General features: G+C 50.6%; 104 protein-coding genes, 1 tRNA gene, 1 other RNA gene and 1 pseudogene (1 of these 107 running past the window's edge). 53 read left to right on the top strand and 54 right to left on the bottom strand.

What is annotated here, in order from left to right; all coding sequences use genetic code 11:
- Positions 1-210 precede the first annotated feature (210 nt).
- The 3 genes from Q1A69_RS07510 to Q1A69_RS07520 all read right to left on the bottom strand — a co-directional run bounded on the left by Q1A69_RS07510 (position 211) and on the right by Q1A69_RS07520 (position 1,688).
- Positions 211-606, bottom strand: a complete 396-nt coding sequence (locus tag Q1A69_RS07510; protein ID WP_299583451.1) for a GNAT family N-acetyltransferase — start codon at positions 604-606, stop codon at positions 211-213.
- A gap of 85 nt (positions 607-691) precedes the next feature.
- Entirely contained in the window at positions 692-1,165 is a 474-nt protein-coding gene (locus Q1A69_RS07515) for an OsmC family protein (RefSeq protein WP_299583454.1), read from the bottom strand.
- A 178-nt stretch (positions 1,166-1,343) separates the two neighbouring features.
- Positions 1,344-1,688 carry a 4a-hydroxytetrahydrobiopterin dehydratase gene (locus Q1A69_RS07520; RefSeq protein ID WP_299583457.1) on the bottom strand — a complete coding sequence of 115 codons (345 nt, stop codon included), beginning with the start codon at positions 1,686-1,688 and terminating at the stop codon, positions 1,344-1,346.
- A gap of 263 nt (positions 1,689-1,951) precedes the next feature.
- Between Q1A69_RS07520 and Q1A69_RS07525 the strand changes: the two genes are divergently transcribed.
- Positions 1,952-3,775, top strand: coding sequence for a DUF885 domain-containing protein (locus tag Q1A69_RS07525; RefSeq protein WP_299583461.1), 1,824 nt, complete (start codon positions 1,952-1,954; stop codon positions 3,773-3,775).
- Positions 3,776-3,811: 36 nt separating this feature from the next.
- Here Q1A69_RS07525 and Q1A69_RS07530 read toward each other — a convergent pair whose 3' ends face one another.
- Positions 3,812-4,405, bottom strand: a complete 594-nt coding sequence (locus tag Q1A69_RS07530) for a sterol desaturase family protein (RefSeq protein WP_299583464.1) — start codon at positions 4,403-4,405, stop codon at positions 3,812-3,814.
- Positions 4,406-4,645: 240 nt separating this feature from the next.
- Between Q1A69_RS07530 and Q1A69_RS07535 the strand changes: the two genes are divergently transcribed.
- Both Q1A69_RS07535 and Q1A69_RS20355 read left to right on the top strand, forming a co-directional pair.
- Positions 4,646-5,536, top strand: a complete 891-nt coding sequence (locus Q1A69_RS07535) for a LysR family transcriptional regulator (RefSeq protein WP_299583467.1) — start codon at positions 4,646-4,648, stop codon at positions 5,534-5,536.
- 171 nt (positions 5,537-5,707) lie between these two features.
- Positions 5,708-5,905, top strand: a complete 198-nt coding sequence (locus Q1A69_RS20355; RefSeq protein WP_366525563.1) for a DUF3955 domain-containing protein — start codon at positions 5,708-5,710, stop codon at positions 5,903-5,905.
- Between the two features lie 59 nt (positions 5,906-5,964).
- On the opposite strand, the gene Q1A69_RS07540 is transcribed toward Q1A69_RS20355, so the two are convergent.
- On the bottom strand, positions 5,965-7,473 hold the full coding sequence (locus Q1A69_RS07540; protein WP_299583470.1) for a fumarate hydratase: 1,509 nt from the start codon (positions 7,471-7,473) through the stop codon (positions 5,965-5,967).
- Between the two features lie 161 nt (positions 7,474-7,634).
- Positions 7,635-8,390 (bottom strand): hypothetical protein, encoded by a 756-nt coding sequence (locus Q1A69_RS07545; protein ID WP_299583473.1) that lies wholly within the window; start codon positions 8,388-8,390, stop codon positions 7,635-7,637.
- Between the two features lie 329 nt (positions 8,391-8,719).
- Here Q1A69_RS07545 and Q1A69_RS07550 point away from each other — a divergent pair, with 329 nt between their 5' ends.
- Together Q1A69_RS07550 and Q1A69_RS07555 are read left to right on the top strand one after the other, a co-directional pair.
- Positions 8,720-9,301 carry a Fe-Mn family superoxide dismutase gene (locus Q1A69_RS07550; RefSeq protein ID WP_299583476.1) on the top strand — a complete coding sequence of 194 codons (582 nt, stop codon included), beginning with the start codon at positions 8,720-8,722 and terminating at the stop codon, positions 9,299-9,301.
- A gap of 242 nt (positions 9,302-9,543) precedes the next feature.
- Complete coding sequence (locus Q1A69_RS07555) at positions 9,544-11,418, top strand: DUF885 family protein (RefSeq protein ID WP_299583479.1); 1,875 nt, start codon at positions 9,544-9,546, stop codon at positions 11,416-11,418.
- Between the two features lie 74 nt (positions 11,419-11,492).
- On the opposite strand, the gene Q1A69_RS07560 is transcribed toward Q1A69_RS07555, so the two are convergent.
- The 4 genes from Q1A69_RS07560 to Q1A69_RS07575 all read right to left on the bottom strand — a co-directional run bounded on the left by Q1A69_RS07560 (position 11,493) and on the right by Q1A69_RS07575 (position 16,559).
- Positions 11,493-13,310, bottom strand: coding sequence for a DUF885 family protein (locus Q1A69_RS07560; protein ID WP_299583482.1), 1,818 nt, complete (start codon positions 13,308-13,310; stop codon positions 11,493-11,495).
- Positions 13,311-13,441: 131 nt separating this feature from the next.
- Entirely contained in the window at positions 13,442-14,377 is a 936-nt protein-coding gene (locus Q1A69_RS07565; RefSeq protein ID WP_299583485.1) for a universal stress protein, read from the bottom strand.
- 369 nt (positions 14,378-14,746) lie between these two features.
- A complete protein-coding gene (gene hda, locus Q1A69_RS07570; RefSeq protein ID WP_299583488.1) occupies positions 14,747-15,460 on the bottom strand; it encodes a DnaA regulatory inactivator Hda in 714 nt (237 codons plus the stop codon).
- 1 nt (position 15,461) lies between these two features.
- Positions 15,462-16,559 (bottom strand): DUF2066 domain-containing protein, encoded by a 1,098-nt coding sequence (locus tag Q1A69_RS07575; protein ID WP_299583491.1) that lies wholly within the window; start codon positions 16,557-16,559, stop codon positions 15,462-15,464.
- A gap of 276 nt (positions 16,560-16,835) precedes the next feature.
- On the opposite strand from Q1A69_RS07575, the gene purM reads away from it, so the two are divergent.
- The 7 genes from purM to Q1A69_RS07610 all read left to right on the top strand — a co-directional run bounded on the left by purM (position 16,836) and on the right by Q1A69_RS07610 (position 23,621).
- Positions 16,836-17,897 carry a phosphoribosylformylglycinamidine cyclo-ligase gene (purM, locus tag Q1A69_RS07580; RefSeq protein WP_299583494.1) on the top strand — a complete coding sequence of 354 codons (1,062 nt, stop codon included), beginning with the start codon at positions 16,836-16,838 and terminating at the stop codon, positions 17,895-17,897.
- Positions 17,897-18,550 (top strand): phosphoribosylglycinamide formyltransferase, encoded by a 654-nt coding sequence (purN, locus tag Q1A69_RS07585; protein ID WP_299583497.1) that lies wholly within the window; start codon positions 17,897-17,899, stop codon positions 18,548-18,550. The genes purM and purN overlap by 1 nt, the downstream gene beginning before the upstream one ends.
- Before the next feature lie 96 nt (positions 18,551-18,646).
- Positions 18,647-19,351, top strand: a complete 705-nt coding sequence (locus Q1A69_RS07590; protein WP_299583500.1) for a DUF3108 domain-containing protein — start codon at positions 18,647-18,649, stop codon at positions 19,349-19,351.
- 246 nt (positions 19,352-19,597) lie between these two features.
- Positions 19,598-21,007 (top strand): outer membrane protein transport protein, encoded by a 1,410-nt coding sequence (locus tag Q1A69_RS07595; RefSeq protein ID WP_299583503.1) that lies wholly within the window; start codon positions 19,598-19,600, stop codon positions 21,005-21,007.
- Positions 21,008-21,619: 612 nt separating this feature from the next.
- Positions 21,620-21,778 (top strand): hypothetical protein, encoded by a 159-nt coding sequence (locus Q1A69_RS07600; protein WP_299583732.1) that lies wholly within the window; start codon positions 21,620-21,622, stop codon positions 21,776-21,778.
- 128 nt (positions 21,779-21,906) lie between these two features.
- Positions 21,907-22,302 carry a type IV pili methyl-accepting chemotaxis transducer N-terminal domain-containing protein gene (locus Q1A69_RS07605; protein WP_299583506.1) on the top strand — a complete coding sequence of 132 codons (396 nt, stop codon included), beginning with the start codon at positions 21,907-21,909 and terminating at the stop codon, positions 22,300-22,302.
- The gene (locus tag Q1A69_RS07610) at positions 22,299-23,621 is read left to right on the top strand and encodes a DUF1116 domain-containing protein (RefSeq protein ID WP_299583509.1); all 1,323 of its coding nucleotides are present in this window, start codon (positions 22,299-22,301) and stop codon (positions 23,619-23,621) included. The genes Q1A69_RS07605 and Q1A69_RS07610 overlap by 4 nt, the downstream gene beginning before the upstream one ends.
- An 86-nt stretch (positions 23,622-23,707) precedes the next feature.
- Here the strand turns inward: Q1A69_RS07610 and Q1A69_RS07615 are convergent, their stop codons facing one another.
- Positions 23,708-25,570, bottom strand: coding sequence for a M2 family metallopeptidase (locus tag Q1A69_RS07615; protein ID WP_299583512.1), 1,863 nt, complete (start codon positions 25,568-25,570; stop codon positions 23,708-23,710).
- A 256-nt stretch (positions 25,571-25,826) separates the two neighbouring features.
- Positions 25,827-25,923, bottom strand: an RNA gene (gene ffs, locus Q1A69_RS07620) — signal recognition particle sRNA small type.
- A gap of 129 nt (positions 25,924-26,052) precedes the next feature.
- Between ffs and Q1A69_RS07625 the strand changes: the two genes are divergently transcribed.
- From Q1A69_RS07625 to Q1A69_RS07635, 3 genes are all read left to right on the top strand, one after another.
- Positions 26,053-26,904, top strand: coding sequence for a 6-carboxytetrahydropterin synthase (locus Q1A69_RS07625; RefSeq protein ID WP_299583514.1), 852 nt, complete (start codon positions 26,053-26,055; stop codon positions 26,902-26,904).
- A gap of 56 nt (positions 26,905-26,960) precedes the next feature.
- Positions 26,961-27,677: a 16S rRNA (uracil(1498)-N(3))-methyltransferase gene (locus tag Q1A69_RS07630; RefSeq protein WP_299583517.1), complete on the top strand. Its 717-nt coding sequence runs from the start codon at positions 26,961-26,963 to the stop codon at positions 27,675-27,677.
- Positions 27,678-27,889: 212 nt separating this feature from the next.
- Positions 27,890-29,242 carry a phosphate ABC transporter substrate-binding/OmpA family protein gene (locus Q1A69_RS07635; RefSeq protein ID WP_299583520.1) on the top strand — a complete coding sequence of 451 codons (1,353 nt, stop codon included), beginning with the start codon at positions 27,890-27,892 and terminating at the stop codon, positions 29,240-29,242.
- Positions 29,243-29,599: 357 nt separating this feature from the next.
- Here Q1A69_RS07635 and ald read toward each other — a convergent pair whose 3' ends face one another.
- Positions 29,600-30,745 carry an alanine dehydrogenase gene (ald, locus tag Q1A69_RS07640; RefSeq protein WP_299583523.1) on the bottom strand — a complete coding sequence of 382 codons (1,146 nt, stop codon included), beginning with the start codon at positions 30,743-30,745 and terminating at the stop codon, positions 29,600-29,602.
- 199 nt (positions 30,746-30,944) lie between these two features.
- Here ald and Q1A69_RS07645 point away from each other — a divergent pair, with 199 nt between their 5' ends.
- Entirely contained in the window at positions 30,945-31,430 is a 486-nt protein-coding gene (locus tag Q1A69_RS07645; protein ID WP_020411656.1) for an Lrp/AsnC ligand binding domain-containing protein, read from the top strand.
- Positions 31,431-31,496: 66 nt separating this feature from the next.
- Here Q1A69_RS07645 and Q1A69_RS07650 read toward each other — a convergent pair whose 3' ends face one another.
- The 3 genes from Q1A69_RS07650 to putP form a co-directional block, all read right to left on the bottom strand.
- On the bottom strand, positions 31,497-31,961 hold the full coding sequence (locus Q1A69_RS07650) for an Mpo1-like protein (protein ID WP_299583526.1): 465 nt from the start codon (positions 31,959-31,961) through the stop codon (positions 31,497-31,499).
- 105 nt (positions 31,962-32,066) lie between these two features.
- Positions 32,067-32,579 carry a macro domain-containing protein gene (locus Q1A69_RS07655; RefSeq protein WP_299583529.1) on the bottom strand — a complete coding sequence of 171 codons (513 nt, stop codon included), beginning with the start codon at positions 32,577-32,579 and terminating at the stop codon, positions 32,067-32,069.
- A 144-nt stretch (positions 32,580-32,723) separates the two neighbouring features.
- Positions 32,724-34,190 carry a sodium/proline symporter PutP gene (gene putP, locus Q1A69_RS07660; protein ID WP_299583532.1) on the bottom strand — a complete coding sequence of 489 codons (1,467 nt, stop codon included), beginning with the start codon at positions 34,188-34,190 and terminating at the stop codon, positions 32,724-32,726.
- A gap of 121 nt (positions 34,191-34,311) precedes the next feature.
- Here putP and Q1A69_RS07665 point away from each other — a divergent pair, with 121 nt between their 5' ends.
- Positions 34,312-35,001 carry a hypothetical protein gene (locus tag Q1A69_RS07665; protein WP_299583535.1) on the top strand — a complete coding sequence of 230 codons (690 nt, stop codon included), beginning with the start codon at positions 34,312-34,314 and terminating at the stop codon, positions 34,999-35,001.
- On the opposite strand, the gene ttcA is transcribed toward Q1A69_RS07665, so the two are convergent.
- Complete coding sequence (gene ttcA, locus Q1A69_RS07670) at positions 34,886-35,803, bottom strand: tRNA 2-thiocytidine(32) synthetase TtcA (RefSeq protein WP_299583537.1); 918 nt, start codon at positions 35,801-35,803, stop codon at positions 34,886-34,888. The genes Q1A69_RS07665 and ttcA overlap by 116 nt on opposite strands.
- A gap of 115 nt (positions 35,804-35,918) precedes the next feature.
- Positions 35,919-36,587, bottom strand: a complete 669-nt coding sequence (locus tag Q1A69_RS07675; protein WP_299583539.1) for an arylesterase — start codon at positions 36,585-36,587, stop codon at positions 35,919-35,921.
- Positions 36,588-36,632: 45 nt separating this feature from the next.
- On the opposite strand from Q1A69_RS07675, the gene Q1A69_RS07680 reads away from it, so the two are divergent.
- The 4 genes from Q1A69_RS07680 (at position 36,633) to Q1A69_RS07695 (ending at position 41,931) form a co-directional block, all read left to right on the top strand.
- Entirely contained in the window at positions 36,633-37,355 is a 723-nt protein-coding gene (locus tag Q1A69_RS07680) for an ABC transporter ATP-binding protein (protein WP_299583542.1), read from the top strand.
- A complete protein-coding gene (locus Q1A69_RS07685) occupies positions 37,355-39,805 on the top strand; it encodes an FtsX-like permease family protein (protein WP_299583545.1) in 2,451 nt (816 codons plus the stop codon). Before Q1A69_RS07680 ends, Q1A69_RS07685 begins: the two co-directional genes overlap by 1 nt.
- A 7-nt stretch (positions 39,806-39,812) precedes the next feature.
- On the top strand, positions 39,813-41,117 hold the full coding sequence (bioA, locus tag Q1A69_RS07690) for an adenosylmethionine--8-amino-7-oxononanoate transaminase (protein WP_299583548.1): 1,305 nt from the start codon (positions 39,813-39,815) through the stop codon (positions 41,115-41,117).
- A gap of 403 nt (positions 41,118-41,520) precedes the next feature.
- On the top strand, positions 41,521-41,931 hold the full coding sequence (locus tag Q1A69_RS07695; RefSeq protein ID WP_299583551.1) for a DUF6746 family protein: 411 nt from the start codon (positions 41,521-41,523) through the stop codon (positions 41,929-41,931).
- Positions 41,932-42,068: 137 nt separating this feature from the next.
- Here Q1A69_RS07695 and csrA read toward each other — a convergent pair whose 3' ends face one another.
- On the bottom strand, positions 42,069-42,257 hold the full coding sequence (gene csrA, locus Q1A69_RS07700; RefSeq protein WP_299583554.1) for a carbon storage regulator CsrA: 189 nt from the start codon (positions 42,255-42,257) through the stop codon (positions 42,069-42,071).
- Between the two features lie 1,722 nt (positions 42,258-43,979).
- On the opposite strand from csrA, the gene Q1A69_RS07705 reads away from it, so the two are divergent.
- The 5 genes from Q1A69_RS07705 to Q1A69_RS07725 all read left to right on the top strand — a co-directional run bounded on the left by Q1A69_RS07705 (position 43,980) and on the right by Q1A69_RS07725 (position 48,402).
- The gene (locus Q1A69_RS07705; RefSeq protein WP_299583557.1) at positions 43,980-45,839 is read left to right on the top strand and encodes an AAA family ATPase; all 1,860 of its coding nucleotides are present in this window, start codon (positions 43,980-43,982) and stop codon (positions 45,837-45,839) included.
- Between the two features lie 79 nt (positions 45,840-45,918).
- Positions 45,919-46,341, top strand: coding sequence for a hypothetical protein (locus Q1A69_RS07710; protein WP_299583560.1), 423 nt, complete (start codon positions 45,919-45,921; stop codon positions 46,339-46,341).
- Positions 46,342-46,426: 85 nt separating this feature from the next.
- Positions 46,427-47,098 carry a hypothetical protein gene (locus Q1A69_RS07715; RefSeq protein WP_299583563.1) on the top strand — a complete coding sequence of 224 codons (672 nt, stop codon included), beginning with the start codon at positions 46,427-46,429 and terminating at the stop codon, positions 47,096-47,098.
- 91 nt (positions 47,099-47,189) lie between these two features.
- The gene (locus Q1A69_RS07720) at positions 47,190-47,471 is read left to right on the top strand and encodes a hypothetical protein (RefSeq protein WP_299583566.1); all 282 of its coding nucleotides are present in this window, start codon (positions 47,190-47,192) and stop codon (positions 47,469-47,471) included.
- 94 nt (positions 47,472-47,565) lie between these two features.
- Complete coding sequence (locus Q1A69_RS07725) at positions 47,566-48,402, top strand: alpha/beta hydrolase (RefSeq protein ID WP_299583569.1); 837 nt, start codon at positions 47,566-47,568, stop codon at positions 48,400-48,402.
- Positions 48,403-48,796: 394 nt separating this feature from the next.
- Here Q1A69_RS07725 and Q1A69_RS07730 read toward each other — a convergent pair.
- A pseudogene (locus Q1A69_RS07730) lies at positions 48,797-49,738 on the bottom strand (IS110 family transposase).
- 342 nt (positions 49,739-50,080) lie between these two features.
- Between Q1A69_RS07730 and Q1A69_RS07735 the strand changes: the two are divergent.
- From Q1A69_RS07735 to Q1A69_RS07760, 6 genes are all read left to right on the top strand, one after another.
- The gene (locus tag Q1A69_RS07735) at positions 50,081-51,334 is read left to right on the top strand and encodes an AAA family ATPase (RefSeq protein ID WP_299583572.1); all 1,254 of its coding nucleotides are present in this window, start codon (positions 50,081-50,083) and stop codon (positions 51,332-51,334) included.
- Positions 51,327-52,073 carry an HNH endonuclease gene (locus tag Q1A69_RS07740; protein WP_299583575.1) on the top strand — a complete coding sequence of 249 codons (747 nt, stop codon included), beginning with the start codon at positions 51,327-51,329 and terminating at the stop codon, positions 52,071-52,073. Before Q1A69_RS07735 ends, Q1A69_RS07740 begins: the two co-directional genes overlap by 8 nt.
- Before the next feature lie 1,234 nt (positions 52,074-53,307).
- On the top strand, positions 53,308-53,868 hold the full coding sequence (locus Q1A69_RS07745) for a hypothetical protein (protein ID WP_299583578.1): 561 nt from the start codon (positions 53,308-53,310) through the stop codon (positions 53,866-53,868).
- A gap of 851 nt (positions 53,869-54,719) precedes the next feature.
- Complete coding sequence (locus tag Q1A69_RS07750) at positions 54,720-55,400, top strand: DUF6629 family protein (protein ID WP_299583581.1); 681 nt, start codon at positions 54,720-54,722, stop codon at positions 55,398-55,400.
- 142 nt (positions 55,401-55,542) lie between these two features.
- Positions 55,543-55,908, top strand: a complete 366-nt coding sequence (locus Q1A69_RS07755; protein ID WP_299583584.1) for a hypothetical protein — start codon at positions 55,543-55,545, stop codon at positions 55,906-55,908.
- Between the two features lie 325 nt (positions 55,909-56,233).
- A complete protein-coding gene (locus Q1A69_RS07760; RefSeq protein WP_299583587.1) occupies positions 56,234-57,340 on the top strand; it encodes an ABC transporter ATP-binding protein in 1,107 nt (368 codons plus the stop codon).
- A gap of 6 nt (positions 57,341-57,346) precedes the next feature.
- Here Q1A69_RS07760 and Q1A69_RS07765 read toward each other — a convergent pair whose 3' ends face one another.
- Together Q1A69_RS07765 and Q1A69_RS07770 are read right to left on the bottom strand one after the other, a co-directional pair.
- Positions 57,347-58,954, bottom strand: coding sequence for an iron ABC transporter permease (locus tag Q1A69_RS07765; RefSeq protein WP_299583590.1), 1,608 nt, complete (start codon positions 58,952-58,954; stop codon positions 57,347-57,349).
- A gap of 200 nt (positions 58,955-59,154) precedes the next feature.
- Positions 59,155-60,186, bottom strand: a complete 1,032-nt coding sequence (locus Q1A69_RS07770) for a Fe(3+) ABC transporter substrate-binding protein (RefSeq protein ID WP_299583592.1) — start codon at positions 60,184-60,186, stop codon at positions 59,155-59,157.
- A 149-nt stretch (positions 60,187-60,335) separates the two neighbouring features.
- Here Q1A69_RS07770 and Q1A69_RS07775 point away from each other — a divergent pair, with 149 nt between their 5' ends.
- The 7 genes from Q1A69_RS07775 (at position 60,336) to Q1A69_RS07805 (ending at position 67,359) form a co-directional block, all read left to right on the top strand.
- Positions 60,336-60,779, top strand: a complete 444-nt coding sequence (locus tag Q1A69_RS07775; RefSeq protein ID WP_299583595.1) for a hypothetical protein — start codon at positions 60,336-60,338, stop codon at positions 60,777-60,779.
- Positions 60,780-60,881: 102 nt separating this feature from the next.
- Positions 60,882-61,148, top strand: coding sequence for a PepSY domain-containing protein (locus Q1A69_RS07780; RefSeq protein ID WP_299583598.1), 267 nt, complete (start codon positions 60,882-60,884; stop codon positions 61,146-61,148).
- Positions 61,149-61,357: 209 nt separating this feature from the next.
- Positions 61,358-62,803, top strand: a complete 1,446-nt coding sequence (locus Q1A69_RS07785; protein WP_299583601.1) for a coniferyl aldehyde dehydrogenase — start codon at positions 61,358-61,360, stop codon at positions 62,801-62,803.
- A gap of 138 nt (positions 62,804-62,941) precedes the next feature.
- Positions 62,942-63,247 (top strand): hypothetical protein, encoded by a 306-nt coding sequence (locus tag Q1A69_RS07790; RefSeq protein ID WP_299583604.1) that lies wholly within the window; start codon positions 62,942-62,944, stop codon positions 63,245-63,247.
- Between the two features lie 190 nt (positions 63,248-63,437).
- Positions 63,438-64,322 carry a ketopantoate reductase C-terminal domain-containing protein gene (locus Q1A69_RS07795; protein ID WP_299583606.1) on the top strand — a complete coding sequence of 295 codons (885 nt, stop codon included), beginning with the start codon at positions 63,438-63,440 and terminating at the stop codon, positions 64,320-64,322.
- Between the two features lie 585 nt (positions 64,323-64,907).
- Positions 64,908-65,585 carry a response regulator transcription factor gene (locus Q1A69_RS07800; RefSeq protein ID WP_299583608.1) on the top strand — a complete coding sequence of 226 codons (678 nt, stop codon included), beginning with the start codon at positions 64,908-64,910 and terminating at the stop codon, positions 65,583-65,585.
- Positions 65,563-67,359 (top strand): ATP-binding protein, encoded by a 1,797-nt coding sequence (locus tag Q1A69_RS07805; protein WP_299583611.1) that lies wholly within the window; start codon positions 65,563-65,565, stop codon positions 67,357-67,359. The genes Q1A69_RS07800 and Q1A69_RS07805 overlap by 23 nt, the downstream gene beginning before the upstream one ends.
- A 137-nt stretch (positions 67,360-67,496) precedes the next feature.
- Here the strand turns inward: Q1A69_RS07805 and Q1A69_RS07810 are convergent, their stop codons facing one another.
- The 5 genes from Q1A69_RS07810 to Q1A69_RS07830 all read right to left on the bottom strand — a co-directional run bounded on the left by Q1A69_RS07810 (position 67,497) and on the right by Q1A69_RS07830 (position 74,356).
- Complete coding sequence (locus Q1A69_RS07810; protein ID WP_299583614.1) at positions 67,497-70,202, bottom strand: LamG domain-containing protein; 2,706 nt, start codon at positions 70,200-70,202, stop codon at positions 67,497-67,499.
- A 655-nt stretch (positions 70,203-70,857) separates the two neighbouring features.
- Positions 70,858-71,067: a cold-shock protein gene (locus Q1A69_RS07815; RefSeq protein WP_299583617.1), complete on the bottom strand. Its 210-nt coding sequence runs from the start codon at positions 71,065-71,067 to the stop codon at positions 70,858-70,860.
- 616 nt (positions 71,068-71,683) lie between these two features.
- Entirely contained in the window at positions 71,684-73,324 is a 1,641-nt protein-coding gene (gene groL, locus Q1A69_RS07820; protein ID WP_299583620.1) for a chaperonin GroEL, read from the bottom strand.
- A gap of 46 nt (positions 73,325-73,370) precedes the next feature.
- Positions 73,371-73,664: a co-chaperone GroES gene (locus tag Q1A69_RS07825; RefSeq protein WP_299583735.1), complete on the bottom strand. Its 294-nt coding sequence runs from the start codon at positions 73,662-73,664 to the stop codon at positions 73,371-73,373.
- 215 nt (positions 73,665-73,879) lie between these two features.
- Positions 73,880-74,356, bottom strand: coding sequence for an FxsA family protein (locus tag Q1A69_RS07830; RefSeq protein WP_299583623.1), 477 nt, complete (start codon positions 74,354-74,356; stop codon positions 73,880-73,882).
- 139 nt (positions 74,357-74,495) lie between these two features.
- Between Q1A69_RS07830 and cfa the strand changes: the two genes are divergently transcribed.
- Together cfa and Q1A69_RS07840 are read left to right on the top strand one after the other, a co-directional pair.
- The gene (gene cfa / locus Q1A69_RS07835; protein WP_299583626.1) at positions 74,496-75,641 is read left to right on the top strand and encodes a cyclopropane fatty acyl phospholipid synthase; all 1,146 of its coding nucleotides are present in this window, start codon (positions 74,496-74,498) and stop codon (positions 75,639-75,641) included.
- Between the two features lie 144 nt (positions 75,642-75,785).
- Positions 75,786-76,559, top strand: coding sequence for a hypothetical protein (locus tag Q1A69_RS07840; protein ID WP_299583629.1), 774 nt, complete (start codon positions 75,786-75,788; stop codon positions 76,557-76,559).
- 74 nt (positions 76,560-76,633) lie between these two features.
- On the opposite strand, the gene Q1A69_RS07845 is transcribed toward Q1A69_RS07840, so the two are convergent.
- Both Q1A69_RS07845 and Q1A69_RS07850 read right to left on the bottom strand, forming a co-directional pair.
- Complete coding sequence (locus Q1A69_RS07845) at positions 76,634-77,395, bottom strand: SDR family oxidoreductase (RefSeq protein ID WP_299583632.1); 762 nt, start codon at positions 77,393-77,395, stop codon at positions 76,634-76,636.
- Positions 77,396-77,508: 113 nt separating this feature from the next.
- Entirely contained in the window at positions 77,509-78,462 is a 954-nt protein-coding gene (locus Q1A69_RS07850; RefSeq protein ID WP_299583635.1) for a DUF481 domain-containing protein, read from the bottom strand.
- Between the two features lie 307 nt (positions 78,463-78,769).
- On the opposite strand from Q1A69_RS07850, the gene Q1A69_RS07855 reads away from it, so the two are divergent.
- Entirely contained in the window at positions 78,770-79,084 is a 315-nt protein-coding gene (locus tag Q1A69_RS07855; RefSeq protein ID WP_299583637.1) for an MGMT family protein, read from the top strand.
- A gap of 1 nt (position 79,085) precedes the next feature.
- Here the strand turns inward: Q1A69_RS07855 and Q1A69_RS07860 are convergent, their stop codons facing one another.
- From Q1A69_RS07860 to Q1A69_RS07895, 8 genes are all read right to left on the bottom strand, one after another.
- The gene (locus tag Q1A69_RS07860) at positions 79,086-80,384 is read right to left on the bottom strand and encodes an AmpG family muropeptide MFS transporter (protein WP_366525560.1); all 1,299 of its coding nucleotides are present in this window, start codon (positions 80,382-80,384) and stop codon (positions 79,086-79,088) included.
- 242 nt (positions 80,385-80,626) lie between these two features.
- The gene (locus Q1A69_RS07865) at positions 80,627-81,916 is read right to left on the bottom strand and encodes an AmpG family muropeptide MFS transporter (protein WP_299583741.1); all 1,290 of its coding nucleotides are present in this window, start codon (positions 81,914-81,916) and stop codon (positions 80,627-80,629) included.
- Between the two features lie 158 nt (positions 81,917-82,074).
- Positions 82,075-82,650, bottom strand: a complete 576-nt coding sequence (locus Q1A69_RS07870; protein WP_366525561.1) for a YbhB/YbcL family Raf kinase inhibitor-like protein — start codon at positions 82,648-82,650, stop codon at positions 82,075-82,077.
- Positions 82,651-82,667: 17 nt separating this feature from the next.
- Entirely contained in the window at positions 82,668-83,654 is a 987-nt protein-coding gene (locus Q1A69_RS07875) for a threonine/serine dehydratase (RefSeq protein WP_299583640.1), read from the bottom strand.
- Between the two features lie 99 nt (positions 83,655-83,753).
- Positions 83,754-85,154, bottom strand: a complete 1,401-nt coding sequence (locus tag Q1A69_RS07880) for an aldehyde dehydrogenase family protein (protein ID WP_299583643.1) — start codon at positions 85,152-85,154, stop codon at positions 83,754-83,756.
- A gap of 222 nt (positions 85,155-85,376) precedes the next feature.
- Positions 85,377-86,252, bottom strand: coding sequence for a regulatory signaling modulator protein AmpE (gene ampE / locus Q1A69_RS07885; RefSeq protein ID WP_299583646.1), 876 nt, complete (start codon positions 86,250-86,252; stop codon positions 85,377-85,379).
- A 108-nt stretch (positions 86,253-86,360) separates the two neighbouring features.
- Positions 86,361-86,921: a 1,6-anhydro-N-acetylmuramyl-L-alanine amidase AmpD gene (gene ampD, locus Q1A69_RS07890; RefSeq protein ID WP_299583649.1), complete on the bottom strand. Its 561-nt coding sequence runs from the start codon at positions 86,919-86,921 to the stop codon at positions 86,361-86,363.
- Between the two features lie 167 nt (positions 86,922-87,088).
- Positions 87,089-89,461 carry a DUF1631 domain-containing protein gene (locus tag Q1A69_RS07895; RefSeq protein WP_299583652.1) on the bottom strand — a complete coding sequence of 791 codons (2,373 nt, stop codon included), beginning with the start codon at positions 89,459-89,461 and terminating at the stop codon, positions 87,089-87,091.
- Between the two features lie 482 nt (positions 89,462-89,943).
- On the opposite strand from Q1A69_RS07895, the gene nadC reads away from it, so the two are divergent.
- On the top strand, positions 89,944-90,798 hold the full coding sequence (nadC, locus tag Q1A69_RS07900) for a carboxylating nicotinate-nucleotide diphosphorylase (RefSeq protein WP_299583655.1): 855 nt from the start codon (positions 89,944-89,946) through the stop codon (positions 90,796-90,798).
- Positions 90,799-90,852: 54 nt separating this feature from the next.
- On the opposite strand, the gene Q1A69_RS07905 is transcribed toward nadC, so the two are convergent.
- From Q1A69_RS07905 to Q1A69_RS07950, 10 genes are all read right to left on the bottom strand, one after another.
- The gene (locus Q1A69_RS07905) at positions 90,853-91,593 is read right to left on the bottom strand and encodes a sulfite exporter TauE/SafE family protein (RefSeq protein ID WP_299583658.1); all 741 of its coding nucleotides are present in this window, start codon (positions 91,591-91,593) and stop codon (positions 90,853-90,855) included.
- Between the two features lie 3 nt (positions 91,594-91,596).
- On the bottom strand, positions 91,597-91,776 hold the full coding sequence (gene ccoS, locus Q1A69_RS07910) for a cbb3-type cytochrome oxidase assembly protein CcoS (protein ID WP_299583661.1): 180 nt from the start codon (positions 91,774-91,776) through the stop codon (positions 91,597-91,599).
- A 16-nt stretch (positions 91,777-91,792) separates the two neighbouring features.
- The gene (locus Q1A69_RS07915) at positions 91,793-94,237 is read right to left on the bottom strand and encodes a heavy metal translocating P-type ATPase (RefSeq protein WP_299583664.1); all 2,445 of its coding nucleotides are present in this window, start codon (positions 94,235-94,237) and stop codon (positions 91,793-91,795) included.
- Positions 94,234-94,758, bottom strand: coding sequence for a FixH family protein (locus Q1A69_RS07920; protein WP_299583667.1), 525 nt, complete (start codon positions 94,756-94,758; stop codon positions 94,234-94,236). The genes Q1A69_RS07915 and Q1A69_RS07920 overlap by 4 nt, the downstream gene beginning before the upstream one ends.
- Before the next feature lie 84 nt (positions 94,759-94,842).
- On the bottom strand, positions 94,843-96,261 hold the full coding sequence (ccoG, locus tag Q1A69_RS07925; protein ID WP_299583670.1) for a cytochrome c oxidase accessory protein CcoG: 1,419 nt from the start codon (positions 96,259-96,261) through the stop codon (positions 94,843-94,845).
- Positions 96,262-96,399: 138 nt separating this feature from the next.
- A complete protein-coding gene (gene ccoP, locus Q1A69_RS07930; RefSeq protein ID WP_299583673.1) occupies positions 96,400-97,308 on the bottom strand; it encodes a cytochrome-c oxidase, cbb3-type subunit III in 909 nt (302 codons plus the stop codon).
- The gene (locus tag Q1A69_RS07935; protein ID WP_299583676.1) at positions 97,308-97,541 is read right to left on the bottom strand and encodes a cbb3-type cytochrome c oxidase subunit 3; all 234 of its coding nucleotides are present in this window, start codon (positions 97,539-97,541) and stop codon (positions 97,308-97,310) included. Before Q1A69_RS07935 ends, ccoP begins: the two co-directional genes overlap by 1 nt.
- An 18-nt stretch (positions 97,542-97,559) precedes the next feature.
- Complete coding sequence (gene ccoO, locus Q1A69_RS07940; protein ID WP_299583679.1) at positions 97,560-98,177, bottom strand: cytochrome-c oxidase, cbb3-type subunit II; 618 nt, start codon at positions 98,175-98,177, stop codon at positions 97,560-97,562.
- 11 nt (positions 98,178-98,188) lie between these two features.
- Positions 98,189-99,643 (bottom strand): cytochrome-c oxidase, cbb3-type subunit I, encoded by a 1,455-nt coding sequence (gene ccoN / locus Q1A69_RS07945; RefSeq protein WP_252085974.1) that lies wholly within the window; start codon positions 99,641-99,643, stop codon positions 98,189-98,191.
- Positions 99,644-99,838: 195 nt separating this feature from the next.
- On the bottom strand, positions 99,839-101,059 hold the full coding sequence (locus Q1A69_RS07950; RefSeq protein WP_299583682.1) for an argininosuccinate synthase: 1,221 nt from the start codon (positions 101,057-101,059) through the stop codon (positions 99,839-99,841).
- 321 nt (positions 101,060-101,380) lie between these two features.
- On the opposite strand from Q1A69_RS07950, the gene pyrC reads away from it, so the two are divergent.
- From pyrC to Q1A69_RS07965, 3 genes are all read left to right on the top strand, one after another.
- The gene (gene pyrC, locus Q1A69_RS07955) at positions 101,381-102,412 is read left to right on the top strand and encodes a dihydroorotase (RefSeq protein WP_299583685.1); all 1,032 of its coding nucleotides are present in this window, start codon (positions 101,381-101,383) and stop codon (positions 102,410-102,412) included.
- A 95-nt stretch (positions 102,413-102,507) separates the two neighbouring features.
- Positions 102,508-103,182, top strand: a complete 675-nt coding sequence (gene rnt, locus Q1A69_RS07960) for a ribonuclease T (RefSeq protein WP_299583688.1) — start codon at positions 102,508-102,510, stop codon at positions 103,180-103,182.
- A 153-nt stretch (positions 103,183-103,335) separates the two neighbouring features.
- Positions 103,336-103,563 carry a hypothetical protein gene (locus Q1A69_RS07965; RefSeq protein ID WP_299583747.1) on the top strand — a complete coding sequence of 76 codons (228 nt, stop codon included), beginning with the start codon at positions 103,336-103,338 and terminating at the stop codon, positions 103,561-103,563.
- Between the two features lie 142 nt (positions 103,564-103,705).
- On the opposite strand, the gene secF is transcribed toward Q1A69_RS07965, so the two are convergent.
- From secF to queA, 4 genes are all read right to left on the bottom strand, one after another.
- Positions 103,706-104,707 (bottom strand): protein translocase subunit SecF, encoded by a 1,002-nt coding sequence (gene secF / locus Q1A69_RS07970; protein ID WP_299583691.1) that lies wholly within the window; start codon positions 104,705-104,707, stop codon positions 103,706-103,708.
- An 11-nt stretch (positions 104,708-104,718) separates the two neighbouring features.
- Complete coding sequence (secD, locus tag Q1A69_RS07975) at positions 104,719-106,587, bottom strand: protein translocase subunit SecD (protein WP_299583694.1); 1,869 nt, start codon at positions 106,585-106,587, stop codon at positions 104,719-104,721.
- A gap of 204 nt (positions 106,588-106,791) precedes the next feature.
- Positions 106,792-107,928, bottom strand: a complete 1,137-nt coding sequence (gene tgt, locus Q1A69_RS07980) for a tRNA guanosine(34) transglycosylase Tgt (RefSeq protein WP_366525562.1) — start codon at positions 107,926-107,928, stop codon at positions 106,792-106,794.
- Complete coding sequence (queA, locus tag Q1A69_RS07985; protein ID WP_299583697.1) at positions 107,925-108,998, bottom strand: tRNA preQ1(34) S-adenosylmethionine ribosyltransferase-isomerase QueA; 1,074 nt, start codon at positions 108,996-108,998, stop codon at positions 107,925-107,927. The genes tgt and queA overlap by 4 nt, the downstream gene beginning before the upstream one ends.
- Before the next feature lie 178 nt (positions 108,999-109,176).
- Between queA and Q1A69_RS07990 the strand changes: the two genes are divergently transcribed.
- The 6 genes from Q1A69_RS07990 (at position 109,177) to Q1A69_RS08015 (ending at position 112,274) form a co-directional block, all read left to right on the top strand.
- Positions 109,177-109,263 (top strand) — tRNA-Leu (locus tag Q1A69_RS07990).
- Between the two features lie 607 nt (positions 109,264-109,870).
- Complete coding sequence (locus Q1A69_RS07995) at positions 109,871-110,206, top strand: HYD1 signature containing ADP-ribosyltransferase family protein (protein ID WP_299583700.1); 336 nt, start codon at positions 109,871-109,873, stop codon at positions 110,204-110,206.
- A gap of 13 nt (positions 110,207-110,219) precedes the next feature.
- Complete coding sequence (locus Q1A69_RS08000) at positions 110,220-110,501, top strand: hypothetical protein (protein WP_299583702.1); 282 nt, start codon at positions 110,220-110,222, stop codon at positions 110,499-110,501.
- Positions 110,477-110,974: a macro domain-containing protein gene (locus Q1A69_RS08005; RefSeq protein WP_299583705.1), complete on the top strand. Its 498-nt coding sequence runs from the start codon at positions 110,477-110,479 to the stop codon at positions 110,972-110,974. Before Q1A69_RS08000 ends, Q1A69_RS08005 begins: the two co-directional genes overlap by 25 nt.
- Positions 110,975-111,306: 332 nt before the next feature.
- Positions 111,307-111,558 carry a hypothetical protein gene (locus tag Q1A69_RS08010; protein WP_299583708.1) on the top strand — a complete coding sequence of 84 codons (252 nt, stop codon included), beginning with the start codon at positions 111,307-111,309 and terminating at the stop codon, positions 111,556-111,558.
- 17 nt (positions 111,559-111,575) lie between these two features.
- Positions 111,576-112,274 carry an SMI1/KNR4 family protein gene (locus Q1A69_RS08015; RefSeq protein WP_299583711.1) on the top strand — a complete coding sequence of 233 codons (699 nt, stop codon included), beginning with the start codon at positions 111,576-111,578 and terminating at the stop codon, positions 112,272-112,274.
- Positions 112,275-112,607: 333 nt separating this feature from the next.
- Here the strand turns inward: Q1A69_RS08015 and Q1A69_RS08020 are convergent, their stop codons facing one another.
- The 3 genes from Q1A69_RS08020 to Q1A69_RS08030 form a co-directional block, all read right to left on the bottom strand.
- Positions 112,608-112,925 (bottom strand): hypothetical protein, encoded by a 318-nt coding sequence (locus tag Q1A69_RS08020; RefSeq protein WP_299583713.1) that lies wholly within the window; start codon positions 112,923-112,925, stop codon positions 112,608-112,610.
- Positions 112,926-113,001: 76 nt separating this feature from the next.
- The gene (locus Q1A69_RS08025; RefSeq protein WP_299583716.1) at positions 113,002-113,277 is read right to left on the bottom strand and encodes a hypothetical protein; all 276 of its coding nucleotides are present in this window, start codon (positions 113,275-113,277) and stop codon (positions 113,002-113,004) included.
- Positions 113,278-113,713: 436 nt separating this feature from the next.
- Positions 113,714-114,295 carry a hypothetical protein gene (locus tag Q1A69_RS08030; protein ID WP_299583719.1) on the bottom strand — a complete coding sequence of 194 codons (582 nt, stop codon included), beginning with the start codon at positions 114,293-114,295 and terminating at the stop codon, positions 113,714-113,716.
- Between the two features lie 707 nt (positions 114,296-115,002).
- Here Q1A69_RS08030 and Q1A69_RS08035 point away from each other — a divergent pair.
- A protein-coding gene (locus Q1A69_RS08035) for an amidohydrolase family protein (RefSeq protein ID WP_299583722.1) crosses the window boundary here: on the top strand, positions 115,003-115,343 show its 5' portion. The gene runs 1,021 nt beyond the window's last position; only the first 341 of its 1,362 coding nucleotides appear in the window; the start codon lies at positions 115,003-115,005; its stop codon lies off the right edge, out of view.

A 115,343-nucleotide genomic window follows, 5' to 3' on the forward strand; every position in this document is an offset into this window, starting at 1 on the left:
CTTCAGATTGTATTCTGCTTCGGCAAAGGTGACTTGGTGCATGATCTATCGTAGTCTTGACGGATAACTGAATACTACCAAATTGGCTCGGAATTATTCAGAGGTTCCCTAAATGATTTTAATACCATAAGCGATATGGCCAACACTGAATCAATCATTCGTTTATTGGTGTAAAACCAACTGCGAACCCACAATAATAGCTATGTGCCATTATTTGCTTATATGCATCCCCTCGGTATTTGGGCGGCTCAATTCAAATCCAAACTTTTTATAAAGTTCAGGCACATCTGCCATCAACGTAATATATGCTGAAGGGAGCGCTTCTCGATCCAGGTAAGCCATAATGTGCTCCATTACCTGACGCCCCAGGCCAACACCTTGGAATTTGGGGTCGACTGCGACATCCACTATCTCAAAATTAAGTGCGCCATCCCCCACTACCCGCCCCATAGCGACAGTTTCCGAGTGTCTTTTTATGTGGATACCGTACAAGCTATTTGGAAGGCCTTTTTCCGCTGCTTCACGGCTTCTGGGAGTTAAACCTGTTATCTCTCGCAGCCTGAGGAAATCCTCAGTAGGAGCTACTTTCTCAATAATTGTGTACATATTTGCCCGAAAAAAATAAACAAATCAATATTGCCGCCAAGTCTAGTTATTACTTAGCGACAGCCAATCCGCTATAGGAAAGTACTTAGGCTGGAGGCGCTTGAATCTCTGTCACCACTTCAGCTTTAACGGAGTTCGCAATAAAACACTGCTTGTGGGAAAGGTGATGTATTTTTTCTAACTGCTCACGGTTGGGTTGTTTTTCACCGGAAAAGCGAACCGAAGGGCGCAGGGTAACTTTAGTCATAGCAATTCGACCATCATTATCGGTCCCCATAACTCCTCTAGCTTCATCGCAATATTCATCGACCACAAATCCACGCTTGGCTGCAATCGATAGAAAAAACAGCATATGGCAGCTGGACAGAGCCGCTACAAAAGCTTCTTCTGGATCAACATTTTCAACCACTGAATAGGGAATGGGTACGACATGAGGGGAGGAGGAGGCGGGAACAGAGGCGCCACCATCAAAGTGCCAGGTGTGAGCGCGGCTGTACTGGTTATCGGTGAATATTTGCTCGTCGCGCTGCCAGATTACCGTCGAGGTGTACTCGGACAAGATATCTCTCCTTCTATCCAACACTCATAGACCGGGATGGATACAACAGTGCTAGGGATTCCATTTGGAAGGGGTCACCAGCCCTGTCTAAATCAGGTGCTGGTGAGAGCTGTCTCAGCAGGTATAACGCCTGCTCGAGCCATTTAAAGCGGTATACAGGCGCACTGTCAATCAATTGCTATGGAGCTTCTACCTGCTCGTCTGTGCGGGCAGCCATAATAAAATCATTCTTGTGTAAACCCTTAGCCTCATGGCTCCACCAAGTCACGGTAACCTTACCCCACTCGGTAAGCAGTGCTGGATGGTGCCCCACTTCTTCAGCAATAGCACCGACGCGGTTGGTAAAAGCCAGTGCCTGCTTAAAGTTGCGGAACTTGAAAACGCGCTCCAGCTGCATAATGCCGTCGCGGGCCATCGGGGTCCAATCTGGAATTTGGCGCAGCAACGCAGGAAGCTCATCATCACTGACGAGAGGGGCATCCGCGCGACAAGCTTCACATTGTTGTTGGGCGAGTTCTGTCATGAATAAGTCCTCAAAACCTTGTTTATTATCGGTTATTTAGCGTGGACCTCACTCTAACCGGGCCCCCGCAACGACACAAGTACAGACGTTAAAAACGCATTTTCTACGGTTTTCGCTCACCGATATGGAACAGTGTGCTAAAAGCTGACTAGCAGTTACTCCCCAGAAGCATTCGGCGCCACTTTGCCCTAGCCCACAGGCAGATGTGTTAGCTTTTAAACAGATCTACAGGCGTTAACAAAAGCCCTTCAGCAAGGATCGCCATGAAAACCCTGCTCACGATATTGACTTTAATGTCGCTATTCACTCTATCTGCCTGTGGTCCCGAACATACAGACCGGAAGCGTATAGTTCCCCCACAAGCTGAAACCATGAGCGAAATGCGCGCCGAGATGGAGCTGGCCTTCCAGCAACTGAGCCAACAGTTCATCAATGGCCTCTGGAAAGTCTTTCCATCCTGGGCCGTACGCGAGGGTTACTACGACGCTGCCATTTCTCTACAAGTACCCGACAAGGCATATCGCGCTTACTTAATGGACTTTGCGCAAACTTATGAGCGCAAGTTTTTGGCATTAGATCGTGAATTACTCAGCATCACCTCCCTCACCGATATGACATTGATTTTAAATTTTTTAAAGCGCCTGCAATGGGAGCATACTACCTTTAAATCCTACCAATGGGATCCTTCTGTTTATAATGTCTCCCACCCCTTTGCCTTGATTCTGAACACCCCATTCGCTCCCCTCAAGAAGCGATTGCGCACTTTCAACACCCGAATGCGCCGGGTACCCGAATATTACCAAGCCGCCAAACAAGCAATAAACAAGCCGGCAGCACCTCAACTAGCACTAGCCATACAGCAAAACGAGGGCGCCCTGGAAGTTTTTGGAGAAAAAGTAGAAAAGCTAGTAGACAGCAGTCAGATGTTTAACGATGAGAAATTAGTTTTCAGGCAGCGCTTAGATGCCACACGTACTGCAATAAAAGACTACATAATTTTTTTAAAGAAATTACAAGCCAAATTGGAAAAGTCTGGTAGATTTCGAAACTTCCGCATTGGTGAAAAGCTTTACGAAGAAAAATTTTTATTCGACATTCAGATAGGCATCAGTGCCAAAGAACTTTATCTACGCGCACAAAAACAGCAACATCAGGCACATAATAAGATGTCAGAACTCGCCGAACAGCTCTGGCCTAAGTATTTCCCAGAAGACCCAATACCATCCAACCAGAACGAAAAAATTCGCCGGTTAATTGACAAACTTTCACTAAATCACGCCAGCAAAAATACGTTCAAAAAAGAGATAGAAAAGCAAATACCGCAGTTGGTGGATTTTGTGATCGAAAATGACCTTTTATCCTTAGACAAAGAGAAACCTCTAGTGGTACGCACTACTCCACCTTATTTGCGCGGATTTACAGTTGCCTCGATTAATGCCCCCGGCCCCTACGATAAAAATGCCAACTCTTATTACAATGTTATACCCATAGAAACTATGAGCGACGAGAGGGCCAATAGCTTACTACGCGAGTACAATCATTACACTTTGCAAATACTCAATATTCACGAAGCCGTCCCCGGCCACTACACCCAGCTGGTTTATGCCAACCAATCGCCCAGCATTATTAAGACCATTCTCGGCAATAGTGCCATGATCGAAGGGTGGGCAGTCTATGCAGAACGTATGATGTTAAACGCAGGATATGGCGATTTCTCACCTGAACTTTGGTTGATGTATTACAAATGGAATTTGCGTGTAATTACCAACACCCTCCTCGACTACGGTGTACAGGTAAAGGGAATGACTGAGGCCGAGGCCATGAAGCTAATGGTTCAGGGGGCTTTTCAACAGGAGGCTGAGGCCGAGGGAAAATGGCACAGGGCCACTTTGAGCCAGGTACAGTTGACCAGCTACTTTGCTGGTTTCATATCCATACAAGCCTTGCGCGAAGAAGTGGAAAAAAAACTGGGTGATAATTTCAACCTAAAACATTTCCATGAAAATTTCTTGAGTTTTGGCAGTGCGCCTGTACCCATTATCCGCGAATTAATGCTGACGGACTTAGACCAAGAAAACCAGAATTAAAGCCTCCCATAAACTCATGAAAGAATAAAATATTTTTCAATCACAAAAATCATCAAAAGAGTCCAATGGCTCCCAATATAAAGTACCCAGTAAAAGGTCAAATAAGGGGAAGGTCAAATTAAAATTATGGGTTTTCATTAATTTTCGATGATGATGGATTCTATGCAGGTGGGCCAACTCACGAAGCCCAGGCACCCTATGAAACCAGCCCCCTATGGGCTGATGGTATCCAATATGTAAAAGCTCATAAGCCAAATGATTTAATATCATGGTTGCCGCCATGAGGTATCCCACATTCACTGAAACCAACCAAGTTAGGCAAAATCCAAAAAATGGCGCCAGAACAATAGCAACAAAAGCGGTTAAATACGTAGGAAACAGTACAATACGCCAATCGTAAGCCGACTCAAAAGACAATTGTGGCGCAGAAAAAAAACTGTGATGGTCACCGGTATGACGCCGGTAGAAAAGTTTGGTCAGCTTCAGCTTTTTATGCCCCGCCCAGCGGTGGCTCACATACTCTACAGCGTTGTAAGCCAGAATTCCGAGCGGAATCACCAGCAGTTCCCCCCCTTTCAGATCCCTTATATGCAAAATACAATAGACTGCGGCTGTAAGGCTGATCAACATAACACTTCCCAAATGAACCCAGCCGCTATAGCGCCTCTGAACACGAGCCCTATATTCCGCTCTGAAAGCCGTGGTATCAGGCATCCTGCACATAACTCACCTCTATTTTTAGAGTGATTAAGGTGTTTTTAATCTGTTGACCCGAAATATAATTAGAGACATCATGCTGCGTCTAATAAATAATTATTAATTGTATTATTCTCCAGGCTGATAATGTCAACGCACCTAAGATCGCTGGACTTGAACCTGCTCCCCATATTTGACGCGCTTATGCTCGAGCAAAATCTAACCAGAGCTGCCATTAAACTGCATATGAGTCAACCCGCTGTCAGCGCTGCCCTTAAGCGATTGAGGGCAACCTATGAAGATGAACTGTTTATTCGAACCGCAAAGGGCCTGCGTCCCACTGAGCGCGCGCTTTCACTACACCCATCTATTCATCAGGCACTCACTACCGTTCGTTCCGGGCTTCAACAAACACCGTTTAATTATCGAAAAGCCGAACAGGAGTTTTCCATCGTTATGCCGGATGTGGTGGAAACGCTGATGATCCCCGGTTTTAGTGAATGGCTTCGTGAATATGCACCCGGCATCAAGCTTACAGTGCTCCCCGATGAATCCGAAATGACGACCAGAATGATAAGTAATGGCGAGGTAGACCTGATTATTGATTACCTGCCGGTGGAGTCACCCAACTATGTTACCCAACCGATCTCTGAAGAAGAGCTTGTAATTATTGTCGGCAAGCATAATAAAAAAATCGGTAACGCAATCAGTGAAAAGAGCTTCCAAACTTTACCACAAGTATCCCTATTAAGAGGAAACCCGATGGGCTCCCCGATGGAAAGGCTAGCCCGCCCCCAAAAATTACAACGCAATATTTGTCTGCGAATCCCTCACCTCTCCTCTTTTCCCTATGTGGTATCTACTACGGATTTAATTGGTGTTGTACCAGCGAGAATGATGCATTCCGCCCACTACAAGGCACTCCCAGTGCGTATGCTCAAATTGCCAATGTCATTCCCTAAAGTTTTGCTACAGTTGACTTGGCACAAGTCACAAACAGTTAATCCCGCCCATCGCTGGGTAAGGGAAAAAATTCTGGAACTTTATCCTACTTTAGGAAAATAGAATGCCCGGATAGCGACCCATATTATCTCGGCAAACTATCAGGTTAGCGAATTAATGTGGAACCAAAGATGGACTGGCGGTTGCCCGTGAAGTCGATAAGGATTCATCTATTTCACGATCAGATTACGAATAGAGTGCAGGTTTAGAGGAATTATTTTGCTAAAGATTGGAGTGGTATTAATTATTTTTGGAGGGCTATCCCTTCTCGCCTTTTGGCTCATTGGCAGCAGTATAGACTCAGAGGGAATCTTGCGTGAGCCATTTGCATTATTACCGCTTGGCTTACTAATTCTCTTGAGCGGAGCTGTTATCACAGTGATCGGTATTGTTCGCCGTAAACACCGCCAGGTAAATAGCCGGATTCGATGAAACAGCACAAAAAAAGGCCGGGCACCTGGGGTGGCCGGCCTTTCCAGTGGGCATATAGCTTAAACCACACCCTCTTCAATTTTAGCTTTCCAGATCAGCGGACCAGTCGTGTGCACTGATTCACCTTCGCTATCCACTGCGACAGTGACCGGCATGTCTTCCACTTCGAACTCATAAATAGCTTCCATACCCAGCTCTGGGAAGGCAACAACCTTGGAGCCTTTGATTGCTTGCGCTACCAGGTAGGCTGCACCACCGACGGCCATCAGGTACACCGCTTTATTATCGCGGATTGCCTCAATTGCCATGGGACCGCGTTCGGCTTTACCGATCATTCCCTGCAGGCCGGTTTCTTCGAGCATGGTGCGAGTGAATTTATCCATACGAGTGGCGGTGGTGGGGCCTGCAGGGCCAACCACTTCGTCGCGTACTGGATCTACTGGGCCCACGTAGTAAATAAAGCGGCCAGTGAGGTCCACCGGTAGTTTCTCGCCCTTCGCAAGGATATCAACCATTTTCTTGTGAGCGGCATCACGGCCGGTAAGCATCTTACCGTTGAGCAGCAGGGTTTCACCGGGCTGCCAGCTTCGCACGTCTTCTGCCGTTACGGTATCCAGGTTCACGCGACGGGTATTACTACCGGCCTCACGGGTAATTTGTGGCCAGTCTTCCAACTTTGGCGGTGTCTGACGCGCGGGACCCGTGCCATCCAGAGTAAAGTGGGTATGACGGGTGGCGGCACAATTGGGAATAATCGCCACGGCTTTGTTGGCTGCGTGGGTCGGGTAATCCTTAATTTTGACGTCCAGCACGGTCGTCAGGCCACCAAGACCTTGAGCACCAATACCCAGTTTATTTACAGAATCGTAAAGCTCCAGGCGAAGCTCTTCGGCACGATTGGAAGCGCCGCGCTCCTGCAATTCCTGAATATCGATAGGGTCGAGCAGGGATTCCTTGGCCAGCAGCATCGCTTTTTCAGCGGTTCCACCAATACCGATACCCAGCATGCCGGGCGGACACCAGCCGGCGCCCATCTGCGGTACCATCTTAAGGACCCAATCCACAACAGAATCGGAGGGGTTCAGCATCGCGAACTTGGTCTTGGCCTCGCTGCCGCCGCCTTTGGCTGCTACGTAGACCTCTAGGGTATCGCCGGGTACGATTTCAAAGTGAATCACCGCCGGAGTGTTGTCGCCGGTATTTTTGCGGGCGCCATCCGGGTCTGTAAGGATAGAAGCACGTAGTACGTTGCTAGCATTTTGATAGGCGCGACGCACCCCTTCATTCACCATGTCTGTAACGCTCATTTCAGCGTCCCAGCGCACATTCATACCCACTTTCAGCTTAACGGTCACAATACCCGTGTCCTGGCAGATGGGGCGATGGCCTTCGGCGCACATACGTGAGTTGATCAGTATCTGCGCCATGGCGTCCTTGGCCGCCGGGTTGACCTCTTTCTCATAAGCCTTGTTCAGGGCCTGAATGAAGTCCTGTGGGTGGTAGTAAGAAATAAATTGCAGCGCGTCGGCAACGCTGTCGATCAGATCATCCTGGCGGATAGTGGTCATGCCCAACTCCGATTAACGTCTCAAGGCCGGCGATTCTACACGAAAAGTAGGGTTATTGGCCTGCGATTGATTTGATATGGCCCTGCGGCCCGATTGCGTTTTGTGCGACAAATAAAAAAGGGCGAACACAGGGTTCGCCCTTTCGAGGTGTTAACCGAAAATTACATCGACGAAGCTGTGGGCTCACTGGATTGCAGGGAGCGGATGGCATCGCGCAACTGCACCAGGTCCTTGTTGACCGAGCGACGGTAGGCATCAATAGATTCCACCGCTTCCTCGTTGGCACCGACACGCATGGTCAGATCGCTGCGCACAGAGGCCAGCTGGCGCTCCAGACGCGCAATTTTGTCGCCCATCTCGCGCTTGCTCTCGGTATTGCCTTTGCGCAGTTCCGACAGGGCAGACTCCACTGAGGCGATTTTTTTCACGCTGGCATCGAGGCTGCCGAGCTTGCTGTTGAGGGACGCCACTTGCTTTTTGTTCGCAGCGGCCGCGGCCTTATTAGCCGCAATACCCTTGCGATTGGTATCGTAAGCCACGCCCCAGAGCTTGCGGATCTCAGCAGTATTCTCTTTGGCCTTGGCATTCAAGACTTCAACCGAAGCCGTAGATTCCTCGTCGGAAAGGCTAAAGCGCTTCTCCAGCTCGGCAATACGGCCCTCTGCATCGGTGATGCGATTCTCCGCATTGACCAGCAGGGTGCGGCTCTCCTGCCACTGCTGATAGAGGAAACCAGAAGCGGCAAGGCCACCCATGGCCAGGACCAGGGCACAGAGACCGAGGAAGGAAAATCCGCCGCGGCGCTCCTCGACAATAACTTGCGACTCTGTGGTCTGCTCACCGTGCTCTGGAGCGCTGGGCTCCAATGTGGGTTCAATGGCGGCACTGCCGTCCAGTGTGGGCTCTCTGCGTTGCATGTATCAATACACCCGGTAACTAATCTGGTGGGGTCGGTACTGGTCAGTTCGGGATTGTCCCGCCCAGTATCGTAAAAGTCACTACTTCATTGGAAATCAAGCCGAGACAGATTCGTCGAATTCTGCGGCATTTATACCAAAAATTGACGAAAAAGTAAGCGGCACGAGTAAGAATAGCCGACATCAATGTGATGGTGACATCAAACTTCACCCCTTGAGTTCGAGGAAAACGTCCCAAAATTCCCTATTCCATAGCGCCGGCTTAATTCTGGCATACGGCGCGTGTAGAATGCTCTCACCAATAACCTAAACAAAGGAAGGAAGACACCATGGCTTTCGAATTGCCCGAACTCCCCTACGCGATGAATGCCCTGGCCCCGCACATCTCTGAAGAAACCCTGGAGTACCACTACGGTAAACACCACAAGACTTACGTAGATAAGCTGAATGGCCTGCTAGAAGGCACCGCTGACGCCGACAAATCCCTGGAAGACGTCATCAAATCCTCCTCCGGTGGCGTGTTCAATAACGCTGCGCAAGTGTGGAACCACACCTTCTACTGGAACTGCCTGAGCCCCAACGGTGGCGGCGAAGCCAGCGGTGCGATCGCAGAAGCCATTACGACAGCCTTCGGTAGCTTCGACAAGTTCAAAGAAGAGTTTACTGCCAGCGCGGTGAACAACTTCGGCTCCGGTTGGACCTGGCTGGTAAAAAAGGCCGACGGCTCCGTAGCGATCGTTAACACTTCCAACGCGGCTACCCCACTGACCGAAGAGGGTGTTACTCCGCTGCTGACGTGCGATGTATGGGAACACGCTTACTACATCGACTACCGCAACCTGCGTCCGAAGTACATGGAAGCCTTCTGGGCCCTGGTGAACTGGGAATTTGTTAACCAGAACTTCGCCTAATCGCGGGATCACCTAAAAAAGCGGGCTCTGCCCGCTTTTTTACTTTCAGAAAGCCGGAATCATTAGCGGCCCCTCACCCTGGGACCGCCCCCTGGCCAAAAGCCGCACAAGTGCGCACAATACCTTCTGATCTGCGCCGCAAACGCTGTACAAAATACGGTTTAGCGGCATTGAAAATCTAAAGAATGCCGCCTTAAGCGGCACAAAATTGCAAAGATTATCCGAACACTGGGAATACGCTTATGAAGTTGAAACCAACCCTGATCGCAGCCGCCATTAGCGCGCTGGTTATCAGCGGCTGTGACCGCAGCGCCACTGAAGCCTCAGAGCAGAGCGCGACCTCCTTCACTGCCGAGCAGTCCGCTCAAGACAGCACCGCAAAAGTGAACCAGGAAACCATCCAGCAGGCAAACCAGATGTTCGAGGATTTCTTCCAAGAGCACCTGTCTCGCAGCCCCGAGTTCAAAACCTTCCTTGGCCAAAAAGAAGACTACGACAAGTGGGATAACCTCTCTCCAGAGTTCTCCAAAGAAACCCTGGAGATCAATAAACGCCAGCTGGCTGAGTTGAACAAAATCGCTCCCAACACCTTGGACGAAGCTACTCGCCTGAGCCTGCGCCTGGCCAAACGCAACCTGGAGCAGGACATCGAGGGTTATCAGTGGCGCAACCACTACTACCCTGTCAACCAGATGTATGCCACCCACACCAGCGCAGCCTCCTTATTGATCAGTCAACACCGCATTGATGGGGTGAGCGATGCCGAGGCCTACATCGCCCGTTTGAACGGTATGCCGCAGTACTTCGCCCAGCTGGAAGAAAATCTGAAAGCCAATGCCAAGGCCGGCACCATCGTACCGAAATTTGTATTCCCCTACGTAATCAGCGATTCAAAAAACCTGATCAGCGGCGCACCTTTTGACGGCGAGAAAGACAGCCCCTTATTTGCCGACTTCAAAGGCAAAGTAGAGAAGCTGGAGATTACCACTGAGCAGAAAAAAGCGCTGATCGACAAGGCCAGCACCGCCCTGCAAAATAGTGCCGGCCCAGCGTACAAGAAGCTGATCAGCTACCTGCAAACGCTGGAGAAAAAAGCCTCCACCGACGATGGCGCATGGAAATTGGCCAACGGTGATGACTTCTATAAATTCCGCCTCGGCGTGTATACCACCACAGACCTGACGGCCGACGAAATCCACCAAACCGGCCTCAAAGAAGTTGCGCGTATCCACGATGAAATGCGCGAGATCATGCGCAAGGCAGGCTTTGAGGGTAATCTGCAAGAATTCTTCGAATTCATGCGCACCGACAAGCAGTTTTACTACCCCACTTCCGAGAAAGGCAAAACGGAATATCTGGAAAAAGCCACGGCGATCATTGACACCATGAAAGGTCGCTTGGACGAGCTATTTATTACCAAACCCAAGGCGGACCTGGATGTTCGAGCCGTTGAGCCATTCCGCGAAAAATCCGCGGGTAAGGCCTTCTATCAACGTCCAGCTCCAGACGGCTCTCGCCCTGGCATCTACTACGCCAACCTGTACAACATGGAAGATATGCCCTCTTACCAAATGGAAGCGCTGGCTTACCACGAGGGCATTCCCGGCCATCATATGCAACTCTCCATCGCCCAAGAGTTGCAAGACATTCCCAAATTCCGTAAGTACGGCGGCTACACCGCGTATACCGAGGGCTGGGGCCTCTACTCCGAGCTGGTGCCGAAAGAGCTGGGTTTCTATGAAGACCCCTACTCCGACTTCGGCCGCCTGGCTATGGAGCTGTGGCGCGCGGGTCGCCTGGTCGTCGATACTGGCCTTCACGCCAAAAAATGGACCCGTGAAGAGGCCATTAACTACCTGGTGGAAAATACCCCCAATCCGAAAGGTGACGTGGTTAAGGCCATTGAGCGTTATATCGTAATGCCCGGCCAAGCGACGGCTTATAAAATCGGTATGCTGAAAATTGTCGAGCTGCGCGAGAAAGCCAAAACCCAGCTGGGTAGCAAGTTCGACGTGCGCGGCTTCCACGATACGATTTTGGCTAACGGTGCTGTACCGCTGGATGTTCTCGAAGAGCTGGTAAACCAATGGGTTGAGGGTGTAAAAGCAAAAAGCTAACCCCGCCTAGCGATATTAAGTCCACTAAAAAGGCCACTCTCTGAGTGGCCTTTTTGCTTATATTTAAACCTTATTTACCCTTTCTCTGCAGCAATCCAATCATCCACCTGACGCTCCAAAATTGCCAGCGGCAAGGCACCATTGGTAAGCATCACATTGTGGAATTGACGGATATCGAATGCATTACCCAGGGCGGCCTGCGCTCTTCCTCGCAACTCCAGTATTTTTAACATTCCCGCTTTGTAGGCGAGCGCCTGTCCGGGCATCACCAGATAACGTTCGATTTCTGTAGTGACCTCTGTTTCCGCCATCCCGGTCTTTTCCACCATATAGTTAATGGCCTCTTCGCGACTCCAACGCTTATGGTGCAAACCCGTATCCACAACCAAACGTACTGCACGGAACATCTCTGCCTGAAGACGGCCAAGGTCGTTATAGGGATTTTCCTGAAAACCCGCCTCCTTGGCCACTTGCTCAGCATAAAGCGCCCAGCCTTCCGCATAGGCTGTAAACAGGCCCAGCTTGCGGAAGGTGGGTACGCCTTTGAGCTCCTGGGCTATTGCCAGCTGAAAGTGGTGGCCGGGAACTGCTTCATGATACGCCAGTGTCGGCATTCCAAATTTTTTGGTCTCATGTACATCGCGCAAGTTTGCATAAAAAACGCCAGGGCGGGAACCATCCATGGCCGGAGGGTTGTAGTAAGCGCCTGGAGCGCCCTGCTCCTTGAATTCGGGAACCCGCCTTACCTCAACTCCCATTGCCGGCTGTACATCGAAGTACTCTCCCAGCCCGGTATTTATCGCATCAATCATGACCTGATAATCTGCAATAATCTGCTCGCGGCCCTTATCCGAGTCCTCGTATAAAAACTGGGGATCGTTATTGATAGCGGCAAATCGCGCACTGATACTGCCGCTATCCTGCCCAATGGAAGAGAAAATACGATTCATTTCCCCTTCTATTCTTGCCACTTCCTCTACACCAGTCTGATGTAACTCTTCGGGAGACAAATTCGTCGTAGTGTGGCTGCGCACCTGATAGGCATAAAACTCATCCCCGTCAGGTAGCGCCCAAACCCCGTTGTTTTCAAAAACTTCTTGCTGTAATTGGCGATAGTAGGCAATCAGATGCTTATAGGCGGGATAGATCTCTGCATCGATGAGGGATTCCCCCCGGCCAAGAATTCGCACACGCTCCTCATTGGCCAATCCTTCAATCTTGTTCAGGCGCTCTTCAAGAGAGGTATAGAGAATATTTTCGTGCGCCGGTTGGGCAATAAAATTTTGCATTTCCTTCAGCACACTGTCGATCACAAATCGTGGCGGCAAGATATTTCTTTCCTCACGAATCTTCAGGCCATCGAGCACCTGAGAAAACTTGCGATCGACTTCATCCAGACGGGAAAGATAGTAATCCGCTTCTTTAATATTGTTTATTTGATGCACTTCTGCGAGAAACTCCGGCAGACTATTTTGCACGCCAAACATTTGATTGAGCGGGTAATCGTGATATTTCCACCGCTCGCCCTCCACCACATTGCCTAGAAAGTACGAAAAGACATCATAGGAAATCGCTTTCTGCCCCCCTAAATCAGCACGGTTGTACTGGTGAAGCACCGCTAGCTCATCTTTAATCATTTGCATCTGGCGATGCTGCTCTGCCTCGGATACGTCATCGAGGTGCGCATTGTGTCCATCAATACCAAACTGCTCAAGAATACGCAACTGCGAAAGAATTTCTGGGCTGGTGCTGCCGAGCTTGATAAAGGCTCGCTCAAAATACACATCAATAGACCAGGGTTTAAAATAGACCGCATTAACAGCAAATACCGAGACCGCCGCGACCCCCAATAACAAAATCCCACCAAACCATTTGGCTAACTTCCTAATCATTATTTTCTCCTTTTTTTGATGCTGCGATTTGTATCCGCCGTCCTATCTATATCACCGACCCCAAGTGAACCTAGATAGGCTGTGAACAACATAAGCCAAAATGCAGGCAAACCGCACACCCATCTTAAGCGTTACAACTTAATGGGAGAAATAAAATCACTGGGCTTTAACGCAAGTAGAGAACAACTCACCTTCTGCAGAATATTTTCAGCTGTATTCCCCATAATAAATCCGGGGATTCCCGCTCTGCCCACGGTACCCATCACCAGGAGATCGAGCTGTTCATCATCAATTAAGAGCGGAATAAAGTTATCGGGGTGAGCAATTACGTGGTGTACCTGCATATCGCCACCGATACCGGAAGCCCGTATCAGCACATCCAGCTTTGAGCGATGCTGTGCCCGAGCGGCCTCTGTGGCCTGATCCAATTCTTCTTCGGAGGCACTTAAGGGAAAATGGCGGCGCAAGTACTCGTCCACATCGAAATCCCAGCAGGAAATCACATGCAGGATACCGTTGCAGTTGTCTGCCAATACGCGTGCCCAGCGCAATAAGCGGATCGCCAGATCGTAGGTACTACCCTCATCACACTCTGGGTCGATCGCCACCGCTACCCGTATCTCTGTATGAGTGCGCTCTATAGGCCGGCACAACCACACTGGACAGGGGCTCTTGCGTAACAACTCCATATCAATGGCTTTAAAACCCTTGAGCTGGCTCAACCCTTCAACATTCTTGATTACTAGGTCATAGCCCTCTTCGAGTACACGTCGGATAACCCTCTCCGCTGGACGTGGGCCACAGTCCCATTCAATTTCCATTTTCACTTGCTCTTTGGGCACCTTCATCCGCTCCTGGGTAGCGGCAATCTCACTTTTTACCCGCTTCAGCATTGCCTCAACGCAGAGGTTACTAAAATCCTCAAACCCTGCAGGCACCGCCGGACAGACTAAAAGCACCTTAATTTCTGCCCTGTTATTACGAGCGAGAGCAAATGCCTGCAACAAACCGCTGGATTCATCTTCAGCCGCATGGCTCACATAAAGGACTTTATGAATATTCGGCATAACACTTTCCTAGAACTGCGAGCTTTGGAAATAAAGGTAGGCGAAAACTTCCTTGCGAACCCTCTGACCACCACCATTTGATACTGTGTAGGATGGTCAATTCAAAGTTAAAGGATAGAAGTGCCGGGCAGATAATCGAGAGAGGGGGCTGTTAGGAGCCAAAGATAAGACCGCCGACTCCTGGGCAATGGCTAGGTACTCAAGAGCTCGAGAAGTACTGAAAATCGCGTGATAATTTTGGCTTTCAGGGCGGCTCACAATCAAGGCGCGGGCTAGTACGAATGCCTAGACCTTTCGAAAAGTTGTCGCGCAAAGCGTGAACCCCGGTGAAAGTCCCGCAAAAACAATACGGGACGCTTCAGGGACTCCTTAGATATCCAGTACCTGCTTCACAAAGGGGATAGTGATTTTGCGCTGGGCCATCAGAGAGGCCCTGTCCAGCTGCTCCAGTAACAGGAACAAGGCACGGGTATCCCTGGGCACGCGGTGCAAAATATATTGCGCAACGTCTTCCGGCAGGTCGAAACCGCGCAGGCGACTGCGCCTGCGCAGGGCCGCCACCTTGTCACGATCATTCATCGGCTGTAACTGGAACACCAGGGACCACTGCAGACGCGACAACAGATCCGCGAGAGAGATATCCATCCCTCGTGGGGATTTACGTGCGCCTAATAGGAGCTGTCTGCCACTGTCTCTGACCCGGTTATACAAGTGGAACATGGCTGTCTGCCATTCCGGCTGCCCCTCCAGCAAGTGAAGGTCGTCGATACACACCAGGTCCAGTTGCTCGAGGCCATCAAGGAGTACAACCGGATCCATGGTCATCAATTCGGCCACGGGAATGTACTGGAAACTGCGGCCACTGGCCTCAGCCGCTTGGCAAGCGGACTGCAGGAGATGGCTCACTCCACTGCCCGCATCGCCCCAGACATACATCACCGCTTCAGGATTCTGCCCACTGGCGAAAGCCTGCAGCAGAGCCACAACCTGACGGTTGGGGTCCGAGTCAGACAGATAAAAGTTATCGAAAGTGGCATCATCCCTCAGGGATACTCCCAGGGGCAGCTGTTGCGGAATACTCATTTCAGTCCCAGCGATAGCGCAACGGATTATCAGCGCCGCCCAGAGGTGCACGGTGTCCATTCAACTCAATGGCATCCGCGTCCCCATGCGCCCGCAATTTATGGTTTAACGCCAGGGCATCGCGCAAGCTGCGGAGCCCAGCTGTGGTTGCTAGCGCAAGACGCATCCGATCCCCCTCCACAGAGAGGAGATTGGCACTGCTCACCTGCGCCAGCCCCTGCAGATAGGCTGAAGCCTCCGCGTAGTCGGCAAAACTATCCACGCCCGATAACTCCACAACAATCGCACCCTGTTGAGTATCCTCAACACCTGGGCGCACCGCATAGCGCTGTGCGAGCAGGTTAGCCATCTGATTGACACCGCGCAGCGCAACCTCCTCCAATGAACCACCAGCACTGTCAAAAGCGTAGCTGCGACCGCCGTGTATCAATAGCCAGTCCGCCTGCCAGCGTCGCCCCGAGGCTTGAAGCAGACGCCCCATTAAGGTGGCATCGGGGCGATAGCGCAGACCGGCACGCTCCGCGGCTTGCTCATCCTGAGCCCAAAGAGCGCCGAGTGGCATATTGCGCTGGTCATTGAGATCCATCACTGGGAAATCCAAAGGTACCCCGCGCTCTATTGCCATAGCGTCAAGCACCGAGAACAGTTCGGGGGAATCCTCCTCCCGGAGAATATTGCGTCCCCCTTTGAGGGTATCCACCGCCAACCACACCAAAGTGCCGGGGCGATTGTTGGGCCACATGGGCAAACCCAGCTGGTGTATTTGCCTGGAAATGGCTTGGGGATCAAAAGAGAGATGGAGGTAGAGCTGGTTATCTTCGCTGGTATAGCGATAGCCCTGTAGGAAATGCCGAGCTTTCTGCAAGATGGGTTGTAGGTTCGGGTTGCGGCCAATTGCGGCGTCCCCGGTAACACGCACAAACACCCGCTCGAGCCCCCGACTGCCGGCACTCGCACGATCAGTTGCCCCGCGGCTCGGTACGGCCTCGACCACTTCGTACAGATCCGAGATAACTCGAGCCTGGACTGGCAGAATCAGGGCGCCGAACAACAGGACCAAAAACTGCAACACCAATCCCTGCCGGAGCAGCTTGTGCATAGGATTTCTCTCCAAACCTCATTCCAGCCCGTGAGCTTGCACGAAATCATTGTTGTTGCGCAAGACGCTAAAATCCACGGACAGGCTAAAAATTGCAGCTATTGTATCAGCGTCAGCGACTTCTCTCAGCCCCGAGTTCTCACTATTCGAGGGTTTCTAGCCATTAACTTGAAGATAAATAGCAGATTCCTACACTCAGATGCTCCCTGGGCGTGGCTACCGGACCAAGACCCGGCTAGAATACGCGCCCTTCGAAGACCCACCGCAGGAAGAATCATGAGCGATTCCAAGCCGCAATCCACTGAAACATCACTCTCCTATAAGGACGCCGGTGTCGATATCGACGCGGGTAACGCCCTGGTAGAGCGCATCAAGCACGTAGCCAAGCGAACTTCTCGCCCGGAAGTTATGGGCGGCCTGGGCGGATTTGGCGCCCTTTGCCAACTCCCCAGCGGCTACAAGGAGCCAGTATTGGTTTCTGGCACCGACGGCGTGGGCACCAAATTGCGCCTCGCCATGGACCTGGGCATTCACGACACCATCGGTATCGATCTGGTCGCCATGTGTGTCAATGACCTAGTCGTAGCGGGCGCGGAACCCCTGTTTTTCCTCGACTACTATGCCACCGGCAAACTCAACGTAGATATCGCCGCTGAAGTTGTCTCCGGCATTGGCAAAGGCTGCGAACTCGCAGGCTGCGCCCTGGTTGGTGGCGAAACTGCCGAAATGCCTGGGATGTATGAGGGCGACGACTACGATCTGGCCGGCTTCTGCACTGGCGTGGTGGAAAAGTCAGAAATCATCGACGGTCAAAAGGTAAAAAGCGGCGACGTTTTGATCGGACTCGCTTCCAGCGGCCCACACTCCAACGGCTACTCCCTGATTCGGAAAGTACTCGAAGTTAGTGGTGCCGATCTGCAGCAAGACCTGGGCGGTGAAACCCTGGCTAAAGCATTGATGTCGCCTACCCGCATCTATGTAAAAAATCTGCTGAAACTGATGAAGAGTTCACAGGTGAACGCCCTCAGCCACATTACTGGCGGCGGCCTACTGGAGAACTTACCGCGGGTATTACCCGAGGGCTGCCGCGCGCGAGTAGACGTAAGCAGCTGGAAAATGCCACCGGTATTCCACTGGCTTCAACAGGCGGGCAACATCGACGCGCGAGAAATGTACCGCACCTTTAACTGCGGGGTTGGTATGGTTATTTGTGTACCGGCAACACAGGCCGAGCAGGCTCTGGAAACTCTCAAGCAGCTGGGTGAAGACGCCTTCGTAGTGGGCAGTATCGAAGACGCCGCCGAAGGCGCAGAAGCTGTAGAACTGGCGGGGCTGTAATGTCACAAGGTGTATGCAAAGTTGTCGTACTGATTTCCGGTAGTGGCAGCAACTTGCAGGCACTCCTGGATGCTTCGGCGGAAGCTGGGGCATCCTTCTCAGTCTGCACAGTAATAAGCAACAAGCCCGAGGCTTTCGGCCTCATCCGTGCTGCCGAAGCCGGCGTGCCCACTTCCGTAGTGAATCACCGCAACTTCTCCAGCAGGGAAAGTTTTGATCAGGCGTTAATCGCTGAAATCGATCAGCAGCAGCCGGACTTGGTTATCCTGGCTGGATTTATGCGCATCCTCACTCCCGAATTTGTACGGCACTACCGCGGGCGCTTACTCAACATTCACCCCTCTCTCCTACCAAAATATCAGGGATTACATACTCACCAGCGAGCCCTAGAGGCTGGCGATAGTGAGCACGGTGTAACGGTTCATTTTGTCACTGAAGAACTGGATGGTGGGCCAGCCATCGTTCAGGCCATAGTCCCTATAAAGGAAGGCGATACACCCGAGTCCCTGGCAAAGCGGGTTCAGGTACAAGAGCATGTAATTTATCCCATGGCTGTTACCTGGTTCGCACAAAAGCGCCTAAAGATGCTGGAGGATCGCACCCAACTGGACGGTGAACTACTCCCCTCCTGTGGCGCCCAAGTAAGCAACTAGCCCCGAAACCAGCTGGCGGGACAAAGCACCTGCAATGTACTTTGCGAGTCTCGCCAGCTAGTATTCAATAAGGTTCAGATTTTGCGAGGCTCTGTTGTGCGCATTTTTATTTCCTCCCTTTTTATCCTCCTTCTTTCCGGCCAATCCCTGGCCAGCCAACTGGAACCCTTCAAGGCAACCTATACTGCACGCTTTAACGGCATTAGTGTGACAGCCACCCGACAGCTCACTGGGCAGGAAGGTAATTGGCGTCTGGATTTCAGCACCCACGCCCTCTTTGCCAGCATTAAAGAATACTCTCGCTTTACCGATCGGGATGGCAACATTACCCCCCACCACTATGAGTATCGCAGGAAAGGGCTCGGCCGCGATCGCGGCACCATCCTCAACTTCGAGCCCGACAAGGGTATGGTGCTCAATATATCCAAGCCCGAGCGCGACATGCAGGATGTACCCCCCCATATCCTGGATAAACTCAGTTACCAAATGCAACTGGCGCTCGATGTCGCCGCAGGCAAAGAAAATCTCCAATACGAAATTGCTGATGGCAAGAAGATACGCAAGTACACCTTTGCCCGGGAAGGAAGCGAAATCCTGCAAACGCCAATGGGAAAGGTAGAGACAATAAAGGTGCGCAGGGTAAGAGATGCGAACTCCGAAAGAGAGACAACCGTCTGGATTGCTCCCCAGTGGAACTACGCCTTAGTCAAGCTGGTTCAACGTGAGGAAAATGGCAAAAGATATCAAATCACTTTGAAAAAGCTGTCTATCAGCGGGAAAAGTGTCGGTGCAGGCCAATAACCTACCCTATTCAAGGAAGGCAAAAAAAAATATCCACATTTGATGGATTTTTGCCTTTTTTCTCTTTATAAAGTGATTCCTTTCCCTTGCACGGGCAATTCCTTATTGCCTACCCTGTTTAAAGTAAGGGATGTGCTACGGAAATCGAAGGCATCTATATAAATCTAATGGCCTTCGTTCCATATCTCAGCATTTTCAATGCTACTTATGGTTTTCAGTAATCAGCAGACTTAGAGATGGGCTCTCATGAATAAAAAATACCTGCGACACGCAGTTTTAGCCGCAGCAATCGGCTCCGTTTCCCAAGGCGCCATGGCCGCGGGTTTTTACCTACAGGAAACCAGCGCATCCGGCCTCGGCCGCGCCTTCGCTGCCGAAAATACCATCGGTGACAACGCCTCCATCCTCGCCCGCAATCCGGCGGGCTCTGCACTGTTCGATACCTACACTTTGACCGGTGGTATTACTTACGTTGATCCGGGCATTGATGTGTCTGGTGATGTTACTTATTTTCTCCCGGTAGATGTTGGCCCCGATGGCATCATTTACGCCACATCTACCGTTGAAGCCAATGCCAGTGACTATGCCACCAGTGCATTTATCCCTAATGGCTATCTAGCTGCCCCCATTAATGACGAATGGTCCTGGGGCTTGGCCATGTATACCGACTTTGGCCTGGAAACCGACTTCCCCGACAGCTTCCCAGCCACCACTATCGCCAACCAGACCGAGCTGCTGACCTTAAATATTCAGCCGTCCATCGCTTACGATATCAACGACAGATTCAGTATTGGCGCATCTATCAACTTTCTCTATGCCGACGCAAAATTAATATCCAGCTTCCCCAATGATTTCGTTCTTGGTGAAACAATAGAGCAATTCACAGGGGTTAACCCCGAAGGCGCCAGCATTCTAAAAGTTGAGGGGGACGGCTGGGATGTGAGCTGGAGCGTTGGTGCCATATGGAAGATTGATGATAACACCCGCGCAGGCATTTCCTACCATGCCATCTACGACCCCAAACTGAAGGGTGACGTGAATTCGGATGTCACTCCTGCCGGCGCTCCATTTGACGATGCCAGCGGCAACCTGACTCTGAATTTGCCCGACACCCTTGAGCTGGGTCTGTACCACCGTTTTGAAAATAACTGGGCTATCGCCTTCGGCTATATGTGGACTCACTGGAGCCGCTTTGAGCGTCTCGAAGCCTTTATTCCTTCTGGCGGGGAAGGGTTCAACCCCCTTCTAATTAAAGAGGAGAACTTTCAGGACGGTTCACGCTATAGCTTAGCCGGCGAATACTTCTATAACGATAGAGTTACCGTACGATTCGGCTATGCCTATGATGAAGGCGCGGCCCGTGACGGCTTTAATCTCCACGAAGAAGAGAAAATTAAAGAAGAGACCGGCCTGGACCTGCCTGTCACCTGGCGCACCCTCTCCATTCCCGACACCGATCGTCAGTGGCTAACCCTAGGTGGAACCTATAAGCACAATGACCGACTGAGTGTTGATGCCAGTCTCGCCTATATCTGGGGTGATGATGAGCTGATTCAAGAAGTCAGTAATTTAGACGGATTTGTTACTTTCTACGACGGCGGCACCACAAAAACCCAGGCCTGGCTATTCAGTGCTGGCGTAAACTACAGCTTCTAATAGCATTCGCATTTCCTGGGAACCAAAGGCTCTACTACAGTAGGGCCTTTTTTTATTTGCCCACCCTTTTACTTCCACCAAATAGCAACCTAACCACCTCTCTTCCAAACACTACCTCCAGAGCATTCACCCAAAAAAACCAAACGACAATTCAAGTGCCCCCCCCTAGCCCCGCCTAACGTAAACCAATAAAACTTTCGCATATCAATCGATTTATTCTCGAAACTTTATCATTTAGATGAGCCGCAATTAAAAATCCAATCTATCTCAAAAGAATGATCGGAAGAGACTGAACCATTAATTACTCCTCACCACCGCGCACCAACACCAACACGATTAACATAAAAAACCTCCCCCAGAGAAACTCACCCTCACCAAAAGAGGGATAACCCAAATAATCGAACCCCGATCTTTGTTGGTAATTGGCAGCATCAAATAAGCCATACGATAAAATCGGTCACAGCCCTCAAAACAACAGACCCGATTAATAACAAGCCCAACCACACGAGCACCGCCATGAAGTTATCAATAATACTCCTCCTATGTATAGCAAGCCTGGATTCAATAGCATTAACCATGGGAGAAGCCATCAATATCGCGGGACGTCAACGTATGCTATCCCAGCGAATTACACAGGCCTATATTCTCAATGGCATGCAGCCTGAGGCACCGCGACACAGGAGAGTGCTGATGCGGTCAATACAAGAGTTCGAGTCAAACAATAAAAAACTGAGTGCATTTCACCAAGCAAAAAAATCCGCCACCAACTAAAAAAAGCACAAACTGAATGGCGATCATTTAGGGAGATAAGCCGACAACCCGCCAGCAAAGAAAATGCCACCAAACTATTTCAACGCAGTAACACACTCCTCTTAGAGGCACATACTTACGTCATTCAGTTGCAGCAACTTGCCAAACATAGCTCTGCCGAGTTAATCAATATCGCGGGCCGGCAGCGTATGCTCTCTCAACGCATCGCCAAGAACTACGCTGCTAAACTCTGGAAGATTTCTCCCGAAGATGCTGAAAACCGACTGCAACTAGATCTCTCCGAGTACTCCAGCCGCCTAAACCAACTACTGGACAGCCCACTCAACACTATCGAAATCACCCGCAACCTACGCAAGGCAAAAGATCATCTGAAATACGCCCGCCGAGGCCTTGAAGGAAAGATGAAAATATCCGAAAAACGCCAGATACAAGTAACCACCGGCACTACTGATCTGATGCTACGCAATATGAATATCATTACCGAGCAGTACACAGACCTGTTGAATTCACGGGAACACTTATGAAAACGGATGTTGAATTTGGGCCCAGCACAGAAGACATTTTGGAAGGACTGTCAACGCCTGACTTTAAGGCACTAAACCAACAGGCAAACAACGAAACCATCAAGCGTATGAAGCAAGCTGTTCCGATATTGATCGGAACTGGCAAGGCACAAGATCATATACCCGGCATGCATAAAAACCTGATTCTCCACGCCGGTCCACCAATCACTTGGCAGCGGGCATCGGGTCCTTTAAAAGGCGCCATTATTGCCGGCCTGATCTATGAAGGCCTGGCAAAAAATAAGAGCGAAGCCGAAGAAGTCATGGCAAAAGGGGAAGTGGTCTTAGCGCCCTGCCATGACCACAATGCGGTAGGACCAATGGCAGGCATTATCACCTCTTCAATGTCGGTTTACATTGTTGAAGACCAGTTTTCAGGCCACCGATCTTACTCCAACCTCAGCGATGATCGCGGCGACTACAGGGGTAGCTCCATTCGCTTTGGCGTCTATGACCAAGAAGCGATCGACTACCTCCACTGGATTGAGGATGTTATCGCCCCAGCACTTGACCAGGCAATTCGCGATGAAAATGGAATTGATTTTCTGCCAATTATTGGTAGAAGCTTACTTATGGGGGACGACTGCCATGTCATGAATAATGCGGCCACCCTTATATTTTCCAGAATTTTACTCCCGGGAATCATTAGGAACAGCAAACAAAAGAAAGAAACCGTACAGATCGCGACTCAAATCTATCAGGATGAATCCTTTCCATTAAACCCTATTATGGCTACCTGCAAAGCCGTAGCCGATGCAGGTAGCGGAATTCCCCACAGCAGTATTATTACTGCAATGGCCCGCAACGGCACAGAATTCGGCATTAAGGTATCGGGGCTGGGTGATACTTGGTTCACCGGCCTGGCTGGCGTGGCCCGCGGTATTTTAATGCCGGGAATTACTCCGGCGGATGTTAATCGGGATATGGGGGACAGTGCGATCACCGAGACAATGGGACTTGGTGGCACCATCAAATCTATCTCAGGGTCCTACCAAGACTCCATTAACAATATCTTGAAGACTTATAATATCACTCACTCGGAGAGCGATTTATTTCTCATTCCAGGAATCGATGATCGAGGATCACCCCTAGGATATGATCTGTTAAAAATTATTAAAGCAGACACAACCCCAACCATTAATTCCGGCCTAGCGCAAAAGCATATGAACCGCTATCAAGCTGGCATTGGATCTCTGCATCCGCCCATGGAGGCCTTCCTAAAAGCGGCTGTTCATTTCCTCGAAGTAGAAAAGAACCAACCCCCGTCAAAGCAACCTTGAGGACTTTTGATGGGCAATAAAAAAGGGGAATTAAATGAATCCCCCTTTTTAAATCAAGCTTAAATCAGAGCCCAAAATTTACCCGGCTACCAGCCACACTGGCGCCCCTGGTTTTGCTCTTCCAGATAGGCCATCAGAGGCTGGAAGTAATCGATAATCGCCGAAGCATCCAGATCACGCTGCCCCGTCAAGGCTTCCATCGCATCCGGCCAGGGCTTGCTGGCCCCCATCGCTAACATGGTGCGCAGCTTCTTGCCCGCCTCAGCATTTTGGTAGATAGAGCAGCGATGCAGGGGTCCAGTCTCACCGGCGGCCTCGCAAAGCGCTCGGTGGAACTGGAACTGCTGAATACGCGCCAGGAAGTAACGGGCATAGGGAGTATTGCCAGGAATATGGTACTTGGCGCCCGGATCAAAGTCCGCCTCGGTACGCTCTACTGGAGCCGCGATGCCCTGGTACTCCTCGCGCAACTTCCACCAGGCTTTGTTGTAATCGGCAGGCTGTACCTCACCGTTAAATACCTGCCAGCGCCACTTATCCACCAACAAACCAAAAGGAAGGAAGGCGATCTTATCCAGCGCCTGCTGCATCAGATAGCCAATATCCTTACTTTCATCGGGTACCTCATCCATCAAACCGATTTCCTTGAGGTATTTCGGCGTAATAGACAGCGCAATAGTATCGCCTACCGCTTCATGGAAGCCATCATTGGCACCCTCCTTATAAAGGAAGGGCTGATCCTTGTAGATGCGCTGGTAAAAATTGTGCCCCAACTCATGGTGAATGGTGACTAGGTCTTCGCCCGTTTTGTTAATACACATCTTGATGCGAATGTCATCCTGACCATCCATATTCCATGCGCTGGCGTGACAGACCACATCGCGATCGCGAGGCTGGGTAAACTGGGAGCGTTCCCAGAAGGTTTTTGGCAGTGACTCAAAACCCAGGGAGGTAAAGAATTTTTCCCCCACTTTGACCATATCCTGCTCACTCATGCCGGAATCAACCACCAGCTGAGTCAGGTCATAGGGCGCCTGCATATCCTTATCTTTAACCAGGTCATACACATTTCCCCATTCCTGTGCCCACATGTTGCCGAGCAGGTGCGCAGGGATTTTGCCCTGGGCGGGTGCCACTTCATCGCCGTAGTGCTCATTCAATTTAGCCCGTACATGGCAGTGCAGAGCCTCATACAGAGGCTTTACCTTGCCCCACTGAGCATCCATATCGGCAGCAAAGGCATCCGGCTCCATATCGTACTTAGAGCGCCAAAAAACGCTTAGATTGTCGTAACCCAGCTCTTCTGTACCCGCATTACCGATCTCGACCTGACGCTCATACAGTGGCTTCATAGGGGGGGAGATTTTGCGCCAGCCCACCCATAAATCCTTCAGCAGTTCCGGGTTGCGATTGGTCGCCATCATCCGACCCATTTCGGTCAGGGTGTAGCACTTCTCTGCACCCTCTTCCTCACGGCAGTATTTGCCGGCCCCATACATACCCTGCATCTTCGAACCGATCTGTGCCAACTCTGTGGTCAGTGCGGGATCTTTCGGCGCGGGGAATACCAAGCCCTGTTTTAACAGGGTCAGCTTGCGGCGGGTATCCGGGTCCAATTCCAGGCCATTAAACTTGGCGGCTTCCGAAGCGAGCTCCACAGCCATAGTCGTATAGCGCTCAGAGGCCAGCGCCTCTACATACTGTGAGTCAAGATTGATATAGGTGGATGCCAACCAGGCTGCGTGGCTCATTTCCTGAGCCATCTTTTCCAGGCGGGTCTGAGCATTATCGAGAAATGCCTGAGCATCCTCAGCAGTCAGCGGACCCTGCTTGGCCGCAGCACTTTCTGCGCTGGCCTGCGCCACACCGATAGATTTTGACGACTGCTGATCGCTGTCACAGGCAGACAGGGCTACCGTAGCCGCAATGGCAAGAGCAACTTTCTTCATCTTCCCCTCAGATTTCATTATTAGATCTTCAACTGTCGCCGTTTATAGCATAAGCCAGCGGCTACCAGCGACGGTAGACAAAGAAGTTAAGCGTAGATCGACACAAAATCCCCTGTATTGGGACTTTTATGGGGAAAAGTACGGTGTGCTCGGGAGATACAACTCAGCGGGGGCAACTAAAGCCGAGCCGACGCTGCGCAATACACAGTGTAAAAAAGAGGGAAAAGTAGTCGAGGAAAGGCGTAAATGGAGGCAGCCCAACCAGCACACCCTCGGCACATGATACCACTGCTACCGTTGCTCCCTTCCGGGCCTGGCGGAGTTCACAGCTGCTCATTGCGAGGGGACCGGAAGGGCCGCCACAACGATCTTCGGTGCATCCGAAGAGGGCGCGATTATAGAGGGTTAAAGGCGCGAGTTCCAGCCCTATTAACAGGTTATAATAGACGACTACTACTTTACCCCCATCTAAAGAGTTACCCATGCACCTGTTTGTCGATAATTTGACCAATGTTGATTTCAGCTACCTGGACCACCAACGCGGCTTGGTAGGCGAAACCTGGCTGGCGAATGCCGTACTCGATGGCGCGCTCGATAGCCAGGGCATGGTGTGCGACTTTGGCATCGTTAAAAAAACATTGCGCCACTGGCTGGATGATCAGCTCGATCACCGCCTATTGGTGCCTACCCTCGCACCAGGGCTGACATTAACCCACCAAGATGGAAAAATTTCTCTCAGCTGGACGCTTTCCAGCGGAGAACAAATTTCCGTATCCGGCCCGGATCAGGCCTTCGCATTGGTTGAGAGTGACGCGATTACCGCCGAAAATGTCGCGGTCTGGAGCGTGCAACAACTGGCCAACTCATTTCCCACCAGTGTTGAACAGTTAAGCCTGACTTTTGTAGACGAGAACATCGAGGATGCCTTTTACCACTACAGCCACGGCCTCAAGAAACACCAAGGCAACTGCCAGCGTATTGCCCACGGCCACCGCTCACGTATCCAAATTTTCGTTGCCGGCGAGCGCAATAAACACTTAGAGCAAGACTGGGCGCAACGCTGGAAAGATATCTATCTGGGCACCCGTGAAGATCTGTGCAAAGACGCCGGTGGAAGCGAACACCGCTTGCGCTTTGCCTATCGCGCTCAACAGGGGGCGTTCACCCTGGAGTTACCCGCAAACGCTTGTGAAATTGTCGATTGCGATACCACCGTTGAACAATTGGCCCAATATATCGCCCACTCCCTCGCAGAGAGACATCCGGGTAAAGAGATTAGGGTGCATGCCTATGAAGGTGTGGGAAAGGGCGCCATTGCCACAGCCCAGCTGTAAACTCGGCCTCGTTGCCCTCGCAATAACAATTTTCCTTCTTTACAAGAGCCCCGACTGTGAACCTAATTGTGTTACATGAAACGGACTTTATCCGTCCCGGCATCGTCCGTCTCACAGGGCGCAGACTGGAACATATTAGTAAAGTGCACCGGGCCGAGCCCGGTCAGCACTTGCGTGTAGGCTTAATAGACGGAGATATCGGTCTTGGGGAAATTACCGATCTTAGCGATCAGTATGTAGAACTCCGAGTAGAGTTCACCCAAAGCCCACCCCCGCCCCCGCCGGTTACCTTAATCCTAGCCTTGCCACGCCCTAAAATGCTCAAGCGCATCATCCAGCATGTCACCGCTCTCGGAGTAAAAAGGCTGGTACTGATCAATAGCTACCGTGTGGAAAAATCCTATTGGCAAACGCCGTGGCTGGACGAGGGAAAACTCCTCGAGCAGTGTTTACTGGGGCTCGAACAGGCCGTTGACACAAAAATGCCGCAAATTATCTTGCGTAAACGCTTCAAACCATTTGTTGAAGATGAGCTGCCTGAGCTCGCCAAGAATTCACTCAAATTGGTTGCCCATCCAGTTGGAGGCGAGGCCTGTCCAGTCGATCTCGGCGAGAGCTGCACTCTGGTCATCGGCCCCGAGGGCGGCTTTATTCCCTACGAAGTGGAAAAACTCAAAGAGATCGGTTTCAATTCTGTACACTTGGGACCTCGTATTCTGAGGGTCGAAACAGCATTACCTGTGTTGGTAAGCCGGCTTTTCCCCGCCCACTAGACGAGTGAGGTGAGCCATGTATTACAAACTATTAATACCTATCACCTCACCCCTTCATAAAAGTCGGGCAATCATGCTTTCTTTACCACAGCCAAGTCTTGCCGCACACAATAATGAGACTTTTGCACACTTTATTCACCAAGATTTCATCATTCTGTCATAAATAAGACATATTTTGCGGCCTCGTTTTACTTTCCTAGGGTCGAGCTTTTATGTACCTGTTTTTTCAACGATTGTGCCGTCCGCTAATTCTGCTTTTTGCTTGCGTACAGATCCCCGTAGCCTTAGCAAGCCTCCCCGCTTTTCCCGCAAGCACGAACGGTAAATTATTTAGCCTGCACGGCTCCAATACTATCGGAGCCCAGCTAGCCCCCAATCTGGTTCGTGACTACCTAAGCGCAAAAGGTGTCACCAACATCCGTATTAAGCCACTCAGCACGCTCAATGAAATCCGCGTACATGGAAATATTGGTAAGCGCGCTGTATTTGTCGATATTGCCGCACACGGTTCCAGTACAGGGTTTAAGGGGCTCGAAAAGGCACAGGCAGAGATCGCCATGGCCTCCCGCCCCATTAGAAACAAGGAATTTACAGCCCTCGGAAAGCTGGGTGATATGCGTAGCAGAAATGCCGAGCATGTTATCGCCATCGATGGATTGGCAATTATCGTGCATCCAAGCAACCCCTTAAGTCAGCTGACCCTGCAACAGATCGGTGCTGTTTTTTCCGGAAAAATAACCGATTGGTCAGAGCTCGGAGAAGGCAATGGTCGTATAAACGTCTATGCCCGTGACAACCAATCCGGCACCTGGGATACTTTTAAAAGCTTGGTACTTGGCAATCACTACTCACTGACCAGCAGCGCCAAGCGCTTTGAATCAAACGATCAACTCTCCGATATCGTTGCCATGGATTCCAACAGTATTGGCTTTGTCGGACTAGCCTCTATTCGTCAAGCAAAAGCGATCGCGGTTTCCGATGAAAATACACTGCCGCAGGCACCAGAACACTTAACCATCGCAACGGAAGATTATCCCCTGTCCCGCCGCTTATTTTTATATACCCCGGCGTATTCCAACCAACCAATAGCAGTAGAATTTTTGCGCTTTGTACAAAGCGAAGCAGGACAACAACAGGTGAAATCAACTGGGTTTGTCGCACAAACACCAACCAGTGCGAAACCCGAAGGAACGCGCGAGGGCCCGAGTGAATATCTAGAGCTCACTCGAAATGCCGAGCGCCTGAGCATCAACTTTCGCTTTTCCGCGGGCAGCGCCTCTCTGGACAATAAAGCCCAACAGGATATCCAACGGCTGGCAAGCTATATGAAAAAGCCCCTGCAGCAAGGGCGGAAATTATTACTGATCGGATTTGGCGATGAAAAAGTTAGCCCAGAGCGCTCGGTAGTTCTCTCCAAACTTCGGGCGGCTACCGTGCGTTCTGCCCTGCGCGATTACAAAATTAACACCGCACCCGTTCAAGGTTTTGGGGCCTACCTGCCGATTGCCTCAAATAGCTCCAGCGCTAAAATAAGAAATCGCCGGGTAGAGGTCTGGTTACTTTGATCTTTAAGGACTAACCACATTCAGGAAAGTAGAGACGCTCCTAGCAGGGCGCCACGTTTTCTTTTACAAGGAGATCCATCGGGGTCTTCTTTTTTCACCAGATAAGCTCGTAATAACGGGAAGGGAAACCTAGAAAATAATTCTTAGTCCTCTTGCTAATCTCAGCTGTGCGTAAAATGAAAAAAGAGGGAAATACAACAATAAAAAAGCCGCGTAGAAACGCGGCCACAATGATGGCAAAAGCCATCAGGTCTCACAGAGAGGAACGCCACAGAGCGTTCCGGGGAAAATTCCCATTAAAACAAGCGCATTATCGCTGTCTTATGCAAACTGCGGCTGCCGTGCAACCGCAAATCCTTACGCTATAGCGCCTTCAGCCTCTGCCATCTTTTGCAGAGCCAGTTTGGGGTCGATGAACTCATAACCCAACACATCGGCAACAGCTTTATAAGTCACCATACCCGCGTGGACGTTCAGACCTTCCAGCAAATTGGCATCATCCAGCAACGCCTTCTTGGCGCCTTTGTTTGCCAGAGCGACAGCATAAGGCAAGGTCGCATTGTTCAGTGCCATAGTTGAAGTGCGCGCAACACCGCCTGGCATGTTCGCCACACAGTAGTGCACGACACCATCAACAACGTAAGTGGGCTCCTGGTGCGTAGTGGCCTTGGAGGTTTCAAAACAACCTCCCTGGTCAATCGCCACATCTACGACCACAGCACCTTTCTTCATGCGGCTGATAATATCGCGCGACAACAGCTTCGGAGCTGCAGCACCAGGAATCAGTACCGCACCGACAACCAGATCGGCTTCCAGCGCGTGTTTTTCGATGGCATCGTTAGTGGAGTACTCAGTGCGCACAGCACCGCCGAAGATATCATCCAGCTGACGCAGACGCGGCAGAGAGCGGTCCAGGATGGTCACATCAGCTCCCATGCCCAACGCCATCTTGGCCGCATTGGTACCAACTACACCACCGCCAATAATCAACACTTTGGCAGGCGCCACTCCGGGTACGCCGCCTAACAGCACGCCGAGTCCACCCTGGGCTTTTTCCAGATGGTGCGCACCGCACTGCACAGACATGCGGCCGGCAACTTCAGACATCGGCGCCAGCAGCGGCAGACCGCCAAAACGGTCAGTCACTGTTTCGTAAGCAATACAGGTAGCCCCAGATTTAACCAACAATTCGGTTTGTTTGGGGTCTGGAGCCAGATGCAGGTAGGTGTAAAGCACTTGGCCAGGACGCAGCATTTCACATTCGTGGGGCTGCGGCTCTTTTACCTTGACGATCATGTCAGCGCTGGCAAATATCTCTTCCGGCGTATCGATAATCTTGGCCCCGGCCTGCTCGTACATGTCATCGGTAAAGCCGATAGCAGTACCGCCATCCTTTTGAACGATCACCTGATGACCATAGCCAACCAGTTCGCGAACACTCGACGGCGTCAGGCCAATACGATACTCGTGGTTTTTGATCTCTTTCGGGACGCCAATCAACATTTTTTGCTCCTTAATCTCTGTGTCTGGCTCGGTCTTTGCCATACGGCTAAAGCTACGCCTAATTTCTATGTTTTCCCCAGTATAGAGCCAGCTATAGAGTGGATTTCTATAAGATTTTTTATCAAACTAGTGGAATCGACTATTAACTGTAGTGATAAGTGTATTTTTTGAGCTGATCGCCTACGGAGGAAACAGAGCCATGCGCAAACGCGCCGAAGAACTCAATACGGTAGACCGCAATATCTTGCGTGTTCTGCAGAAAAATGGCCGCACCAGCTATGCGGAGCTGGCCCGGCAAGTAGGGTTAACGGCCACGCCCTGTGTGGAGCGGGTGAAGCGGCTGGAGAATGATGGCGTTATCCAAGGCTACACCGCCCTCATCAACCCGGAATTCCTCGATGCGGCGCTGGTGGTATTTGTTCAGATCCGCCTGAACCGCTCCGCCCAAGATGCCTTCGAAGAGTTTCGCAATGCCGTGGCGGCGCTGCCGGAGGTACAGGAATGCTATTTGGTCTCCGGTAACTTCGATTATCTAATCAAAGCCCGGGTAGCCGATATGAGTGCCTACAGAAAGTTTTACGGAGAAACTTTACTAACCCTGCCGGAAGTGCAGGAGTGCACCAGCTATGTGGTGATGGAAGAGGTCAAGGAGACCTTGGAGGTACCGGTGCACTACAACCGCTGAGCTCAGACCGGCAAGGCCGGGGCGACAAGCCTGCCGCCCCTTTGCGGACCTAGCCAACAAACCCACTCAGTACTGAATCCCCATCTTGCGATAAATAAAGCCTATTACCCACGCCGGACCAATCAATAAGAATTGGACATCCTTAAAGAAGGAGGGCTTCTTCCCTTCGATATGGTGACCGATAAACTGGAAGATCCACATCACCACGAACAACCCAAGTGCAGTCTGCCACACCGGTAGCCCCAGTCGCTCCACCACAGACCAGGCCCACAGGCAGACCACCGTCAAGGCAGTCATTCCAAGGCCAATGGGAAAAGACAGGGCAAAATAGAACAACATCACCGGCACCGTAATTATCACGGCCCAATTTAACCAGGGGATTTCAGCCATAAACTGTGGCTGCGGAATGGCCCACAAGAGGCCGGCAACGGTGGCGTATATCACCGGCACCGCAATCCAATGAATGGATTTATTGACGGGGTTTTGGTGGCTCTCTCCGTATTCAGCAAACCACTGCTCGGCACTGCGCATGACAATCTCCTTTTCTTATTTTTTATTGCCAGAGCGCTCATCATCCTCAACACCCGCCGCGCAATCAATGGCCGAAAGTATCAGGCAGGGGCACAAAGTGCTCAGCTAACGCCGTACATAAGCGCCCAATTGAGAGTGATAGAGTTCAGCCATATGCGCATCGGAGCAGCAAAATACAATGCTTTTTGGTTCACCTTCTCTCTCCAGATGCTGCTGCACCTGTTCCACGGCAATCTCTACCGCCAATTCGGGTGGGTAATCGTAGACGCCACAGCTGATTGCTGGAAAAGCGATGGAGTGCATACTCTCACGCCGCGCTAAGGCGAGGCACTGGCGGTAACAGCTGGATAGCAATTCCGGCTCACCCAGGCGACCACCTCGCCAGACGGGGCCTACCGTATGGTAAATACGTTTAACCGGTATTGAGAAGGCGCTGGTTGCGCGGACCTCGCCCACAGGGCAACTGCCAATACCGCGGCAGACCTCCTCAAGGCTCGGACCCGCAGCACGGTGAATGGCTCTGTCCACACCACCGCCGCCCAGTAGGTGTGCATTGGCGGCATTGACGATAACATCGACGGTTAATCGCGTGATATCACCGAGATGAACTTTGATCACTCAGTATCTCCAACCGCTATTGGAATAATCGCTGCGGATGGAAATCCTTTTCACCTCACAACAGTCGCACCCACGTAAGGCGCGCCCTTCGCGCATCCGACGAACGACCAGCCCCATCGATCTAGGAGCCTATTGCCCCCGGGCTCATCCCAGCAGTTTTTTATGCTGCGAGGCCACGGCTTCCGGGCATTTTGTCAGCGCACTAACTATGACGATAGCAGCTGCAGAGAAAATAAAGCCTGGCAGCAGTTCATAGGTATCAAAGACGCCCCCGGAGAGCTGCTCCCAAACGACCACGGTGACTCCGCCCACAATCACGCCTGCGATAGCACCGCTACCCGTCATTCGGGACCAGTAGAGACTTATCAGCAGCGTCGGCCCGAAGGCCGCGCCCAGCCCCGCCCAGGCGTAACCCACCACATCCAGTACTTGAGAATCCTGATCCATAGCGACCCATACGGCGATCAGCGACAGCGCCACCACCGCCCAGCGCCCCACTTTGACCATGGCCTCCGGGCTGGTCTTGCGCCCGAACCAAACGTGATAAATGTCTTCCGCTAATGCCGCGGAGGACACCAGCAGCTGGGAGTCTGCCGTACTCATAATGGCGGAGAGGATCGCAGCCAGAAGCACACCGGCAACAATTGGGTGGAACAGAACCTGGACCAGCTCCATAAAGACGGTTTCGCCGTCGGCCAGGCCCTGCTGAATTTGCAAATGGGCAAAGAGGCCCACGGCCATAGCACCAAGAAAACCGATCAAGGACCATACCGCTGCGACGGCCGCCGCTGCCGGAACATCGTCCGGGCTGCGCACCGCCATAAAACGCGCCAGGATATGGGGCTGGCCAAAATAACCGAGCCCCCAGGCCAGAGAACTGAAAATGGCCACCAGGCCGAGCGCCTGCCCACTACTGTCCCTCAGCCAGTGAGTTAACTGCGGCATTTCTGCCTGCAACCGGGCCCAACTGGTGGAAAAACCGCCCTGGTCGGTGATGACGACTAACGGCACAGCAACAAGGGCCGCACTCATCAGCAACCCCTGAAAAACATCGGTCCAGGACACTGCCAGGAAGCCACCAAACAGCGTGTAAGAAATCACGGCAACGGCGCCGACAATCACTGCCCAGCGGTAATCCCAACCAAAAACTGTTTCGAACAACTTACCGCCGGCAATCAAGCCCGATGCGACATAGAAGAGAAAGAACAGCAGGATAAACACCGCGCACAAAGTACGCAGGTAGGGGTGCCCCATCTTGAAACGACGATCCAGATAGGCCGGTACCGTCAGGGAGTCATCCAATTCATAGGTATAGATCCGCAAGCGGCGGCCCATCGTTACCCAGCTCAATACGATACCGGAGAAAAGCCCTATGGCGATCCAGCCTGCGGACAAGCCCGCTGCATACGCGGCGCCGGGCAACCCCAACAGCAGCCAGCCGCTCATATCTGAAGCGCCGGCCGACAATGCTGCAACAGCTGGCGGCAGCGAGCGCCCGCCGAGGAAGTAGTCACTGGCATTCTTAGTGCGCATATACGCGTAAACACCAATCACCAGTATCAGAGCCAGATAGGCAACAAAAGTTAAGGCAATGAGCCACTGTGCGGGCATGGGAATTCCTTCTGCTCAAAACGGAGCGGTGCCGGGAAAGGATAATTTTTGCGACACCTTGCTCGCTTTTTGAGCGAAATGCGCTACCGAACCGGAGCCACTTGAAAAATAGTTATGTTTATTGCGCGTAAATCTACTTAACGGCTGGCGCCAACTCAATCCGCAAACTAAATATTCAGGACAACCACAGAAAAAAGACAACACTATGGGCATCTGTCTGGACGAACTGCGCCTCCAGGTTATCCGTCCCACCCTCAAGCACTTGAGAGCCTGGAGTCAGGGTATGGAAAACCTATTGCTGGGCACTGCCGCACAGGAATCACAGCTGGGATTCCACCTCAAGCAGGGAAGGCGCCACGGGCTGGGGATCTATCAAATCCAGCCCCATACCCACCGGGAAATCTGGGACAACTACCTGATTGACCACCCCGCACTGGCCTCCAAAATTCGGGGGCTCGCCAGCCAGCGGGATTTCCTCGATCACCCCCATAGCGAACTGACCACCAACCTGCGCTACGCCACGGCCATTGCCTGGCTGGTCTACCGCTCCGCGGAGGTACACAAGATTCCCGAGCCGGAAACCAATGATGTGGCGAAAATGGCACGACTGTGGCATCAGCACTTCCACCACGGGCCCAGCGCCACAACGCAGGACTTTGAGTGCAGTTACGCCCAATTAGTGAGCGGTGCTGACCCTACAAATTCCGCGCCTCGATATACTGGGGCACAGCCTCCTGGGCATCTTCCGGCTCCCACGAATTCACCTGGCGCTGAATTAAATGGTCAGGGCGCTCGGCAGCCGACGGCGTAGAGCGATCCAGTTCCAAACTTTCAAAGTCATACAGATCCCTGTCGGCCAGTTGCGACGGGGATACTCGTGTTAATGCGGCGAAGATATTTTCGCTGCGCCCTGGAAATTTCTTATCCCACTCCCGCAACATCTGCTTTATCGCCTGACGCTGAAGGTTTTCCTGGCTGCCGCACAGGTTGCAGGGAATGATCGGGAACGCCTTGAACTGCGCATAGCGGGCAATATCTTCCTCGCGGCAATAGGCCAGCGGGCGAATCACGATATTGCGCCCGTCATCGGCACGCAATTTAGGCGGCATCGCCTTTAGGCGGCCTCCATAAAACATGTTCAGGAACAAGGTCTCGACGATATCGTCCTTATGGTGCCCCAGCGCAACTTTGGTGGCCCCAATTTCTTCGGCGAAACCATAGAGGGTGCCACGGCGCAAGCGTGAACACAGGCTACAAGTGGTCTTGCCCTCAGGCACCACTTCCTGCACCACCGAATAGGTGTCTTTCTCCACGATATGGTGGGGCACCCCCAGGGAGCGCAGATACTCCGGCAGGATATGCTCCGGGAAGCCCGGCTGCTTCTGATCCATATTGACCGCCACTAGCTCAAAATTCACCGGTGCGGTTTTTTGCAGGTTTAGCAGGATATCCAGCATGGCGTAGGAATCTTTACCGCCGGACAGGCAGACCATAATCTTATCGCCCTCCTCAATCATATTGAAGTCGGCGATGGCGCGGCCCACATGGCGGCGCAGGCGTTTCTGCAGTTTATTGAATTCGAGTCGCTCGCGACGATTTTCCACTTCGGACATGGTGTCTCTCTAACTAATTCGGTTCCAGTGACCGGGCCTCGGGGTCACAGCCATCGCCAATCAGTGCAGGGCGTGGCTTTCATACTTCTTGGGGGCGCGATTGTACGCATTTCGATCACGGAGTACACGATTCCCCCTTCGACTTTTCCGCTAACAAAAATTCGACACAAGGCCACACATGCTCCAGCAAGGCCGGCTGAGCCTTGGCGGTGGGATGGATGCCATCCGCTTGCATGGCGCCATCTTGAAGGGCTACGGTTTCCAGGAAGAAGGGTACCAGCCCCACCTGTTCGGACTTCGCCACTTTGGGATAGACGGCGGCAAACGCATTGGTATAGGCCCGACCATAATTGGGGGGGATGCGCATACCGAACAACAGCACCTCGGCACCAGAGTTCTTCGCCAGTTGGACCATTGCCATCAGGTTCCGCTGCAAAGATTGCGGCGGATACCCTCGCAGGCCGTCGTTACCCCCCAATTCCACTATCAACCAGCGGGGGTTGTGCTCCTGAATCAGCCTCGGCAGTCGAGTGAGACCACCTGAGGTAGTCTCACCGCTGATACTGGCGTTGATTACCCGAACCTCACGCCCCTTTTCCCGCAAGCGCTCTCGCAAAAGTTCTACCCAGCCATGCTCCTCATCAATACCGTAGGCCGCACTGATACTGTCACCCAACACCAGCAGAGTTTCCGCAGCACTGGCCGAAGATACCCCGGAGGGGACAAACAGCAGTAACACCAAGCCAAATTGAATCAGCAGCTGCCGAAAAAAGGCTGTCGTCATGTCATACTCTCCAAAAAATTCGCGCATCCGCATAGGGAACACAGTATGTCCGCCATTCTCACGGCAGAAAACCTGTATCACAGAGTCTCCACCAGCGAAGGGCCATTGACCCTATTAAACAATATCTCCCTGCAACTAGCGCGTGGGGAAAGCCTCGCGGTAACCGGAGCCTCGGGTTCCGGCAAATCCACCCTACTCGGTCTATTAGCCGGATTGGACAAGCCCAGTGAGGGTAAAATCTGGCTGGCCGGCGAAGAGATCACCGCTATGGACGAGGAAGAGCGCGCAGCGGTGCGCGCCCGCTGTGTGGGGTTTGTATTCCAGACTTTCCAGCTGCTACCCGGCCTCACCGCACAAGAGAATGTCATGCTGCCCAGTGAGTTGCGCGGCGAGCGCGGTGCGGCCAAACGCGCTGAGGCGTTCCTGGCCAAGGTAGGGCTGGAACACCGCCTGGGTCACTACCCACGTCAACTCTCCGGCGGAGAGCAACAGCGGGTCGCCATTGCCCGGGCCTTCGCCAGTTTCAGTGGCGACGATGCCATTCTCTTTGCCGACGAACCCACCGGCAGCCTCGATGCCGGCAATGGCGCCAAAGTTATCGATCTGTTGTTCAAGCTCAACGCCGAGTCCAATACCACCCTGGTATTGGTGACCCACGAACAACGCTTGGCCGAGCGCTGCGCTACGCACTTGCGCATGTCCGCGGGCGCGGTGGAATCCTACGAGTCCCCTACTGGCGATGACAACCTGTCGGAGGTATCCGCCTGATGCTGCCACTGCGACTGCTTCTCAGAGACTGGCGCGGTGGCGAGTTGGCGCTAATTGCCTCGGCCCTGGTTCTAGCCGTGACCTGTGTCACTGCGATCGCCCATTTCACCGACCGTCTTACCCGTGCCATGGAGCAGCAATCCCTCACCTTTCTGGCCGCAGAGCGGGTGCTGCGCAGCAGTAAGCCTGTGGATAGCGCATGGCTGGAGGAAGCCGACAAAAAGGGATTGGAACAGGGCCAGATAGTCCAGTTTTCATCCATGATCTCCGCCAACGACCAGTTCCAGTTTGTCTCAGTCAAAGCCGTCGACAAAGGCTATCCACTGGTGGGGCAACTGGAAATCAGCAAGTCCCAGGGAGGCCCAAGGGAAATTGCACCGCAAGGACCTCCCCCGGGAGAAGCCTGGGTGGAGTCCCGCCTTTTACCTTTGATGGGACTCCAGCTCGGCGATCCTATCGCCCTCGGCGACACCCAATTAAAAGTGACCGCCATACTGGAGCGGGAACCCGACCGGGGCACCAGCCTGTTTGATATGGGCGCGCGCCTGCTAGCCAATACCGCCGACCTGCCCGCCGCAGGTGTAATCCAGCCCGGCAGCCGAGTGCGCTACCGCTACTTGTTTGCCGGTGATGACCAAGTCCTGAAGGATTACTTTGACTGGCTCAAACCTCAATTGACTGAACACCAGCGGATCTTGGACCTGCGTGAAGGCCAGCCCCGGGTTGCCTCTGCCTTGGATAGAGCCGAGTCATTCCTGTTTCTCGCCGCCAGCCTGGCTGTACTGCTCGCCAGCGTCGCCGTCGGCCTGGCAGCCAGACGCTACGGATTGCGCCACGGCGCCTACGTAGCCGTAATGAAAAGCCTCGGCGCTGGGCGCAACAAAATCCTCGGTATCTACCTGGGGCAGCTGGCCGCCCTCACCCTGATTGCTACTGCTATCGGACTGGCACTGGGCACCTTTATCCAAAGCCAGGCGGTCAACCTGATGGAAGGGTTCTTCCCGGTACAACCCCCGGCCACCAGCTGGAGCCCACTGCTGATTGGACTCGCCACCGGCATCGCCTGCGCCCTGGGCTTCGCCCTGCCACCACTTTTCCGTTTGGCGCGTACAGACCCGATGCAAACCCTGCGGCACGACTGGAGTAACCCGGACAGACGCGAATGGCTTGGGCTGATTCTCGGCCCCAGCGCTATGCTGCTCCTAATCTGGTGGCTGTCCGGCAGTCTGCTCATGACGCTCGCCTTGTTTGTCGGCATGCTCCTGCTGGTAGCGGGAAGCGCCCTGGTTAACCGGCTCCTGGTGCGCGGCAAACTGGCATCCTTGGGCGGCGCCTGGCGTATTGCCCTGGGCAGCCTGCAACGCCGCGCCGCATTCAACACCCTATTGATTGCCGCTTTTGGCACCGGATTATTGGCCATGCTGGCCATGGTCTTTGCCCGCACCGCCCTGGTGGATGAATGGCGGATGCAATTGCCGGAAAAAGCCCCCAATCACTTCCTCCTGAATATCGCCCCTCACGATGTGCCAACCATGGAAAACATGCTGGCGCAGGGCGAGGTAAGCAGCACCGAGTTTTACCCCATGGTGCGCGGCCGTTTGGTGGCGATTAACGGCGTCTCCATTAAAGAGAAGAAAGATCGTCCCGGCGGCGTTCGCCGGGAATTGAACCTGAGCTACACCGATACCCTGGCACCGGACAACCGTATCTTGGAAGGCGAGTGGTGGGACAAGACCAGCGAAGGTGTTTCCGTAGAAGTGGAGCTGGCAGCCCAGCTGGAACTGTCACTGGGAGATCAATTGCGCTTTTCCATCGGTGGCCTCGAAGTAGAAGCCCCGGTAGCCAGCTTCCGCTCGCTGGACTGGAACAGCATGCGCCCCAACTTCTATATGATATTTGCACCGGGCACTATCGATAATTTCCCGGCTACCTATATCACCAGTTTTTACCTCCCACCGGAGGACAAGTTACTGGTCAACGACCTGGTTCGCGCCTTCCCCAGCGTCAGCGTGATAGAGCTGGATAAGATCATCCAGCGTATCCGCGACACCATTAACCAGGTGTCCTTTGCTATCGAATCGGTTATGGCGCTGATGCTGGTTGCCGGGGTCCTGGTATTAATCGCCGGGGTCCGCGCCAGTATCGCCGAGCGATTGCAGGAAGCGGCAATTATCCGCACACTGGGAGGCCGCAGGCGCTTGTTACTGAGAAGCCTGATGCTGGAATTTGGCCTACTGGGTTTTGCCGCCGGTTTGCTCGCGGCTATCGGTGCTGAAGCCACCTTGGCTGTGCTGTCTTATTGGGTCTTTGAACTCCCGGTAATATTGCACCCAGTCCTTTGGCTAACCGGACCACTCACCGGTGCAGTACTGGTTGGCACCGCCGGTACCATGGCCTGTTACAGCTCGATCAGCCAGCCCCCGCTCAGAGTACTGCGCGAACTGGCCTAACGGATGAATGTCGGCTCTTGAGAATAAAGATGTAGTTTTTATGGACCTGGATTTCGATCGCAAACATATTTGGCATCCCTACTCTTCCCTGATCGACCCGCCCCCGGTGTACCCGGTAGCGCGGGCCGAGGGGGTAAGACTTTACCTGGAAGACGGGCGCGGCCTGATCGACGGTATGTCCTCCTGGTGGAGTGCCCTGCACGGCTACAATGTGCCCGAGCTAAACCAAGCCATGCGCGATCAGATGGACAAAATGTCCCATGTGATGTTCGGGGGTTTAACGCACGAGCCCGCAATCGAGCTGTGCAAGAAATTAGTGGAAATCACTCCCACCGGCCTCAACAGGGTATTTCTGGCTGACTCCGGTTCAGTGTCTGTGGAAGTAGCCATCAAGATGGCCATTCAATACTGGCACTCCCAGGGAAAACCGCAAAAGAGCAAACTGCTCGCCCTGCGCAACGGTTATCACGGCGATACATTCGGAGCCATGGCCACCTGTGACCCGGTCACCGGAATGCATCACCTGTTTGCAGGACAGCTGAGCCAGCACCTGTTCGCCCCCGCTCCGCAGGTCCCCTTTGGCAATACCTGTAGTGACAGTGATATCGCCGAACTGCGCCAGCAAGTGGAAGAGAACCGCGATCAACTGGCCGCGATTATTTTAGAGCCGATCGTCCAGGGCGCTGGCGGCATGCGTTTTTATTCTGCCGATTATTTGCGCCGTGTACGCGAGCTCTGTGACGAGCACGACCTGCTATTAATCGCCGATGAAATCGCCACCGGCTTTGGCCGCAGCGGCAAGTTATTTGCCTGTGAACACGCCGATATCACCCCGGATATCCTCACACTGGGCAAAGCCCTCACCGGCGGCACCATGACCCTGGCCGCCACCCTTTGTACCGATAAACTGGCCGAAGGTATTTGCCAAGGGGAAGCCGGTGTCTTTATGCACGGCCCCACATTTATGGGTAACCCCCTGGCTTGTGCCGTGGCCGATGCCAGTATTCAACTGCTACTCAGCGGACCCTGGCAGGAACGAGTAACCGCAATCGAGCAACAGCTGAGCGAACAGCTAGCCCCATTAAAATCCGCACCGGGTGTCGCCGATGTTCGAGCCCTTGGCGCGATTGGCGTGGTGGAAATGCGCAGGCCGGTATCTACCGCCAAAGTGCAGGAAGCTCTAATCGAACGCGGCGTTTGGCTGCGCCCCTTCGGCAAACTGGTCTACGCCATGCCGCCCTATGTGATTACTAAAGAAGACCTCAGCCAATTAACCTCGGCAATGGTTGAGGTACTGGGGGAGATTTCCTAGCTTCCGTACCCATTAATTTGTGAAGCCGGTCTCAATATCCCGAACTAACCGGCTCCTCCTGTAAATAACCTTCTCTTTGCTACGGCAAATAGAGGGTTAACAGATCATTTCCATAAACGGGGGCCGCCTCTTCCCGGCTAAAGACCTCCGTTAGCCCCTCCCGCATGCATCCCTCCCACATTCAATTCTCTTAATCTTTACCAATTTCGATCAGCTTGATCGCAATTTTTGCGACAAATGTTTTGAGCACCTAAAAATTCCTGTATCATGAATGTTAATGATAGTTATCCTCATTTACGATAGCGATCAAAGTAGTCAAAATGATCACTGATAAATGTTAGGCATTCACCTCGCCCGATCAATGCCTTATCAATCCTTAAAGTTTGGGCGTTAGAGAGGAAAGATGAGAACTTTAATTGCATTACTTTTTGCTGTTACTTTTGCTACCACTGCTCAAGCTAGCCCTACATCAGACGAGAAGCCTATCCAGCACCTCAAAGTAGCGGATGTTACTTCTATGAAGGATGCCAAGAAGATTTTCATTGAGAAAACAGCAGAAATTAAGAGCAAGCAAAAGCTAAATCCTGCTGAACTACACGAGCTTCATGTCATCACGTACACCCTCGAAAAAAGTGTTGAGTATTTCGCTGAGAACCTGAAGGGTGAAAGACAAGAGCTTGCAAAAGAAATTGCCGTTGTTGTGGAAAACATCCACATTAACTCCGAAAACAACCGCCCAGAAAAAACCCGCAAGGATCTGAATCACTACTTTAAATTAGCAGACAAATTTGCTGCTGGATTCAAGCATCACTAATACAGATCACTCCCGAGCTTAACCTGTGGCTCTATCTGCAGCGAAAGGCTCGACTGAAAGCGCTAACTATCAGTAGTTAGCGCTTTCCTAGCAACACCACCCGTTCATGGCTACACACCACAATCCCAATCAGATTCTCAACGATTTCCACTGCCCATATTTCCTTCCCTTTTGATCCGCCTATAAATCTCCTCGCGGTGTACGGGCAGGGATTTTGGAGCAAGTATTCCTACCTTTACCTGATTGCCCTTAACTTCCAATACGGTGATTGAGACATTCGCTCCAATCCGTAAGTTTTCACCTGTGCGGCGCTTTAAGATCAACATATTTATTTCCTACTGATACTCAAACCATGGATAGACCTTCCACAAAGGGAAAGTTTGGATAGAAATGTTTTGAGTAACTGCGAGGTGGTGCGCGAGAACGGTAGGCATAGAAAAAGAAAAGGCAGACGCAACGCCCCCAGGGCTTGGAGAATCTCTCCAAGCCACTGATCGTGCTCCACTTTATTGAAGACGAGCGGGTTTCTAGCGTACTATGCATATAGCCATCTTGATAGGTATCGTATCAATTTGGTTAGCTGGCCCCAGGTGTTCCAGCACCTTGGGTCAGCGCCTTTTACTATTTCTTACTTCACGCTACCGTTCTCCTTTGAATGGATGGTTTTTAGAGAATTCTTGGGTTCTTGATTCTCTTGGCTCTCTTAAATCGAGCTGCTTTGATTGTTGCCTTTAGATAGCTTCTTAATCGCGGCCAAACTACCAATAAATATCTATCGATTTTACGTGGCTTTGACACTAAAACAATCCTAATAAAATCTAATAAGATTATTTTTGTGCCTATATTTTTTTGTTGCCCACGCATTGAAAATTTCGGTTGCATATAAAAATGGCCGTTTAGATTAATATACCCACCGCTCCCATACTGGAGTTCAGACAACAATAGATCATCAATGCTTCGGCTTAATACGTACTCCATATATCTACAGAAAAGATCTCTCCATAGAGCAAAGTAACTTGCAGACTTTTAGGATATTACCGCGAGATTTAGGAGTCTCTGAACAACCCAGTGATGCCTCTACCTACAGAGTGGTTTCAATAAGAGCGCAGCTTCACAGGAATGACTAGACCTTAGAAGAAGTCGCAACACGGTGCATAAATCGTTATGGAAGCCCTCAGGCCAATCCTTGAAGGCCACATCTGCTGCGTTGCAACGCTTGCAAAGGACTACGTCCATTCGCGGCGAACTGCACCTAACATCTTTAGCCTTCAAGATCCGCAGAGATATTACAGAGTGATTCAGAGGAACCCTGAATACCTTAACCACTCCCCAACTAATACCAGCCTGTAAAAGTTAGCGAGTGCTAGCTTAGGGGTTTACGATCGTATTGACCGTGATATTGGAGAAAAAAGCAACCCCAAAAACAATCATAAAATCAATGGATTACGGACTAGCGTTAAAATTGGAATAGTAGTCAAAGTAATCGTTTTCCCAGTTTGTACGGACGTATCAGGGTGCTTTAAGTCTATGGTTTTAAATAAAAATTTAGGCTTTGGCGTAGAAATTGATTCTGTGATAACAATCAGGATAATAGTGGTCAGAATGATTACTATATAGCTGTTCTGTGCGTTTCACGCTGTAGTTCATTCCAAGCAGTCTACCCAAAGATTACTCAACGCCCGTTGTTGATTTAGCACTGGCTTTATTGTCTATTCAGGCTGTGAAATCTGGCTAATCCTATATTCCGAATCGATTCAGGGCATGTATTGGCAAGCACAAATCCGTTCAGTTTTATCCTCTATTTTTGGGTTCGGTTCTCGGTCAGTCCTGGCCGGGTAGTAGGGCGTTTTCTTTCAGTTCATTTCGTCGCGTTTAGATGGCTTGTAAGTTGTGTTAGTCTCCGTTTATAAATTAACTCGTGTCAGCGAGCTTTCTGATTTGCAGGGCGCACAGAGTAGCAGGGCGGCACAGAACAAGCTCATGCATAGGACCGCAGCTACGCTGCGGCCTATGATGCGGGCGTTATGCATAAATAGAGTTATTGAATTATGTTTCCAATTGAACTGAATGCAAATATTGAAAGCCATAATGGCAACATTGCAAGAACAATATCCATACGCGATGGTTTAACAGTTTTAATCGGCCCTAATGGAAGTGGTAAAACACACCTTCTTAGAGCTATAAAAAATACTCTACAACCTCATTCAGAAGGCAAAAAGGTAAGGTTTTTGTCGGCAGGCCGAATGGGATTACTTGAGCAACACCGATCTGATTATAATGGTCATCACCGAGGTCTACCTTCCTACAACGATGCAAATTTCGGCTCTAAAAGTGATGTGGCTAGAAGACACAATATTGAGACGCTAAATGGTGACTTTCAAACCCTTTCCGAAAGAGCAGACATTCTTGTTAAAGTACAAGAAAGGTTGAGGAAGTTATTTAAACGTGACTTGATTATCGAATGGGACGGTGGAACCCTCAAAGTTGTATTCGCAAGATTAGATAATGATACGCAGCCTTATTCCTCTGGTAGGGAAGCTTCAGGTTTACTCCACCTCGTTGGCATTTTGTCTGCTTTATATGATGATGAAGTTGGTGCGCTGTTGTTAGATGAGCCTGAAGTATCTCTACACCCTCAGCTTCAAGCATTTTTACTTAATGAAATAGTAGAAGCCTCAGGGCATCCAAGTGAAGGTGGCTATAAAAAAATCATAGTCATGGCTACACACTCTACTGAAATGCTAAAAATTTCTAAATGTGAAGACCTGTCCTCGTTAATTTTTTGTCATGACCTAGACTCGCCTCCTGTTCAAGTTGACCCTTCGGCTGGGGAGTTACAAAACAGAAAACTTCAAACTTTAGTGGCTAGGCTAGGTCAAGAGCACAAGCTTTCATTGTTTTGCAAGCGTCCACTCCTTGTAGAGGGTCCTTCTGACGTAATGTTGTGTAGTTTTCTCTCACATAGGTTGGAGTATCACCTCGAAGCTGCTGGCTCACAAATACTGCCCGTTATAGGAACGGGACAAATGCCTGTAGTATCAAAATTTATGAAACTGTTAGGAAAAAATCCCGTTGTACTTGCTGATGCAGATGCATTTGCAGATGGTCTTGAACTGGCAAATAATTTTCTTAATGGCTGTGCCATCGCTGATCAAAAAGCTGCTTTATCTGGGGTATCATCTGCATCCAGTCTCGTTTCAGGAGTTTATAGAGACTTCTGCAGTTTGATAGCTGATAAATGGAACGAAATATCTAGCCAGTCAATGCAACATCCTTACTGGATTAATAAGAAGGATATTGATGATTCACTAGCCAAAAGAAGGTCAAGCTTTTCAACCATATTTGAGCTTGATGAAAGCGTATTGTCAGACTTTGACTCTGGGGCTGATTGGATTTTAATGAAAAGAAGGCTAGAAGCTGCTCTTGATATTTTGGAGCTGGCCGGTTGCTTTATTCTTCGACGAGGGGCTATCGAATCGTATTATCAATCATCTGACCGATTTACCGCTGAGGGAAAACCTAGTGCCGCTGTAGATGAAATTGATTTCTTAGAAAATGAAAGTAAAGAGGATGTCATTTCTTATGTTCCTGAGATCGTCAGATGTATTGAGTATGCTTCACAAGGAGAGAAAATCAACGAAGCAGAATCTTTAAGAGATATGCTTCTTTCAATTGCAGCCCCAGCAATGGCCAAGTTAAATTCAGGAACTAATACCCAAGACATCAGAATTTTGGCTAAAACTATTCTTAGGGAAAGAGCGGCAATATTTGATCTATCTATAGAAGATAACAAGCTGGAAATTAAAATGAATAGTAAAATACTTAATGTTAGCGGATTTCCTATGACCTTCAATCCGGGTGATGACGTGGTTAGAGTTATCGAGCAATCGTTGCAGTCCAATGCATAACAAGTTGCTGCACTCGGAAAAATTACTCGCTACGTTCCTAATTTTCCGGTGAGCAAAGCGTTATTTCAAGGAGAGATTTGTGGATCTAAAAGAGTTCGTTTCAGAAACAATAGTTTCTATCGTAAGTGGAATCAAAGAAGCCCAAGAGAAAACTAAGGATTTAGGTGCATCTGTTAATCCTGGCGGATTGATGCGAAAAAGCGAAGCTGTTAGCGATAATACCACTTGGGATAATCGCAATAATAATTTTTCTCAGCCAGTAGCATTTGATATTGCTATTACAGCCGAAGACTCTGCAAAAGGTGGGGCCAAGGTCAAAGTCTTGTCGGGGATTCTCGGTGGTGATGTGGGTGGCGAAAAGGGTTCAAAGAACGTTTTAGCAAGCAGAATCCAATTTACGGTTCCAGTTTTGTTTCCATCAGAAGACATTGAAGATCCAGCAGCAAGAACTATTAACAAGGCTACTGTAAAAATGCCTAGTCCAATTAAACCAATGAAATGAAATATAACAAGCGCATCAAAAATCGCCCTGCGGGCTGGACGTCGCTGACGCTCCGCCTTTTATGCGGGCATTATGTGATCAAGCGATGAACCTAGAATCTACATTTAAAGAGTTTTTAGTAAAACACAACGGTGCTGTTGATATTGATTCACTTCCCGAGGCTCAATTTCCCAAGGGAAAAGGTGATTTCTTTCTCGAAGAAAAGCGATCAATCATAGAAGTAAAAACTATATCTAGTGATCGCGCTGATGCACTAGAGCCTTGGTTTCAAAAGAGAGTAGAGAACTCCTCCGAAGTTAAAAATGGTATGCCTGTTGTTTTCGGAACTGTGTCTTTCGAGCAAGTCTATGAGGGCCATTCAAATAGAGCGCTTTTCAACAAGCAGTTAGATTCTTTGGCCGCCCGAACACTTGAAGACTATATCCGAAGTTCAAAAAAACAGATTCATGCAACAAAGAAAGCGCTCGATTGTAAGGATGCCTATGGATTTTTGGTCATTTTGAATGAAGGTTTCGAATTCTACGAAACGTGGTTTGTATATCGAGTTATACAGGTGATGCTGCAACGAATTGCAACTGAAACACCGCATCTAAAAATTGATGGTGTTTGGTATATCAACGAGTCAACTAAAAAAATTAAAGAAATTGACGTAGTTTTTATACACGAACCGGAAGAGTTAGATGATATATTACCAAATAAAATACTTGATCAGCTTGCTCGAAATTGGGCCAGCTATCGTGGATATATATCCACATAACAATCAGCGTAAGCGGGACAAATTTTCCGCTGCGCTACAAATTTGCCCCTTCGCTGGGCGTTATAACCTTTGAGGGTTCAGTGATAGAAATATGAGTAATCGAGAAAACCAAGGGCCGATAATCACTTCTCAAACGGGCTGGGACGAGTCATTTTTGATTGGTACTGAAGAAGAATTATTGGCTTTTGCACAAGGCATCGTTGATTCCGTTAAGGCGGCTAAGGAAGATAGTTTCTTTGATGAGGCAACAAAAACTAGCAACCATATATACGGAAAGCTTGGCGTATCTAGCGAAGTCCAATTTGACTGGTTAGTAGTTACAAAAGATACTGAGCAAACACTAAAAATTGGACAGAAAGTGTTGGGGTTATAACAAGCGCCGGCACAATCGCGCACCCCGTGCGCTGGACTCGCAACAAGTTGCTCGCCTGTGCGGCGGGCGTTAAGTTTCTATGAGGTTTTGATTAATGTTCAAATATCTATTAGCACTACATATAGCGTTACTTCCTTTGATGACATCGGCTCAAGAGCGAGAACACTTATCCGTCGAAGTTAACGGAAAGAATATAGGCTATGTATGTAAAGGTACCGGGGAATTGACGATACTGCTCGTCGCAGGTATGGGTCTGAACGTGCAATCAACATATAAAAATACATTTAGAAATATTGATCCTGCTAACTATAAGGTGTGTATGTACGATCGCGCCGGATATGGCATGAGCACTTATGGCGATCCAAAAGTTAGAACTATGTCTGAGCTAGCCGATGAGCTAACAACTCTTACTGAGAAGTTAGAATGGAACAAAGTAGTGCTTGTTCCCCATTCGTTCGGAGGCCTAGTGGCAAGAGCTTTTACCAACCAAAAACCTGAAGTTGTTAAAGGTATCGTGTTTGTAGATGCGGCACACGAAAGCTGGTATCAGGACATGAAGTCATCAATGTCACGGGAAGGCTGGAAAACCATGGAGTGGATTATGGATTGGGAGCGTAATCATCACTCTTTCGAGGATTTCGAAGAGGCTTCATCACATACATCAATTTATTCAATTCCCAGTGACTTACCTATCACTGTCATGTCTAGAGGTATTCCTCACGTCAGTATTCGGCAGACGAAAATGAGCTATAAAGATGTAGATACATACACTAAATCATGGGATCGGTCTCAAGAAAAACTAAGGGCTATCACTCGCAATGCGGAGGCAGTTACTATGATGTATGCGTCGCACCTTTTTGACGAATCTGACCCATGGATAGTTATTGAGCACATCGAGAAAATGATCTCAAAAATTGAAAACGAAACTTAACAAGTCAAGTCAAAAGGACGCCAATAAAATTGGCGCCCTTGCTTGAAGCGTTATGTTGAGTAGGTTCAACTTATGAGTCCCGAGGGAATTCGGATAGTTGATGTGGCTCTATTAGGTGTAACACTAGCCGCTGCCGTATCCTTATTTTTTGTTCAAGATCTATTTTTACTATGGTTGGCACTGGAATGGTTGGCGTTGGTATGTCTCCTATCTTTTTTTGCCCCAAATTTATCGCTAGCAACAAGCTATGTAAGCTCATTTGTCCCTAAGATATTCTGGCCGGAAAGTAAGCACTGGTTGTGGGGCTTAGCCATTGCATTCAACTTCATGGGGGTAGTGGAAACGGTGCAGCGGAATGCAACATAACAAGTGACTATGGTTTCTCGTCAAGCTTTTAAGCCATACTTTCATCCCAGTAGGTGTTATTTTTTACCATCGTATTCAGGATCGTAATCTGCTTTCTCATGCAGGCAATCAGAGCGACCTTTTTAGGTTTGCCAGCGTCGACTAATCGCTTATACATCGGCTTTAGTTTTGGATGATGTTGTATGGCCGACATGATGGAAACAAATAGAACCGTACGTACACGATGCCTTCCGCCTCGAATATATCTCTTTCCCTAGAAACTGCCGCTATCACGGTTCATCGGGGCGACACCTACAAGTGCAGCGATTTCTTTACGGTTCAATTTTCCGAGCTCAGGAAGTTCACTCATCAGCGTATAAGCCAATACATTTCCGACTCCTTTAGCGCTCAACAATAGGTCGCGCCTTTGCCGCCACTCAGACACACTGTTAACAAGTTTATCCAGTTTTTTGTCGATACCTTGTAACTCTTTTTTAATGGTGCTTAAAATGGTCTTGATAGGTTTGTGTACTGATTTAGGCATCCGCTGAAGCCGATTTTTTTGCATTGTGCTCATCTCTAAGCACTGGCTTCTTACAGTAAGTAAGTCACTGATCCCCCTAAGTTTTTCTGGTTTTAGCGTCGACAGCCTTAGTTTCATGGCCTCACCAAAATGTGCAATATCCATTGCATCTAGCTTGTCAGTTTTGGCGAGGCGACCTGCGGATTTAGCGAAGCTTCTTATCTGCGAAGGATTGCAAACAACAATAGGTAATCCTGCTTTGTCGGCGGCGCAAACAAACTGTAACTCGAGTCTTCCTGTAGACTCTATTAATACTCTTTGAGGTTTAAGAGGTTGTAGTTGTTTAATGGCATCCTTAATGCCATTTTTATCATTGGCAACACTAAAAAACTGGCCAGTAGGTCTCACATAAATATCGAGTTGTTTACTGCTGGTATCGATACCGACATTGATCTCTTGAGGTTCCATAAGATAAGCTATCTCCGCCTTGCTATTCGGGCTCGAGGCCCACATGACTATTCGAGTTATGCCTAGTGAGTGTCTGTCACGTTCCTACTTGTTAACGGTCTTTATAAACCGGCGCAGCAACGAACTGTGACAAACAAGGCCTTCGGTGGCCGCCGAAGGTGGGTCTCAATTTACCCGTTAACGAAAAGGATTTTCAACATCAGAATCGATCAAGAACAACCATACAAGCCGCAGCAATCGCTCCCGTTGGTCGCTGGGACAGCCAAAACGCTGCGCTTATTTGTCTGCCCCTGTGCGGGGCGTTAGGCACTGGATCTACCCACCATAATTGGAGACCAAAAATTGGCAACAGATTATATTGAAAAACTACATTTAAGAAACTTTCGTCAATTTAAGCTACTTGATATAGAATTCAGTAAACAATTCAACTTTATTGCTGGCCCCAATGGATGCGGAAAAACATCAGTTCTAGCTGGTATATCTCATTGCTTTCATCATGGCAGTTTTCAATATTCTAGATTTCAGGATGATTCAGAGTTCTGGACAGATTTAACTTTCTCTGACGAAAAAAGAAGAGTTGGTATGGGCCGAGATTCTATAAATGATCAAGGCTATCGCAATCAATCTATTAAAGCCTGGAACAAGCCTGAAGCAGAACAAGGGCGAGAATCTATCTCAATTAATGAAGTAAATTCGAAACTAAAAGAATTCTGCCCTCTCTTTATTGGTGCTCAAAGAAATATTAAATACCAGCAAATAAATGGTATGCAAAGAGAGCAACCTCTTGAACAAAAATTAAATCAATATGTTTCAACTGGAACGAAATCTCTATATGGAGACCAGCCAAGTAATATAAAGCAATGGTTTGTAAATCGTTATTTCATGATAGACAAAGATTGGGCGAAAGAAGAAAGGGAGAACTGGTATCACATGCTGGAGTTCTTACCTACTCTTGCACCTTTTAATAGTAGTTTTTCTTACGTTCGAACAGGAAAAGAGCTAGAACCAATTTTTTCGATTTATGGTGAAGAGTGCTACATGGAAGAGCTATCAGCAGGATTTCAAGCTGTTTTGTCTATTTTAGCAAATATATTTGAATGGATAGAAGGAACCCGAAAGGAAGGCTTTAGAGTAGCTAGTAAAGCTACTGGAACTGTATTAATTGACGAACTTGATCTTCATCTTCACCCAGAATGGCAGTTTAGCCTAAGAGATGGATTATCTAACATCTTTCCAAATATTCAGTTTATTGTTACCACACATTCTCCTCATTTACTTTCATCAGCCAAAGAAAATGAAGTCATTATCATGGACAGGAACCCAAATGAGAATGTGTATTCTTTGAAGCCGTCAACGAAGAGATTTTCTGGATGGAACACAGATCAGATCCTTTCTGAGGTAATGGGGGTCATGAGTTTGGAAAATAAGGATTACGAAAAATTTGTTACCGATGCCTTTGATCAGATTGAAGTTAGATCAATAGAAGGACTAAAGCATGCGATTTATAAACTCACGGATATATGTCACCCCAATGATTCAATTTTAACCGTGCTAAATGCTAAGTATGCTTCTATGGTGGCCACTTCAAATGATTAAGCTCGAACGTAAACCAAAGCCTGATATTTTGACACAAAATGAACATGGCTGGTCATGCCAGCTTAAAACTGCCGTTTCTGCATATGGCTACTATTCAAAAATACCAAAGGATGATAAAGCAAAGTTACTAGTCCACTACAGGCATCCAGATATTAAGGCTCCATTATTTGAGAGTTCAAATGAAAAGTGTGCATTTTGTGAGAGCAAACCCGCTGAAAGTGGCAATATAGAGGTGGAACATTTCATCCCCAAGTCTAAATATCCTGATTTTGCATTTGATTGGGACAATTTCCTTCCTGCATGCAGGAAATGTAATAGAAGTAAGGATGACCACGATACTTTAAAGCACCCCATTGTAAATCCATACGAAATTGATCCTAGTAAAGTATTTCATTATCAAGATATAAGGATAGCCCCTAATGATAATGAGCATAAAGATATTGGTAATTTAACGATTGATGTCTGCAGCCTTAATTCGGTTCGCTTGATGAAACCTAGAGCCGATATATTAATTAGTTTACATTCCTTTAGTGCTGCAATAGAAGATGCCGTAAAAGACTTTAACGAATCTGATACAGAGCAGAAACGCAGGAACCGAAAAAGGAAAATTAGCGAATCATTGGAATCGATTGAGTTACTTACTAGTCCTTCGGCAAAGTACTCAGGCTTTTGTAAAGCGTATTTGGAGCATTGCGCTCCTTACCACGCTGCAAAGTCAATTGTTAATAACGATGCCTAAATCGGGTAGCCGGTAGTTTCTAGCTACCGGCCCCCACACCACCCATCGTGCGGGTCCGGAATGGGCGGTTCCCTATCCGCAATGAATCTCTACCCAACGATAGCGTCGAGCAGCTCTTCATTTGAGTTGAGTGTCATGGCAGTGCGCTACGTCAATTTTATATCCGACTGGCAACATATCGGTAGGCTAGCCCTGTCTTTTAACTCGTGGATTTTGGGTTCAGGCCTTCACCGTATACAAGGTATTAATCTTGGCATTAGGCTACTATGCCATCGGCTGACTTCTGTTCAATCACCTTGGCCATTACTGGCCGAGGCGCGGCTGTGTTCCACCAATTTTGTTTGCCCCCGCGATGGTGGCTAGCGGGTTAGGCCTACTTATGAGTCAGCGGCCACGCTGACAGTTTCACAGCAGCAAGCTGAACAGATCTCCCCAGATAAGAACGTGAACTTTCACTACACAACTGCATCATTTACTCTACCCGTTAGATCACATGGCTTCGGTATCCTTGGCCACCTCGCTTCCAGGCTAAGCCTTATAGGATGTTTCTATTCGTCAGCTCGTAGTTCTGCTAGCGGCTTCCTCCCCACAAGACCTCGCGGTGTTGCAGTTGCCATTCGCTAATAGTTAGCATTTAATGGAACCCATTAAATGGTGATCTTCCTACAGGGGACTTTCACCCCATTAGTTCACGCCCATGCTGGGCGTACCAAGCGCCTGCAATCTGACCTCCGGCAGTTGAGCGCGGCGTTATACATAAAGAGTTATCAGGCTAGGAGATTTGATTGGTGGGGATGTTCTTTTTTATAGAGATTCTGTCAGGATTCATTGAGCTTTTAATACCCTTTGCATTCCTGTTAGTGTCTTATCGTTTCTCTGCTTTGTTTAAGAGCTATGAATTAACTGCATTCAAAGAGCTATCGTGGGGGTTCCGATTTTTGTTTATGGCATACTTCCTTCCAATAGCTGGGACGTTTATTGGTAACCTTATACACGAAGAAAATATTGCAGACTTGGAGTTCGTCTACATGGGACTTCCTTACTATATATCAGCTTTCATTGGGGTTGGTCTCTGCTTTAAAGCCACTAAATCATTCATAGCTTTTGCAAATGCATAACCAGTTGCTGAAATACGTTCCAGGCGCAAAAATCGCGCCCTCCGCCGGACAGCCTACACTGCGTTACGGCTGCCGTTTGGCAAAGCGTTATGCTTCAAGCAGTAACTGGTAAATGTATGAAAATTAGAAAAACTCTCAAATTAGTCGTTAACATTATCTCTTGGATGTGGTTTTTAGTTCACGGAGCTTTTTCAGCTCATGCTTTTGCTTTTTCACAAAAAACGGAAGATAGGGTATACGTAATTAATAGCCCTTTGACTTACAAGCTGCTTAATCCTATTTCAGGAGGCTCACTTGGATTTACACTCCCTTTCGTCGGTGTTGCATACGTCAATGGCGCCGCAGTTAAAGAAGCTGATACGTCAATGGCAGGTGTAATTGAGCATGAGGCCAAGCATATTGAGCAATTTTGGGAGTTGGGCGTCCAGCATTTTCAAATAGATGAATGGAAGCTGGAAGGTGTGGCCGAGTATGCTCGTGGAGGTTCAACTATCAGTCTCTGCGCCTCCGGACTCGATGAAAGCAAAGCTCGTCAAAGATACCGAGATTATCATGTTGTTGTAAAGTATCTAATTGAGGCTGATGGCCTAGATGAAAATGAAATATACAGGTACCAGGAATATCCGTTAAGGGAAGCAACGGATTGGATAAATACTGAAATTTGTGGAAAAGCATAAATCGAGTAGCCGGTAGTTTTTAGCTACCGGCCCCCACACCACCCATCATGCGAACCTGCAATGCGCAGCTCCCTATCCCTAATGAATTTCTACCCAGCGATAGTATCGAGCAGCTCTTCAATTGAGCTGAATATCATGGCAGTGCGCCACCTCAACTTTATCCGACTGAAAACATATCAGTAGGCTAGCCTTGTCTTTTAACTCGTGGAGTTTGGTGCAGGCCTTCACCCTGTCCAAGGTATTAATCTTGGCATTTGGCTACTATGCCGTCGGCTGACTTCTGTTTAATTACCTTGATCATTACTGACCGAGGCGCCGCTGTGTCCCACCATTTTTGTTTGCCCCACGATGGTGGCTAGCGGGTTAGGCCTACTTATGAGTCAGCGGCCACGCTGACAGCTTCACAGCAGCAAGCTAAAATGACCATATAGTACCGATAAGAATAATACCCCTAATACATTTAATGTTTGTAGGAGCATTATTACTTTAACATGCAATAGGTATCCCCCGACGCAAGGACCAAAACAGTGGCCAACGTTGATAGGTGAATAAAACACTGCAACTGACTCAGCGGCGTCAAACTGGCTTGTTGTCCCCAGTCAACATAGACTTTACCTGCATAAGCATCGAATTTTATAGGGAAACTCAATGCTCTTTGATGGTGTTTTCGATTTTATCCACAGGTGAAATGAAGGGTTGAAATTGGCATAGACCTTCCAGATAAATTCAAAATCTTAGTACAAATTAGTGAATTTCAACACATTCTTTAGGTTAAGGCTATTGTTACATAGTACATTAAGCTTTAAGGCTCTGGCTTAAATGACAATATTTTACATACAGAGAAAACCACTATGTGTTTTTCAGCCACAGCATCATTCGGATCAGCAGCTGTCCTTCTTGTTGGCGGTGCTTTGTGTACAAGACACGCTATAAAAAATGATAAAACCTATTTATTACTCGCAATTACCCCTATCCTTTTCGCGTTACAACAAGCGAGTGAAGGCATGGTATGGATTGGATACAACGGAAACTTAACATCACTAACAACAGTATCTTCCATTTTCTTTCTATTCTTTGCTCTGCTTTTTTGGCTTGTCTGGATACCAACCGTAGCCTTTAGCCTTGAAACAAAAAAATGGAAAAGGATTTTTTTTATTATAGTAATCATCATAGGTTTTGTTTTTGGTTTATACCTTTGGATACCTGTCCTATTAGAAACAGGATCAAGACACTTGATAAAAACGAGCGTATGCGGGCATAGCCTATGCTATATCACTTCCGACTACAGCTTATTCGCCATTACAGCAGGACATATTATTTATTCTTTACTTGGCTTTTTATTTTTATTATCAAGCAATCGGATTTTTAGAAAATTTTGGACACTTGTCATGCTGCTCGGTGTTATCGTCTACTTTACTCATCGTGAAACATGGATATCAACCTGGTGTTTCTTTGCTGCAATATCGACCTTATGGATTTATTTTCTATTAATAAATGATTATAAAGCAAAGATGAAAAAACAGATTTTATGATTGAACTGATAAAGCTAATTTGGCCACAGCATAAAGGGAAATACCAGCAAAGACCTTTTTAAGAAGCTAAGGAAGTAATGCTTTTGACCTGGTGCTTGCTTTCAATATTACATAATGAGTTACTGTATCCGACTATGGTATAGTGCTGACAACACTATACAAGCCAATACCAGCCAATACCAGCCATCAAAATATTATGGACCTCAAATTTGTTTCGCCTAGCATGAAAATATTGTTTTTCACTCTGTCAGTTATATTTATTTCCGGATGTGTTTCCACCGCTAACATATATGAGAGAAATGCGAAAGCCAATGAACTAGAAGCACAGGCTGAAGACGCCAGAATAAGCAATAATTATTCCATGGCCACACAGCTGGATAGGAAGGCAGAGCAGCTACGAGAAAAGGACTCTATCGACAAAGAGGATATCGTTGCAGGTCTTTTTTCCGAGTTTTTTAAACGGTTATTCGGGGGAAACTCTAAAAATGATCAGCATGGTTGGCAGTAAAGCGAAGCACTAAAGCAAACCTTTGCCAACAAGCATTAGGCGGTTCAAGATCTCTATGCCGAGGCTGATGGTATAATCTGATTTGGGCCGGCTTATTTTACAGTGAGATATCGGTTCTATTTAGCTGGTCACTGTGATTCTGTGATAGACCAGATCTTATTCTCCACGAGAAAGGAGACATTGGCATATGAGGTTTAGAATGGGTGTTTAAATAACCCACCTGCTCAAAAAACACCCAAATCAGTTCCAGTCAGAAGAAGTCCCCACTGGGCTGCTAATAGTATGCTTCAGACGGGACTGGTTGCCGGTTAGCTTAGTGATAACTATGATCAGCAACTACACCCGAACACTGCCCGAAGTGTTTAAAAGCCAAACTACCGGAAAACCCGTGCACCCCATACTCTCCATAGAAAACCTTCAGTGCCGCTACGGCAAGCAGGTGGTTATCGAATCAGTTTCCTTTGCTTTACAGGCCGGGGAGATTGCCTGCTTGTTGGGCCCCAGCGGCTGCGGCAAAACAACGTTGCTACACGCCATCGCTGGATTTCAGCCAGTCGCTGCAGGGAATATCCAACTGTCTGGAGAAGTAATCTCTTCTCCCAAAGTAAAGATTCCTGCGGAGCAGCGCAAAATTGGGGTGGTATTTCAGGATTATGCCCTCTTCCCACACCTCACTGTTGAGCAGAATATCGCCTTTGGTATCCAGTCAACGCCAAAAGGCGAACGGCTATCCCGCACTCAGTCGTTGCTACAGCTAGTACGGCTGGAAGGCTTCGAGCAACAGTATCCGCACCAACTATCCGGCGGTCAGCAGCAGCGTGTCGCTCTGGCTCGGGCACTGGCACCTCGCCCCAAGCTATTGCTGCTGGATGAACCCTTTTCCAACCTAGATACCGAACTGCGCCGCAGTCTCGCCGCCGAAGTCCGCCATATACTGCGCGAAGAGAAGATCCCTGCGATTATTGTTACCCACGACCGCCACGAGGCCTTTATTGCTGGAGACAAGCTGGGAGTGCTCAGCCAAGGTCAATTACAGCAGTGGGACAGTCCACAAAATACTTATCAGAAACCAAAGAATTTGGCGGTTGCGAGAATCGTTAGTGAAGGGAACATCATCTCCGGTACTGTCTTGGGCAATGACCTGATCAGCACCCCATTAGGGGAAGTAAATATACCGACAGCTGCATACGAAAATGGGGATAAGCTTGAACTGTTTGTGCGCAGTGAGGATATTGCCGCAGGCGAACATCCCCGCGCGGTTATGGCACAGGTGGTGGAAAAGAATTTTCTCGGCAATCAGGTGAGCTACCGCTTTCAGTTAGCTGCAGGCGAAACCGTCGAGGCCGCTTTGAAGGCAAATATTCAAGCCGCTGCCGGTGATAAACTACCCCTACGTCTCTCCTCTGCCCTAGTGTTTGAGCAGGCCCAATAGTAACTATCAAGATAGGGCGGGCGCTTCAGAGCTCGCCAGGGCTGTGCGCTCCTCACCTCTACGTGACCCAATGGAACGGCTCAGCAAAATCACCGGGATTAATCCCACCAAGACAATCAATAAAGCCCCCAGGGCCGAGCGTTCCAGCATCTCATCAGAAGCAAACTGGTAAACATAAGTCGCTAGGGTATCAAAGCCGAAGGGGCGCAGTAGCAAAGTCGCCGGCAGTTCTTTCATACAGTCTACAAAGACCACCAGGCCGCCTGTGAGAAGGCCTGTACGCACCAAGGGGAGATGCACAGCCCACAAGGTTTGCCAGCTATTACGCCCCAGAGAGCGGGCAGCCCTATCCATAGATGGGGTTACCTTCTCCAGACTGGATTCTATGGCCCCCGTGGATACCGCCAGGAAGCGCACTGTATAGGCAAAAATAATGGCAAAAATACTGCCGCTTAACATTAGCCCTATGGAGATATCGAAGTGTTCACGTAAAAAAGCATCGACGGCATTATCAAAAGCGGCCAAGGGAATCAGGACACCAATCGCCAATACCGCCCCTGGCATTGCATAACCCAGCTTGGAAAAGCCGACTAAAAGCTTCACAGACCTCTTGGGTTGCAGCCGCTTACCGTAAGCCAGCAGCAAGCCCAGCAATACAGAGACCAATGCCGCTGCGATAGACAGCAACAAGCTATTGCTGGCGATCTGTATAAAATCTTCACTCCAATAGCTGGAAAAGTTACTCAGTGCGTATCCACCCAGAACCAGCAGGGGGATAATAAAACCAGCCACCAACAGTAACCCGCAAAACAAGAAAGCTATACCGGATCGCCAGCCACGTAACACATAACGTTCACGCTGGGAATTTGGCGATTGTACAAAGTGCTTCTGTCTCGCCCGCCCCATTCGCTCCAGCGTAATTAGCAGAACCACAAAAATCAGGGTGCTACAGGCAATTTGTGCCGCCCCCCCTAAATTACCGCGGCTCAGCCAGGTATCGTAAATCCCGACACTCAAGGTGCGCACCGCAAAGAAGTCGACAGTGCCGAAGTCATTCAGGGTTTCCATCAAGACCAGTGATAAGCCCACCGCAATTGCCGGGCGTGCCATTGGCAGGGATACGCGCAAAAAGCTCTGCCAGGGCGTACAGCCCAATGACCGGCTCGCGGCCCGTATACTGCCACACTGTTCGATAAACGCCGCGCGCGCGAGCATATACACATAGGGAAAGAGCACCAGTGACAGCATGGCAATCGCCCCCCCCATACTGCGGATCTCAGGGAACCAGTAGTCCCTGGCCGTCTGCCAACCAAACCAGGCCCGCAAGGACTTTTGCACGGGGCCCGCGTACTCCAGCAAATCTGTATAGACGTAGGCAATCACATAGGCGGGAACGGCAAACGGCAGTAGCAATGCCCACTCAAACAAACGGCGCCCGGGGAACTGGCACATGCTCACCAGCCAAGCGCTGCCCACGCCCGCTATCAGTGTTACTAAACCGACACCACCAGCCAGAAGTAATGTGGAGGACACATAGTGGAACAGCACCGTGTCTAACAGGTGCGGCCAGATATTCTCTTCAGGAAAAAATGCCAACCAAAAGATAGAGAGCACTGGCAAAGCTACTAGAAGGGAAATAGTAGCTACCAGAAGCAGCCAGCGGGAAGCTGATAAATTCGCTCGGTTTAGCATGAATTAAGCAATCAAAAGCCCATTATAAAAGAACGGCCCTGGTCTCTCGACAGGGCCGTTCGAATAAGACTGAGATAGTACTGCCAATATGCTGGGCAGCAATTTCCACTCAGTTAACCATTCTAAAAGTCAAAGCGCACTTCATCAACCATACGGGAAGCCGCCGGAACGTAGGAACCGATTTCCGTGAGACTCAGATTGTCTTCCTTGAATTCCCCCATATATTCCTTAATCAACTCAGAGCGGGCCGTGCCGGGGCGCACCGGGAATTCAAAGTTTTTCTCAGCATAAGAGTACTGAGCATCGGCGCCACTGAGGAACTCCAGCAGCTTAACGGCATTTTCACGGTTGGGGGCATGCTTGGTCAGCGCCGCGCCGGAAATAAACATATGGGTACCGCGATCCTTCTGGTTAGGGAAGATCAGATTTACTGATTTGGCCCAATCCACCTGCTCCGGCTGCTCCTTATTGGTGATCATTTTACCGAAGTAGTAGCTGTTCCCCAGGGAAAGGTCACAGACACCTTCGCTAATGGCTTTAACCTGGGCGCGGTCATTGCCCTGCGGCTTACGCGCCAGATTCGCTTTCACCCCCTGCAGCCACTCTTTGGTTTCTGCTTCACCGTGGTGGGCGATCATGGAGGCGATCAAGGATAGGGTGTAAGGATGCTTGCCGCTGCGGGTACAGATTCGGCCCTTCCACTTGGGATCAACCATTTCTTCGTAGCGAGTGATTTCACCGGGCTTAACGCGGTCTTTGGAGGCGTAGATTAAACGCGCTCGGGTTGTCAGGCCGAACCAGTTGCCGGCCTCATCACGGAATTGTGTCGGGATATTTTGCTCCAACACCTCGCTCTTCACCGGCTGGGTCAACTGCTTGTTCAGCAGGTCCATCAAGCTGCTGGTGTTGGAAGTGAGTACCAAATCTGCCGGACTGTTACGCCCCTCGCGCTGCAGGCGCTCGTTGAGCCCCTTGCTGGCATACACCACCTTTGTCTCAATACCGGTTTTCTCAGTAAATTCCTCCAGTATCGGCTCAATCAGAAAGGGCTGGCGGTAGGAGTAAATATTCACTTGCTCCTCGGCATTGGCACCAATTGCTCCGGCCAGGCCAACAGCCACAGCGATTTTCTGGAATAGGGACTTGCTAAACATAGGAGTCATATCACCCGCGAATTGATTTGAGAAGCATTCTCATTAGAGTTGGTGGGAATGTCAACTTCCCTGACACATTCGGGTGAGGCGGCAAAGTCGCAAAATCCCACCTATGCTTACACTCAAACCGGTCATCCTACAGAGGCCCCATGTATTACCTTGCTCTATCACTCACGCTGGCTCTTGCTCTCTCCGGCTGCGGCCGCCAGGGAGATCCCTCCAAAACCCCAGGTGCAGAAACCGCGCCGGCTGCCGGTCAAGTCGCCAGCGATGCCATGAAACAGCCGACTGAACCCGGCCCAGACAACCCTACGGCGAATCCCCCCGATCAAACCCAGGCCCCCAGTGCTGGCAGTGCAACCTTATGTACACCGGAGTGGTTTGCCTGGGTTCAGCAGCAGGTGATTACTCAACAAGATGGTGACCTGAAGAAGATGTATCCATCCGGCCTTCCTCCTGTGGGTAGTGAGGAATGGTTTGCCGCCGTCACCAAGCTAACTGGCGGCAACTTAAATGATGTAAAGCCCGGTAGCCCGGAGTGGTGCCAGGCAATCCAGAAACGCCTGAGCCAACCTGACAGCCAGGGTCAATAACAGCAGCTGGAATAACGGTATCTTTGAAAATCACTTGCGCGAAATGAACCATGTATTGCCCGATCAATGTGGAAATCGGGCCTTTCATTGAGGTAGCTCACCATGAAGTCCATCAACAGCCTGTTGCTGGCCGCAATCGCCGCAACCACACTACAAACCGCAATCGCCTCTGAAAAACCCCCTCCCGGTGCTATGGCCTTGTCTATGGTACTCACCAAGCTTGAACAGCAGGGCTTTACCCCCATTGTGGAGGTGGACCTTGAGAGGGGCCGCTGGAAGGTAGAGGCCTACAAAGGCGACCAGAAGTACGATCTGGAAGTAGACCCAAACTCAGCTGAAATCCTCTCCAACAAACCCGACAACAGCTAAATTGCGCAACTCGCGATTACTATCCCGTGGCCATTATTGCCCTGGAGTAGGGAAACACCGGGGCAGGCCCAAACACATCACAGTTTTTACAAGAGTGGTTGCAACTCACGTAACCGTGGAGATTATGTCTATCTACTGACGCAATTGGTCAATCACCAGTAGGATGAATGGGGTAGTCTGGTTAAATACTACCGCCAGAGGATAATAAAATGACCATCCAGACCCTTACCCGGCAGGATGCAGACAGGGCGCTACTTCAGAATCAACTAGACCGTCAGCGCCGAGCCCACCTTGCCAATCCCGTTCCCAGTTATCAGCAACGAGTGCAAGACCTAAAAACCCTGGCACGTATGCTGCGCGAGCAACAGGAGGCGATCGTTGAGGCAATATGCTCCGACTACGGCAATCGCTCACGGGAAGAAACCTTGCTCCTGGAAATCTATCCCGCTCTTGCCGGTATCAAGGATGCTATCCGCAACGTCAAAAAATGGATGAAGCCGCACCGGCGTCATATCGATCTCAAAGCCTACCCGTTATCGAAAAATAGGGTTATACCGCAACCTTTGGGGGTGATTGGGGTGATAGTCCCCTGGAACTTCCCCATTAATCTGAGTATTTCCCCCCTGACCAACATCTTCGCCGCGGGCAACCACGCGATGGTCAAGATGTCCACCAACTCGTGCCGGCTGGCTGAGCTATTAAAGCAGATCAGCCCCAATTACTTTCCCGAAGAGAAACTCTCTTTTATTGCCGATTACGGCGATATAGGCCCACTCTTTTCCAGCCTCAAGCTAGACCATCTGATTTTCACTGGCTCTAGTACCACCGGTCGCGCCGTGATGCGCTCAGCCGCGGAAAATCTCACCCCGGTTACTTTGGAATTGGGTGGTAAATCACCAGCTATCGTCGCCCCCGATTTTCCGATCGAAAAAGCAGCAGAACGCCTGATCCACTGGAAAATGGTCAACGCAGGGCAGATTTGCGTCAATGTGGATTATCTCTTCCTACCGGAAGATCAGCTGGAAAATTTTATTGAGCATGCGAGCCGACTAGCCAAAAAATATTTTCCGAACTGGCAAAGCTCTGACTACACCTCCATTATTGACCGAGCCTCCTACCTGCGCCTGTGGGATACACTGGAAGACGCGATCAATAAAGGGGCAAAGGTCTATGACCTGAGCGGCGGAGAGCTCAAACGGGAAGACAACCTACGAAAGTTCCCACCACATCTACTCGTCAATGTCAGTAACGATATGTTGGCAATGCAGCGGGAAATTTTTGGTCCTCTCCTGCCAATTAAGACCTACTCAAAACCTGAAGAAGTAATCGACTATATCAATGCGCACCCCCGGCCCCTGGCTATTTACCCTTACACCCACGATAAAGACCTGCAAAATCGCTACATTGAGCAGGTAATGTCTGGCGGTGTTTCGATTAATAACTGTGTACTACACGTTGGCCAGCACGATATTCCATTTGGCGGTGTTGGTGAGAGTGGTATGGGTCACTATCACGGCTATGAAGGGTTTATTACTTTCTCCAAGCTGCGCCCAATTTATCAGCAGGGCCCCATCGACCTGCTGAAATTAATGCGCCCCCCCTATGGAAAGGTCTCCAGTAAATTACTGAACTATATGCTCAAGATGACCCGCTAAAAAATAACCCGGCGGACCAATTCCGTCGGGTTATTTTTATCCGAGATTCAATTTCTCTGTATTTGAATAAAAAACTGGCGTAATCATCATCCCCTGTCCACACTAAAGCTATGGCTTAGTTGTTGTGTGGAACCACGCATGAGTTTTATCGTAACGGTCATGCTCGTCAGCAATTTGACAAATCCAATCCCCCCAGGGCTGGACCCCAATAAACCAGCACCCATCTATGATAGCCCTGACCTGTATGGAGCTACTCCATCTGTAATCGCTCTTGAGCCATCTACTATTCGATCCAAACTTTATAGCCTGGGATTCAAACCAATTACCAGTATGCGATTTGTTGGTGGTCGCTGGAAAATACAAGCAGTTTATCAGGGAGAACTCCGGGCCCTGGAAGTCAATCCAGATAACGGAATTATTATTGCAGATCGCCTAGCAAAATAGGCTTCATCCGAACTCACCTACAAATTAGCTGTTAAAAATATAACAAAATTCATCTAAAGCTCTAAAGTTCTAAAGTTCTAAAGTTCTAAAGTTCTAAAGTTCTAAAGTTCTAAAGTTAACCACCTTATATTAGCAAGCTTATTTCTACCGACACCAGAGTTACCAACAGCAAAAATACACGGCAGGATGAATGAAAAAAGGGGAAATATTGATTTTTGGTGCCGGATCAGTCGGTTCTTATCTAGCAGCTAAGTTTGCTCTTTCAGGCCATAATATTAATGTCATTGGCAGGAAAGCAGAAAAGATTGGCAGCTACCTTTATATAAATGATGAGAAATTTCACTTTCCGACCACCTCAACAAATATCAATTCACAAATTAAATACAACTACATATTTTTAACCTGCAAAATCTATGATTTAAAAAATAATCTTCAACACCTAAAAAGATGGAGCCCAAAATCAGAAATCATTATATTGCTGCAAAACTGTTTTTTCGATATAACTGAATTCAAAAACACTTACCCACAGGAGTTAACCAGCATCCTTGTGTTCGATGGATTTAACCTAACTGGCAACAGACTAAAGCACACCAAAGGGGCCGGATTTCTGCTTGAAAATGCTAAATATTCAGAGAGGCTAACTCAACTACTCAAAGACTCAAATATAGAAACCAGAACAACGGACAACATGCTACAGCACCGTGCAGAAAAGACCATCTATAACTGCGCGATAAATATATTCTCAGCGATCTACTCAAAAACAGTCAGGGAGTTATTTGCTAACAGCTCAACTTTAGAGCGCATGAAAAACGTATTCTATGAATCCTATGAAGTACTCTCACAAGAAATTGATATCCCACAAGATAAAGAATCCCTCTGGAACCACCTCATCCAATTCGCCGGTACACTGAACCACTATGCATCGACTTACCAGGATGTTAGGGAGAACAAAGTGACTGAGATTGCTTTCTTAAATGGCTTTATTATTGATTTAGGCCGAAAAGTGGGCGTTGCCACCCCTTACAATATTGAAGCTGTAAAAATTTTCAAGAAGAAGTATCCAAATTTTTACTGACAACAATAACTTACAGGAAATTTTCGATCTAGAATCAGCCCAGACTCATCAGGCCGCCAAGACAAAGGAGTCAACGCCGGCAGTACAAACGATGAGCAACCCAATTCAGGGAGCCGACCTACTGAATAATTAAAATCATCCCCCTCCCCTAAAATCACCATGCAAACCACCTTAAGTTTAGCTAGCAAAAAAGACAGTGGGATGCAACCCGCTAGAGGTGGTGAATCAACATAAAAACCCACAGCCATGCAACAGTGAAAATATTTTGCCGGCACCCTACAAAGGTGAGAAAATCAACAAAAAACCATCATCTATTAGGAGATAATTTCCGCAAAAAGTTGAAAATATAGACAGCGCCCTCATAGAGAGCCAGGGACGCCACTATCCGCTTTAAACTAGCACTCAAAAATTCTAAAAATTGCCAGCAGACTTAAACAATAACCCGTATCTGTTGTCTACGAGGAACGCAATACAAGACTGCCAGATCAGTCTCCACCCCTTATCAAGCACATACTTTTTATACGATGGGCTAGTTAGGAAGAACCCGAAAACTGTCCAGCCAGTCAGTTCATTAGTTACAGATTTATGCGTATCTTTATCATAGAAGACGATGTCAAGTTGAGTCATTACCTACTCAAAGGTCTTAGCCAGGAAGGGCATAGCGTGGAGCTATGTCACGATGGAAAAACGGGATTAATTCAGGCCAGTACCGAGCCCTTCGATGCGATAATTCTCGATCGGATGCTCCCAGGTATGGATGGGTTAAATTTGCTAAAGTCTCTCCGAGGAATGGAAATTGATACCCCAGTATTAATGCTAAGTAATCTCGGAGAAGTCGACCATCGCATAGAAGGATTGCGCAACGGGTGTGACGACTACCTGGCTAAACCTTTTTCCTTTGCAGAGCTTCTAGCTAGAATCGAAGCTATTGGAAAACGCCGCCCTCATCCAAACGCTCAAGAATCCCTTGCTGTTTCAGACCTGGAGTTAAATCTTTTGACCAGGCAAGCACAGCGCAGAGGTCGTTATATTGAGTTACTAACCCGAGAATTCAAACTACTTGAATACCTGATGCGCCATGAAGGGCAAGTTGTCACAAAGACTATGTTACTGGAACAAGTCTGGGATCTTCATTTTGACCCCAAAACTAATGTAGTTGAAGTACATATAAGTAGGCTCAGAAAAAAAATTGACCAATCTCTCGACAGCCCCCTTATTCATACTATCAGGGGGGCCGGATATGTCCTTCGCAAGAAAGATTAAACTACTTAAAAGTTCAAGCTTTAGATTGGCAATTATTACGTTCAGCTGCGTCTGCCTCAGCTCCAGTATATCTTTGTTAACTACCTACCTGCTTACAAAAAAATCACTAGTAGAACCTACACTTGCTCAAGTTGAAGAAATCGCCAACGAATCTATCGCAGAGATCGGTGACTTGGAATTTTTTCACCCGGACATTTACCCCAGATTTCGTGATGTCGAGCCTAGAAATTTTATTTATAACGACACATCACCATCAAAATTTACCAAAACCTATATACAATTTTTTACAAACCTATTAACCCAGAGCGGATTAAGCCAGCAGGAAAAGCTTGCCGCCCAAGGACGGCTGTTTGCACTGGGCGAAGACATCAATCTTCCACTGGAAAACATACCCTCTATTTTGATCAGACACCTACTCAACAATGAAATTCCTGAAGACTTTCATGACTACATAGAGAATATCACTGATGAGCGATTTAGTGACTGGCCAGAATATCAAGAAAGTATCCATAAAAGCCCTTCACTCTTAGCAAAGCATTATTTAGAGGCTGAATATTTCTTAGATGACGAAAGCCTTTGCGTAGAAGTCTTGGATACAAAGGGGAATGCTATCTTTAGCAACATTGAAGGACTTACTCCAGGGAATCTAAAATATAAAGCTTTCTATACTATAGTATCCAATTCTGATCCAGTAATTGACCATAAAAATGGTCAGCGTGCCTGCCTTATAAAAGCTTCCCCACTCCCTGACGGGGGAATATTACTAGTGGGGAAGGAATTTACTCGAGAATATCAGTTACTGGATACACTCAACTATATTATTTTTTACGGATTTTTATTCTCTGTAATCATCAGCCTGCTCTGTGGGTATCTTGTATCGCGACAAGCAATCAAGCGAATAAGTGAAATCAACCAGGTATGCCATCAAATTATGAGTGGAGACCTTGGCAAGCGTGTGCCATTTAAAAACACTGATGGCGATTATGATCAACTCGCGCTACACATCAATTCGATGCTAGATAAAATCCAACAACTGATGACCGGGGTAAAGCAAGTTTCGGACAATATTGCTCATGATTTAAAGTCGCCTCTTACTCGTCTGCGCGGCCAATTAGAACTATTACTGCATATGGAAAAGCCAGAAAGAGGAACTATTGAGGCTGTTATTGATGAAAATGATAGAATCATCGAGTGCTTTAATGCTCTACTTAGAATTTCACAAATTGAGCAAGGAGCTCGCAGGGCGGCATTCAGACGCTTTTCCCTACATAGTGTCCTTGAAACCCTGATAGAAGTTTATGAACCCACATTCCAAGATCAGGGAATACAACTATCCGTCACCTTACTTGATGACCACCATTTGATCTACGGAGATAAAGAGCAATGGTCACAAACCATTGCAAACCTCTTTGATAATATCGTCAAGTATGCACCGGGAAGCGGCAACCTGAACATTAAACTATCAGTTAACTCTCAGAAAGAGAGTAACTATCTTCATTTACAATTGCACGATAGCGGTCCTGGAATTCCAGAAGATGACCTCCAGAAAGTCTTTGAACGATTTTATCGGATTGAATCGCATAGACACACGAAAGGGAACGGATTGGGGCTAAGTCTTGTTATGGCGGTTTGTAATTTACATAAAGCAAAAATCAGACTGACCAACGCCAGTGGGTTGCTTGTTCAGATAGATATCCCCACAGCGATTAATTCTCACGAACCAGCCACGCTGAGTTTCTCCAAAATGGAAACTGTTGAACCAGAATTACCTTAAAGGTAGTGCAAGTTTGATAAGGTAAATCGCCTAAACCTGCATGATAGAGGAAAAAGAGCCTCACAAAGGAAAACAGCTATCCATTCGAATAGCTGTTTTCTCATTACTCAGTTAATTCACACTGAGCATTTAGAAGATTAACCCTCAGCACTGGGGTTAGATCTAATCTCAATAGTTGAGTCTGAAGTTGCTGCCACAGGTAACCATACAATTAGACTTTGCGTACCATCTGTATCTCTGACAACACCTGTTTTTGACTCAGATACAACCTCACTATTAAATTTCACCTCCGGAAGACTATCTGCCCCCCATTGGCGGATAACCAGTGTCGGGTTCTGCAAAGGATTAGTATTACTAGCCTTCACCATCAGGGAAATTTCCTCTAAGGCCCCAGCAGCTTTCAAGCTATAGGCCCGTTCGTCAGTGAGATAAGTAACTGTATTACCGTCAACGCCTTTGATCGCATCAATTGTAGGCGGCGAGATCCATGACTTTGCCAAGCCTTGTAAATCGGTTGGGGTGCCCTGGGTAAAACCGTACATCATAGATCCAGTACCATACTCAAAAGCTTCCAGGTTGCCGACGGCAAAGTGAGACACTCGATCATTAGCAACAGAGAATCGGCCATCAGAAGGAATTTGCGCGACCGGCCAATGATTCCACGGGCCCGCAAAGGGGAATACCCCGCCGAGGAAGTCAATATGCTCCGAGCTCTCCCCGTTGGAAGAAGGGAAGAAGCCCCCTCCTTGGCTTACACCGAAGACCTTCCAGTTTGTCTGGCTGTTAAGTACTGCAATATTTCCTTGTAGTGGGGTTTGGTCGTGCTCTGGCCTAGGATAAATTACATCCACGCTATCACCCGTAAGCCCTGCAATCGAAACCGCGTTATAGTTTAAAAAATCCTCAGCCTTCTGATCAGGACCCAACAGCCATTGGAAGTCCTGATAAAATTCAATGCCTCCCTCATCAGCCGCGGGGTGATAAAACACATCCCGGATTGCCACACCATCCGGGTAAATGGTATGCACCTCATCAATATAAGCCGTATCCATAACTGGCAAATCAAATACATCTGCCGCCGCATAACGCCAATGCACTTTTACGCGTGCAGATGTATTTTCAATCATACGAACATGGGTACGTAAGGCTGCCTTATCAGACATATGCTCGGCTAAAGAAACAATCGGGTTGAATGTTGAAGCTGGAGTTTCAGGATCATCTGGATCGGGAATTACGATCTCAACACTCTGGTCTGACATCCATCGATTATCCGTCACAAGGTTCATACCATGAGAAGTTCCTCGCCAGTAGACATAACTGATTGGCTTATCATCAAACCGGACAACAATATCCTCATTCTCCGTAACCCTCCACAAGTTATCCCAAACATCATGAAAGTCTAATTTTGTATAGATGCCGCCAAATTTTTGTGGGTATTTTTCCAGATCAGGTAGTTGCCGTTTTGTAACACTGGAATCAGGAGCTTCTTTTTGTGCAGTTAAAAAATCATTATAGCTTTTGCTAAACGCTTTAGCGGTAAGAGACTGGTTATAAATGACAACTTCATCTATTGCCCCCTCTATACCAAACAGGCTAGAAAAATGATTAAACTCATCAATTTCACTTTGCCGTACCCCATCAGTAGCTGGTAAAACCGAATTATTCATTCCCAAAATTACTGGCATGTCCGGGGTGGCCAGATTGATACTTGACGATTGATTTTTATCTACAGCCCCATTGATATAAAGAGATACATTATTACCTGCAGAAACACCGACATGAACCCACTGATTGGTGGGAATTACACTGTCGGAAATCAAGGTTTTACTATTCGCCCTAAATATGAGTTTGCCGCTGGAATTTATTCCAAAATAATATCCTTCATTTCCCACTCTATTAGACTGATGAATGATAGGCGCATCATTCCATGGGTAAGCGGCTAGATTTATCCAGGCCCCAATAGAGATAGAATCAGTAAGTACTGGCGCTTCATCCTGCGCAACCACCACAGCAGATCTATAACCATCAAACAGCAATGCCGAGCCTGATACGCCACCGACCCAATCGCTACCATGGCTATCAATATATCCTGTCGCAGAGCTCAGGTTGTCAATTGTGCTTGTCCCCTCGCCCTCATCAAACTGCCAATGCGACACAGGCTTACCTGGAAGTGAGTGGTTAACTCTCGCATTTTCGCTACTTTGAACAGTGCCTATTACCAACTCACCAGACTTATTTTGCACATCAGCAATACCACTTGCTGTGAGCTGCATAGTTTGTAAGATAGCCCCTTTACGCGCTTTCCAATCTGCGATGCGGTCAGTACCCGGACGGTACAATCTGGTTACATTGCCATCTGCAGTAATCGAAAATATCTCGTGAACTACACCCTCAGGAGCCCTCCCTTTTATTGGATCAGCCTGGGGAAAGTAGCGCCAATGAATTACAACCTTGCTGTCGGATTGCTCTAAAATACGAACAAAGGAAAAGTCATTGGATTTATCAAAACGAGCATTCACATCCGCTGAAATATCGGCCAAGTGGCCAACAGGTGTGGAGTCATCTCCAAAATGCCAAACAGGGCGATAGCTATGATCACGAGCGAAAACAAGCTTGCCTTTCCCGTCAATATTCACAACGATATCGGCATAGGGTCCTGTGATCTTTTCCGGAATATCCTGAGAATCAACACGAGTATAATACGCAAAGAAACCAGCCGAAGTTTGCCCTAAATCCACTTGAGGTGTTTGGGGCACTGGCACCCGATTTTCACTAGATCCACCAGAGTCCTTACAACCAAGTACCGTAAGGCATAGCGCCAGTACAAGGTTACTTTTTGACATTAACATATCTACAGTTCCCGCTCTTTAATTGACAGGTAAGTCTAAAAGAGCAGCTTAACGTCAGAATGGATCGAATATTAAATCTTTGTAATGTGCACTCCGATGTAAATCAAATGACTTCCTTGTATCCCGAAATCCTAGAGTTCATACTGCTAACAGTGATTGTATAATTCAGAATAAAAAAATTAAGCGTGCTTCGCCCCCCCCCCCCCCCCGCAAAGAAGTCTTCTGTGCCCCCCCCTACAGTGACTCACCGAGTGCCAATGTATAAAAAGATAGAGCTGTTAAATGGGAATTTCGGAAGTAATACAAGGCCAACCTGTCCATAAATGACCTGAATCACAAGATAGGGATTGCCGTCTTTTTAGAAAATGGAAGAAACTGGAAAACTCAAAAAATAGCTGAATTTATATTCCTGCGAATAATTCGCTCTGAAATTACCAATCTAAAGACCCAAACTTGTATAAATAATTTGAGCCAGGAAAAGCTTAAAGTCTCCCCCTGCTTATGGAAGGCAGTAAGACTGTAGATGCTCATACTCAGTGAGGGGCACCCTATAGAGGCGAAAACTGCAGGCTGTCTAAATCGATATAAATTAACGCAAAAAAAAAGGCAGGCCCTTTGAGGCCTGCCTTTTTAGAACTTGATAACGGTTTTACAGAGGAACAATGTCTTCTGCTTGAGGACCCTTCTGGCCCTGAGTTACCTTAAATTCAACCTTCTGACCCTCGACGAGAGTTTTAAAGCCTGATCCAGTAATTGAGCTGAAATGCGCAAAAACATCTGGGCCGGACTGCTGTTGAATAAAACCGAAACCTTTAGATTCGTTGAACCACTTAACGGTTCCTGTAACTGTATTAGACATATTAATATCCTAAAAAAATAAATGACGCCCAAAAAGGCACGTAAGCAGAAAATAGAGACTGGAACTTAAAAACTGCAGGACGGAGTAATATGACTAAAACAGCGAAATGTAGGAAATATATAAGTAAATAGACTTCTTTCTGACTTCTGCAGACTATACCGACAATAAAAGTTTTGTCAAGTATTCTGTAAGTTTTCAAGATATCTTAAAATGCTTCACACTACTTTTATCGCCTTCAAGTCCCGTCTAGCCGCACTTTCAGAGACACGACTGAGTGACTCAGAGCCCCCATCCAGAGAAAGCCTCGCACGGAAATAGAATAGGATTCCTAGAAATCTAGCCTTTTCAGAATGACTGAGCATTTCTATTCCATCCCCTCACTATGATGCAGGAGCCTCTTTTACAAAGCAGATCAGATAGAGACCGAATTCTATGAAGTAGTAATTACCCTTTCGCGCAGCCTGAGGGAAACAGGGTGCCAATGAGCAGGCCCACTTTTGAAGCATCGGCGCAAGGAAGCCACTAACAATGGATTCGAAAGGATTAGCCCCTTTGGGTACTACAATAAAAAAACCCCGCAGAGTGCGGGGCTTTTTTGTTGGCTTTAAGGGCCGGCTTACATCATGCCGCCCATGCCACCCATACCACCCATGCCGCTCATGTCAGGTGCAGCCGGCTTGTCTTCCGGAATCTCTGCAACCATGGCTTCAGTGGTGATCATCAGGCCAGCGATAGAAGCAGCCGCTTGCAGAGCAGAGCGGGTTACTTTGGCTGGGTCCAGAATACCCATATCCAACATGTCACCATACTCGCCAGTAGCCGCGTTGTAACCGAAGTTGCCTTCGCCTTGCTTCACTTTGTCTACCACTACAGAGGATTCGTCACCGGCGTTGGCAACGATCTGACGCAGAGGCATTTCCATAGCGCGCAGAGCCGCGGCTATACCGTGGTTCTGGTCTTCGTTGTCGCCAGTTACAGAGATAGCCTGAGTAGCGCGAACCAGTGCGGTACCACCGCCAGGTACTACACCTTCCTCTACTGCGGCGCGGGTAGCGTGCAGTGCGTCTTCAACGCGGGCTTTCTTCTCTTTCATTTCCACTTCAGTAGCGGCGCCTACTTTGATTACTGCAACACCGCCAGCCAGCTTGGCTACGCGCTCTTGCAGTTTCTCTTTGTCGTAGTCGGAAGAGGACTCTTCGATCTGTGCACGGATCTGGCTAACGCGAGCTTCGATGTCTTTAACTATGCCAGCGCCGTCAACGATTACAGTGTTTTCTTTGGACAGGGTTACGCGCTTAGCGGTACCCAGGTGCTCCAGAGTAGTACCTTCCAGCTCCAGACCAACCTCTTCAGAAATCACAGTACCACCGGTCAGGATAGCGATATCCTGCAGCATAGCCTTGCGACGATCGCCGAAGCCAGGTGCTTTAACAGCAGCAACTTTAACGATACCGCGCATGCTGTTGACAACCAAAGTTGCCAGCGCTTCGCCTTCAACGTCTTCAGCGATGATCAGCAGAGGCTTGGAAGCCTTGGCTACTTGCTCCAGCAAAGGCAGCAAATCGCGGATGTTGGAGATTTTTTTATCTACCAGCAAGATGAATGGGCTTTCCAGCTCGGCAGTCATGTTCTCTTGGTTGGTAATGAAGTAAGGAGACAGGTAGCCGCGGTCGAACTGCATACCTTCTACTACGTCCAGCTCATTTTCCAAGCCGGAACCTTCTTCAACAGTAATAACACCTTCTTTACCCACTTTTTCCATGGCTTCGGCGATGATGGTACCAACGCTCTCATCGCTGTTAGCGGAGATAGTACCTACCTGAGCAATGGACTTGGTGTCAGCACACGGAGTGGCTAAACCAGCAATGTGTTCAACTGCTGCACTTACCGCTTTGTCGATACCGCGCTTCAGGTCCATGGGGTTAAAGCCCGCGGCTACGGACTTCAGGCCTTCAGTTACGATTGCCTGAGCCAGTACGGTAGCGGTGGTGGTGCCGTCACCAGCGGTGTCGGAAGCTTTGGAAGCCACTTCCTTCACCATTTGCGCGCCCATGTTTTCGAGCTTGTCTTTCAGCTCGATCTCTTTAGCTACGGAAACACCGTCTTTGGTTACGGTAGGAGCACCGAAGGACTTATCCAAAACTACGTTGCGGCCTTTGGGACCCAGGGTAGTTTTAACAGCATCTGCCAGAATGTTTACGCCTTTCAGCATTCTCTGACGAGCTTCATCACCGAAAATTACGTCTTTAGCAGCCATGATTCTTATTCCTCAAATTCTTTGTGCGAGTAACGTTGGAGCTAAATTAGCCTTCCAACACGCCGTAGATGTCACCTTCGTTCATGATGATCAGCTCTTCGCCGCCCATCTTGAGGGTATTGCTGTCGGCATAGCGACCGAAAACAACCGTGTCACCCACCTTGACTGACAGTGCACGTACATCGCCATTGTCCAGCTGCTTGCCCTCACCCACGGCTACCACTTCACCTTGGTTCGGCTTTTCCTTGGCAGCACCTGGCAGAACGATACCGCCAGCAGACATCGCTTCTTCTTCCTTACGGCGTACTACGACGCGGTCGTGTAAAGGACGAATTTTCATGGATAAGTTCTCCATTGAGTCGTTTTTAAGGATTTCCAACATAGGTGTCACCAGCCCTAAGGGCTGGTGACCTGACCCCTCCCTGGTTACCAGAGGTGGGGCTTAAATCAGAGTTGCTCCCTATCTATGGGCGCGAGAATAGATTTCAACACTATTCAGTGAAAAAACTACAAAAGTGCTGGCTGAAAGACAAAAATGTGCACTATTTAACCAATTCAGTCTTTACGATTCTTGTGCTTCACTTGATCTACGGACTTTCGCTGATCTCGCGAAAACTCTCCCTCGATGATATCTGGGCCGCGCTTGGTCGAGTCGGATTGACCAGGGGCACCCGGCCGCAAAATAGTGACATGCCGTAACAGCCTCCCCAGAAGCAGATGTCGCAGCCCTGGTATCAGACAGGCAAATCCCAGGGCATCGGTGATAAAACCAGGTGTCAGAAGCAGTGCGCCGCCCACGGCGAGAAAGATACCCTCAACCATCTCTTGGGCGGGGATATCGCCAGTGCGCATCTTCTCCTGAGCCCGCATCAAGGTGGACAATCCCTGGCGACGTAGCAGTGTTACGCCAACGATAGCGGTCAAAAAAACCAGGCCAATGGTGGGCAAGGCGCCGATTTCTCTTCCTACGGTGATCAATACCCACATTTCGAGTACAGGTAGGACTATAAATAGAAGCAGCAAGGGACGCATAGAGAGAATTCCTGATCTAAAAGCCCATTCAGAGAGGGCTTGAGGTGTTATCGATATGCTGAAGTAAATGGAGTGGGGAGGCAAATTATTCAAGGGCGCCATATTCAACCCCACAAAACCGGGAGAGAGGGAGGCTTAGATGGCAAGCGAACAGCAGGATGCCTTGGAGGTGCCGGCTATTAGCCGCAGTCGACATTTACTCGATGATGTTTTGGCCGAAGCGGATATTCGCATTAATGGTGACCGGCCCTGGGATATCCAGTTACACCGAGAAGAGGCACTGGACGAGATTGTTGCTCGGCAAACCCTGGGCCTGGGTGAGACTTACATGCGCGGTGACTGGGATGTTCCCGCATTAGACCAGTTTATGACCCGGGTGATCGAGGCAGATCTGGATCGTCATATGAAAACCTGGCGCAATGTCTGGCGCTATCTGCGCAGCTATTGCATCAATTTACAAAGCCGCAATCGCGCCTTTGAAGTCGGCGAGCACCACTACGACCTAGGCAATGAATTTTATGCCGCCATGCTCGACAACCGTCTTACTTACAGCTGTGGCTATTGGAAGGATGCACAAACGTTGGATGAGGCCCAGGAAGCCAAGCTGGACCTCATTTGCCGCAAACTGCAACTACAACCGGGCATGAGACTACTGGATGTCGGCTGCGGCTGGGGCAGCCTGATCAGCTACGCGGCACAAAAATACCAAGTGGAGTGTGTCGGCATCACCATATCCCGCGAACAGCGAGCCTATGCCTCAGAGCGTTATGCCAACCTACCCATCAAAGTGCATCTGCAGGATTATCGTGCGTTAAATGAACGTTTTGACCGCATTGCCAGTGTCGGTATGTTCGAGCATGTGGGACATAAGAATCACAGAGACTTTATGGAGGTCGGAAAGCGCTGCCTGAAAAAAGATGGGATTTTACTGCTTCATACCATCGGCAAAGCCAAGCCCACCAATACAGACCCCTGGTTCGAGAAATATATTTTCCCAAATGGCGAGATACCCACAGCGGCACGAATAACCCAGGCCGCACAGGGCGTTTTCATCAGCGAAGATTTACATAATTTCGGACCGGACTACGACAAGACACTTTTAGCCTGGCATGAAAACTTCGAGCGCAACTGGCCACGCTTTGCAGACCGTTACGGAAGAAAGTTTTCTCGCATGTGGCGCTTTTACTTATTAACCAGTGCGGCGACATTCAGGTCGCGTCGATTACAACTGTGGCAGTGGATGTTTACCAACAACCGGTCTGGCGGGGTGGAACGTATTTGCTAATTGAAGGCTAACAAACCTAATAATATCAGAATTTTGAAAAGTCAGGCTGGACAGTTGGCGAAAAACCGGCTGCCCAGCCCTCCATCTGTTGACCTATCTCGCGGTCTCTCCTATAGACCCAGCACTGCCTAAGGATTTTATCCAATGCATTTCCTATTCGAGACTGCAGACGGTCTAAAGCAACTCATACAAATACACACGTTCTCGGCGATTATCCTCACCATTCTCGCTATCCCCCTGACACTACTTATGAAAAAGGGGAGCGTCTACCATCGTGCCTGCGGTATAACTTCCCTATTACTGGCCGTTATATTTTCAGTATCCGCCATACTGATGCTTTTTAATTCCTTTCTTATTCCACACCTAACAGCGGATATTCCCAATTACCAAATAGATGCTGCCTATGTCTACAATACCCATCCCGACCTTTTACTACTGGGGCTTATCTCTATGTTCGGTTATGCGATGTTTTCCGCATATCGTATTTGGCCGAGAATCAAACACTCAAAAAATAATCGCATAACATCCAACATTATTGACTGGACACTTACACTGATTGCCGCTTGGGTAGCCGTTTTCTACTTTCAGGTCTTCTTATATGATATTGGACGTCATCCCAGCTATGCCAATATCTACCTCACTCCAGCAGCAATCATGCTGGTTTTTGCCGCGTTCGACGTTTACACATTCACTTTCCGCCCACAAATTTCCGGCAATCCCTGGTGGGCTCTACATATGAGCAAAATGCTGTTTGCCTGGACAACATTAATCAAGGGCTTTTTATTTCGAGATTTTCATTTACCTCTCAATAAAACCGTATTTCACGAAGTCACATCAACGCTTCTCTGGATGGCAATTTGCATTCTGGTGTATTTAATTTTCCGTAAAAGATTTGACCGCTTAAGCACAAGAAAATAAAAGATTTGAAGAGAGGGAAAAATAAAAAAGGGTGAATATTAATCACCCTTTTACCTACCAATGGACAGCACTTACTAAATACGTGCACCGCCATCAACATCAATAACACGGCCGCTGATAAAATCGTTTTCCAAAATAAAAGCGACAGTGGATGCAATTTCTTCCTGCTCACCTAGGCGGCGCAAAGGGACTTGTTTCACCAAGCTCTCAAGAATTTCCGGGCGCATTTGCGCTACCATATCCGTGCCGATAAAACCTGGGGCAATTGCGGCCACACGCACTCCGTAGCGAGCCAACTCACGAGCCCAGGCTACCGTCATGGCGGCAACACCAGCCTTACTAGCAGAGTAGTTGGTCTGCCCCACATTACCTTCACGAGATAAGCTGGAGATATTGATTAATACTCCACCCTTACCACTCTCCGCCATAATGCCCGCTGCTGCGCGGCCACAGAGGAAAACCCCGGTCAGGTTTACGTCAATTACAGATTGCCACTGGGCCAAAGACATGCGATCAGTCACTTTGCCTTCTTTGCACTTGAGCAGTAAACCGTCGCGCATAATACCGGCATTATTGATCAGAACCTGCAACCCCCCGAAGTCTTCAGCGATTTGTAAAAAGCCCTTGTCCACCGCTTCTTCATTGGCCACATTGATCACATAGCTGCGGGCTTCTGCTCCATGCTTTTCACAGGAGGCGAGGCTCTCCTTTAATCCATCTTCATTGACGTCAATCAGAGCCAAGCGGGCTCCCCGTTCTGCAAGGTATTCTGCCATAGCCCGCCCCAGGCCTTGGCCCGCGCCCGTAATCGCCACTGTGCTACCGGCAATCTGCATGATCTACTCCTTATCTGTATTAAAATTATATTTTTTAAAGGTCTAGGGAATCTCGGATTAACTCTGTAATGTCTTCGTATATTTCAAGCCCTATTCGACGCGACATTCAGATATTACCACTGATAACCAACTCCGACGGTTACCTTGGTGTCTTCTTTCTCACTCTCCAGTGAGGGGGTATTGTCATATTCCCACTGGTAGCCGATTTCCATTAATACACCCTCCACCAGCGGGGTACGCACCCCCACTTCAGCACTCGCCTGGAAGTCATCGCCGTAATCAAACGACTGAAGCGTTTTCTGATTGAAATATATTTCCGGGCCGAGTGAAAATTTATAGCGATATTTCATCGCCAAACGACCTGCTACATACTGATCATCCTGATCCTCACTCAGTTCCGCATCAATAAAATCTTCCTGCAAACTACTGAGACCACCTTCCAGAGAGAAGGCAGTTTTATCAGTATCGTAAAACAGGTAACCCAAACCAAGGCCCAATGTGGTTCCCAAATCCAGGTTGCGCGCCTCTTCATGTTCCAGTTCAGTATTGGCCGCAGCAAACCATTTTTCGGCAAAAATCCAGCGAAGGTCATAAGTAAACTGGTACTTTTCCAGATCGCCGTCCGCCTCGCTATCCTGATTCTGATAGAGGGCGCCGATCAGGTGGTTGAAATCGCCATGGCGCACATCCAGATTAATATTCACATCCAGGTCTTCGCGCTCCCGATTACCGGACTCAAAAACTCCGCCAGCGCTGATATTGCCTTTGAATGCTATAGGGTTACTGACAAAGTTCGGATAGGGCTCGGCGCGCTCAACACCGGGGAAATCGATCAGCCAACCATCCCCCTCCGCACAATAGACCTCCCACCGCTCCTGATAGTGCCCCGCCAGAGTACAGGGCTCATCGCGCCCGGCAATTTTCAGGTCGGTATCCACATCCATGGAGACAACCTTGGACTTCTCGACTTTGACCTGGCCAAAAGTCTCAGATTTCCAAACCACCTGCTCGGCATCCACTAAAACCAGCTCTCCCTGAATACGGTCGCCATTTTCAAGAGTAAGCACTCCGGCATGGAGTGGCAGAGGGATGAGACAGAGGCATACTCGCGTAATAAACCTGGACAAGCGTGTCGATAGAACCACAGGAGGACCTTAGCGTTTCTGGGTGAACCAACAATGAAAACCGTTCTAAAAAACGGCACAAGGGGCAATAATGCCATAACTGCCAATGATGTGGCACGCCGTTACTAGTCATCGACTCCCCTGGCAAATTCAGGCCGCACCCTGTCAAGAGGCTTATTTATAGCTTATTGAGCAAAAATCGCGGCAAACTGGGGCTAATTCCGGATAAATGATTGAGCAGAGAGCATTAGTGAGCGAAGAGGAAATCAACAATACACTTGCCAGAATGTGCCGAGTTTTGGCTTCCATTCCAAGTGGCCACGTAGTCACCTATGGTGACCTAGCAGCGATGGCCGGTTTTCCCAAGGGGGCCCGGCTTGCGGGCCAGCAACTGAGAAAACTCCCCAAGGATACAAAGCTCCCCTGGCACAGGGTGATCAACGCGCAGGGACGACTCTCTCTGCCCGAACCCAGAGCCTCTTACCAGCGGGAACTACTGCAGAGCGAAGGTGTTAGTTTTTTGAAGGGGCGGATAGACATGGCAAAGTATCGCTGGAGGCCTTGACTCAGGCCTCCTCCCCCTCCCCTCTCCAGGGTGCTACGGCAAAGAGTAACAACATGCCAGGAACAGCCAAAGCAGCGCACAGCAGGAAGAAGTTGGTCCACCCCATAGATTCCACCAGGTAACCTGTTGAGGCATTGGCGAAAGTTCTGGGCAGAGAGGTGAGTGCGGTAAAAAGTGCCAACTGTGTGACCGTATGCAACTTACTGGTGGTGCGAGCTATGAAGGCAATAAATACCGCCGTGCCGAGCCCCACCCCCAAGTATTCAAAGGCAATCACCAATGCCAGTAGCCAGAGACTTGGCCTAAATTCCGGAGTACCCACCAGATCTGCATTGGCCTCAGCCAAAATCATAAAACCAAAAATGGAAACAAGCTGGACAACGCCGAATATCCACAGGCATTTATTAATACCAATACGTACGATTAATAAACCACCAAGGAAACCACCAATCACCGCCGGCCAAAGTCCGGCATTTTTTGCAACAATCCCAATATCCGTATTGGAATATCCCATATCGAGATAGTAGGGCGTCGCCAGGGCGGTCGCCATACTATCCCCCAGCTTATAGAGGAACATAAATGCAAGCACCAGGATCGCGTGCCTGACCCCATTGCGATTAAAAAACTCCACGAAAGGCAACACGATAGCTTCACGCAATGACCTTGGCCGCGCCGCGGGATGCTGTGGTTCCGCGACCATTAAGGTCATAAATACCGCAACCAACATAAAGGCCGCCGTTACCCAAAATACCTGTCCCCAGGCTAAATGATCAGACAAAATAAGACTGAGGGAGCCCGGTATCAGGCCGGAAATTCGGTAGGCATTCGCATGAAAAGAATTGCCGAGCCCCAACTCCCAGTCAGGTAGGATTTCCCGGCGAAAAGCATCCAGAACAATGTCCTGGCTAGCACTGAAAAAAGCAACACCAAAGCAGAGGGCTGCTATAGTCCAAATGTTGAATTGGGGGCTAAACATGCCCAGTGCACCGATAAAAACAATCAACAGGAGCTGCATCACCAGCATCCACCCCCGACGCCGCCCCAAAATCGGGAAAGCATAGCGCTCCATAAGCGGCGCCCAGAGAAACTTCCAGGTATAGGGCAATCCCAGCAGGGCAAAAATGCCGATGGTCGCTAGGTCTACACCTTCTGAGCGCAACCAGGCCGGTACCAGCTGAATCAGCACAAACAGCGGCATCCCCGAGGAGAACCCGGTCCCAAGGCAAATCAGCATACGTCGGTTAAATACCGCTTCCCTGACTGTTTCGTGGGCCATAGTCTGTCGCGTTTTAATCGTCAATTAGGATCTGCAAGCGTCCCTTCCCCCTACTCCCCATACCAGCAACCTTAAATGCCAAGGGAAATAGTGAGTGGGCGTGGTGGTTTTCTCTCTCCACCACCAACATAGACATAAGCGAACGATAATGCCCGAAGAGTACGCCTCTCAGATGCCGGTGGGCCTCTTGGAAGGTGTGGACCGGGGAAGATAGGAGGCCTCGACACTGAAGGTAGAGGCCGACTAGCGAAGGGGGCTTGTGCCGATTAGCCCGGTTGCGGCTCCTCGCCAACCCACTCCCGCTTTTCTCGCCGCCATAGGTAGATAGCAAGCAGGATAGCTGGCAAGCCCATCAAGGCGGCGTAAATAAAGAACTGGGCATAGCCCTGTGCATCGACCACGATACCGGAGAAGCCACTGATAAATTTACCCGGCAGCGTCATGAGCGAACTAAAAAGCGCATATTGGGTTGCCGTATACGCCTTGTTGGCCAGACTGGAAAGGTAGGCAATCAGAACCGCATTGGCGATGCCACCACTGATATTGTCCGCACTAATCACCAGGGCCAGCCAAGTTTTATCTGGTCCAATCAGAGCGAGCTGGGCAAACAATAGATTGGTGCAGGCTACCATTACGGCGCCGAGTATCAGCGGGCGTGCAATTCCGTAGCGTACGACAAAAATTCCGCCGAGGAAGGAACCCAAAACGGTACAAAAAAAGCCAAATACCTTACTAATCTCAGCGATTTCGGTTTTGGTAAACCCCAAATCCAAGTAAAAAGGATTTGCCATGATGCCCATTGCAATATCACTAAGGCGGAAAATACCAATAAAAATTAATAATACGAGGGCAAAGCGACCGTTACGCTGGAAGAATTCAATAAACGGGCAAGCCACCGCACGAATAAACCACTCCTTGAGACGGCTGTGCTGGCCCTTGCCCAGCAAGCGTTCAACCCACATATTCTGGAGCTCTTCGGCCTCCCCATTGACCCGGGGGTGGTTAGGCTCGGCAATCATCAGCGTAGTAATAACACCAATCCCCATCAGCGCAGCCATAGACAGGTAAGCAACCGACCAACTGGCAATATCAGCAATATAAAGTGCACCTGCTCCGGCCACCAACATGGCCACCCGATAGCCAAAGACATAATTCGCCGCCATGGCGCCCTGATAATTTTCATCGATGGCTTCAATTCGATAGGCATCGATGGCAACATCCTGCGAGGCTGAACAGAATGCTACCCACAGGGCAAGCAGAGCCACTTCGGTCAGGGCCAGCTGCGGATTAACACTCGCCATCCCCACGAGCCCGAGGGCCACACCCAGCTGAGAAACGAGCATCCAGCTGCGACGCTTACCCAAACCCGCAATTAATGAGGGCAGGCGCAAGTGGTCGATAATCGGTGCCCATAGAACCTTGATCGAGAAAGTAATACCTACCCAGGCAAAAAAACCAATGGCCGTGCGACTTACACCATAGTCACGCAGCCATGCGGTCAGGGTGGAAAAGACCAGCAGCAGAGGAAGGCCCGCCGAAAAGCCAAGGAAGAACATGGTGAGGACTCGGGGTTTGAGATAAACCCGCAGAGTTTGCCCCCATGTTAAATTTTGCTGCACGGTATTCAATTTCACCCCCAAAGCCCCACGGCCGCCCAATCAAGTAGAAAATTTATTGTTGCACTGGCCAGGAAAAATGTTTGGAGACTGCAGACTCAGTGGCCCCACAGCACTTCAAGCTCCGCCTCGGCCAGCTTGTTGGCATTCACATTAAAGCCCACTTTGGCGGGTGAGGAATTTTCATCCAACGGAAGGGTATCCACTTTCAGGGCATACACGCGAAAGCGATAGCGGTGATCACCGTGCCCTTTAGGTGGACAGGCGCCACCATAACCGGGATTGCCGTAATCATTGCGCCCCTGAACCGCCTCTGGGATCAGACCATTTTTGAGATCCCCGGCCCCCTCCGGCAGACTGGTGACATCGGCGGGGATATTAAACATCACCCAGTGCCACCAACCACTGCCGGTGGGCGCATCGGGGTCGTAAACCATTACTGCGTAACTTTTCGTTCCCTCCGGGGCACCAGCCCAGCTCAGCTCGGGGGAGAGGTTTTCCCCTCCACAGCCACTGTAAACATGAGTCAACGGCATCTTTGCGCCGGGTTTGAGGGAACTGGAGGATAGGGTCAACTGCCCAGCCTGAGCGACCACTGCCACCAGGGAAATCAACAAAGCCGCCAGACCTGTGCTGAGTTTGCAGCCATTAATTTGGAAAACGCCTAATTTCATATCCATTCCTCCAATGATTACTCTTGCACACCGGCAAACAGGCCTGAAACCCTGTCCAGGTCCATATTGCCACCGGTGAGAATGATCGCGACATTCTTATTGCGAAAGCGCGCACCGTGCTCAAGCACCGCAGCCAAACCAACGGCCGCAGAGGGTTCCACCAGTTGCTTGGTGCGGGTCCATAGCAGTTGCATTGCCTGCACGATACCATTTTCTGAAACTGTCACAATATCGCGTACGGTGCGGCGGATCACGGTGTAGTTTCTGCGCCCCAGTGTCGTGCGCAAACCATCCGCAATAGTGTGCGGCTCTTGAGTGGTGATATGCACACCACCCCGCAGGGACCGCTGGGCATCATCCGCACCGGCTGGCTCGGCACCGATCACCAGTACATCCGGTGCCAATGCGGCCATAGCTAGGCCGACACCGGCGAGCAGACCCCCACCACCTACCGGGGCCACAATAACATCCGGCGTAAAGCCCTGGTCGCGACACTGTTGCACAACCTCAAGGGCAACAGTGCCCTGCCCCGCAATAATCCGGCTATCGTCGAAGGGGGGAACGATATGGGCACCCGTCTCCTCCACAACCGCTTTAAGCGCAGCCTCTCGCTCCGCCAGGCTTGGACCACAGGTAACGACTCTGGCACCGTAGCCTTGCACAGCCACGCGCTTCGCTCTGGGCGCCGTCTCCGGCATCACGACAATGCAGGGTAGGCCGCGCCCTGCTGCGGCCCACGCCAGAGCCGCACCGTGATTTCCCGATGAGTGGGTAGCTACCATTTGAGTTGCATCGGGCAGGTTGGCAACGGCATTGGTGGCGCCGCGTGCTTTGAAAGCACCGACCTTCTGTAGGTGCTCACACTTAAACCAGAGGTTAGCGCCTCCCAGCTGGTCTAGTGACTGAGAGCGAATCAGAGGTGTTCGATGAACAGCGGCAGAGACGGTTTGTGCGGCACAAAAAATATCCGCGCTGGTGGGCAGGTCGTTACGGTCCGAGGGCATAGCGCTTTTGGTCTTAATAATTTATTGCTGAATGTACCAATTCAGAGCCCCCCAAAACCAGTAAAATTCTTTTTAGCCGCCATTAACCTCTCAGCAGTCTTATCGCTGCAGCATTTTCAATAGCCTGAATTTCCGCTTGCTGTAAGGGGCGTAGCGCACATTGATGTCCAAAATATTTTTACGCTTCATCACCGCTTTGAAGTGGCTGAACGTTTTAAAACCATGCTCTCCGTGATAACACCCCATTCCGCTGGCGCCGACTCCGCCAAATGGCAGGTCCTGTGCCAACATAAACATCATGCAGTCGTTAACACAGGCATTACCCGAACTGCAGCTGGAGAGAATGCGCTCGGCCAAGGCATCGCTTTTGGTAAAAAGATACAGTGCCAGGGGTTTTTCCCGCTGGTTAACGAATGCCTCCACCGCGGCAAATTCATCCAGTTCGATCACCGGCAACAGTGGACCGAATATCTCCTCCTGCATCACCGGGGCCTCAAGGTTGACGGCACGCATCAGAGTAGGCGCCATGTAACACTCTTCGGCATCCACCTCACCGCCGTAAATAACCTCCCCGCCGCCGAGAAGATCAGCCAAGCGCAGTGTGTGCCGACTGTTAATGATGCGCCCATAGTCGGCACTTTGCTGTGGGTTGTCACCGAACATGTCTGTCACCGCCTGCTGGATAGCCGGGACCAGGAGATCAGCGGTATGCCGGGTACACAGCACATAATCTGGCGCGATACAGGTCTGCCCCGCATTGGTAAACTTGCCCCAGGCAATTCGCCGCGCAGCCAATTCAATATCGGCATCGTCGGCCACAATACAGGGACTCTTGCCCCCGAGCTCCAAGGTGACGGGCGTCAGATGTTTGGCGGCGGCGGTCATCACAATTCTCCCGACCCGGCCCCCCCCGGTGTACATGATATGGTCCCAGCGCTGCTGCAAAAGATTGGTAGTTTCGGCCACAGCCCCTTCGACACAGGCAAAGGCATCGCGATCGAGGTACCTGGGCAACAATTCTGCGATCAGACTGGAAACCCTGGGAGCCAGCTCCGATGGTTTTACCACGGCACAGTTACCCGCAGCTATCGCAGGAACCAATGGCGATAACAGGAGCTGTAATGGGTAATTCCAAGCACCAATAATCAGGACTACCCCGAGGGGTTCCGGCTGGATATAACTGCTGGCAGGTTGGGCCAGCAACGGAGAGGACACTTTACGTGAGCGAACCCAACGCTTCAGGTGTTTGAGGGTGTGGTCAATATCACTGTAGAGAAAAGCAATCTCGGTCAAATAGGCCTCCTGCGGGGCCTTGTTCAGGTCTTCCCCCAGTGCCTGCATAAAACGAGATTCATTTTCGCTGAGCATCTTGCGCAACTGACTTAACTGACGGCGCCGCCAGTTAAGCTCCTGGGTAACGCCACTGCGAAAATAGGCTCGCAAACCGGCAACCAGCGCTGCGGTGTCCCCACCACTTGCCACACTGAAATCTGACAGCATTTGCTCTCCCAGTATTGAAACCTTCAACCCAGACATCCCCCAATGAGTATATGACGCCCGCAGCCGGCCCTTCGACCGGGATACGCAGCCGGCGCAATCATCTGGGATGGTGGTTATAAGTCAAGCAACTGGTAGTAATTTTTCCCAATAAAAATACATTAAAAGAGTATAAAGACACTAAGAATACCGTTACCTACTGGAGCCGGAGCCTACAGGTCCAACTCAGGTAAACAGGACCGTCAGCGCCAACACGGTAATCCACAACAGCAGTGATCTGGACAGAAGCGCCTGCAGCCCCTCGATCTCGGCGCCACTCTGACGCTGAACCTGAGAGATATCATCGGAGAAACGGCACTCGTTGGCATTAATTCCTCCCAAAGCACCCTCGAGGTAGGCTTCAAGCACCTGGGCGGTATCGCGCTCACGGCACATCAGGCACTGACGCCAAGCGCGATAGCAGCCGGCAAAATTGCCCACAATGGCAAAACTGAGCCCCATCACACGCACCGGAACCCACTCCAACAGCCACAGCCAGCGCGCAGCTGAGATCTCCCGCTCAGTGCCCCGGGCTCGCTCCGCATACAGTGCGCTGAGCCGGAACAGCAGTGCGCCGGGAATACCCAGTAGGATAAACCAAAACAGTACGGCGAAGAGTCGCTCAAAAGCACAATAGGCCGCGCCGCGAAATACCTGCTCGTGTAATCGGGCGCCCTCGCCTACCTCTTCGTGGATTTCCCGCAGCAGGGGCCTGGCTGCCTCGGCAGCGCCTTTTAAATCGCCTCGATACCAGCTGCGCAGGTAAGTACTCAGAATATCATTAAAATTCCCTCGCCCCAGGCAGTAGAGCAGTAGAGGAATTCCCAGTAAAAGTACCCCCAACCCACCTGCGGAAGACTCGACAAAAGCCATGGCCAGGGCCACGGCCAAGACCGGTGGTAAGATACTCAGCCCGAGTAACAGTCCGTCTTGACCTTGTAGCTGAGGCGCCTTTTCAACACGGGCGCTCCAGCGGTCAAACCAGCGATCGCGATGCAGAGGCCAGCCCGATCCCCAGATTTGCACCAAAGCCAAAGTCATTAAAATAATCAGCAAAGTCATAGCGCTGCCGCGTCAGTTTGTAGTGGGTTTGGGTAAACCGGCACAAAAATACCGGGATTCGATTGTATGGCGGCAACAAAATACATGCGCAATGTCGCCGACAACATCCTACTCGGCGATTTTTTTTACTTCACCCAGATATCGCTGCCAATCAAAGCCGGGACCAGGGTCCAACTTGCGCCCCGGGGCAATATCCGAGTGCCCGGTAATTTTATCTCTATCGATAGCGGGATAGGCCTGCATGATGGCAGCACTCACTTCAGCTAAAGCCAGATACTGGGCGTCGGTATAAATATCGGTATCCAGCCCTTCGAGCTCAATACCGATGGAGAAGTCGTTACAGTTACTGCGCCCCTGGAATTCAGATTTTCCCGCGTGCCAAGCGCGCCTATTCAGAGGCACATACTGGGTGACGACACCGTCGCGATCGATCAGCAGGTGTGCAGAAACCTGTAGCGCAGCAATTTCCGCAAAATAGGGGTGGGCATCAATATCCAACTGCCCCAGGAAAAAGGTATCGATATAAGGGCCGCCGTACTGGCCCGGTGGCAGGCTGATGCTGTGGATCACCAATAGATCCACAGGACAGTTTTCCGGCCGGCTGTTGCAGTGAGGGCTGGGAACCCGGCGCGCCCCGGATAACCAACCGGAATCCACTTGATATTTCAATCTGCGATCTCCGCTCCAAAACTACCACCCCGATTGGCCTCGGGGTTTCAGCAGTTACCATTTTATGGAAGCGTTGATCGATATGCCAATCGGTTTGGAACAGTCTAGCGACAGAAGTGCAGTGCAAGAAGCGCTCTGCAGGGCATAAAAATTTAGCGCTTTATACCCTAACGCTGCTCGCTACGCTTTTTACGTACATTGCCAATAACCGACTGCAGGGCGCGCTCAAACAGCATACCGTCGTCGAGGGGTAAGAGCTGGGTCGAGCGCAGCGCATGGGCCAGCTCCAGGCGTGCAAACTCCGCCACCTTGGCACCGTTGCGGTTTACAAAAATAAACTGATCAATATCGCGGATCACTGCCGCCAGACGGCAGCGAAACTGTTCGTCCTCAGAGCGTTTCAATTCGAACCAACTGCCCTGAGCCAAGCGGAAAGTCATTTGCCAGTGAGGATCCTCTTCATCCAATGGCGCCAAGCCCTCCTGCTCCACAGTGGTCGGAGCAACTTCTGCCTGGGCAACAGCCTGCTCCAGCTCTTCCATTGGCGGCACGGCGACTTCTACCTGAACATCGTTAGCACCCACCTCAACTCGCCCATCGTGCGGCGGAGCCTCAATTTCAGGAGGCGCTGCGGCGATACTCTCAGAGGCAGTACTCTCAGCTGTAACACCGGTGGTCTCCTCAGCAGAGTCCGTGACGGTCGCCGCCTTGAGCTCACGCGCCACCTGCTCTTTGACCTGGCGCTCACGCTCCTCGGTCAGACGCTGTGCCAGGGCAAAACGCTCGCGATAAATTTCTTTAAGGCCGGCAAACAAGCCGCGCGCCTCAAAAGCGTTGTAGGATAGCGCCTCAATACCTTCGCGCAAACGCTCCTGCAAGGCGGGGAGAAGACTCAACAGTTGCTTGCGCGCCTCTGGCATCGGTGCCTGAACGCTCCAGACAAGATCCCGCGCGGTGCGAACATCCCGACTCCAGGCCGCGCTCTCGGTACCCTCCTTGACACAGGTGAGGAACAATACATTATTCCAAACCTTGTTGAGCCAGTCCTGTACCACCGGGGGTAGGTCGCGCTCCGCCACCAAGGCATCCATAACCGCAGCCACACGCGCCCGAGCGGCCTGAGTTTTCGCGCGGCCATCCGCCTCGTCTACGACCCGGCGCTCAAGCATTTCCGCCCGCTTTCGCTCACGCACAATAAATTCCCGCAGGGATTCCAGCAGCGCGGAAAAAATATGGATATCCCGATCAAATTCATTCAGGGCGCGCTCAACAATCTGGGAAATTTCCCGGTAGAGCGGATCGGACTCATATTGCTCGGGCGCCTGCCAACCTGTCGCAGCATCGGCGAGCTCGTTAAGTAATTTTCGCGCCGGGTGACCACCTTTACTGAAAAAAGATTTATCCGCGATAGCTACCTTAAGTAACGGCAACTGCAGACGACCGAGAAGGGACTTGATCGGCGTTGCGAGACTGCGATCTTCCAAAATAAAGGAAAACAGCATCTCCACCAGCTTGATAACATCACTGTCCACCTTGGCCAGCGACGCCGCCTGATTAGACTCCACCAGACGTTGTTGCAACAATTCACCGACATTGAGCAAGTGGGCGACGCCACTGTCCTGATAGTGCGTACCGCTTTGCAAGGCTCCCAGGTGACCGAGAAGGTCCCCCGCCGGCATCGGTGTCATACCCGCAGCGGAGGGGACAAGACCCGGAGCAAAATGCCCGCTAACCGGAACCCCCTGAGCAACCTGACCTGCGGCCTCCCCCATGGCCGAAACTCCGGCAGAGGCCTGAGTGCCACCCGCCGCGCGCGCAGCAGAGTAACCCGGGCGTTGTCGCGCTGCGCGTTGCTGCTCCCTCAGGGAGGGCAACACCCCCTGCTCCACTAACAGCTGGTTGCAGAACTCATAAAATTCGCGCAGTTGCTGCATCACAAGCTGCTCAAATTTCTTCAGTAGGGTGAGGCGGGCGCGAATATGTAAGTCGAGGGCCTGGATCGCATCGACAAACGCATCGCAGATAACATCCGGACCCAGGGGATTGTTCTTGTCGTATACCTTCACCGCGTAGAGAGTATCCAAGCGCAGGCACAGCTCGGTGAGGGGTTCGGCGAAATCACGCTTGGCACTGGCAACCATAGTATCCGCAGCTACCAGCTGCTCTAGGTCATCATTGTGTACCAACGACAGATTATCCGGAGCGAAACTGGGCTCAGTCTGAGCCTCCTGACGAATCTGGAAAGCCCGCTGAACATTGTCGACAAAACGCTCGGCAATATTGCGACGCTCCACCCGCAACAGGCGCAAGGCCTGGAAAAGCCCATCCTGTTCCGCTTGACCATGGGCGCGCTCGGCCATGGCGAAAAGTGAATCGTCCACTTTGCCAAACAGTGTCTTGACCCGCTCGAATAGCTGGGTACAGGCCTTATCTCTCAACAGCGCAACCGCCGACGGCAGGACCGCAGGCTTAACCGCATTTGCTCCCGAGCGCCCTGCACTTTTCTCTGAAAGGGAAATTACCTTGCTGGATTCACTCATTCCAAGGGGTCCTTCAAATACCATCCGGCGTCTTGCACATTTGCTGACTGAACGCTTGCCAGCCGGAAAAGCCGCGATAAATAACCAAGTCTCACTCGCTACCGGCGACACTTCTCTCAAACGTTGATCGCCGGACGGGGGTTACATTGCCGCAACTAATAAAATTTTCTCGACATCCTATTCAAACCAAACCAAGTAACTGCTTGATTTTGCTTATATTTTGAACGCACTAAGGTAAATCATTTGAACAGTGTGCGCCGGGCAGGCTCACATTCATAGCCGCGCCTACCAACACTGAATTTTACCCATGGTCGCGGCCTTATTGACATAGTTTCGCGACACATTTGAGAGGTTTGTCACAGCGAAATGTTGGAGCAGCTGCTAGCTGAGAAGTTATCGACTTCAACACCCGGCCGAACACAGACAATCCAAAGCGCACCGCTTTTGGTAAACTGCGCGCGCGTTTATATCGAGATTTGCCCATGCACCCGAAAGACTCCCCCATCCCGAACATCATGACCGACCTGCAAAGGGCTGTGCGAACGGCGCTGGAGGAGGACATCGGCAGCGGCGATATTACCGCTCAACTAATCCCCGCCAAGCGCAGCGCGCGCGCGCGCGTGATCACTCGTGAGGACTGCACCCTGAGCGGGCGCGCCTGGGTTGAGGAAATTTTTCGGCAGCTGGACCCCAGCTTGCAACTTACCTGGCATTTTGCTGACGGCGACCAAGTTGCCGCTAATAGCGTACTATTTGAGCTACAAGGCAATGCGCGTGCGATCCTCAGTGGAGAAAGAGCCGCTCTCAATTTCCTGCAAACGCTCTCCGGAACCGCTACAACTGCCGCTGAATTTGCCGCACGCGCCGCGGGCACCGAGGTGAAGATCCTCGACACGCGCAAAACCATTCCGGGTCTGCGCAGCGCGCAAAAATACGCCGTGCTGTGCGGCGGCTGCCACAATCACCGCATCGGTCTCTATGACGCTTTTCTCATTAAAGAAAACCATATCGCAGCCGCAGGCGGCATCCATAAGGCGGTCGCTCAGGCGAGAACTATTAAGCCGGAAGCGCTGGTGGAGGTCGAAGTGGAAAACCTCGAAGAACTGCAGCAGGCACTGGCCAGTGGGGCCGATGTGATTATGCTCGATGAGTTCAACGATGCGGACACCCGTAGCGCACTATCACTGGCCAAAGGTCGCGCGAAAATTGAAATTTCCGGCAGTGTCGATCGGGAGCGGATCGCGCAGCTGGCCGAGCTTGAAGTGGACTACATCTCCTCGGGCAGCCTCACCAAGCATCTGCGCGCAATCGACCTGTCCCTGCGCATCGAATTTTAACTCGGACCTAATGAACCAAAAGGGCACCACTCGATTGCGGCGCCCTAAGCACCCTCAGTGATGGTGGTGAGACTCCTGCGCTTCCACCTGGGGAGACTCCATAGCTCCCATAGCCCCATGGCTACCGTGCCCTCCGTGGCCCCCATGACCGAGTGCGCCCCACAGGGTCCAGAATCCAAACAGCATGATTGCCGCGGCAAAACCCAGACGTACCCCCGGCTTCTGTACAATATTACGCACTTGCACAGCAGCGGCACCAGTGGCCAGCATGGCCGGTAAAGTGCCCAAGCCGAAAGCGAGCATCGCCAGCGCCGAGCGCTCGGCACTCCCCTGAGCCAGGGCAAAAGTCAGTGCGCTGTAGACCAACCCGCAGGGCAGCCAACCCCACAAAGAGCCCAGCGCCACGGCCTGGCCGGCGGAACGCACCGGCAGCAACTTCGCTGAGAGCGGCTGCACATAGCGCCACAGATAGCTACCGCCTTTCTCGAGCCATACCAAGCCACGCCATATTCCCGCCACATAAAGCGCCATCACGATCAGCATAATGCCCGCGGCAAACCGCAGTGGTGTGAGCGCCGGAATCACCGCAGCCCCCAAGGCACCGGCGAGCCCCCCCATCAGTGTGTAACTGGCGATACGTCCCAACTGGTAGGAGCCGAGTTGTATCCAAGCGGTCTGCCTACCGGGTACCGCCATACCCAGGGCACCCGAAATGCCCCCACACATGCCAATACAGTGGCTACTGCCGAGAAAACCGATGGCGAGCGCCGCCGCCAAGAACCCCCAATCCCCCACGAATTACTGCTCCTTTTCCCCAGGCTCCGAGGATGGCCCCTGAAGATCGTCTTCAAACAAAATTCTGCGCCCCTCGGTTTCCAAGTCGTCATACTGGCCATTGTTTACAGCCCAGAAAAAAACTTTGGTGGCGAGAGCGACAAACACTACCGCAATAGGAATCAAGAAATAGAGACTGTCCATGCTTCACTCCTCTGTATTAATCCGCAAATCCGGGCTGTAGGTCCGGCGCACGCCTGGCGATTCCCCCCTCTGGGGATTTGGCGCGGGACAAGCGCAGAGCATTGACCACTACCACCAGGGAACTCAGTGACATACCGATAGCCGCAGCCCATGGAGGTACCAAACCACATACCGCCAAAGGCAGAGCGATGGCGTTATAGCCCAGAGCCCAAGCCAGGTTCTGACGCACCACTCGGCGACATTTGCGCGCCAATTCGACAGACTGCGCCAGCACCTGCAAGTCGCCATTGAGCAGGATGGCATCGGCGCGGGACTGGGCCAGGTCGGCAGCGGACATCATCGCCACCGAAGCGTCCGCACCCGAGAGTACCGGCACATCATTGAGGCCATCTCCCACCATCAGAACGGCTTCCCCTTGACTCTGAAGCTGCCTCATATGTGTAAGCTTGTCTTCAGGCGATGCGCCGGCACGAAAATGTGCAATACCCGCCTCGCTCGCTAGGCGCTGCACCTCACCGGATTGATCGCCACTCAGCAGCTCCACCGACAACCCCATCCGCCCCAGCTGCTCAACGGCTTGTGGTGCGGACTCGCGCAATTTATCCCCGAGGGCGATCCAGGCCACAGCGCCGCGATCATCGGCAAGCAATAACCACTGCCCCTCGCCTTCCGGGGCTTTTTCTGGTTTAGACACGGCGAAATCCGCGCGTCCCAGACGATAGCGGACATCGTCTATGTGCCCCTCGAGGCCACGGCCTGTGTGAACCTTAAGCTGGCTTGCGGCCAGATTGCCACGCCAGGAACGAAACGCCCGCGCCAGCGGATGGTGAGTTTGCGATTCGAGAGCGGCGGCGACATCCTTAACCCGCTGTTCAGTCCAGTCGTCGCGTATCAAATTAATTTGCAGAATGCGCGGTTCGCCGCGAGTCAGGGTGCCGGTTTTATCGAACACTACCCGACTGATCTGCGGCAGGGTTTCCAGAAGGCTGCCACCAGCCACTAGCAGTCCCAGTTCCTGCAAGCGTAAAGTGGCTGAAGCCAGTGCCGCCGGCGTAGCCAGGGAAAGTGCACAGGGACAGGTAACCACCAGCACTGAAAGGGCGACCCAGAATGCCCGACTCGGGTCCAGCTGCCACCAGACCGCAAATGCCCCCAGGGCCGCCAGCAACACCACTCCGACAAAAATACCGGCGACCCGGTCCGCCAGAGCAACCTGACTCGGTTTATCCAATTGAGCGCGCTCCACAAGGCGCTCGATCGCCGACAATCTTGTGGATCTACCCGCCGCAACCACCCGCACCGTCAGGCTCGAATCGCCATTGACACTGCCCGCGTACACCGGGCTTCCCATCGCCTTCTGCTGCAGGGCAGACTCGCCGCTAAGCAACGATTCATCCACACCGCTCTCCCCCTCCAGCACCTCGCCATCGGCGGGAACCGTATCACCCGGGCGCAGTAAAATACGGTCACCCTCGGTCAGGGCGGCCACGGGAATATGCGTGATTTCATCGCCTGCAAACTTGGCGGCAGTCATCGGCAGCAGCTGGGCCAAGCCGCCGCTGGCCAGCCCGGCGCGGTGGCGTGCACGCATCTCGACAGTACGCCCCAGCAGCAGGAAAAAGGTGAACATGGAAATGGATTCGAAATAGACTTCACCAGTACCGAATACGGTGGCATAGAAACTGGCACCGTAGGCCAGGCCAATGGCGAGGGAGACCGGCACATCCATGTTCAAATGCCGTGCGCGCAGACTGCGCAGGGCCGCACTGAAGAAAGGGCGCGCGGCGTAGAACACCACGGGTGTAGCCACTAGCAGGGATACCCAGCGGAAGTAGCGCTCAAATTCACCCACATCGCCACTGCCAGCGCCAAAGTAGAGAGCGATGGCGAACATCATCACCTGCATGGTGCCGAGACCCGCAACCCCGAGGCGGCGCAGGGCCGCGCGGTGCTCGCTCTGAATCACACTTTCGCGATTGGCGGCGGTTGCCGGCGCAGGGCGATAGCCGATGCGCTCCAAGGCTTCAAACAGATCACTGGGTTGGATCTGCTCGGGGTCAAAAACAACTTGTGCTCTCTGGGTGCTGGCATTGACCGAGACTTTCTCAATTCCGGTCAACTGCCCCAGGTGCTTTTCGATCAACCAAACGCAGGCGGCGCAGGTGATACCGCCGATCAGCAGAGCCGCCATTTTGGCCTCGCCATCCCAGTCGTGTACAAACTGCTGTTGTACCTCGGGAAGGTCGTAGGCGCCCCAGCGATCCTGCGGCTGACTCTGTTCCGGCCGGTCGCTTTGCTTTTCCCTGTAACGGTAAAAGCCGTCGAGCCCCCCTGAGACAATGGCGCTCGCCACAGCCTCGCAACCCGGGCAGCACATGCTGCGCGAGGTACCTTCGATAACAACCGTGTGATTGCTACCGGCGGGAACCGGGAGCCCACAGTGATAACAGGGAGATGTCATTGACTGCCGGGGTTCATGGGCGCTGCATTGCCCAGGTCGAAGTTAATCTCTCCCTTGAGGCGCCACTCAGCCTCCTGGTGCGCACGGGGGTCCAGCTCAGGCATCAGACGCAGGTACCAGCGACTGTTCAATTCACCTGGAACCGCACCGGAATAACGCCCAACAGAAAGCTGCGACAAGAGAATATGCTGATCCAGATCCTCTTCCACCGGATGACTCAAGGTGAGCAGCAGCTCCTCTGGGTAATCGGTATTGCCATTTAGCTCTAGGGTGACGCCACCCTCTGCACGTTGGAATTGCACCAGCGCTGCCAGTCCCAATGCTTTTGCACGCTGGTCCTGCTCGGCGGAGAAGTGGTACATACGGCTGTCTTTGTAATAGGTATCACTGACCTGATCATCAGCGAAGCGCACGGCTATGGAAACCGTGATAGAGGACACTACAACCACCGCAATCAGCGGTGCCAGGACCATCCAGGCCCAGAATTCCCGATACCAGGGTTTCGACATTGGTTCATTCATCGCGTTACCAAAATTACCGTTTTGTGCAGAAAAGCCAAGCCCGCCTGAGCGGGCCCGTACTTTGCAACGGGAACGGCGTCCCGTCTACTGCTTGGGACCAATAAATACCGTTCGATGCTTATTGACCAGCTCCGGGTCATCGACAGCCTGCACCACGATCACGATATCGTGTTTGGTATCCTTCAGCTGCGTTTTGGGCACACTTACCCGAATGGGTACCGGATAAATTTCACCGGCCTTCAGGTAGATGTTGCTCGGCTTGCGCACCGAATAGTCATAATTCGGATTGCCTTCAACGCGGATGCTGAACTCATGCGCCGCCTGATCCATATTGTTGATCTTCACGGTGTAAACATTCTGCACTACCCCACGGGAAACCCTAAACATACGGGCACCGCGGTCGCGGGTAATCTCCGCCTCAATAGGGCTGCGAGTCGCCACTTGGTGCGCAAACAATCCTATCATGGCCAGCAGAACGACTGCGTAGCCAAACAAGCGCGGACGCAAAAAGTTGGTCTTGCCCGTTTGCAGCTCGTCCTCGGAGGTGAAACGGATCAAGCCTTGGTCATAACCCATTTTGTCCATGACACTGTTACAGGCATCGACACAGAGACCGCAGTTGATACATTCGAACTGCAGACCATCGCGAATATCGATATCCACCGGGCAAACCTGTACGCACCAGTAACAGTCGATACAGTCCCCCATACCTTCGGCTTTGTAGTCGACGTTTTTCTTGCGCGGACCGCGGGTCTCCCCACGCTTGGCATCGTAGTAAACAGCGAGGGTATCCTCGTCGTACATCACCGATTGAAAACGCGCATAGGGGCACATGTACTTGCACACCTGTTCCCGCAGGAAGCCCGCATTCATGTAGGTGGCAAAAGTAAAGAAGGCAACCCAGAAGACACCCTGTGGATGGGCCTCAAATGTGGCCAGATCCACCACCAACTCGCGAATGCCGTAAAAGTAACCGACAAAAGCCAGGGCCGTAGCCAGCGAGATCAACAGCCATATCGCATGAGTCCCCCCTTTGCGCAGAGTTTTTTCCACACCCCAGGGGGCCCTATCCAGCTTCATGCGTTTATTGCGGTCGCCCTCACAGACTCGTTCGGCCCACATAAACATCATGGTCCACACCGTCTGCGGGCAGGTGAAGCCACACCACACACGCCCCATCCAGGTGGTTACAGCAAAAAGAGCAAAAGCGGCAATGATCAGTAACCAGGCGAGCAGGAAGCCGTCCTGGGGGCCAAAGGTTGTCCAAAGGATATGGAATTGACGGGTAGGAAGATCAAAGAAGACCGACTGACGCCCGTCGATATTGATCCAGGGAATAAAAAAGAAAGCCAGTAACAGCGGCAGGCCTGTGTACTTGCGTATCCGGGTATAAATACCGCGGATATGGCGAATGTATATCTTATCGTCCGACTCATAGAGCATCCGGTAACGGACTTCGCCATTACCTTCCTGCTCCTCACGGGTGGGTATCAAGTCACTCACAAAAACCTCACTCTCACACGGGCAAAATCCGCACGTGGGCACAGGTAGCCACTTATGTTGAGGCTTTTATCTCCGTCCCTGCAGCACCCGGAGTTCCTTCTAAAAAAATAAGGCCCAGCATAGCTGGGCCTTATTCGATTACTGCTGTTCCTCGTCCTGCTGAGACAGGCTGTAGACATAGGCCGCCACCAGGCGAATCTTGTCTTCACGCAGTTTGTCCTTCTGCGCAGGCATCATATTGGTACGCCCACCACGTATCGTGTGCTGGATCTGCTCGCGGCTGCTACCGTAGAGCCACAGATCGTCGGTCAGGTTCGGGGCACCCAGGGCTTGATTACCCTTGGCGTCCATTCCGTGACAGGCCATACACACGGTGTTGAACACCTTCTGCCCCTCGGCAGCCATGGCCTTATCGTGGTCCAGGCCATTCAGAGAGAGCACATACTCGGCGGTGTTCTTCACACCCTCTTCACCAATAACCGGGCCCTGTGGAGGCATCATGCCCTGACGGCCGTTGTTCAGGGTCTCCAGGATTTTCTCCGGGGTACCGCCATACAGCCAGGCGTTATCAGTGAGATTGGGGAAACCGAAGTTACCACCAGCATCCGCCCCGTGGCACACGGCGCAGTTGTTGGCGAAAATGCGCCCACCCATTTTGCGAGCCTCAGGGCTCTGGGCAATTTCCTCAATCGGCATATCGAGATATTTGCCAAAGTGCTCGTCAAACTTCTCCTGCGCCTTGGCCTGGGAGGCCTCGAGAGCGCCAACAGAAGACCAACCGCTAACGCCCTTGAAGTTACCCATACCCGGGTAGATCACCAGATATCCAACAGAGAATATCAACGTGGCGATAAACAGCATGAACCACCACTTGGGCAGAGGGTTGTCATACTCCTCGATACCGTCGTATACGTGGCCGGTTGTTTTGTTTTCCGGTTCAGCCTGGTCGTCCACTGCCACTTTTCGGTTGGCGAACAACACCCAGGTAATCAACGCCAGATTGGCGAGGGTGAGTACAATTACCCACACACTCCAGAATGTACTCATTACTTGTCCTGCCCCTGTTTTCGTTCAGTTCCGGGCTTTTGCTCGGATTTGGATTCATCCTTCTGAGCGGCCGACGCGTCCTTGTCCGCTTGTTGCTCATCATCGGCAAATGGCAAATTGGCATCTTCTTCGAAGCGCTTCTTGCGCTTCGGAGAGAAAGCCCACCAGCAGATCGCCAGGAAGGCCAGTGATCCCAGAACCAATCCGATTTCCCGTAAAGTTTCGATAGTCACGAGTTTCCTTCCCCGCTATTAGCGTTTTTGAGTAACCAGAGTACCCAGCTGTTGCAAGTAGGCGACCAGAGCATCAATTTCCTTCACTTTGCCGCCGACAAATGGCTTGGCCGCATTGGCGATATCTTCATCGGTGTAGGGAACACCCACTAGGCGTAGAGCTTCCATTTTGCGCGCGGTGTAGTTGCCAGTAACCACATTGTCGAACAACCAGGGGTAGGCCGGCATGATGGACTCAGGCACTACACTGCGCGGGTTGTACAGGTGTGCACGCTGCCATTCGTCAGAAAAACGACCACCCACTCGAGCCAGATCTGGACCGGTACGCTTGGAACCCCACAGGAAGGGGTGCTCGTACACGGATTCCTGCGCCATGGAGTAGTGGCCATAACGCTCCACCTCGGCGCGCAGCGGGCGCACCATCTGGGTGTGACACACGTGGCAGCCTTCGCGAATATAGATATCGCGGCCTTCCAACTGCAGCGCGGTCAGCGGTTTCTGACCCGGCAGAGGGGTGTAGTTTTCCTTGGTAAAGAACTGCGGGACGATCTCCACTAATGCACCAAAACTAATGGCGATAATGGTGAAAAAGATCATCCAGCCGATATTTTTTTCTACGATGTCATGATTCTTCACGATCTAAACTCCTATGCCGCAGGCACTGCTCGAACGGTGTTATCGGCTTCGGCATCGTTTACTTTTTCAGTAATCGTGCGGTAGACGTTGTACGCCATCAGCAGCATTCCCACGAGGAACATGGCACCGCCCAACCAGCGCACCACATAACCTGGGTGGCTCGCAACAACACTCTCCACGAAGCTGTAAGTCAGGGTGCCGTCGGCGTTAAATGCGCGCCACATCAAGCCCTGGGTAATGCCGTTCACCCACATCGCAGCGATGTACAGAACAGTACCGACAGTGGCCAACCAGAAGTGCGCGTTGATCAGCTTGGTGCTGTACATCTCGCGGCGCTTCCACAGTACCGGAACCAGGTGATACAGAGCACCGATAGAAATCATCGCAACCCAGCCGAGAGCACCGGAGTGCACGTGGCCAATAGTCCAGTCAGTATTGTGCGACAGAGCGTTCACCGTTTTGATGGACATCATCGGACCTTCGAAGGTGGACATACCGTAGAAGGACAGAGAAACCACCAGGAAGCGCAGAGTCGGATCGGTACGCAGTTTATGCCAGGCCCCGGACAGGGTCATGATGCCGTTGATCATGCCGCCCCAGGATGGTGCCAGCAGAATCAGGGACATAACCATCGCCAGGCTCTGCGCCCAGTCGGGCAGCGCTGAGTAGTGCAAGTGGTGACCACCGGCCCAGACGTACAGGGAGATCAGTGCCCAGAAATGCACGATGGACAGCTGGTAGGAATAAACCGGACGGCCCGCCTGCTTGGGTACGAAGTAGTACATGATGCCGAGGAAGGCGGCGGTCAGGAAGAAGCCTACCGCATTGTGGCCATACCACCACTGGATCATCGCATCCTTGGTACCGGAGTAAATGGAGTAAGACTTAAACGGAGCAACCGGAATTTCCAGATTATTAATAATATGGAGGACAGCGATGGTGATGATGTAAGCCCCAAAGAACCAGTTCGCCACATAGATGTGGGAGGTCTTACGCTTCATGATGGTGCCGAAGAACACCAGTGCATAAGCGACCCAAACCACAGCGATCAGGATGTCGATTGGCCACTCCAGCTCGGCGTATTCCTTGGTGGAGGTGAAGCCCATCGGCAGGGTAATTGCCGCTGCGACAATTACGACCTGCCATCCCCAGAAGGTAAAGGGAATCAACCAGCCGCCCCAAAGACGAACCTGGCAGGTGCGCTGCACCACATAATAGGAGGTGGCAAACAGAACACTACCACCGAATGCGAAAATTACCGCATTGGTGTGCAGTGGCCGCAATCGTCCGAAATGGGAGAAGGGCTGCCAGAAATCATTGAGCTCGGGCCAGGCCAGCTGGGCCGCAATCAATACGCCCATGCCCATACCAAAAATGCCCCAGACCACGGACATGATGGTGAACTGGCGCACGATATTGTAGTCATAGTCCGGCACAGGGCCGGTCTTTGCCACCGTTGTCGTCATGTTTATACTTCCGTTGCTTTTAAAATTCGGTTCCACAGAGCGGGGCTCGCCCACCACTGGGTCTGCAGCAGTTATGAATGAACCTATCTAATGCGCAATGAGCCTGTAGGCATACACACAGCTGTCACTGTCGGCCAGATAAGGATTTAAGCGCATCCGTCTCCGGCCTTGGCTGATCTAAATCAACTAAGTCGACTAAATCAACTTTCTTCCTTTACCGGCCGCGATACGCAACCGCAGTGCGTTGAGCTTGATAAAGCCCTCGGCATCTTTCTGGTCGTAAGCACCGGCGTCGTCTTCGAAAGTAGCGATACGCTCATCGAACAAACTATCCGCAGAGCGACGCCCTACTGCGCTCACACTACCTTTGTACAATTTGAGGCGCACTTCGCCGTTCACCACAGCCTGGGATTCATCGATCGCAGCCTGAAGCATGCGACGCTCCGGGGACCACCAGTAACCGTTGTACACCAGCTCGGCGTAACGCGGCATCAGAGAGTCCTTCATGTGCGCCACTTCGCGATCCAGGGTAATAGACTCGATCGCCCTGTGTGCCTTCATCAAAATTGTGCCGCCGGGTGTTTCGTAACAACCGCGGGACTTCATCCCCACATAGCGGTTTTCAACGATATCCAGACGACCAATGCCATTGGCGCCGCCCAGCTTATTGAGTTTTTCCAGCAAAGTGGCCGGGCTGAGGCGTTCACCATCGATGGAGACCGGATCGCCCTGCTCAAAACCGACGGAGATATACGTCGGCGCTTCCGGCGCGTCTTCCGGGCTTACACTCCAGCGCCACATATCTTCCTCGGCTTCTGCCCAGGGGTCCTCGAGGTTACCGCCTTCATAGGAGATATGCAGAAGGTTGGCGTCCATCGAGTAGGGAGATTTTTTCTTGCCGGAAGAGAAGTCCACGGGAATTTTGTGCTGCTCGCAGTACTGCATCAGCTTTTCGCGAGAATTTAAGTCCCATTCCCGCCAGGGCGCAATCACCTGAATACCCGGCTTCAGCGCGTAGGCGCCCAGCTCGAAGCGCACCTGGTCGTTGCCCTTGCCGGTAGCGCCGTGGGAAATAGCATCGGCCCCGGTTTCGTTGGCGATCTCGATCAGGCGCTTGGCAATGAGTGGACGCGCAATAGAGGTACCCAGCAGGTATTCCCCCTCATAAATCGCGTTGGCACGAAACATCGGGAAAACGAAATCCCGCACATATTCTTCGCGCAGGTCATCGATATAAATTTCTTTAACACCGAGGGCCTCGGCCTTGGCTCGGGCCGGCTCCACCTCTTCCCCCTGGCCGATATCCGCGGTGAAAGTTACCACTTCACAACCGTAGGTATCCTGCAGCCAGCGCACGATCACTGAAGTATCCAGTCCGCCGGAATATGCCAGTACCACCTTCTCGATTTTGCTCATTGCTGTCCTCTGCTGCCGAAATTTCGCCGCCACAGTCAAAGTGCGGCGACCTGGATCACCTGTCTGCGAAGTTTGTATTGTTCTGGGGGAGATTATTCTTGGAGGTATGCCCAGGATCGGTATTTATGGCCACAATAAATACCCACACACTTTATCGGGGCGCGATTGTAGCGCCTCAGATCGCGATCGACTAGCGCCAAGGCGTTAGCCGATGCAATTGACTACTTTTTAACCGGCTGGTGCATCGCATTTTTTACCCGCATCGGGTAGCATGCGCGCCGCACAGTGACTCTTCTACAGCTATTAATACTCTGGAGTACCATGACGGAGCAACTCACTCTTCGCGCCCCCGACGACTGGCATATTCACCTGCGTGACGGCACCGCCCTGGAACGCACCGTTGGCGATGCCGCCCGACAATTTCACCGCGCAATTGTGATGCCCAACTTGGTGCCCCCCGTCACCACTGCCGAGGGTGCAACGGCCTATCGGCAGCGCATCCTCGCGCAGGTTCCGGCCGATCGCTCTTTTGACCCGCTGATGGTCATCTACCTAACCGATAAAACCGATGCCGAAGTCATTCGCCAGGCCCACGCCGCAGGCGTAATCGCCGCGAAGCTCTACCCCGCTGGGGCCACCACCAACTCCGACTCCGGGGTAACCGATATCACCAACATCTACCCCGCCCTCGAGGCGATGCAATCCTGCGGCATGAAGCTGCTGCTGCACGGGGAAGTAACCACTAACGATATCGACATTTTCGACCGCGAACATGTGTTTATTGAGAACACCCTGGCGCCCCTGGTCGACGATTTCCCCACGCTAAAAGTAGTGCTTGAGCACATCACTACGGCCAATGCGGTGGAGTTTGTGCAAAACGCCCGCGAAGGAGTGGCCGCAACCATTACCGCGCACCATCTGCTGTACAATCGCAACCACATGCTGGTTGGCGGCATTCGCCCGCATTTTTATTGCCTGCCGATCCTCAAGCGTGGCGATCATCAATCCGCGCTGATCGAAGCGGCCACTAGCGGCAGCCCCAAGTTTTTCCTCGGTACCGATTCCGCCCCCCATGCCCAACACAAAAAAGAGCATGACTGCGGCTGCGCCGGCTGCTATACCGCCTTCTCGGCCATCGAGCTTTATGCCGAGGCCTTTGAACGCGCCGGAAAGCTGGACAAGCTCGAGGGCTTCGCCAGCAACTTCGGCCCGGATTTTTACGGCCTGCCCCGCAACGACGACACGATCACCCTGGTCAAACAGCCATGGGCCTTGCCTGAGAGCCTGGATATGGGTGATGAAAGCCTGATTCCTCTGGCCGCCGGTGAGACCCTGAACTGGAAACTCGTATAATTCCGGCCTGAGCCCACGCGGGCCCTAGGCCCGCTGACACCCTGTCCCGCCGGGCTCTAGCATCCCGGCCCAACTGAGATTTGCAAGGACCCAAAGTGACCCCCGCGGAAGAACCCACAGGACCCAAAAGCCCCCTCGCCCAGCGATTTCGCGGTTTTCTGCCGGTCGTTATCGACCTGGAAACCGGCGGCTTTAACGCACGCACCGATGCCTTGCTGGAGATTTCGGCGGTGATCCTGGATATGGATGAGGATGGCAAACTCTTCCCTCTGGAAACCCACAGTTTCCACCTGGAGCCTTTCGAGGGCTCCAATGTGGAGCAATCGGCCCTGGACTTTATTGGCATCGACCTGGAGTCCCCCGAGCGTGAAGCCTGGCCCGAGGAGATTGCGCTGCCGGAATTATTCCGCCAGATCCGCAGTGCGATAAAAAAACACAGCTGCACTCGCGCCGTAATGGTGGCCCACAATGCCCACTTCGATTTGGGCTTTGTCAACGCGGCCGTCGAGCGTTGCGGCGTCAAGCGCAACCCCTTCCATCCCTTTTCCTGCTTCGATACCGCCACCCTCGCCGGCCTCGCCTATGGTCAGACCGTATTGGCCAAAGCCTGCCAGGTCGCCGGTATCGAATTCGATAACAGCTGTGCCCACTCTGCCGAATACGATGCGGAAAAAACCGCAACCCTGTTCTGCGGTATCGTCAACAAATGGCGAGACATGGGCGGCTGGCCGGTGGCCAATACGGAACTCCTGGAGCAGGAGACCGAGTAAAAAACCTGTGCGCCGCCGGGAGGATTAGCCACCCCCACTGAACCGGCTTTCCCCCCGGCGGCAGCACAGCTGATATCCAGCCCCACCCAACCAACCCCACCCTGTGAGCACAGCTTAAGCAGTTGGGTGCTTTTTTATGCAATTTGCTGTATGATGACTGGCCAAATCCAAAACCGGACAGTCAACGTGGCCAAAAAAGCATCTTCGTCTTCCAGTCGCAAGCAGGCTACCTCCCTAGAGACCAGCGAGAGCATTGAGGCACAAGTACAGGCTTTCTTGGCCAAGGGTGGTGAGATTGAGCAGGTCCCCAAGGGAATGAGTGGCCAGACAAACACCTCCGGCCCCAAGCATATTACCCTGGGCAAAAAACCCCGCGCTTAAAAGCCCCTTTTCCAGCCCCCCCTTGCCGAAGCCCAAACCAAAAGGCCCCGGCATTTCCCGTCTCTACAACTTGAGAAACGGTGCCGAGGCCTTCTTGAAAGGCCGCCAATGGCAGCCTGTTCAATTCAGTCTTGAATTTAAATCAGGGCATCTCTTCCAGCTCTGCGCCTTCTTTTACTGGCGGCATCAAGTCTTCCTTAGAAATCTTCATCGCCATCAGCACATTCGCAGCCACATACACAGAAGAGTAAGTACCCACAACCACCCCGACAATCAGAGCCAGGGAGAAGTTGTGAATCAGCTCTCCGCCGAAGAACTGCAGCGCCCACAGCACCAGCAAGGTAGTAAACGAGGTCATAAAGGTTCGACCCAGAGTCTGACTGATCGAGATATTGATAATCTCCTCAGATTCAGCTTTGCGCACCTTGCGGAAGTTCTCACGGATACGGTCTGACACCACGATGGTATCGTTCAGGGAGTAACCGATCACCGCCAGTACCGCAGCCAGCACAGTCAGGTCGAAATCCAGCCCCAGCAGTGCAAAGAAGCCCAACACGATAATCACATCGTGCGCCAGGGCGGCCACAGCACCGACCGAAAACTTATACTGGAAACGCAGGGCCACGTACATCATGACCAGGGCCAACGCCACCAGCATACCCAGACCACCATCGTCGCGCAGCTCGGCCCCCACTTGCGGGCCGACCAGCTCAACTCGGCGCAGGGTAACCTGGCCCTCACTGCCCGCTCGCAACACCGCAACCACCTTGTCGCCAATGGGCGTGGTGGTTTCCTGGTCGGTAGCACTGATACGGGTCTCTTCCTCGGCAACTTCCGGGGGCAGCTTGATCATCAGCTCATTATCGGAGCCGTAGTTCACCACCGTCGCGCCCTCAAAGCCGGCATTGTCCAACTGGGTGCGCACATCATTGATAAACGGGGTAACTTCGTAACCCACTTCAACCTGAGTACCGCCGGTAAAGTCCAGACCGAATTTCAGGCCCTTCGCGGCCAGAATACCGATCGCTGCCAATACCAACACAACCGAGATCATCGCCGCAATTTTGCGCCAGCGCATAAAGTCGTATACGCGCTTGCCCATGTACTCAGTAATCTTGCCGTTTTCCACTTTGCTCTCACTCATGGCCAGTCCCCTTAAATCCAGAGTTTCTGTACACGGCGACCGCCGTAGAACAAGTTGATGATTGCGCGCGTGCCCATAATGGCACTGAACATGGAGGTGAGAATACCGATAGACAGGGTAACCGCGAAGCCCTGTACCGGACCGGAGCCGATGGCATACAGAATGACCGCCACGATCAGGGTAGTGATATTGGCATCCACAATTGTGCTGTAGGCGTTATCGAAGCCGGCACTAATGGCCGATTGGGGAGGCATCCCATTCCTGAGCTCCTCCCGTATTCGCGAGAAGATCAGCACATTGGCATCCACCGCCATACCGACCGTCAATACAATACCGGCGATACCGGGCAGCGTCAGGGTGGCGCCGAGAATCGACATCACGGCAACCAACAGGATCAGGTTGATCGCCAGAGCCAGGTTCGCCGCCAGGCCGAATACCCGGTAGGAAATCAACATACAAATAATAACCGCGAGCAGGCCAATCTGCACAGATTGCACGCCCACCTTAATGTTGTCGGCACCGAGAGATGGCCCGATCACACGCTCCTCAACGAAGTACATGGGAGCCGCCAGGGCACCGGCACGCAGCAGCAGAGCCAGCTCCTGGGCTTCCGCCGGGCTATCCAGACCAGTGACCCGGAACTGCTTACCCAGCGCACTCTGCACGGTGGCGAGACTGATGATCTTTCTGTCTTCAGTCCGAATTTGCTCGATAATCTCATTACCTTCCGCATCGATTTTGGTCTGCGGAGTAAAACGGGTCTCGATAAACAGAGTGCCCATGCGGCGGCCGACATTCTTCCAGGTCGCGCGGTGCATTAATTCACCGCCGCGGGAATCGAGGGTGATATTTACCTGGGGAAGACCGCTCTCATCGTAACCGACACGGGCATTGGTGACGCTGTCGCCCTTGATAATAATCTTGCGCTCGAGCCAGGCACCGCCGTACATCTGTTGCTGGCGCTCACCGCGGTATTCGAAATATTCCTTATTGGTAACCAACTCATCGGGGCTGGCTTCCATACGGTATTCGAGGTTCGCAGTCTTACCGATAATACGTTTGGCCTCTGCGGTATCCTGCACACCAGGCAGCTCTACCACGATGCGGTTGCGCCCCTGACGCTGCACGATCGGCTCGGCTACACCCAGTTCATTCACCCGATTGCGCAGGGTGGTGAGGTTCTGAGAAACCGCATAATCTTCCAGCTGCTTGATCTCCTGCTCAGACAGGGTCGCGCGGATTTCCAGGCTCTCACCACTGCCGGATTCACGCAGCTGCAACTGGGGGAATTCTTTGCGCATGGTGGAGAGGGCCAGGTTGCGCAGTTCGCCACTGCGGAAGCGCGCCACAATCTCGCGGTCGTCGACCAGATCCACACTGCGATAGCGAGCCTTGGCCGCGCGCAACTTGGTTTTCACATCCTGCGCATAGCCTTCCATATTGGTTTTTACGATGGTGTTGGTATCCACCTCCATAAGGAAGTGCACACCACCGGCGAGGTCGAGACCCAACTTCATGGGGCTGGCGCCGATATCGCTCAACCACTGGGGTGTAGTGGAGGCCAGGTTCAGGGCAACGACATAATCGCTGTGTCCCAGTGCCTGCTGGATTGCGCGCTTGGCCGGCAGCTGCTGATCGATGGACTCGAGGCGGATCAGTATGGCCTTATCGCCCACCTCGCCACCAAAGTGCTCGATACCCTCTTCATCCAGGGCCTTGCGCGCCTGAGTGAGGACACGTTCATCCATCACCAGAGCGCTGGACTGACCGGAAATCTGCACTGCAGGGTCCGGCTTATAGAGATTGGGCGCGGCGTAGATCAGGCCGAAGGCCACAACCGCGAGAATCAGAAAGTACTTCCAGATCGGGTAGCGATTCATGCTGTTCTCATTGTTCTAGTGTGACCCCGAGGGCCGGTAAAGCTTGGCAATTTGCCTGGATATGTGGGCACACCGTGCAGATTGCAAGGTGCCGAGCTCCCGCAAAAGGTGGGCCGATTATACGGAGATCAGGGAGCCGAACAAATGACAGGGGCACAGCGATGCGCTCGACTGCACCCCAAATAGGATAAAAATGCCGCCCGACTAGGCCTGTAGCGCGGGCACCTCGCGCCCAAGACCGCGGTAGAACTCCGCGACATAGGCCTCCAACTCATGGGCGGCAATGGCATCGCGCAGCTTTTGCATCAGGCGCTGGTAGTGGCGCAAATTGTGAATCGTATTCAGTTGCGCACCGAGAATCTCACCACAGCGATCCAGGTGATGCAGGTACGCGCGAGAGAAATTCTCACAGGTGTAGCAATCGCACTCTTCCTCCAGGGGGGCCGTATCATGACGGTGCTTGGCATTGCGGATTTTCACCACCCCTTCAAAGGTAAACAGGTGGCCGTTGCGCGCATTGCGCGTGGGCATGACGCAGTCGAACATATCCACACCGCGACGCACCGCCTCGACAATATCCTCCGGCTTGCCCACACCCATCAGGTAGCGCGGCTTGTCTTCCGGCATTTTGTGCGCCAGGTGATCCAGCACCTTGATCATCTCATCTTTCGGCTCACCCACCGATAGGCCACCAATGGCATAGCCATCAAAGCCGATTTCGGTCAGGCCGCGCAGGGACACATCGCGCAATTCCGGGAACATACCGCCCTGCACAATACCGAACAGCGCCGACGGGCTATCGCCGTGAGCCTTCTTGGAGCGCTCCGCCCAACGCAGGGACAACTCCATAGACTTGCGCGCTTCATCGGTAGTGGCCGGGTAGGGGGTGCACTCATCGAAAATCATCACAATATCGGAACCCAGGTCCCGCTGAACGCGCATGGATTCTTCCGGGTCCAGGAATACCGGGCTGCCATCAATCGGCGAGCGGAAAGAAACCCCCTCTTCCGTAATCTTGCGCAGCTCACCCAGGCTAAACACCTGGAAACCGCCGGAGTCGGTCAGGATCGGGCCGGACCACTGGGTAAAATCGTGCAGGTCGCCGTGGGCTTTCACCACTTCGGTACCCGGGCGCAGCATCAGGTGGAAGGTATTACCCAGAATAATCTGCGCACCGATACTCTCGATATCCCTCGGCAACATGCCTTTCACAGTGCCATAAGTGCCCACCGGCATAAACGCTGGGGTTTCCACCACACCGCGAGGGAAACGCAAACGGCCACGACGGGCCTTGCCATCAGTGGTATCCACTTCAAACTGCATAAAACATTCGCGGCTCACTGGGTATCTCCTTTCGCTGATGCGACTTCTTCTTTTTTGGCATTGGGATCGCGGGTAATAAACATGGCATCGCCGTAACTAAAGAAGCGATAGCGCTCTTCAACAGCGGCTTTATAAGCGGCCATCGTATGCTGGTATCCCGCGAAGGCACTCACCAGCATCAACAAGGTGGATTCCGGCAGATGGAAGTTGGTGACCAACTTATCCACAACCTGGAATTCATAACCGGGGTAGATAAAGATATCCGTCTCCCCCACGGTGGCCTGCAACTGGCCACTGCGCGCCGCACTCTCCAGCGCGCGTACGCTGGTGGTACCCACCGCAATCACACTGCCATTGCGCGCGCGGCAAGCGGTTACCGCATCCACCACTTCCTGGGTGACATCCAGCACTTCGCTGTGCATCTGGTGCTCATAAATATTGTCCACGCGCACCGGCTGGAAGGTACCGGCACCCACATGCAGAGTCACGAAGACAACCTCTGCCCCTTTGTCCCGCAGCGCACCGATCATTTCATCGTCAAAATGCAGCCCCGCCGTTGGCGCCGCAACGGCACCGGCATTGCGGCCGTACACGGTTTGGTAGCGCTCGCGATCGCTGGCATCGTCTTCGCGATCAATATAAGGAGGCAGCGGCATATGACCGAGGCGATCCAGAATCGCCAGCACACCCTCTTCTTTGGGGAAGGACAGTTCAAACAGTGCATCCTTGCGGCCGGTCACCTCTATACGGGTGCCGTCCTCGAGGACGATGGTAGAACCAGGCTTGGGCGACTTACTGGAGCGCACATGGGCCCAGATATCTGTCTCGTTAAGCACCCGCTCCACCAGGATTTCCAACTTACCGCCGGTCTCCTTCTGTGCGAACAAACGCGCCGGGATTACCCGGGTATCATTAAAGACTATCAGGTCACCGGCCTGTACCTGGTCGAGAATATCTGGGAACTGCCGGTGAACGATGGCCCCACCGGGCCCATCCAAACACAAAAGACGGCTACCGCGGCGCTCCTCAGTGGGGGCGCGGGCGATCAGCTCATCGGGCAGATGAAAGTCAAAGTCCTGACGCTGCATGGAATCCTGGAAAATTAGAAATACTGGAGAGGTGGCGAAGGTTATAGGAAATTTTAGGAGCTGTTAACTGCGACGACAGAAAATGCGCTAAGTGATTGAAATCACTGGTTGACCCAAGCGAAAGCATTGCTATAATCACGCCCTCTTCGCACCGACCCCAAGGTCGCGCAGCGAAAGTGCCAGAGTGGTGAAATTGGTAGACACAGGGGATTCAAAATCCCCCGCCCTTAAAAGCGTGCCGGTTCGAGTCCGGCCTCTGGTACCATCTCTCAAACCCGCGCCAGCGCTAGCTTTTGCGGGTTTTTTATTTCTGCGTAGGCAACTTTGTAAAAGACTGTTTTGTTGGTTTTAACGCCAATGTGTCAACAAAGTGTCAACGCAAAATCACGTTGGCACTTTTCTACACTGCAAGCCCTCCGACTGTGCAATCTTCTTTCACTTCTCTTCCCCACTCTTCAAAGTGTGATATCCCGATCATCCCAAAACCCCGCACCAGCTCAGCCCCTGCCCGATAGTGTCATTTCATCAACCAAAAGAGCGTCCAAAATCGGCAGGCGTGAGGAGGAGTGACCGGCGGCCGTTTTGAGTGATCGAAAAACAATCGAAAGAGGTTGAAGCCGCAAAAAATCCACAAATTCTATGGAGGTTCTTCCACCTTTTATCTCCTAACCTCCGTCAATTGGGAATGAAAGAAAATGAAAAAGGCTTCCCCCACATATCCCCCCCCTGAAGTAGCACTTCCCAACTATTAAGGGCTTCGCAAGCCACCCAAAAAGCATCACAATATCTGAGTCTGGGCCAGAACAAGGCTCTACGTGCACAGCGGCACTTTCGTACCAAAAGTAATTGCAACGAACGCTAAGGTTTTTTCTATGGATAGAATCCTTTATCACTACACAAATGAAGCCGGATATTCTGGAATCCTTGAGAGTAAATCCATTCGCCCCTCACTAAAGGCAAACAACCCAAAGGATGCCCGCTTCGGCGATGGCCAATACCTGAGTGATATAACTCCTGGCAGCAAAAGGCCAGGACAACTATCTATGATATTTTTTAATATCCCATGGGCTGGACACCGCTTCACTCATCACATCAATATTAATGTGAAGGGGCTGAGCGTGATTTATGGACGAAAGCATGTCCACTTGATACCAAGCTCAAAACCATTGGACATTACCGAAAGGCTGACCGGCCATGGGAAAAATTAAATCGAGGTAACTCATGTCTTCTTATATTTATTCAAAGTGGCATAACAGCCCAGAAAACTACCCAGTAGAATTCTACAGCGAGCTCAACAGCGATCGCTTTGAGACACGAAAAGTAGAAGTATTCAAAGATGGATCACTAGGCTTTGCCTCCCCAAAAGCCTCATCAAAAACAACAAAACTCGGTATTGCAGCTGTACCACCTTTTTCTGAAATTGCCAATCAGGCCGAGTTTGATATAAAAACCATTACACCTCAGCAATTTGAAACTAAATGGAAGGAAGCCACAGAAAAGTGAGCATACATTATGTAAAAGGTGATGCTACTGCCCCTCGCGCTGAGGGGCACGCGATTATTACTCACGTATGCAACGACTTAGGAAAGTGGGGGCGCGGATTTGTATTGGCGATTAGTAGAAGGTGGAAAGAACCAGAACGCCAATACAAAGCTTGGTTCAATGGAAACCTCAAACCACAACTTGGTGATGTTCAATTCGTTACAGTAACGGAGGCTTTAACAGTAGCAAACATCATCGGCCAACATGGTGTTCGCTCACCTAGAAACAAAACAGCACCTGCACCTGTTCGTTATGATTCAATTCGAGAGGGTCTCTCACTGGTCGCAGACTATGCACTGGAAAAATCGGCATCTATTCATATGCCTAGAATTGGTTGTGGTCTTGCAGGTGGCCACTGGGAAGAAATAGAAGCCATCATTCTTACCAATCTTATATCGAAAGGAATTGAAGTTTTCGTTTATGACTTGGATTAATGAAAGGACAAAAGCTAAAAGCTGGCAAAACGCCCCTGTACCTATTTAGCTTAATCTTTATTCAATACTAGGCCTCTAAGAGGAGAACAATAATGCAAAAAACTCTACAGTTTCATGGGAATATTTTGAGCGCAAATAGTGACGACGAATATTCACAGAGAGGACAAAAACCAAAAGGGCACAAAGCCACCCCAATCGGAAAAAGCTAAACCCAACCCAAATTAATTAATTCGCTTTGCATCTAAGCGTACCCGGACGAGACTCTTTCAGGGTTTACAATTCTGAAGAAGCTTCAAGCTGACCATATTGTGCCTATGACACGAATTACGAAGATGGAAGGTTTTGATGAGCTTTCTAAGGAGCAGCAGTTATCACTATTAAACTTTTATGATAATTATATTGGCTCCAGTGGGTCTGCAAATGCCTCGAGAGGCGATAAAACCTATTCTGAATGGTGGGACCATAAAGACTCAAATACACCTACGAACCCAGCTTTTAAGACTAAAATGATACCAATTGAGGCAAATTTAGAGCATATTCTTCAGAAGAAAATTTATGATTTTAAAAATGGATCTGACTCTTAAAACCTGGAGTTTATTCGATGAGTAATGCTGATTTAGTTGGTTTTTTAAGTGGATACGTGAGGAATCCTCAAATTTTAAAGCTGGAGCAGCTGGATAGTCTCGAGAAGGAGAAGTTGCCTGATAGCTGGCTCGACATATTATCCAGAGAGCCTAGTGATAGAGTTACTGCTGCACTTTCTTATTGGAATGAATTTAAGGTGGAGTTTGAGCAAGTTTTAGAATACTTGCGTGATAACCTGGTAAATATTGATCTACTGCATTCTGAATTTGGAAGTTTTTCTGGCTATTCTCTCTTATATAGCGTGAAAGCTAACGACTCAGAAAGGATACTTTACTACGAGGGGCGCAACCCAAAATTAAAAAAAATAAATCCAGAGGTTTTGGGCTTTTGGAATGATTTACCAAATGGTCTAAAAAACTTTTATGAGTTGCATAATGGTTGGAGATACTTACCCTCGGGATCTATGGGGTTATCTCCTGTTGAAGGCTTTTTTCTCTTAGAAAGTGAGGATTGGGGTATTTTGGATACTATTGGAAAAAGTCCTGTAGATTTGAGCAAAACATTAGCTCTCTATGAAAATGGTATGGGAGATTATCTTTGTATTGAATTTAAAGATGGGTCGAAAAGTTGTTTGCTGTGGTCTAGCAGTGGGGCCCCTAAGTTAGGGTTAGATTTTTGGCCTGTGGTAGATTCTTGGACCGTAATGGGTTTCTGAATTTCGCTATAGAGTCTAGCCTAGCTGTTTTAGTCTAGACATAAGTGAGAGAGTAGGAAGGTCTGAAAAATTCTAATTCCATGCCTTCTTTAAAATTTAGAGAGGTGACATTCTCTTTGTGATAAATTACAAGTTCTTAAGAGGTCTCGATATTTTTTAGTGGGGCTCCTTGGTTAGTGATATGTGAATGTGTAGTAGTCTAATCCTTCCGGACAATTCGCTAAGATGGTAAAACTACCAAGCGAAGTGAAGTGAAGTGAAGTGAAGTGAAGTATGAAAACAAAAGGTACACGACGGCATTACAAGCCGGAATTCAAGAAAGACGCCGCAGCCCTAGTCTCTGAGCAAGGATATTCGACTCCTAAGACTGCTGAGACTGTAGGAACCACCGCTTACGTATCTAAGCTCCACATATTTTATCTCCCTGCTAGGGATATAGATTAGATTATCTCCCCAGCTTGGATGGCGCACATTATCCACCGCCTTAAAGTCATCCCGAGATGGCAATTTTTGTTCGGTCACATATAAATCCACATTGCCCTTATCATCAGTTTCATAGAGTGAAACCGAAGCATCATCAAAATCCTGCACAGAATCACAACATAGTTTTGTCCCATCATTTAGGGTAACTACAACCTGAGTAGGAAACATACCGGTATCCTGTTGTAGCCGATTCCATAGCGAACCCGGCCCATTTTCATTGGTAATGCCTGTGGTATTTAGTGCTTTAAAGTACCATTTGCGCCCTGTAATTTTCTAAAACACCAAAGATCCAGCTAGCCGAAATAGCCACTAACGCCGAAACAACCAGTGAACCACTCCAGAATGACAGCATGCTATAAAAAACCATCAAGCCAACCATGCCGTAAATTAAAATACTGTGTAATAATTCGTCCTTGTGTTCGCCATCCCTGAACCCCTGGTTAGCTACCGAATGGCCTATATACCCAGTAGCCAGTAATACCTGGATATACACGGGCAGCTCTAATAGATCATTAATCATAATTTAATCCCTATCTATTCCTTTAAATTGTCAAGTTTACCGCCTTATTCCAGCGGTATCAGTACTAAAAATTGGGGCACTCCCTCTCCTCCAATACCCCTCCCCTCTTAATCGAGTACTCAGTAAATTTCCCTGTCGCCATATCCAGAATTTGCAACCAGGAGTAATGTAGCGCGTTCTTGGATTTATCAATTGTTTCCGCTAGTTCTTTTGCCGCCTCTTGAGTCGGCCAGAAGCTCTAAAACTCTTTGCACCGCAATCCAATAAATGTACACGCTCGGGGAAAATTGCAAATCTGTGTATCTGATTTTTCATAACTTCACTCCTTTTAAGTGTATAACCAGCTTAAGCCCGCACAGCGCTAAGCTGAGATTTCAAACTATCCGCACTGCTCTTGTGCCCATTAGTTGCCACCTTCTGGTCTGGTTTTTTGCCATTACTGGGGGGGGTGTGCAGCGAGTGTTCCGGCCAGGGCCGATACTATGCCGATTAAATCCTCTAGCACTTTCAGCACATTTAAAGATTCACTGCCCAACCAAACCTTGCCGCTGTCTTTTACTTTGATAGCTTGTCGGACCTTGGCCACTGATTCAAGAATATTTCCGATCTGTTCTTTTAAGTCGCGCCCCACTGAAATATTAATATCAATGCCGCTTGTAATATTTAGATTGTCTAGGGCTGACAAGTTCAGGCCACCAGCAGATAAGAAACGTAAAGCTCCAAGGGCTTCAATTATTTTTACGCCGGCTACTTCTTCCACAGAATGTTCACGTACTTGGCGGTGTTCACTGTCGCAGCTCGATTGAATTTCTGCGGCCTCTGTGATCCTGCGTAATGATTTCTCGCGAATATATCCGTGTGTTTCCCTGCTCCACTCTCCGCTGGCGTCCATCTTTTGTCGTACTGAGTCACTTTGCTGCCAAAGTAAATTCTCACGGTCGAGTGTCGGAACCCCTACCCCGCGCGATAGTACAGTACGAATAAAAGGCTGATCCGGCTGGCCATAGAAAAAAGGCAAAAGGCAATTCAACCACCGTGCACGGTTGTGGAAAGCCAAAGGCCCCGCGCTCATTGCCGGGAAATTTGGCCCAAGCCTCTTCTGGGAGCCATTTAATCTCGATGCAACTGGTATTATTGCAGGATCACTAGATGGCCCAACCAGGTTGAAAACGATGGGGCATATTTTCACTGGCGAGAAATCTAATTTTTACGAAATTGATGACGAACACCCTCAAATCAAGGCGTCATCAAATGGGTAGTTAGTCAACGACTACAGGTGAGTTATTATTGAGACAGAGAGGTAGGGGGTAAGCAATGCCTCTTCCATGAAGTACTCAAGTCTTACTAGAGGCACCCCCCTATTACCATAGCGTCTCCAGCTGTATGCGAAGAACATTTCTGTGTGGTAAAGAAATAGCGCCAGGTAAAACTATGAGAATCGCCTCAAGTGAGCTAACAAAATTCGAGTGGCAATTATCCCTGGATATCGCTATTTGTACGGTAATAAGCAGCGATATCATATAGCCACTTGTATCGGTCTAGCTGCCCCCCCAAATGGTTAGCACTGAAGTTCGGGAGGAGCTGCCACAACTCAACTCAATACCACACCACTCACAGGCTCAAACTGTTCGTTCATCTACGAATATGTCGATTGGCCCTTTTTTATAACACCGAGATTGCTGTCGCTATAAGCTAGGTCAAAACTCAACAGGAAAGGAAGCTTTCATGAAAGCTACAGCCATTGCCTCTAGTTTACTATTAGCCTCAAGCATTAGCTTCGCTCTTGAAACAAAAAAGAATGACTATGATTTGAGAATCGACAATGTACAAATATTGACCCGCAATGCGGAAGGGTTCAGTGAGAAAAGCCGCATATACATTCAAGGTGACCGTATAGCTAGAATCAGCCCAATGACCAAAACGGCCCATTCTGCCGAGAATACCCACGATGCACAGGGTGGATATGCGATACCGGGCCTAATCGATTTGCATGTACACCTGAGTGCATCAGGGTCAACTTATGAGAATTATCAGCATCTGCCACTCGAAGCCAATTTAAATAATCA

It is taken from the genome of uncultured Microbulbifer sp. (assembly GCF_947498635.1).
GTDB lineage: Bacteria > Pseudomonadota > Gammaproteobacteria > Pseudomonadales > Cellvibrionaceae > Microbulbifer > Microbulbifer echini.

What these genes read in the sequence shown, in the direction of transcription:
- Q1A69_RS07510 (WP_299583451.1), bottom strand. Translation starts at nt 606, where the DNA reads ATGTACACAATTATTGAGAAAGTAGCTCCTACTGAGGATTTCCTCAGG.
- Q1A69_RS07520 (WP_299583457.1), bottom strand. Translation starts at nt 1,688, where the DNA reads ATGACAGAACTCGCCCAACAACAATGTGAAGCTTGTCGCGCGGATGCC.
- Q1A69_RS07525 (WP_299583461.1), top strand. Translation starts at nt 1,952, where the DNA reads ATGAAAACCCTGCTCACGATATTGACTTTAATGTCGCTATTCACTCTA.
- Q1A69_RS07530 (WP_299583464.1), bottom strand. Translation starts at nt 4,405, where the DNA reads ATGTTGATCAGCCTTACAGCCGCAGTCTATTGTATTTTGCATATAAGG.
- Q1A69_RS07540 (WP_299583470.1), bottom strand. Translation starts at nt 7,473, where the DNA reads ATGACCACTATCCGCCAGGATGATCTGATCGACAGCGTTGCCGACGCG.
- Q1A69_RS07545 (WP_299583473.1), bottom strand. Translation starts at nt 8,390, where the DNA reads ATGCAACGCAGAGAGCCCACACTGGACGGCAGTGCCGCCATTGAACCC.
- Q1A69_RS07550 (WP_299583476.1), top strand. Translation starts at nt 8,720, where the DNA reads ATGGCTTTCGAATTGCCCGAACTCCCCTACGCGATGAATGCCCTGGCC.
- Q1A69_RS07555 (WP_299583479.1), top strand. Translation starts at nt 9,544, where the DNA reads ATGAAGTTGAAACCAACCCTGATCGCAGCCGCCATTAGCGCGCTGGTT.
- Q1A69_RS07560 (WP_299583482.1), bottom strand. Translation starts at nt 13,310, where the DNA reads ATGATTAGGAAGTTAGCCAAATGGTTTGGTGGGATTTTGTTATTGGGG.
- Q1A69_RS07565 (WP_299583485.1), bottom strand. Translation starts at nt 14,377, where the DNA reads ATGCCGAATATTCATAAAGTCCTTTATGTGAGCCATGCGGCTGAAGAT.
- hda (WP_299583488.1), bottom strand. Translation starts at nt 15,460, where the DNA reads ATGAGTATTCCGCAACAGCTGCCCCTGGGAGTATCCCTGAGGGATGAT.
- Q1A69_RS07575 (WP_299583491.1), bottom strand. Translation starts at nt 16,559, where the DNA reads ATGCACAAGCTGCTCCGGCAGGGATTGGTGTTGCAGTTTTTGGTCCTG.
- purM (WP_299583494.1), top strand. Translation starts at nt 16,836, where the DNA reads ATGAGCGATTCCAAGCCGCAATCCACTGAAACATCACTCTCCTATAAG.
- purN (WP_299583497.1), top strand. Translation starts at nt 17,897, where the DNA reads ATGTCACAAGGTGTATGCAAAGTTGTCGTACTGATTTCCGGTAGTGGC.
- Q1A69_RS07595 (WP_299583503.1), top strand. Translation starts at nt 19,598, where the DNA reads ATGAATAAAAAATACCTGCGACACGCAGTTTTAGCCGCAGCAATCGGC.
- Q1A69_RS07600 (WP_299583732.1), top strand. Translation starts at nt 21,620, where the DNA reads ATGCTATCCCAGCGAATTACACAGGCCTATATTCTCAATGGCATGCAG.
- Q1A69_RS07610 (WP_299583509.1), top strand. Translation starts at nt 22,299, where the DNA reads ATGAAAACGGATGTTGAATTTGGGCCCAGCACAGAAGACATTTTGGAA.
- Q1A69_RS07615 (WP_299583512.1), bottom strand. Translation starts at nt 25,570, where the DNA reads ATGAAGAAAGTTGCTCTTGCCATTGCGGCTACGGTAGCCCTGTCTGCC.
- Q1A69_RS07625 (WP_299583514.1), top strand. Translation starts at nt 26,053, where the DNA reads ATGCACCTGTTTGTCGATAATTTGACCAATGTTGATTTCAGCTACCTG.
- Q1A69_RS07635 (WP_299583520.1), top strand. Translation starts at nt 27,890, where the DNA reads ATGTACCTGTTTTTTCAACGATTGTGCCGTCCGCTAATTCTGCTTTTT.
- ald (WP_299583523.1), bottom strand. Translation starts at nt 30,745, where the DNA reads ATGTTGATTGGCGTCCCGAAAGAGATCAAAAACCACGAGTATCGTATT.
- Q1A69_RS07645 (WP_020411656.1), top strand. Translation starts at nt 30,945, where the DNA reads ATGCGCAAACGCGCCGAAGAACTCAATACGGTAGACCGCAATATCTTG.
- Q1A69_RS07650 (WP_299583526.1), bottom strand. Translation starts at nt 31,961, where the DNA reads ATGCGCAGTGCCGAGCAGTGGTTTGCTGAATACGGAGAGAGCCACCAA.
- putP (WP_299583532.1), bottom strand. Translation starts at nt 34,190, where the DNA reads ATGCCCGCACAGTGGCTCATTGCCTTAACTTTTGTTGCCTATCTGGCT.
- ttcA (WP_299583537.1), bottom strand. Translation starts at nt 35,803, where the DNA reads ATGTCCGAAGTGGAAAATCGTCGCGAGCGACTCGAATTCAATAAACTG.
- Q1A69_RS07675 (WP_299583539.1), bottom strand. Translation starts at nt 36,587, where the DNA reads ATGACGACAGCCTTTTTTCGGCAGCTGCTGATTCAATTTGGCTTGGTG.
- Q1A69_RS07680 (WP_299583542.1), top strand. Translation starts at nt 36,633, where the DNA reads ATGTCCGCCATTCTCACGGCAGAAAACCTGTATCACAGAGTCTCCACC.
- Q1A69_RS07685 (WP_299583545.1), top strand. Translation starts at nt 37,355, where the DNA reads ATGCTGCCACTGCGACTGCTTCTCAGAGACTGGCGCGGTGGCGAGTTG.
- bioA (WP_299583548.1), top strand. Translation starts at nt 39,813, where the DNA reads ATGTCGGCTCTTGAGAATAAAGATGTAGTTTTTATGGACCTGGATTTC.
- Q1A69_RS07695 (WP_299583551.1), top strand. Translation starts at nt 41,521, where the DNA reads ATGAGAACTTTAATTGCATTACTTTTTGCTGTTACTTTTGCTACCACT.
- csrA (WP_299583554.1), bottom strand. Translation starts at nt 42,257, where the DNA reads ATGTTGATCTTAAAGCGCCGCACAGGTGAAAACTTACGGATTGGAGCG.
- Q1A69_RS07705 (WP_299583557.1), top strand. Translation starts at nt 43,980, where the DNA reads ATGTTTCCAATTGAACTGAATGCAAATATTGAAAGCCATAATGGCAAC.
- Q1A69_RS07715 (WP_299583563.1), top strand. Translation starts at nt 46,427, where the DNA reads ATGAACCTAGAATCTACATTTAAAGAGTTTTTAGTAAAACACAACGGT.
- Q1A69_RS07720 (WP_299583566.1), top strand. Translation starts at nt 47,190, where the DNA reads ATGAGTAATCGAGAAAACCAAGGGCCGATAATCACTTCTCAAACGGGC.
- Q1A69_RS07725 (WP_299583569.1), top strand. Translation starts at nt 47,566, where the DNA reads ATGTTCAAATATCTATTAGCACTACATATAGCGTTACTTCCTTTGATG.
- Q1A69_RS07740 (WP_299583575.1), top strand. Translation starts at nt 51,327, where the DNA reads ATGATTAAGCTCGAACGTAAACCAAAGCCTGATATTTTGACACAAAAT.
- Q1A69_RS07745 (WP_299583578.1), top strand. Translation starts at nt 53,308, where the DNA reads ATGAAAATTAGAAAAACTCTCAAATTAGTCGTTAACATTATCTCTTGG.
- Q1A69_RS07750 (WP_299583581.1), top strand. Translation starts at nt 54,720, where the DNA reads ATGTGTTTTTCAGCCACAGCATCATTCGGATCAGCAGCTGTCCTTCTT.
- Q1A69_RS07760 (WP_299583587.1), top strand. Translation starts at nt 56,234, where the DNA reads ATGATCAGCAACTACACCCGAACACTGCCCGAAGTGTTTAAAAGCCAA.
- Q1A69_RS07770 (WP_299583592.1), bottom strand. Translation starts at nt 60,186, where the DNA reads ATGTTTAGCAAGTCCCTATTCCAGAAAATCGCTGTGGCTGTTGGCCTG.
- Q1A69_RS07775 (WP_299583595.1), top strand. Translation starts at nt 60,336, where the DNA reads ATGTATTACCTTGCTCTATCACTCACGCTGGCTCTTGCTCTCTCCGGC.
- Q1A69_RS07780 (WP_299583598.1), top strand. Translation starts at nt 60,882, where the DNA reads ATGAAGTCCATCAACAGCCTGTTGCTGGCCGCAATCGCCGCAACCACA.
- Q1A69_RS07785 (WP_299583601.1), top strand. Translation starts at nt 61,358, where the DNA reads ATGACCATCCAGACCCTTACCCGGCAGGATGCAGACAGGGCGCTACTT.
- Q1A69_RS07790 (WP_299583604.1), top strand. Translation starts at nt 62,942, where the DNA reads ATGAGTTTTATCGTAACGGTCATGCTCGTCAGCAATTTGACAAATCCA.
- Q1A69_RS07795 (WP_299583606.1), top strand. Translation starts at nt 63,438, where the DNA reads ATGAAAAAAGGGGAAATATTGATTTTTGGTGCCGGATCAGTCGGTTCT.
- Q1A69_RS07800 (WP_299583608.1), top strand. Translation starts at nt 64,908, where the DNA reads ATGCGTATCTTTATCATAGAAGACGATGTCAAGTTGAGTCATTACCTA.
- Q1A69_RS07805 (WP_299583611.1), top strand. Translation starts at nt 65,563, where the DNA reads ATGTCCTTCGCAAGAAAGATTAAACTACTTAAAAGTTCAAGCTTTAGA.
- Q1A69_RS07810 (WP_299583614.1), bottom strand. Translation starts at nt 70,202, where the DNA reads ATGTCAAAAAGTAACCTTGTACTGGCGCTATGCCTTACGGTACTTGGT.
- Q1A69_RS07815 (WP_299583617.1), bottom strand. Translation starts at nt 71,067, where the DNA reads ATGTCTAATACAGTTACAGGAACCGTTAAGTGGTTCAACGAATCTAAA.
- groL (WP_299583620.1), bottom strand. Translation starts at nt 73,324, where the DNA reads ATGGCTGCTAAAGACGTAATTTTCGGTGATGAAGCTCGTCAGAGAATG.
- Q1A69_RS07825 (WP_299583735.1), bottom strand. Translation starts at nt 73,664, where the DNA reads ATGAAAATTCGTCCTTTACACGACCGCGTCGTAGTACGCCGTAAGGAA.
- Q1A69_RS07830 (WP_299583623.1), bottom strand. Translation starts at nt 74,356, where the DNA reads ATGCGTCCCTTGCTGCTTCTATTTATAGTCCTACCTGTACTCGAAATG.
- cfa (WP_299583626.1), top strand. Translation starts at nt 74,496, where the DNA reads ATGGCAAGCGAACAGCAGGATGCCTTGGAGGTGCCGGCTATTAGCCGC.
- Q1A69_RS07840 (WP_299583629.1), top strand. Translation starts at nt 75,786, where the DNA reads ATGCATTTCCTATTCGAGACTGCAGACGGTCTAAAGCAACTCATACAA.
- Q1A69_RS07845 (WP_299583632.1), bottom strand. Translation starts at nt 77,395, where the DNA reads ATGCAGATTGCCGGTAGCACAGTGGCGATTACGGGCGCGGGCCAAGGC.
- Q1A69_RS07865 (WP_299583741.1), bottom strand. Translation starts at nt 81,916, where the DNA reads ATGTTCTTCCTTGGCTTTTCGGCGGGCCTTCCTCTGCTGCTGGTCTTT.
- Q1A69_RS07870 (WP_366525561.1), bottom strand. Translation starts at nt 82,650, where the DNA reads ATGAAATTAGGCGTTTTCCAAATTAATGGCTGCAAACTCAGCACAGGT.
- Q1A69_RS07875 (WP_299583640.1), bottom strand. Translation starts at nt 83,654, where the DNA reads ATGCCCTCGGACCGTAACGACCTGCCCACCAGCGCGGATATTTTTTGT.
- Q1A69_RS07880 (WP_299583643.1), bottom strand. Translation starts at nt 85,154, where the DNA reads ATGCTGTCAGATTTCAGTGTGGCAAGTGGTGGGGACACCGCAGCGCTG.
- ampE (WP_299583646.1), bottom strand. Translation starts at nt 86,252, where the DNA reads ATGACTTTGCTGATTATTTTAATGACTTTGGCTTTGGTGCAAATCTGG.
- Q1A69_RS07895 (WP_299583652.1), bottom strand. Translation starts at nt 89,461, where the DNA reads ATGAGTGAATCCAGCAAGGTAATTTCCCTTTCAGAGAAAAGTGCAGGG.
- nadC (WP_299583655.1), top strand. Translation starts at nt 89,944, where the DNA reads ATGCACCCGAAAGACTCCCCCATCCCGAACATCATGACCGACCTGCAA.
- ccoS (WP_299583661.1), bottom strand. Translation starts at nt 91,776, where the DNA reads ATGGACAGTCTCTATTTCTTGATTCCTATTGCGGTAGTGTTTGTCGCT.
- Q1A69_RS07915 (WP_299583664.1), bottom strand. Translation starts at nt 94,237, where the DNA reads ATGACATCTCCCTGTTATCACTGTGGGCTCCCGGTTCCCGCCGGTAGC.
- Q1A69_RS07920 (WP_299583667.1), bottom strand. Translation starts at nt 94,758, where the DNA reads ATGAATGAACCAATGTCGAAACCCTGGTATCGGGAATTCTGGGCCTGG.
- ccoP (WP_299583673.1), bottom strand. Translation starts at nt 97,308, where the DNA reads ATGAGTACATTCTGGAGTGTGTGGGTAATTGTACTCACCCTCGCCAAT.
- ccoN (WP_252085974.1), bottom strand. Translation starts at nt 99,643, where the DNA reads ATGACGACAACGGTGGCAAAGACCGGCCCTGTGCCGGACTATGACTAC.
- Q1A69_RS07950 (WP_299583682.1), bottom strand. Translation starts at nt 101,059, where the DNA reads ATGAGCAAAATCGAGAAGGTGGTACTGGCATATTCCGGCGGACTGGAT.
- pyrC (WP_299583685.1), top strand. Translation starts at nt 101,381, where the DNA reads ATGACGGAGCAACTCACTCTTCGCGCCCCCGACGACTGGCATATTCAC.
- Q1A69_RS07965 (WP_299583747.1), top strand. Translation starts at nt 103,336, where the DNA reads ATGACTGGCCAAATCCAAAACCGGACAGTCAACGTGGCCAAAAAAGCA.
- secF (WP_299583691.1), bottom strand. Translation starts at nt 104,707, where the DNA reads ATGAGTGAGAGCAAAGTGGAAAACGGCAAGATTACTGAGTACATGGGC.
- secD (WP_299583694.1), bottom strand. Translation starts at nt 106,587, where the DNA reads ATGAATCGCTACCCGATCTGGAAGTACTTTCTGATTCTCGCGGTTGTG.
- queA (WP_299583697.1), bottom strand. Translation starts at nt 108,998, where the DNA reads ATGCAGCGTCAGGACTTTGACTTTCATCTGCCCGATGAGCTGATCGCC.
- Q1A69_RS07995 (WP_299583700.1), top strand. Translation starts at nt 109,871, where the DNA reads ATGGATAGAATCCTTTATCACTACACAAATGAAGCCGGATATTCTGGA.
- Q1A69_RS08000 (WP_299583702.1), top strand. Translation starts at nt 110,220, where the DNA reads ATGTCTTCTTATATTTATTCAAAGTGGCATAACAGCCCAGAAAACTAC.
- Q1A69_RS08005 (WP_299583705.1), top strand. Translation starts at nt 110,477, where the DNA reads ATGGAAGGAAGCCACAGAAAAGTGAGCATACATTATGTAAAAGGTGAT.
- Q1A69_RS08010 (WP_299583708.1), top strand. Translation starts at nt 111,307, where the DNA reads ATGGAAGGTTTTGATGAGCTTTCTAAGGAGCAGCAGTTATCACTATTA.
- Q1A69_RS08015 (WP_299583711.1), top strand. Translation starts at nt 111,576, where the DNA reads ATGAGTAATGCTGATTTAGTTGGTTTTTTAAGTGGATACGTGAGGAAT.
- Q1A69_RS08020 (WP_299583713.1), bottom strand. Translation starts at nt 112,925, where the DNA reads ATGTTTCCTACTCAGGTTGTAGTTACCCTAAATGATGGGACAAAACTA.
- Q1A69_RS08025 (WP_299583716.1), bottom strand. Translation starts at nt 113,277, where the DNA reads ATGATTAATGATCTATTAGAGCTGCCCGTGTATATCCAGGTATTACTG.